Source organism: Chitinophaga fulva, assembly GCF_012927205.1.
In the GTDB taxonomy this organism is placed as follows: domain Bacteria; phylum Bacteroidota; class Bacteroidia; order Chitinophagales; family Chitinophagaceae; genus Chitinophaga; species Chitinophaga fulva.
Map to the genome: position 1 here is coordinate 1730141 of NZ_JABBGC010000001.1, position 115343 is coordinate 1845483.

General features: G+C 48.4%; 95 protein-coding genes (2 of these 95 running past the window's edge). 58 read left to right on the top strand and 37 right to left on the bottom strand.

Annotation, left to right across the window (positions count from 1 at the left end):
* From HHL17_RS07280 to HHL17_RS07310, 7 genes are all read left to right on the top strand, one after another.
* On the top strand, positions 1–1866 hold the 3' portion of the coding sequence (locus HHL17_RS07280) for a beta-mannosidase (protein ID WP_317166528.1). 690 nt of this gene lie to the left of the window's left edge; only the last 1866 of its 2556 coding nucleotides appear in the window; the start codon falls outside the window, past its left edge; its stop codon occupies positions 1864–1866.
* 2 nt (positions 1867–1868) lie between these two features.
* Complete coding sequence (locus HHL17_RS07285) at positions 1869–3308, top strand: alpha-L-fucosidase (protein WP_169224090.1); 1440 nt, start codon at positions 1869–1871, stop codon at positions 3306–3308.
* 110 nt (positions 3309–3418) lie between these two features.
* Entirely contained in the window at positions 3419–4195 is a 777-nt protein-coding gene (locus tag HHL17_RS07290) for a response regulator transcription factor (protein ID WP_169224091.1), read from the top strand.
* 60 nt (positions 4196–4255) lie between these two features.
* Positions 4256–6505: a RelA/SpoT family protein gene (locus tag HHL17_RS07295; protein ID WP_169224092.1), complete on the top strand. Its 2250-nt coding sequence runs from the start codon at positions 4256–4258 to the stop codon at positions 6503–6505.
* Between the two features lie 306 nt (positions 6506–6811).
* Entirely contained in the window at positions 6812–8083 is a 1272-nt protein-coding gene (locus HHL17_RS07300) for an adenylosuccinate synthase (protein ID WP_169224093.1), read from the top strand.
* A 93-nt stretch (positions 8084–8176) separates the two neighbouring features.
* Entirely contained in the window at positions 8177–8626 is a 450-nt protein-coding gene (locus tag HHL17_RS07305) for a hypothetical protein (protein WP_169224094.1), read from the top strand.
* Positions 8627–8698: 72 nt separating this feature from the next.
* Entirely contained in the window at positions 8699–9940 is a 1242-nt protein-coding gene (locus HHL17_RS07310) for an anthranilate synthase component I family protein (RefSeq protein WP_169224095.1), read from the top strand.
* Here the strand turns inward: HHL17_RS07310 and HHL17_RS07315 are convergent.
* A complete protein-coding gene (locus HHL17_RS07315) occupies positions 9929–10840 on the bottom strand; it encodes a TIGR01777 family oxidoreductase (protein WP_169224096.1) in 912 nt (303 codons plus the stop codon). The two genes, HHL17_RS07310 and HHL17_RS07315, sit on opposite strands and share 12 nt — an antisense overlap.
* 195 nt (positions 10841–11035) lie before the next feature.
* On the opposite strand from HHL17_RS07315, the gene HHL17_RS07320 reads away from it, so the two are divergent.
* The 5 genes from HHL17_RS07320 (at position 11036) to HHL17_RS07340 (ending at position 17071) form a co-directional block, all read left to right on the top strand.
* Positions 11036–12562 carry a hypothetical protein gene (locus HHL17_RS07320; protein WP_169224097.1) on the top strand — a complete coding sequence of 509 codons (1527 nt, stop codon included), beginning with the start codon at positions 11036–11038 and terminating at the stop codon, positions 12560–12562.
* A gap of 15 nt (positions 12563–12577) precedes the next feature.
* A complete protein-coding gene (locus tag HHL17_RS07325; RefSeq protein WP_169224098.1) occupies positions 12578–13555 on the top strand; it encodes a hypothetical protein in 978 nt (325 codons plus the stop codon).
* A gap of 189 nt (positions 13556–13744) precedes the next feature.
* Positions 13745–14437, top strand: a complete 693-nt coding sequence (purQ, locus tag HHL17_RS07330; RefSeq protein WP_169224099.1) for a phosphoribosylformylglycinamidine synthase subunit PurQ — start codon at positions 13745–13747, stop codon at positions 14435–14437.
* Positions 14438–14478: 41 nt separating this feature from the next.
* Positions 14479–14934: a protein-disulfide reductase DsbD domain-containing protein gene (locus tag HHL17_RS07335; RefSeq protein ID WP_169224100.1), complete on the top strand. Its 456-nt coding sequence runs from the start codon at positions 14479–14481 to the stop codon at positions 14932–14934.
* A gap of 103 nt (positions 14935–15037) precedes the next feature.
* Positions 15038–17071, top strand: coding sequence for a protein-disulfide reductase DsbD family protein (locus HHL17_RS07340; protein WP_169224101.1), 2034 nt, complete (start codon positions 15038–15040; stop codon positions 17069–17071).
* Between the two features lie 70 nt (positions 17072–17141).
* Here HHL17_RS07340 and hisS read toward each other — a convergent pair whose 3' ends face one another.
* Positions 17142–18491: a histidine--tRNA ligase gene (gene hisS / locus HHL17_RS07345; RefSeq protein ID WP_169224102.1), complete on the bottom strand. Its 1350-nt coding sequence runs from the start codon at positions 18489–18491 to the stop codon at positions 17142–17144.
* Between the two features lie 24 nt (positions 18492–18515).
* Entirely contained in the window at positions 18516–18953 is a 438-nt protein-coding gene (locus HHL17_RS07350) for a low molecular weight protein-tyrosine-phosphatase (RefSeq protein ID WP_169224103.1), read from the bottom strand.
* Between the two features lie 312 nt (positions 18954–19265).
* Here HHL17_RS07350 and HHL17_RS07355 point away from each other — a divergent pair, with 312 nt between their 5' ends.
* The 22 genes from HHL17_RS07355 to HHL17_RS07460 all read left to right on the top strand — a co-directional run bounded on the left by HHL17_RS07355 (position 19266) and on the right by HHL17_RS07460 (position 40795).
* Complete coding sequence (locus tag HHL17_RS07355; protein ID WP_206155930.1) at positions 19266–19508, top strand: hypothetical protein; 243 nt, start codon at positions 19266–19268, stop codon at positions 19506–19508.
* A 57-nt stretch (positions 19509–19565) separates the two neighbouring features.
* Positions 19566–20435, top strand: coding sequence for a substrate-binding domain-containing protein (locus tag HHL17_RS07360; RefSeq protein ID WP_169224105.1), 870 nt, complete (start codon positions 19566–19568; stop codon positions 20433–20435).
* Between the two features lie 38 nt (positions 20436–20473).
* Positions 20474–22228 (top strand): tetratricopeptide repeat protein, encoded by a 1755-nt coding sequence (locus tag HHL17_RS07365; protein WP_169224106.1) that lies wholly within the window; start codon positions 20474–20476, stop codon positions 22226–22228.
* A gap of 574 nt (positions 22229–22802) precedes the next feature.
* A complete protein-coding gene (locus HHL17_RS07370) occupies positions 22803–23198 on the top strand; it encodes an NADH-quinone oxidoreductase subunit A (protein ID WP_168870067.1) in 396 nt (131 codons plus the stop codon).
* Positions 23199–23223: 25 nt separating this feature from the next.
* A complete protein-coding gene (locus HHL17_RS07375; RefSeq protein ID WP_078668889.1) occupies positions 23224–23787 on the top strand; it encodes an NADH-quinone oxidoreductase subunit B in 564 nt (187 codons plus the stop codon).
* A 42-nt stretch (positions 23788–23829) separates the two neighbouring features.
* Positions 23830–24345, top strand: a complete 516-nt coding sequence (locus HHL17_RS07380; protein ID WP_169224107.1) for an NADH-quinone oxidoreductase subunit C — start codon at positions 23830–23832, stop codon at positions 24343–24345.
* 11 nt (positions 24346–24356) lie between these two features.
* On the top strand, positions 24357–25577 hold the full coding sequence (locus HHL17_RS07385; protein WP_169224108.1) for an NADH-quinone oxidoreductase subunit D: 1221 nt from the start codon (positions 24357–24359) through the stop codon (positions 25575–25577).
* Positions 25578–25659: 82 nt separating this feature from the next.
* Positions 25660–26157 (top strand): NADH-quinone oxidoreductase subunit NuoE, encoded by a 498-nt coding sequence (gene nuoE / locus HHL17_RS07390; RefSeq protein ID WP_168870064.1) that lies wholly within the window; start codon positions 25660–25662, stop codon positions 26155–26157.
* Positions 26157–26369, top strand: a complete 213-nt coding sequence (locus tag HHL17_RS07395) for a hypothetical protein (RefSeq protein WP_169224109.1) — start codon at positions 26157–26159, stop codon at positions 26367–26369. The genes nuoE and HHL17_RS07395 overlap by 1 nt, the downstream gene beginning before the upstream one ends.
* 67 nt (positions 26370–26436) lie before the next feature.
* On the top strand, positions 26437–27801 hold the full coding sequence (nuoF, locus tag HHL17_RS07400; protein ID WP_169224110.1) for an NADH-quinone oxidoreductase subunit NuoF: 1365 nt from the start codon (positions 26437–26439) through the stop codon (positions 27799–27801).
* Positions 27802–27896: 95 nt separating this feature from the next.
* Complete coding sequence (locus tag HHL17_RS07405; RefSeq protein ID WP_169224111.1) at positions 27897–28985, top strand: 2Fe-2S iron-sulfur cluster-binding protein; 1089 nt, start codon at positions 27897–27899, stop codon at positions 28983–28985.
* A 36-nt stretch (positions 28986–29021) separates the two neighbouring features.
* Complete coding sequence (nuoH, locus tag HHL17_RS07410) at positions 29022–30065, top strand: NADH-quinone oxidoreductase subunit NuoH (protein WP_206155931.1); 1044 nt, start codon at positions 29022–29024, stop codon at positions 30063–30065.
* A 51-nt stretch (positions 30066–30116) separates the two neighbouring features.
* Positions 30117–30623, top strand: a complete 507-nt coding sequence (gene nuoI / locus HHL17_RS07415; protein ID WP_169224112.1) for an NADH-quinone oxidoreductase subunit NuoI — start codon at positions 30117–30119, stop codon at positions 30621–30623.
* Positions 30624–30678: 55 nt separating this feature from the next.
* Positions 30679–31173 carry an NADH-quinone oxidoreductase subunit J family protein gene (locus tag HHL17_RS07420; protein WP_169224113.1) on the top strand — a complete coding sequence of 165 codons (495 nt, stop codon included), beginning with the start codon at positions 30679–30681 and terminating at the stop codon, positions 31171–31173.
* A gap of 53 nt (positions 31174–31226) precedes the next feature.
* Positions 31227–31544 carry an NADH-quinone oxidoreductase subunit NuoK gene (gene nuoK / locus HHL17_RS07425; protein WP_168870058.1) on the top strand — a complete coding sequence of 106 codons (318 nt, stop codon included), beginning with the start codon at positions 31227–31229 and terminating at the stop codon, positions 31542–31544.
* A 54-nt stretch (positions 31545–31598) separates the two neighbouring features.
* The gene (nuoL, locus tag HHL17_RS07430; protein WP_169224114.1) at positions 31599–33494 is read left to right on the top strand and encodes an NADH-quinone oxidoreductase subunit L; all 1896 of its coding nucleotides are present in this window, start codon (positions 31599–31601) and stop codon (positions 33492–33494) included.
* 33 nt (positions 33495–33527) lie between these two features.
* Entirely contained in the window at positions 33528–34943 is a 1416-nt protein-coding gene (locus HHL17_RS07435) for a complex I subunit 4 family protein (protein WP_169224115.1), read from the top strand.
* Positions 34944–35035: 92 nt separating this feature from the next.
* A complete protein-coding gene (locus tag HHL17_RS07440; protein ID WP_169224116.1) occupies positions 35036–36409 on the top strand; it encodes an NADH-quinone oxidoreductase subunit N in 1374 nt (457 codons plus the stop codon).
* A gap of 152 nt (positions 36410–36561) precedes the next feature.
* Positions 36562–37839, top strand: a complete 1278-nt coding sequence (locus tag HHL17_RS07445) for an ABC transporter permease (RefSeq protein WP_169224117.1) — start codon at positions 36562–36564, stop codon at positions 37837–37839.
* A 49-nt stretch (positions 37840–37888) separates the two neighbouring features.
* Positions 37889–39202, top strand: a complete 1314-nt coding sequence (locus tag HHL17_RS07450; protein ID WP_169224118.1) for a gluconate:H+ symporter — start codon at positions 37889–37891, stop codon at positions 39200–39202.
* Positions 39203–39221: 19 nt separating this feature from the next.
* Positions 39222–39683: a RidA family protein gene (locus HHL17_RS07455; RefSeq protein ID WP_169224119.1), complete on the top strand. Its 462-nt coding sequence runs from the start codon at positions 39222–39224 to the stop codon at positions 39681–39683.
* Positions 39684–39694: 11 nt separating this feature from the next.
* The gene (locus HHL17_RS07460) at positions 39695–40795 is read left to right on the top strand and encodes a D-TA family PLP-dependent enzyme (protein ID WP_169224120.1); all 1101 of its coding nucleotides are present in this window, start codon (positions 39695–39697) and stop codon (positions 40793–40795) included.
* Positions 40796–40867: 72 nt separating this feature from the next.
* On the opposite strand, the gene HHL17_RS07465 is transcribed toward HHL17_RS07460, so the two are convergent.
* The 13 genes from HHL17_RS07465 to HHL17_RS07525 all read right to left on the bottom strand — a co-directional run bounded on the left by HHL17_RS07465 (position 40868) and on the right by HHL17_RS07525 (position 58149).
* Positions 40868–43225: a family 20 glycosylhydrolase gene (locus tag HHL17_RS07465; RefSeq protein WP_206155932.1), complete on the bottom strand. Its 2358-nt coding sequence runs from the start codon at positions 43223–43225 to the stop codon at positions 40868–40870.
* Between the two features lie 82 nt (positions 43226–43307).
* A complete protein-coding gene (locus HHL17_RS07470) occupies positions 43308–44912 on the bottom strand; it encodes a RagB/SusD family nutrient uptake outer membrane protein (protein ID WP_169224121.1) in 1605 nt (534 codons plus the stop codon).
* A gap of 32 nt (positions 44913–44944) precedes the next feature.
* Positions 44945–48226: a TonB-dependent receptor gene (locus HHL17_RS07475; RefSeq protein WP_169224122.1), complete on the bottom strand. Its 3282-nt coding sequence runs from the start codon at positions 48224–48226 to the stop codon at positions 44945–44947.
* Positions 48227–48447: 221 nt separating this feature from the next.
* A complete protein-coding gene (locus HHL17_RS07480; protein WP_169224123.1) occupies positions 48448–49422 on the bottom strand; it encodes a FecR family protein in 975 nt (324 codons plus the stop codon).
* Between the two features lie 54 nt (positions 49423–49476).
* A complete protein-coding gene (locus HHL17_RS07485; protein ID WP_169224124.1) occupies positions 49477–50043 on the bottom strand; it encodes an RNA polymerase sigma factor in 567 nt (188 codons plus the stop codon).
* A gap of 60 nt (positions 50044–50103) precedes the next feature.
* Positions 50104–50496, bottom strand: a complete 393-nt coding sequence (locus HHL17_RS07490; RefSeq protein WP_169224125.1) for a hypothetical protein — start codon at positions 50494–50496, stop codon at positions 50104–50106.
* Positions 50497–50559: 63 nt separating this feature from the next.
* Positions 50560–51309 carry a hypothetical protein gene (locus tag HHL17_RS07495; RefSeq protein WP_169224126.1) on the bottom strand — a complete coding sequence of 250 codons (750 nt, stop codon included), beginning with the start codon at positions 51307–51309 and terminating at the stop codon, positions 50560–50562.
* A 47-nt stretch (positions 51310–51356) separates the two neighbouring features.
* Positions 51357–51983, bottom strand: coding sequence for a rhomboid family intramembrane serine protease (locus HHL17_RS07500; protein ID WP_169224127.1), 627 nt, complete (start codon positions 51981–51983; stop codon positions 51357–51359).
* A gap of 28 nt (positions 51984–52011) precedes the next feature.
* The gene (locus tag HHL17_RS07505; RefSeq protein ID WP_169224128.1) at positions 52012–52884 is read right to left on the bottom strand and encodes an RHS repeat domain-containing protein; all 873 of its coding nucleotides are present in this window, start codon (positions 52882–52884) and stop codon (positions 52012–52014) included.
* Between the two features lie 687 nt (positions 52885–53571).
* Complete coding sequence (rplI, locus tag HHL17_RS07510) at positions 53572–54018, bottom strand: 50S ribosomal protein L9 (RefSeq protein WP_078668864.1); 447 nt, start codon at positions 54016–54018, stop codon at positions 53572–53574.
* 6 nt (positions 54019–54024) lie between these two features.
* Positions 54025–54300, bottom strand: a complete 276-nt coding sequence (rpsR, locus tag HHL17_RS07515; protein ID WP_078668863.1) for a 30S ribosomal protein S18 — start codon at positions 54298–54300, stop codon at positions 54025–54027.
* Positions 54301–54305: 5 nt separating this feature from the next.
* Complete coding sequence (gene rpsF / locus HHL17_RS07520) at positions 54306–54656, bottom strand: 30S ribosomal protein S6 (protein ID WP_206155933.1); 351 nt, start codon at positions 54654–54656, stop codon at positions 54306–54308.
* A 205-nt stretch (positions 54657–54861) separates the two neighbouring features.
* Positions 54862–58149, bottom strand: a complete 3288-nt coding sequence (locus tag HHL17_RS07525; protein WP_169224129.1) for a T9SS-dependent choice-of-anchor J family protein — start codon at positions 58147–58149, stop codon at positions 54862–54864.
* A 269-nt stretch (positions 58150–58418) separates the two neighbouring features.
* On the opposite strand from HHL17_RS07525, the gene htpG reads away from it, so the two are divergent.
* Both htpG and HHL17_RS07535 read left to right on the top strand, forming a co-directional pair.
* Positions 58419–60251 (top strand): molecular chaperone HtpG, encoded by a 1833-nt coding sequence (htpG, locus tag HHL17_RS07530; RefSeq protein ID WP_169224130.1) that lies wholly within the window; start codon positions 58419–58421, stop codon positions 60249–60251.
* A gap of 201 nt (positions 60252–60452) precedes the next feature.
* Positions 60453–61268 (top strand): carboxylesterase family protein, encoded by an 816-nt coding sequence (locus tag HHL17_RS07535; RefSeq protein WP_169224131.1) that lies wholly within the window; start codon positions 60453–60455, stop codon positions 61266–61268.
* A gap of 100 nt (positions 61269–61368) precedes the next feature.
* On the opposite strand, the gene recJ is transcribed toward HHL17_RS07535, so the two are convergent.
* Both recJ and HHL17_RS07545 read right to left on the bottom strand, forming a co-directional pair.
* Entirely contained in the window at positions 61369–63075 is a 1707-nt protein-coding gene (gene recJ / locus HHL17_RS07540; protein ID WP_169224132.1) for a single-stranded-DNA-specific exonuclease RecJ, read from the bottom strand.
* A 138-nt stretch (positions 63076–63213) separates the two neighbouring features.
* A complete protein-coding gene (locus tag HHL17_RS07545) occupies positions 63214–64179 on the bottom strand; it encodes a polyprenyl synthetase family protein (protein WP_169224133.1) in 966 nt (321 codons plus the stop codon).
* Between the two features lie 313 nt (positions 64180–64492).
* On the opposite strand from HHL17_RS07545, the gene HHL17_RS07550 reads away from it, so the two are divergent.
* The 3 genes from HHL17_RS07550 to HHL17_RS07560 all read left to right on the top strand — a co-directional run bounded on the left by HHL17_RS07550 (position 64493) and on the right by HHL17_RS07560 (position 70079).
* Entirely contained in the window at positions 64493–66043 is a 1551-nt protein-coding gene (locus HHL17_RS07550; RefSeq protein ID WP_169224134.1) for an OmpA family protein, read from the top strand.
* 168 nt (positions 66044–66211) lie between these two features.
* A complete protein-coding gene (locus tag HHL17_RS07555) occupies positions 66212–68167 on the top strand; it encodes a KUP/HAK/KT family potassium transporter (protein ID WP_169224135.1) in 1956 nt (651 codons plus the stop codon).
* Positions 68168–68321: 154 nt separating this feature from the next.
* Positions 68322–70079, top strand: a complete 1758-nt coding sequence (locus HHL17_RS07560) for a DUF4091 domain-containing protein (RefSeq protein ID WP_169224136.1) — start codon at positions 68322–68324, stop codon at positions 70077–70079.
* A gap of 88 nt (positions 70080–70167) precedes the next feature.
* On the opposite strand, the gene ftsZ is transcribed toward HHL17_RS07560, so the two are convergent.
* The 13 genes from ftsZ to mraZ form a co-directional block, all read right to left on the bottom strand.
* Positions 70168–72036, bottom strand: a complete 1869-nt coding sequence (ftsZ, locus tag HHL17_RS07565; RefSeq protein ID WP_169224137.1) for a cell division protein FtsZ — start codon at positions 72034–72036, stop codon at positions 70168–70170.
* Between the two features lie 172 nt (positions 72037–72208).
* Complete coding sequence (gene ftsA / locus HHL17_RS07570; RefSeq protein WP_169224138.1) at positions 72209–73612, bottom strand: cell division protein FtsA; 1404 nt, start codon at positions 73610–73612, stop codon at positions 72209–72211.
* Positions 73609–74721 carry a cell division protein FtsQ/DivIB gene (locus tag HHL17_RS07575; RefSeq protein WP_169224139.1) on the bottom strand — a complete coding sequence of 371 codons (1113 nt, stop codon included), beginning with the start codon at positions 74719–74721 and terminating at the stop codon, positions 73609–73611. The genes ftsA and HHL17_RS07575 overlap by 4 nt, the downstream gene beginning before the upstream one ends.
* A gap of 13 nt (positions 74722–74734) precedes the next feature.
* Entirely contained in the window at positions 74735–76084 is a 1350-nt protein-coding gene (murC, locus tag HHL17_RS07580; protein ID WP_169224140.1) for a UDP-N-acetylmuramate--L-alanine ligase, read from the bottom strand.
* 28 nt (positions 76085–76112) lie between these two features.
* The gene (gene murG, locus HHL17_RS07585; protein WP_169224141.1) at positions 76113–77204 is read right to left on the bottom strand and encodes an undecaprenyldiphospho-muramoylpentapeptide beta-N-acetylglucosaminyltransferase; all 1092 of its coding nucleotides are present in this window, start codon (positions 77202–77204) and stop codon (positions 76113–76115) included.
* Positions 77205–77251: 47 nt separating this feature from the next.
* Positions 77252–78451 carry an FtsW/RodA/SpoVE family cell cycle protein gene (locus HHL17_RS07590; protein ID WP_169224142.1) on the bottom strand — a complete coding sequence of 400 codons (1200 nt, stop codon included), beginning with the start codon at positions 78449–78451 and terminating at the stop codon, positions 77252–77254.
* Between the two features lie 63 nt (positions 78452–78514).
* A complete protein-coding gene (murD, locus tag HHL17_RS07595; RefSeq protein WP_169224143.1) occupies positions 78515–79855 on the bottom strand; it encodes a UDP-N-acetylmuramoyl-L-alanine--D-glutamate ligase in 1341 nt (446 codons plus the stop codon).
* Between the two features lie 38 nt (positions 79856–79893).
* The gene (mraY, locus tag HHL17_RS07600; RefSeq protein ID WP_169224144.1) at positions 79894–81153 is read right to left on the bottom strand and encodes a phospho-N-acetylmuramoyl-pentapeptide-transferase; all 1260 of its coding nucleotides are present in this window, start codon (positions 81151–81153) and stop codon (positions 79894–79896) included.
* 91 nt (positions 81154–81244) lie between these two features.
* Positions 81245–82711, bottom strand: coding sequence for a UDP-N-acetylmuramoyl-L-alanyl-D-glutamate--2,6-diaminopimelate ligase (locus tag HHL17_RS07605; RefSeq protein ID WP_169224145.1), 1467 nt, complete (start codon positions 82709–82711; stop codon positions 81245–81247).
* Positions 82712–84817 carry a penicillin-binding protein gene (locus HHL17_RS07610; RefSeq protein ID WP_169224146.1) on the bottom strand — a complete coding sequence of 702 codons (2106 nt, stop codon included), beginning with the start codon at positions 84815–84817 and terminating at the stop codon, positions 82712–82714.
* Between the two features lie 213 nt (positions 84818–85030).
* The gene (locus HHL17_RS07615) at positions 85031–85411 is read right to left on the bottom strand and encodes an FtsL-like putative cell division protein (RefSeq protein ID WP_317166529.1); all 381 of its coding nucleotides are present in this window, start codon (positions 85409–85411) and stop codon (positions 85031–85033) included.
* 103 nt (positions 85412–85514) lie between these two features.
* Positions 85515–86426: a 16S rRNA (cytosine(1402)-N(4))-methyltransferase RsmH gene (rsmH, locus tag HHL17_RS07620; protein WP_169224147.1), complete on the bottom strand. Its 912-nt coding sequence runs from the start codon at positions 86424–86426 to the stop codon at positions 85515–85517.
* Between the two features lie 11 nt (positions 86427–86437).
* Positions 86438–86905: a division/cell wall cluster transcriptional repressor MraZ gene (gene mraZ / locus HHL17_RS07625; protein WP_169224148.1), complete on the bottom strand. Its 468-nt coding sequence runs from the start codon at positions 86903–86905 to the stop codon at positions 86438–86440.
* Between the two features lie 512 nt (positions 86906–87417).
* Between mraZ and HHL17_RS07630 the strand changes: the two genes are divergently transcribed.
* From HHL17_RS07630 to HHL17_RS07670, 9 genes are all read left to right on the top strand, one after another.
* A complete protein-coding gene (locus HHL17_RS07630; RefSeq protein ID WP_169224149.1) occupies positions 87418–88251 on the top strand; it encodes an outer membrane protein assembly factor BamD in 834 nt (277 codons plus the stop codon).
* Positions 88220–88561, top strand: coding sequence for a DNA-directed RNA polymerase subunit omega (locus HHL17_RS07635; RefSeq protein WP_078668842.1), 342 nt, complete (start codon positions 88220–88222; stop codon positions 88559–88561). The genes HHL17_RS07630 and HHL17_RS07635 overlap by 32 nt, the downstream gene beginning before the upstream one ends.
* Positions 88562–88656: 95 nt before the next feature.
* A complete protein-coding gene (gene coaBC / locus HHL17_RS07640; RefSeq protein WP_206155934.1) occupies positions 88657–89880 on the top strand; it encodes a bifunctional phosphopantothenoylcysteine decarboxylase/phosphopantothenate--cysteine ligase CoaBC in 1224 nt (407 codons plus the stop codon).
* Entirely contained in the window at positions 89873–90799 is a 927-nt protein-coding gene (gene porD, locus HHL17_RS07645; RefSeq protein ID WP_169224150.1) for a type IX secretion system protein PorD, read from the top strand. The genes coaBC and porD overlap by 8 nt, the downstream gene beginning before the upstream one ends.
* Positions 90800–90842: 43 nt before the next feature.
* The gene (locus HHL17_RS07650; RefSeq protein ID WP_169224151.1) at positions 90843–91322 is read left to right on the top strand and encodes a DUF4296 domain-containing protein; all 480 of its coding nucleotides are present in this window, start codon (positions 90843–90845) and stop codon (positions 91320–91322) included.
* A gap of 22 nt (positions 91323–91344) precedes the next feature.
* Positions 91345–92037 (top strand): CoA transferase subunit A, encoded by a 693-nt coding sequence (locus HHL17_RS07655; RefSeq protein ID WP_169224152.1) that lies wholly within the window; start codon positions 91345–91347, stop codon positions 92035–92037.
* A gap of 47 nt (positions 92038–92084) precedes the next feature.
* Positions 92085–92741 (top strand): 3-oxoacid CoA-transferase subunit B, encoded by a 657-nt coding sequence (locus HHL17_RS07660; RefSeq protein ID WP_169224153.1) that lies wholly within the window; start codon positions 92085–92087, stop codon positions 92739–92741.
* A 247-nt stretch (positions 92742–92988) separates the two neighbouring features.
* Positions 92989–93828 (top strand): aminotransferase class IV, encoded by an 840-nt coding sequence (locus HHL17_RS07665; protein ID WP_169224154.1) that lies wholly within the window; start codon positions 92989–92991, stop codon positions 93826–93828.
* A gap of 1 nt (position 93829) precedes the next feature.
* Positions 93830–95134 carry a cryptochrome/photolyase family protein gene (locus HHL17_RS07670; protein WP_169224155.1) on the top strand — a complete coding sequence of 435 codons (1305 nt, stop codon included), beginning with the start codon at positions 93830–93832 and terminating at the stop codon, positions 95132–95134.
* A gap of 75 nt (positions 95135–95209) precedes the next feature.
* Here the strand turns inward: HHL17_RS07670 and HHL17_RS07675 are convergent, their stop codons facing one another.
* A complete protein-coding gene (locus HHL17_RS07675) occupies positions 95210–96019 on the bottom strand; it encodes a 1,4-dihydroxy-6-naphthoate synthase (RefSeq protein ID WP_169224156.1) in 810 nt (269 codons plus the stop codon).
* A 21-nt stretch (positions 96020–96040) separates the two neighbouring features.
* Positions 96041–96727: a futalosine hydrolase gene (gene mqnB, locus HHL17_RS07680; protein WP_169224157.1), complete on the bottom strand. Its 687-nt coding sequence runs from the start codon at positions 96725–96727 to the stop codon at positions 96041–96043.
* Between the two features lie 115 nt (positions 96728–96842).
* Between mqnB and HHL17_RS07685 the strand changes: the two genes are divergently transcribed.
* The 3 genes from HHL17_RS07685 to fabD all read left to right on the top strand — a co-directional run bounded on the left by HHL17_RS07685 (position 96843) and on the right by fabD (position 98990).
* On the top strand, positions 96843–97256 hold the full coding sequence (locus HHL17_RS07685) for a 6-pyruvoyl trahydropterin synthase family protein (RefSeq protein ID WP_169224158.1): 414 nt from the start codon (positions 96843–96845) through the stop codon (positions 97254–97256).
* An 81-nt stretch (positions 97257–97337) separates the two neighbouring features.
* The gene (gene folE, locus HHL17_RS07690; protein ID WP_168870018.1) at positions 97338–97925 is read left to right on the top strand and encodes a GTP cyclohydrolase I FolE; all 588 of its coding nucleotides are present in this window, start codon (positions 97338–97340) and stop codon (positions 97923–97925) included.
* Between the two features lie 174 nt (positions 97926–98099).
* On the top strand, positions 98100–98990 hold the full coding sequence (gene fabD / locus HHL17_RS07695; protein ID WP_169224159.1) for an ACP S-malonyltransferase: 891 nt from the start codon (positions 98100–98102) through the stop codon (positions 98988–98990).
* A gap of 118 nt (positions 98991–99108) precedes the next feature.
* On the opposite strand, the gene HHL17_RS07700 is transcribed toward fabD, so the two are convergent.
* The 3 genes from HHL17_RS07700 to HHL17_RS07710 all read right to left on the bottom strand — a co-directional run bounded on the left by HHL17_RS07700 (position 99109) and on the right by HHL17_RS07710 (position 101655).
* Positions 99109–99960 (bottom strand): GNAT family N-acetyltransferase, encoded by an 852-nt coding sequence (locus HHL17_RS07700; RefSeq protein WP_169224160.1) that lies wholly within the window; start codon positions 99958–99960, stop codon positions 99109–99111.
* Positions 99961–100033: 73 nt separating this feature from the next.
* Positions 100034–100504, bottom strand: coding sequence for a GNAT family N-acetyltransferase (locus HHL17_RS07705; RefSeq protein ID WP_169224161.1), 471 nt, complete (start codon positions 100502–100504; stop codon positions 100034–100036).
* Positions 100505–100515: 11 nt separating this feature from the next.
* Positions 100516–101655, bottom strand: coding sequence for a serine hydrolase domain-containing protein (locus HHL17_RS07710; protein ID WP_169224162.1), 1140 nt, complete (start codon positions 101653–101655; stop codon positions 100516–100518).
* 98 nt (positions 101656–101753) lie between these two features.
* Here HHL17_RS07710 and HHL17_RS07715 point away from each other — a divergent pair, with 98 nt between their 5' ends.
* The 5 genes from HHL17_RS07715 (at position 101754) to HHL17_RS07735 (ending at position 108828) form a co-directional block, all read left to right on the top strand.
* The gene (locus HHL17_RS07715) at positions 101754–102245 is read left to right on the top strand and encodes a DinB family protein (protein WP_169224163.1); all 492 of its coding nucleotides are present in this window, start codon (positions 101754–101756) and stop codon (positions 102243–102245) included.
* Positions 102246–102293: 48 nt separating this feature from the next.
* The gene (locus tag HHL17_RS07720) at positions 102294–102989 is read left to right on the top strand and encodes an NUDIX hydrolase (RefSeq protein WP_169224164.1); all 696 of its coding nucleotides are present in this window, start codon (positions 102294–102296) and stop codon (positions 102987–102989) included.
* 84 nt (positions 102990–103073) lie between these two features.
* Positions 103074–105002, top strand: coding sequence for an ATP-binding protein (locus tag HHL17_RS07725; protein WP_169224165.1), 1929 nt, complete (start codon positions 103074–103076; stop codon positions 105000–105002).
* 15 nt (positions 105003–105017) lie between these two features.
* Entirely contained in the window at positions 105018–106925 is a 1908-nt protein-coding gene (locus tag HHL17_RS07730) for a sensor histidine kinase (RefSeq protein ID WP_169224166.1), read from the top strand.
* A 25-nt stretch (positions 106926–106950) separates the two neighbouring features.
* Positions 106951–108828 carry a sensor histidine kinase gene (locus HHL17_RS07735; RefSeq protein WP_169224167.1) on the top strand — a complete coding sequence of 626 codons (1878 nt, stop codon included), beginning with the start codon at positions 106951–106953 and terminating at the stop codon, positions 108826–108828.
* Between the two features lie 4 nt (positions 108829–108832).
* Here the strand turns inward: HHL17_RS07735 and HHL17_RS07740 are convergent, their stop codons facing one another.
* Positions 108833–109843, bottom strand: coding sequence for a beta-ketoacyl-ACP synthase III (locus tag HHL17_RS07740; RefSeq protein ID WP_169224168.1), 1011 nt, complete (start codon positions 109841–109843; stop codon positions 108833–108835).
* 193 nt (positions 109844–110036) lie between these two features.
* On the opposite strand from HHL17_RS07740, the gene ruvA reads away from it, so the two are divergent.
* A complete protein-coding gene (gene ruvA, locus HHL17_RS07745) occupies positions 110037–110627 on the top strand; it encodes a Holliday junction branch migration protein RuvA (protein ID WP_169224169.1) in 591 nt (196 codons plus the stop codon).
* Positions 110628–110762: 135 nt separating this feature from the next.
* Positions 110763–115343, top strand: partial view of a T9SS outer membrane translocon Sov/SprA gene (gene sov / locus HHL17_RS07750; RefSeq protein WP_240975106.1) — the 5' portion only. It continues 2595 nt past the right edge of the window; 4581 of the gene's 7176 nt are visible here — the first part of the coding sequence; the start codon lies at positions 110763–110765; its stop codon lies off the right edge, out of view.

Below are 115343 nucleotides of genomic sequence, written 5' to 3' on the forward strand. Positions count from 1 at the left end.
GGCACTTACAGTCTCAAACTGACTACCCAACTCGGAAGCTACAATAAGGTAATCACTACCAAAGTAACGCTGAAACAAGGCAGCAATACGGTGCACGCGCCGGTGCAGATCCGCCAGCCGCAGCTGTGGTGGCCCGTCGGACAGGGAAGTCCTACCTGTTATGTAATGACTGCCGAATTGCTGGATAATGCTGTCTCCATTGATAAAGATCAACAGCCGGTAGGACTGCGAACTATCGAAATTATTAATCAGCCGGACAGCCTGGGAGAGAGTTTTTACGTGAAAGTCAATGGTCGCCCGGTTTTCATGAAAGGGGCCAACTATATCCCGCAGGACAATTTCCTGCCAAGGGTGTCTGCATCTACATACAAACACTTGTTTGATGACATGCGTACCAGTCATTTTAACATGGTACGCGTATGGGGTGGTGGCGTTTATGAAGATGATCTTTTTTATTCACTGGCAGATGCTTACGGTATCCTGGTATGGCAGGACTTTATGTTTGCCTGTACGTTGTACCCGTCTGATACGGCTTTCCTGAACAACGTGAAAGCAGAGGCCGCCAGCAACATCAGAAGATTGCGCAAACACCCGTCACTGGCGTTGTGGTGTGGCAACAATGAAGTGGCCGTAGCGATTAAAAACTGGGGCTGGCAGAGTGGTTATGCTTATACCGATGCACAATGGGCCAGTCTGCAACGGGGATATGACGAGTTGTTTAAAAACGTATTGCCCGCTGTAGTAAAAGAAAATGACCCGGGCCGTTTTTACTTTCATTCTTCCCCTATCAGCAACTGGGGTAAGAAAGAAGATTTTACCAAAGGGGATAATCACTATTGGGGCGTATGGCATGGCATGGAATGGTTTGAAGCGTTTAACACGCACATTCCGCGGTTCATGAGTGAATACGGGTTCCAGTCATTCCCTGAAATGGCCACCATCGATAGTTTTGCGACCAAAGCAGATTATGATATTTACTCCAATGTGATGCAGTCGCACCAGAAAAGCCCTGCCAAAGGCAATACGGCTATCCGTACTTATATGCTGCATTATTATCAGGCGCCGAAAGACTTCCCGTCTTTCGTTTATCTGAGCCAGGTGTTGCAGGCGGAAGGCATGAAAGTGGCTATTGAAGCGCATCGCAGAGCGATGCCGTATTGTATGGGTACTTTGTACTGGCAGTTGAATGACTGCTGGCCTGGTCCGTCATGGTCTGGCCGCGACTACTACGGTCGCTGGAAAGCGCTGCAATACTATGTAAAAGACGCTTTTAATCCTTTGCTGATATCCGGTGTTGTGGAAAATAACCAGTTGAATGTATGGGCTGTTTCTGACGAAACCCGCAACCGTAAAGCGGAAGTGGAGCTGGTAGCCATTGATCTGGCGGGCAACCCGGTATGGAAACAAACCCTGTCCGGTGTGGAGATTTCCGCCAATACCAGTAAGAAAATCTTTACAGTAGATACAGCGGCTATCCTGAAGGGAAGGAATCCTGCTGAGGTAATATGCTATGCACAACTGCGAATTGACAATAAGATTGTCAACCGTAATATCTTTTATTTTGCCCCGGCGAAGGATATGTTGTTGGAAAAGCCAGTTTTCACAACTACAGTGGAACATAAGGTGTTCATAGATCCGCCGTCCGTATACCGTGACAGAGTGTTGCTGACTATCCGGGCAGACAAGCTTGCCAGGAATGTTTATTTACAGTTGAATAATGCAGCCCCGGATGAGCGGTTTGATCAGAATTACTTTGACCTGTTGCCTGGTGAAACCAGGACTGTCTGGTTACGATCCACGCGCGATGTAGAGCAGATCAAAGCGGCGTTGACAATTACCTCTTTGGTAGATACTTATAAAAATTGACTATGAGAAAATTATGGATGGCATTGGGTTGTGTGTGGCTCGCGGTAAATGCGGTCAGTGCGCAAACAGAAGAACCGCCGTATGTACCGGAGACAGATCCGGTGGTGGTCCAGAAGCTGGACGAGTGGCAGGACTGGAAATTCGGAATGATTATTCACTGGGGACCTTATTCCCAGTGGGGCGTAGTGGAGTCCTGGAGTATCTGTCCGGAAGATGAAGAATGGATAGGGCGTAAATACCCTAAGATGCCCTATTTCGAATACCTGCAAAAGTACCAGGCTTTGGGTAAAACCTTTAATCCTACTGCTTTTGCACCGGAGAAATGGGCTAAAGCCGCTAAGGAAGCCGGTATGAAATACCTGGTGTTTACCACCAAACATCATGATGGTTACTGTATGTTCGATACCAAACAGACAGATTACCGGGTGACCGCGCCAGACGTGGCTTTCAGTAAAAATCCGCGGGCTAATATTGCGAAAGAGGTGTTTGAAGCGTTCCGTAAGGAAGGTATTCATGCAGGCGCTTATTTTTCCAAACCAGACTGGCATTCTGATGCTTACTGGTGGAATTATTTCCCGCCCCGTGACCGTAATGTGAACTATGACGTGAAAAAATATCCTGAAAGATGGAACCAATTCAAGCAGTATACTTATAATCAGATCGAGGAGCTGATGACGGGTTACGGTAAACTGGAAATCCTTTGGCTGGATGGCGGCTGGGTAAGGCCTTTGAAGCAGCAGACCAAAGAATCCCTGTCATGGAGCAAAACCCTGCCACAGGACCAGGATATCGATATGGGCCGCATCACTAAGATGGCGCGCAGCCATCAGCCGGGGCTGATTGTGGTAGACCGCAGCGTGCATGGTCCGTATGAAAACTACCGCACCCCTGAGCAGCAGATCCCGGAGAAGCCATTGGCTTATCCATGGGAGACCTGTATGACGATGGCCAATTCCTGGTCTTATGTGCCGGATGATAAATACAAGCCCGTTGGTAAGCTTATCCACAATCTGGTGGATATCGTGGCCAAGGGCGGCAACTACCTGCTGAATGTGGGCCCTGGTCCGGATGGAGAGCTGCATAAAGAGGCTTATACCACCATGAAAGGTATCGGTGACTGGATGAAAGTGAACAGTGCTGCTATTTATGGTACCCGGGCTATAGCGCCGTATAAGGATGGTAAAGTGTGTTTCACCCGGAAGAAGGACGGCAGTGTGTATGCTATTTACCTGCTGGACGAGCAGGAGCGACTGCCCGCCACGATTGTTTTTAAAGGGCTGAAACCAGCCAGAGGGGCATCTTTACAGTTGCTGGGCGGTTCCGGTAAACTAATGTGGAAAACCGAAGGGGACACTGTTACCGTACATATCCCTGAAAAGCTTCGGCAACAGGCCTGGAACCACGCAGTCGCTATTCGCATAAGTGCTGTGGATAAAATGTGAAAATGATGTGAATTAGTGTTAATTTGTAGTGAATAATAAAAACAGGCAGCCAATAACCCAAGGCCGCCTGTTTTTTGTTTTATAGGTAGATATGTCCAAAAAGGTTGATTATGAACATGCAAACCCAAGTGAATAAGAACCCCCGGATTTTGTTGGCGGAGGATGATAAGGTACTGGGCGAAATCGTCAAAAAAAACCTGGAAAGCATCGGTTATCAGGTAGAGCACTGTATGGACGGGGAAGACGCGTGGGAGGAGTTCCAGCGTAAACGATATGATATGCTGCTGGTGGATATTGTGATGCCCCGGAAAAACGGCTTTCAGCTGGCCCGCGACGTACGCAGCAAAAATACACTGGTGCCGATCTTCTTCCTTTCTGCCGAAAAAACGATGGACGCTGACAGGCTCGACGGATTTAAGCTGGGCGCAGACGGCTACATCGTAAAACCTTTCAGTCTCCTGGAGCTGCAAAGAAGGGTGAAGGCCTTCCTCAAATGGACCCGCCCCCCCAAAAGTGAACTGCTGATCGGCCACGTGGTGGGCGACCATACGTTCAACTATCGCAAAATGAAGGTATATCCCCAGGACAGCCAGACCGCCTATGTGGCAACGTTTTCCCCCACAGAAGCCAAGCTGCTGCGCTATTTCTTCAATCGCCCCAATGTAATTATCAAAAAAGATGAATTGCTGATGAAGCTCTGGGGACGTGACGACGTCACCTCCAGCCGCAGCATGGACGTATTTATCGGAAAGATCCGTAAACAGATAAAGCTCGAACCCCGGCTCAACCTGGAAACGATCTTTAACGTTGGCATGCGCCTCAATGTCCCTAAAGACCTCCCTCTGCAAAAGATCACCATTCCGATCACCAATCAGGCAAAACAATAGCTGTGGCCCTTTTGGCCCCCTGTTTCTTTCAGATTATATTAAATCGTAACTTTAGGCCCAATGGAAACAGCGGCAGTTCAAAAATATAATCTAGACGAAGAGCAGGAGAAAAAGGAAATCGTCCGGCATTACCGCGCCTTGTTAAGGGCGCTTAAACCCCGTCTGAAAAAAGGCGACAGGGAGCTGGTACGTACTGCTTTTGAAATGGCAGCGGATGCCCATAAGGAAATGCGCCGTAAATCAGGTGAACCTTATATCCTGCATCCCCTCGCCGTGGCACAGATATGTGTGGAAGAAATCGGACTGGGCGTACGCTCAGCTATCTGTGCCTTGTTACACGATACCGTGGAAGATACGGAAGTGACCCTGGAAGACGTGTCCCGCGAATTTGGCAATGAAATCGCCCATATCGTGGACGGTCTCACCAAAATATCCACCGTCATCGATTCCAATACCAGTACCGCACAAGCGGAAAACTTCAAGAAAATACTCCTGACCCTGGCAGATGACCCCAGGGTGATCCTGATCAAACTGGCCGACAGGTTGCATAACATGCGTACCCTCGACAGCATGAGCCGGGAAAAACAGTTGAAAATAGCCTCCGAAACGGTGTTTATCTACGCTCCGCTGGCACACCGCCTCGGATTGTACAACATCAAGTCCGAGATGGAAGACCTGGCCATGAAATACACGGAGCAACAAACCTACCGTGAAATAGCCCGGCGCCTGAAGGAAACCAAGCGTGAACGCACCCGCTACATCAACGAATTTATCAAGCCTATCAAGGAAGTGTTGCAGGAGGAAGGATTTACCTTCGAGATCTACGGTCGCCCGAAGTCCATCCATTCTATCCACAATAAAATCAAAACAAAAGGCGTAGCCTTTGAAGAGGTATACGACCTGTTCGCGATCCGCATCATCCTGGATTCCCCGCTGGACAAGGAAAAAGCTGACTGCTGGAAGGTATATTCCATCATCACCGATTTCTACCACCCCAGCCCGGAACGTACACGCGACTGGCTCAGCAACCCGAAATCCAATGGTTACGAAGCCCTGCACGTAACGGTAATGGGCCCACAGGGTAAATGGGTGGAAGTACAGATACGCTCCAAACGCATGAACGACTACGCCGAAAAAGGGGTGGCCGCTCACTGGCGTTATAAGGAAGGGTCCCCAAACCAGCAACAGGAGTCCAAGTTCGACCAATGGTTCACCCAAATACGGGAAATCCTCAGCAACCCGGACTCCAATACGCTCGACTTCCTCGCTGATTTTAAAAGCAATCTCTTTACGGAAGAGATTTATGTTTATACGCCTAAAGGCGACTTGAAAATATTGCCGGTCAATTCTACGGCGCTGGACTTCGCTTATGCGATCCACAGTGCTGTGGGCAACAAATGTATCGGCGCCAAGGTCAACTATAAACTGGTGCCGCTTAGCCATAAACTGCGCAGCGGGGACCAGGTGGAGATCATTACTTCCAACAAACAGAAGCCTTCTGAAGACTGGCTCAACTTTGTGCTGACCGCCAAAGCCAAGTCCAAGATCAAGGACGCCCTGAAGGAAGAAAAAAGAAAAGTGGCCATGGATGGAAAAGCTGCGCTGGAGCGCAAGCTGGACCATCTGAAAGTGACTGCCAGCCAGCACAATATCAATGAGCTGGTACAGTTTTATAAACAACCATCCCCGCTCGACCTGTATTACCAGATCGCAGTGAAAAATATTGACCTGAAAGAGCTGAAACAGTTTACCCTCCTGGGAGACAAGCTGGAGCAGCCTAAGCCGGTCAAACAACCGGAACATGTTCCGGAAGAGCATGTGAAACATCAGATCCCGAACAAAAAAGACGCGGAACTGATCATTTTCGGAGAAAGCTCCGATAAGATTGCCTACAAGCTGGCCAACTGCTGCCGTCCCATCCCCGGCGACGACGTGTTTGGCTTTATTACCGCCAGCGAAGGCCTTAAAATACACCGGACCAACTGTCCCAATGCTGCCCAGCTGCTGGCTAATTATGGCCACCGCGTGGTGAAAACCAAATGGGTCAAAAACAGGGAAATCTCCTTCCTTACCGGTTTGCGGATTATTGGTATGGATGATGTAGGCGTTATCCACAAAATCACCAATATTATCTCCGGTGAACTGAAAGTCAATATCTCTGCACTCAGCATCGAATCCAAGGAAGGGCTGTTTGAAGGCCTGATCAAGGTATATGTGCATGATAAGGAGGAACTGGACGAACTGGTGGACCGGCTCAAGAGACTGGATGGTATCCAGTCAGTACAACGACTCGAAGAATCGCAATTATAGGCGCGCTAAGCGTTCGCGCAAAGCGCACGAAGAGAGCAAAGCAGCCAGGAAAATAATAAAATAATTTTTAATATTTTCCTGGCTGCTTCTTTGTTTATTCTTCGCGTCTTTGGTGCTTAGCGCCTTTGCGTGCAACATCACGTGAGGTCAGGTAAAACAAGGATCTTCGCAGGGAGCAGGCATCGTCCTTTGTGCTCTTTGCGGGTCTCTTCGCGCTCTTTGCGAGAGAAATTTGATTTTGTGGTATTTCAGCGTAATTTTGCCACTTCTTTTAAAAGCAACCTCCGATAATTAATTAAAATCATTATGGTAGACGTTTTGTTAGGCCTGCAATGGGGCGACGAAGGCAAAGGTAAAATTGTGGACTATTTTGCCGGCAGGTACGACGTGATTGCCCGTTTCCAGGGTGGACCAAATGCTGGCCATACCTTGTATGTAAACGGTCAGAAAGTAGTTTTGCGCACCATTCCTTCCGGTGTGTTTCATGATAAAACCATTAACCTGATTGGTAATGGCGTGGTACTGGACCCTGTAGCTTTCAAAAAAGAAAGTGAAGATATCGCTGCCCTGGGCATCGACCTGACAAAAAACCTGTTTATCGCGGAAAAAACGCATATTATCGTTCCTACGCACCGTGCGCTGGACAAGGCTTCCGAGATCTCTAAAGGAAATGATAAAATCGGTTCTACCCTGAAAGGCATCGGTCCCGCATATATGGACAAAACAGGCAGAAACGGCCTGCGTGTGGGTGATGTGATCTCTGCTGATTTTGAAGCACTGTACGCAAAGCTGAAGCAGAAACACCTGCAGATGCTGTCCCAATACAATGTAGAAGGACTGGAAGCGGATATCGAGGCCTGGGAAAAAGAATTCTTTGAGGCGGTGCCTTTCCTGAAAAAAATGAATATCGTTAGCGGCGAATATTTCCTGAATGAGAAACTGAAAGCCGGTAAAAAAGTACTGGCCGAAGGCGCTCAGGGAAGCATGCTGGACGTGGATTTCGGTACTTATCCGTTTGTTACGTCTTCCAATACTATTTCTGCCGGCGTATGTACCGGACTGGGCATTGCTCCGCAATGGATTAAAGAAGTGATTGGTGTGACCAAAGCTTATTGCACCCGCGTTGGTAGCGGTCCTTTCCCTACCGAACTGCATGATGCCACCGGTGAAAAACTGCGTGAAGCCGGCCATGAATTCGGCGCTGTAACCGGCCGTCCCCGCCGTTGTGGCTGGATCGACCTGGTAGCCCTGAACTATACCTGTATGCTGAGCGGCGTTACCCAACTGGTCATGACCAAAAGCGATGTACTGGATGAATTTGATGAAGTACTCGCCTGCACTGCCTATAATATCGATGGCCAACAGACCAAACAATTGCCTTTCCAGCTCAATGGACTGGAGGTGACCCCGGTATGGGAAACCTTCAACGGATGGAGCGAAAAGACTGCTACCTGCAAGCAGTTCAACGAGTTACCTTCAGAGATGAAAACTTTTGTGGAAGCAGTAGATAACTATCTGGGCGTTCCCGTGAAATACGTTTCCAACGGGCCGGGACGCGATCAGATACTGGAGCGCTAAACCTCAAAAATTAAGGAAAAAAAACGGCAAAAAAAATTTGGCTAATCAAAAAAACTGTTAAAACTTTACGGCAAAGAAATAAGTGAACCTATTATGAAATCAAAATCTGATAAAGAGAAAGAGACGAAAAAAACTACTTCTCCTAAGACTGCAAAAGACGCTCCTAAAGCTGCGGCCAAGCCTAAGAAAGAGGTGGATGAAGATGATGAGGAGGACGAGGATGAAGAGGAAACTACATCTAAGAAAACCTCAAAGAAATCAGATAAGTCAGCTTCCAAATCCAAACGTAAAGACGATGACGATGAGGAGGATGACGACGATGATGATATGGACGATGTCGATGACGCGTGGGAAAAGGGCGAGGACGAAGACTACGATCCGGACTTTGAAGAGTTTGACATGCCTAAGTCAAAAGGTAAACGCGGCCGCCCTGCTGGTGGTGGCAAGAAAACTGATGACGACGATGACCTGGGCATCGACGACGAGTTCAAGGACATGGACCTGTTCAATGACCGCTTTGATGACGACGATGACGATTTTTAAGGATTAAAAGCGATTAGTATCAGAATATTTCACACTTTTCCGGTCAACGATCAGAAAGTATTTAAACAACGAATGTTGAATTGGGCTAACCAGTTCAACATTTGTTGTTTATTGGATAACAATAACTATCCATCCGCTTATCATCGTTTTGAAGCCCTGCTGGCCGCAGATGCGCTGCAAACACTGGAGGCCGCCGCCGGTAACGCCTTCCCCGCGCTGGAGCAATTCTATGCCACCCATCGCGACTGGCTCTTTGGCCACCTTGCCTACGACCTCAAAAACGAAACAGCCCCGGGCCTGCGCTCTGAAAATCCCGATGGTACCGGATTCCCGGATATGCACTTCTTTCAGCCCCGGGTCATCATTCTCCTGAAAAACAATCAAGCCCATATCGGCGGAATTAATTTCTCCATCGAAGATGCTATGGCCGTTTACCAGGACTGTCTTCGTATGCCCGTTACCGTTAATGCGCCGTCAGCGCCCCGGTTGACCGCCCTTCAGGCCCGCCTGGACCATGACCGCTACATCAATGCCGTGAAAGGCATACAAGCACATATCCTGCGAGGCGACTGCTACGAGGTCAACTTCTGCCGTGAAAACTTCATGGAAAACGTCAGCGTTTATCCGCCTGCGTTATTCTCGCAGCTGAATGCCTCGTCACCCGCACCATTTGCGGCCTACTACCGTTTACAGGACCGTTACCTGATCAGCTCCAGCCCCGAAAGATACCTGCAGAAAACAGGCAACACCGTCATCTCCCAACCTATCAAAGGCACCAGCAGAAAAGATACTGACCCGGCATTGGACAGCGCGCTGCAGGAAGCGCTGCGTAACAATCCCAAAGAAAGGGCGGAAAATATCATGGTGGTGGACCTCGTACGTAATGACTTATCGCATACTGCTTTACGGGGCAGCGTACACGTAAAAGAACTGTGCGGTATCTACTCTTTTGCACAGGTACATCAGATGATTTCTACCGTGGCGGCGGAAACGGCCCCTGGTACCCTGTTGACCGACATTCTGAAACATACGTTCCCTATGGGTTCCATGACCGGCGCCCCCAAAATCCGCGTCATGCAGCTGATAGAAGAATATGAGCAAAGCCGCCGTGGGCTCTATTCCGGCGCAGTAGGGTATATTACACCGGAAGGTGACTTTGATTTCAACGTGGTAATCCGCAGTATTATCTATAATGACACACGGCAATACCTGTCTTTTCAGACCGGCTCCGCTATTACCTTCTACAGCGATCCTGAATTGGAATGGGAAGAATGCCTGCTCAAAGCAGCTGCCATGGTACGGTTATTTGAATAGTTGCTCCATGGCTTCGCCGATAGTGGGGTAGGAGAACTGAAAACCGGTGTTTTGTATTTTCTGGGAAGAGGCGTTCACACTTTTTAATACTTCAATGCTCATTTCCCCCAGCGCCAGCTTCAGGGCAAAGGCCGGCACATAGCTGGTAATGAAGCTGTTGCCTTTGGCGGCATGCGCCATGGCAAGCACCAGCTCTTTATGCCGTACGGGATGCGGTGCTACGGCATTATAGGTGCCTTCCAGGGGCTCGTTCACAATGGCATTAAAATATAATCTCACCAGGTCCTGTATATGAATCCAGCTGATGTATTGGTCGCCGGACCCTAGTACCGTGGCAAAGCCAAACTTCAGCGGCTTATAGAATTCCTTCAGGGCGCCGCCTTCCCGGCTCAACGCAATGCCGGTACGAAAAATTACCAGCTTCTTGCCTAGTGCCGCTACCGGCGCAATGCTTTGTTCCCAGGCCAGCGTGGTGCTGCCAAGGAAGTCGGTCGCCGGTGGGTCTGTTTCGATAAAGGCACGCCCCTTCGTTTCCCCGTAATATCCGGTGGCGGAAGCGCTGATTACTTTTCTGATTTTATTGGGAAAGGTTTGCAGGGTTTTAACGATCAGTTCACTGCTTTGGGTACGGCTCTCCAGTATTTCCTGCTTCCGGGCTGCTGTCCACCGTTTCTCTGCTACATTGGCGCCTGCCAGATGGACGATATAATCGGCCTCCTGCAGGGCATTAATATCCAGTGTTTGATTGTCCACGTCCCAGGCGGCGTAACGGACAGCTGTATTGCTGCCTTTCTCCGGTTTCCTGGTGAGGATGATCACTTTATAGCCACGCTCCAATAGCAGCCGGGTTAGTGCCGTTCCTACCAGTCCCGTACCACCGGTTATCATAACGGTTTCCATCAGGTATATCTCTTTAAAAATATTTTATTAAAAATACACAATAAATCCCGCCTTTTGGTATTTAAGTAAAGACGCGGTTTACATCGTGTAAATTGCCGTATTAATTTCTGATTTTTAGTGTAAGTTTGGAAATGACGCGGCTGTTCGTGTCATCTACCATTTTCATCATCAGCATTATTGAAATTACATTAGAGTATGCACACGCTATACCGCATCCAACTGTTACTGATGCTGCTCTTCGCTGGCAGCGCAGCAGTAGCGCAGAAAATCTCCTATTCCGAACCAGAAAAAGATGATTACAAAAGTACCGAATTTGAAATCATAGGTAAGGTGGGCGGCAATATACTCGTCTATAAAACTGACCGGGGCGACTATTCCGTGTCTGTTTATGATGCTGATATGCAACTGAAAGACCGGATAAAACTGGACTTCCTGCCCAGGAAAGTGATCAGCATGGACTTCGTGGCCTATCCCGACAAAGTGCTGATGATCTACCAGTTCCAGCGTAAAGACGCGGTGTTCAGCTTCTGCGCCACCATGACGCCCGAAGCCCGGTTCAACGATGCGCCGGTAATGATAGACTCTACCCGTATCGGCATGTACTCCAAGGAAAACAAAGTGTATTCTATGGAGGTGTCTGAAGACAAACGCCGTATCCTCGTTTATAAAATCAACCAGGATAAGGAAGATAACAACGTATTCTATACTTTCCTGTACGACAGCGCCATGACGCTGGTCAACAACAGCCGTCTGTCACTGCCGATGTCCGGCCGGAAACAGTTCCTCAGCAATTTCAGCCTGACCAATGAAGGCGATCTGGTGTTCAATAAACTGGAACGTACATCTAACCGGGATTATGTGGTAAGTGGCAATTTTGTGATGAAACGTGCGCTGGTAGATAGTTTTGAGGTATCGCCCCTGTCTTTCAAAGGCCAGCTCCTCGATGAAGTGAAAATGAAGCTGGACAACAACCGGCATACAGCCCTGATCACCGCTTTCTACTATAAACAGAAGCGGGGCAATGTGGAAGGCATGTACCTGTACAAGTACGATTATCAGAACAACAAGCCGCTCTACGAAAAATCAGTGGTGTTTTCCAATGAGCTGAAGATGAATGCCCGCGGGGAATCCAACACCGCCAGTGCTTTTAATGATTATTTCATCCGCAAGGTCATCAATACCGCCAACGGCGGATTTTTGCTGACTGCGGAATCGTTTTATACCTCTTCCCGCTATCAGCCGTGGAACCGCTGGAACTATATGTACGGCGCCCCTTATGGCGGTATGTATTATTCCCCTTACTACTACTCTCCTTATTCTCCGTGGTATTACAACCCGTGGTACTGGAACAATTCACAGGGAGTACGCTATCATTACGATAACGTGGCTGTTCTGTCTTTCGATGAAGAAGGCAATATGCAGTGGAACAACTTTGTCCGCAAAAGCCAGTACGATGATAATGCAGACCTGTACCTGTCTTACCTGATGGTGAACATCGGCAGTGAGCTGCGTTTTCTGTACAATGAGCTGGACAGGCGCAGTTATCTGCTGACAGACGCAAGCCTGGCCCCGGGTGGAAAGGTAACCCGTATGCCTACCCTGCGCAATCTGGACAAGGGTTTTACCTGGATGCCCCGGTACGGAAAACAAATCAGTGCCCGGACGGTGTTGGTTCCGTGTGTATATAGAAACTATATTTGCTTTGCTAAAATTGACTTTTAATCACACCTTTGCACTGTGATACGATTTTTCCGTTCAGGCAATCCGCTTACGGTATTGCTCTTGCTGATATACACATTACTGGTTAAGTTCTATTATCTGATACATCCTGCCGCACATATGGCGGATGGGTCTGAAGGCCTTTTGTATAGCCTGCTGGTCAAATGGCTGCAGGTGCTCACCGGTGGCAGTCCTTTTGTATTTACCGCGTTGGCGGTGATGCTGATCCTGTTGCAGTCTTTGCTGCTGACGAAGGTCATCAATCATCACCGGTTGTTTCCGAAGCCTACTTATCTGCCGGCGATGTGTTACCTCTTGTTTACGTCCCTGTTACAAAGCTGGAATGTTTTCTCTCCGGCGTTGCTGGTGAATGTGATCATGCTGTGGGTGTTTTCCAGTATAACGGAACTGTACACACGGACTTCGGCGCGTGATGTGGTGTTTAACATCGGTTTTGCCCTTGGTATGTGTGGATTGATTTATTTCCCTTCCATTATTTTCTGCCTGTTGCTGCTGGTGAGTATGCTGATTATGCGTGCCTTCCGGCTGGCAGAGTGGATTATTGCCATTCTGGGGCTTATCTGTCCGATATACCTGATGGGTACTTACCTGTTTTTGACGAACCAGATGACCCTGCTGCGGCAGATTCCCAACATAGGGCTGTCGCTGCCGCTGATCACTGATTATAAAGTATGGGGGGCGATGATTGCCTGCCTGTTGTTCTTTGTGCTGGGCTGGCTGCTGTTGCAGCGTCCGCTGATGAAAATGCTGATCCAGGGCCGTAAAATATGGGCGGTGTTGATTGTATATGTGGCGGTGGCCATGCTGGTGCCTTTCTTCAATGTACATTTCTCTCCTGCATATTGGGTGCTGGCGGTTTTGCCCGTAGCGATGTTTGCCGGCAACGTATTCTGGTCTGTTACCAACGAAACCTTCGCCAATGTCATTCACTTCATTGTACTGGGGTATATGATCGTCATGCAATATTTCAGTTAAACCGCTTTTTTAACTAATTGGCTGCCAGTATTTTGTTAAATCAGGATGAGCGGCAATGGAAAATTGCGAATGGAGAAGTAATTTTGTCCTTTCCCGGTGGCTTTGACATAATGGTTTAATATCATGTGAATAAGGAGGGAAAGTCGATTTATAAAATATTATTTACATATAAACACAAAACATTTTCAGATGAAATTTGGTGTTGTCACCTTTCCGGGCTCTAACTGTGATCATGACATGATTGATTCCCTGCGCAACGATCTGGGGCAGGAAGTAATAGAGCTGTGGCACAAGGATAAAGACCTGAGCGCATTCAGCACAACAGATTGTATTGTATTACCGGGTGGTTTTTCCTATGGTGACTACCTGCGTTGCGGCGCCATCGCCAGGTTCAGCCCTATGATGCAGAGCGTGATCGAATTTGCCAACAAAGGCGGTCGTGTGATAGGTGTATGCAACGGTTTCCAGGTATTGTGCGAAGCAGGACTGCTGCCAGGCGTACTGCTGCGTAACCAGAACCAGCAGTTCATCTGCAAAAACGTTTTCCTGAAAAGCGAAAACAACGTGGCTTCCCTCACTAAAGACGTAACCGGTCGCCCGCTGATGATCCCGATTGCCCATGGTGAAGGCCGTTACTATGCTGACGACGCCACTTTGGACGAACTGGAAAGAAACAAACAAATCCTCTTCCGCTACTGCGATGAGTTTGGCAACATTATTGACTCAGCTAACCATAACGGTGCCATCCGTAACATCGCTGGCATCTGTAATAAAGAGAGAAACGTATTTGGGATGATGCCTCACCCGGAAAGAGCTACCAGCAACGCGCTCGGTAACACTGACGGACAGCTGATCCTCCAAAGTTTGATCAACAATAATTAATCAGTTATCAATCAACCAACCAACCAATTAAAAAGAAAAACATGAAAAAATTACTCACAGCACTGGCCCTGTTCGCCCTGCCTATCCTGGCTAGCGCACAGATCGAGAATCCGGTTAAATGGAGCTTTACCGCCAAAAAGGTAAATGCCACCACTTACGAAGTGCATGCTACCGCCACCATCGAAAACGGCTGGCACTTATATGCGCAGGAAGCAGGCGAAGGCCCGGTCCCTACCAGCTTCAAATTCACTAAAAATCCACTGGTAGCTACCGACGGTAAAGTGAAAGAAAATGGTAAACTGCACAAATCTTTCGATAAAAACTTTAACTCCGAGTTGAAATACTACGAGAACAGTGTCAATTTCGTACAAACTGTGACTGTTAAAGGTAAAGCAGCTACCAAAGTGAAAGGTTCCGTAGAGTTCATGGTATGTGACGATCATCAGTGCCTGCCTCCGAAAGAAGTGGAATTTGCGGTAAGTGTGGGAGGAAAATAATTGCACACCATCACCAAAAATATGTCTATACGATGAACGAGTTCCTCCCGGGGGACTCGTTGTCGTTTAATCTACTGTATATTCTTTAAAGCCTATTGACTATATGAAGCATTTGCTTTCATTGCTGATACCGGTCTTCCTGCTATTCACCTTCGGTGCCAACGCGCAAGACCAGAGCCCTAAGCCTGTTAAGTGGGAGTTCTCCGCCGAAAAGAAAAACGACCAGGAATACGTACTCCATGCCAAGGCAACGATAGAAAAAGGAGCGCTGTTGTTTTCCACAACGATGGGCAACGATGACCCGAATACCCGCATTGTTCCCGACAGCGCCACCAAACTTACTTTGGGCACTATTACTGAAAAAGGTAAGCTCTTGCAGCGCAAAGAACCGCTGTTCGACAACCTTGATATTAAATACTTTGAAAACGAAGTTGAGCTGGTAGCCGACATTAAAGGCACGCCTGCTTCCGGTAAAATCAAAGGCAACATCACCTACATGGTGCTGAAAGGAGAAGAAGTGCTCCCCGAAGAAGCTGCTTTTGATGTGGAAGTAGCACCAGCCGCTGCCGGTAACGGCAGCACCGTGGCGCCTGCTGCTGATGGCACTGCCGCTGGCGGTGTGGCAGAAGACGATGCTTCCAACAAATCCCTGATGTGGATATTCCTGGCCAGTTTCGGTGGCGGTTTCATCGCCCTGATCACGCCTTGCGTGTTCTCCATGATCCCCATCACGGTGAGCTTCTTTACCAAACGTAGTGGAACAAGGGCACAGGGCATTAAAAATGCCTTTATATATTCGCTGTCCATCATCGTTATTTATACCCTGCTGGGCTTCCTGATCACCAAAATATTTGGTGCCAGCGCGCTCAACTCCCTTGCGAGCAATGGTATTGCCAACATGATTTTCTTCGTGATCTTCCTGTTGTTTGCCTTCTCGTTCCTGGGAGCGTTTGAGATTTCGCTGCCCAGCTCCTGGGCTAACGTGTCTGACTCCAGGGCTGGCATGGGCAGTTTTATAGGTATCTTCTTTATGGCCCTCACGCTGGCTATCGTATCTTTCTCCTGCACCGGTCCTATCCTGGGCAACCTGCTGGTACTGGCGGCGAAAGGTGGTAACTCCGGCCCGCTGGTGGGCATGTTCGGCTTCTCGCTGGCACTGGCCATTCCTTTCTCGCTGTTTGCACTGTTCCCCGGCCTGCTGAATAAATTGGGCAAATCCGGCGGATGGCTTAACGCGGTGAAGGTTACCCTCGGCTTCGTGGAACTGGCGCTGGCCCTGAAGTTCCTGTCCAATGTGGACATGGCTTACCACTGGAACCTGCTGGACCGTGAGATCTTCCTCGCACTGTGGATCGCGATCTTCGGCCTGCTGACACTGTACCTGATCGGTAAACTGAAATTCAGCCACGACAGCGATGTGCCTTTCCTGACCGTGACCCGCCTCTGCTTCGCGATTGTTACCTTCACTTTCGTGATCTATATGGTCCCGGGCATGTGGGGCGCTCCGCTCAAAGGCATCAGCGGCTTCCTGCCTCATGAAGGCTCACAGGACTTCAACCTGAACAAGTCACTGGTAGATATACAGGCATCGCTGGAAAGCGGTGGTGGCGGCGGTGGTAACACCGGCAGCCATGCCAATGCCATCAAACCGAAAAAACTGGTGGATATCCTGCATTCTGAAATCCCGGGTGTGGAAAACGTATTCTTTGATTACGAAGAAGCACTGGCAGCGGCCAAAGCGGCCAACAAACCGCTGATGCTCGACTTTACCGGTCACACCTGTGTGAACTGCCGTAAGTTCGAAAAATCAGTGCTGTCCAATCCGGCGGTGATGAAGATCCTGCGCAATGATTTCATTGTTGCTTCTCTGTATACCGATGAGAAGACTTCCCTGCCGGAAGCAGAACGGTATGTTTCCAAGTTTGATGGCACCAAGATCAAAGATATTGGTCAGAAAAACCTGGACCTCGAGGCTACTCACTTCAACCGTAATTCCCAGCCGTATTATATTCCGGTAGACCTGACAGGGGCTGCGCTCGTGAATAAAGGCTATGGTTATGACCCGAAGGAAGATGCCAACGCATTTATCGAATACCTGGAAAGTGCGAAAGCTGAATTTGCCAAAAGACAGAAATAAGCAGATTAATTACAGATAAAAAAAAGCGGAGATCATTGATCTCCGCTTTTTTTATGTTGATAAGTGAACATTAAAAGTTGTAATCCGCCAGTTGCGCTGCGTTGATTTTCTCCTGTTGGCCGGTGCTGAAGTTTTTCACAGCTACCAGGCCTTCCTGCAGTTCCGCTTCGCCGAGGATGATCACATAAGGAATGCCTCTTTTATTGGCGTATTTCAGCTGTTTGTCCATTTTGGCGTTCTCGTGGAACAGTTCAGCAGCAATGCCTTTGGCGCGGAGTTGCATCATGTAATTGAAGCAAGCGCGGGCGCTTTCATCCCCGAGGTTCAGGAACAGTACTTTGGTGGATTGCTGTGCTTCCTGTGGGAACAGTTGCAGTTCTTCCAGTACGTCGTAGATGCGGTCAACTCCGAAGGAGATGCCCACGCCGGAGATGCCCTTAAGGCCAAAGAGGCCGGTGAGGTCGTCGTATCGGCCACCGCCGCCGATGCTGCCCATTTTCACGGTGGGTGGCGCTTTTACTTCCACGATCATGCCGGTGTAGTAGTTGAGGCCACGGGCCAGGGTAACGTCGATTTCCGGTGTGGTATTGAAGGTGCCGAAGCCGGAGTTAAGCACATAGGACAGTTCCTCGATGCCTTTGAGGGCAGTAGGGGATGACTGGAGCAGGGTTTTGAGCTGTGCCAGTTTCTCCTCGCTGGTACCGTTGATGGCCAGGAAAGTCTCGATGGTAGCGATATCCGCGTCGGTCAGTCCTCTGGAGGCCAGTTCCTTGCGTACGCCTTCCGCGCCGATCTTATCCAGTTTATCGATAGAAATGGTAATATCTGTGAGCAGTTCGGGTTTGCCGATCACTTCGGCCAGGCCGCTCAGTATTTTACGGTTGTTGATGCGCAGTTCGTAGCCTTGCAGTCCCAGTTTGGTGAGCACGGTGTCGTAGATGAGGAGCAGTTCCACTTCATTGAGGAGGGAGTTGCTGCCTACCACGTCGGCATCACACTGATAGAACTCGCGATAGCGGCCACGCTGGGGTTTATCAGCGCGCCATACCGGTTGCATCTGGTAGCGTTTGAAGGGCAGGGCGAGATCGTTCTGGTTCATGACCACGTACCGGGCAAACGGGATGGTGAGGTCGTACCGGAGCGCTTTTTCAGTGACAGCAGCCACCAGGGATTTATTATCGGTGGCAGCTTGTGCTTTAGGGAATATATCGCCGTTATTGAGTATTTTAAACATGAGTTTATCGCCTTCCTCGCCGTATTTGCCGGTGAGGGTGGAGAGGTTCTCCATAGCGGGTGTTTCGAGTGGCTGGAAGCCGAATACTTCAAATGTTTCGCGGATGGTCCGGAAAATATAGTTACGTTTTCTGACTACAACGGGGCCAAAGTCGCGGGTTCCGTTGGGAATACCGGGTTTTATCATCTTCAAAAAATATTATAGTGGTGGTTATTGTTCCTGATCGGCGATGTCTTTACAGGCATCATAAATCAGTTGATATACGGGGGCAAAGAGTGCGTCATCGAACCAGGGGTCCGGCACGTCCTGATCATCTGCCAGCAGATGTCGTACTTTGGCCTTATCAGCTTCGCTACGGGCCTTTTTCAATACGTCCCGATGGTTATTATGGTCCATGACGTAGATGCGGTCAAACCGGTCAAAATCGGCCGTTTCAAACTGCCGGGCAGCGAGGCCGGAGATATCCACGCCCTGGCGGCGTGCTTCGCGGATGGCGCGATGGTCTGGCGAATGGCCTACATGCCAGTTGCCGGTACCGGCAGAGTCTATTTCCCAGTTCAGCCCCTTTTCTTGTGCAAGTTGCCGCATAATACCTTCCGCCAGGGGCGAGCGGCAGATATTACCAAGGCATACCATCAGTATCTTCATCGTTTCAGAGAATTGCGTATCAGCCCGCAAACCTACAAGTTATTATGGAAATGTTCATCTATTTGCATCTTTTAGTCAACAAAAGCAGTCCACCGGCTGATTTTGCTTCCCATACAGGGTGCAGAGATGTCAACTATAAACATCGGAAAATGATGAAATTTTAAATCAAAAAATTACAACATGTTGAAAAAATGCCTCAAATTGCGTTTCAATAAGCATCCGGTAAGGGTTTTGTAGCTTTTTTTTAACATTCCTCTAAAATTCCAGATTCCAGATTAAAAAATATTTTTTTGTATAATTGTAAATCGCAAGATGGAAATGCAAGACGAACAAACAAACAGGCTACCGGAAAACCGGTACAGACCTATGGGTGAACTGATAAGAGGTATCTTCTTTATACTTTTCGGGCTTTTCGCAATCTTCGCGGAAAAGCTGGGACTGGGTGAATTCCGTATATCCCCGCAATGGATGATGATATTAGGCATCGCGTTAATGCTTTATGGTCTTTTCAGGGTATATAATGGTATCAGGAAGTTATTTTTTAAAAGGAATTAAAGCGTGGAAGATATGTTTTTCAGGATTACTAAAAAGTATGCTGTATATTTAACAGCCTTGACATTACTACTGGCGGCCTGCAGCCCCAATCCTAATGCGAAAAAAGTGGATACCGCCACAGAAGGTGAAATACGTGTCAGTGTGGATGAAACGTATAAACCGCTGCTGGATTCAGAAATCAAGGTTTTTGAATCGTTGTATCCGAAGGCACATATCATTGCTTCCTACAAACCGGAAGCAGAGTGCTTTAAAGATCTTTTAAATGATAGTGCCCGCCTGATTATCGTGACACGCGATTTTAACGCTGCTGAACGTGATTACTTTAAGAAGATAAAGATCACACCACAAAGCCTGATGCTGGCGTGGGATGCGCTGGCATTGGTGGTGAATCACGCCAATCCTGATTCTATCCTCACGATGGACCAGGTGCGCGGCATCATGGACGGCACTAATAAAGATAGAAAATGGCAACTGGTGTTTGATAATGCCAACTCAAGCACCGTACGTTATATTCAGGATTCCATCAATAAAGGTAAACCTTTGCCAGCCAATACCATGGCAGCCAAGACTAACCCGGAAGTGATAGATTACGTCTCCAAAAACAAGGACGCAATCGGTGTGATAGGTGTGAGCTGGATCTCTGATCCCAGCGATTCACTGGCCCTTGCATTCACCAATAAGGTGTCCGTTGTAAAGCTGAGAGCGGATAATGGTTCGGAATTTGTATTGCCTTATCAGGCTTACATTGGTATCGGATCCTATCCATTAAAACGTGGCTTCTACTTTTGTCTGAAAGAGCCTTACCATGGTTTAGGCGCGGGATTTGCTACCTTCCTCGGTAGTTATGAGGGCCAACTCGTGATCAAACAGGCCCGCTTATTCCCGGCAAGATTGAACGTGGTATTCAGGGAAGCCAACCTTAAATAGTCAAAAAACACAACTAAAACTAAAAAACCAGATTGCAAATGAACAGACGGAAAAGTTTACTCGTAGCATTGCTGTGCGCCGCCTCCGGCAGTGTGATGGCTCAATCTGTGCAGGATGGATTGAAAGACCTGTATTATGGTAAAAACCTGTCCGCCAAACAGACTTTTGAGAAAGTAATTGCTGCGAAACCAACTGAAGACAAAGCTTATTATTACATGGGTATAGCACAACTCGCCATGGAAGACGTAGCCGGCGCTACTGCTACTTTCCAGAAGGGTTTGCAGGCCGTGCCAACTTCTGCTTTATTGCAGGCTGGCCTGGGCCGTATCGATCTGCTCAAAGGTGATGCTGCTGCCGCTAAAGCTAAATTTGAAGCTGCTACTGCTGCTACCCAGGGCCGTGATGGTGACGTAGCCCGTGCCATCGCTGATGCCAACACAGAAGTAAAAGGTGGTGACCGCGCTTATGCCCTCACTGTAATGGACAAGCTCCTGAACAACGAAGGCCGTAAGAAAAAAGACATGTACACCGCTACTGCGGCTGACTATATCGAACAAGGTGACGCCTACCGTTACCTCGGCGGTGAAAACGGTGGTAAAGCCATTGCTGCTTACGAAAAAGCACTGGAAGTGGACGCCAACAGCGCTGAAGCCGTGATGAAACAAGGCCTCGTAAACTACAACGCGAGACTGAAAGCGGAAGCAGTGGCCGACTGGACCAAAGCTACCAATATGGACCCGAACTATGCTCCTGCTTTCAATGAGCTGTTCCTGTTCTATACTACTCCGAAAAAAGATCAGCTGTCATGGGAAAAAGCCGCTGAATACCTGGAGAAATACATGGCGATCGCTGACCCCGCAGATAAAACCAAAAATGAATACCTGGCTGCTTCCGTAGCGTTCTTCAAAAAAGACTACGATGGCGCTATCAACAAGGGTAAAGCTGCGATGGGAACTGCCAATGAATTCTACAAAAACAAGTTCAGCCTGCTGGTAGGTGATGCTTACCTGCAGAAAGGCGACTCCCTGAGCGCGAAAAAAGTAATGGATGATTATGTACAGGCTGCTGGTGTAGGCAAACTGGACTCCAGCGACTACAAACTGCTGAGCACCATCTACCTCCGCCTGAAATCTTCTGATTCCGCTACACAGAACCAGTACACAGACAAAGCGCTGGGTTACCTGGAAAAATTCGCTTCTTCCACTACCGCTAAAGATCCTGAGACTTACACCCAGATCGCTGACGCGCTGCAATCTGCGAGAAAATTCGAACAGGCAGGTGACTGGTATGAAAAAGCGAATGAACTGCGCCTTGCCAATAAAGAGCAACTGGGTGCCAGGGACTATTTCAACGTAGGTATCAACTATTACTACGCTGGTGTGAACGTAACTCCTTACGACACCGCACTGATTAATAAATCAGATGTCGCATTCCAGAAAGTGATCGATGTGAAACCAGAACTGGGCACCGGTTACTACTGGAGAGGCCGTGCTAACTTCGCGAAAGATCCGCAGGCGCAGTCAGGCGTAGCCAAACCTTTCTATGATAAATACATAGAAATCACTGAGCCGCTGGGCCCAGAGAAAAACAAACCCACGCTGACTTTCGCTTACACCTACGAGCTGTTGTACTACTACTTCAAGGAAGACAAAGCTAACGTAGCGATATGGGCTGATAAACTGGCTGCTATCGACCCGAATAACGTAACTGTTAAACAGGTAAGAGAAAATATGGCCAGCCGCGAAAAAGCTGCTGCTAAGCCTGCTGCTAAACCAGCTACCAACAAAAAATAACATTAACTGCTTGTCATAAAAAAGCCTCGGGCCATTTCTGGTCCGGGGCTTTTTATTGGGCCTATAAATACCCCGTGCCGGAAATTTAATATGCGAATTTGCTGTCAAATTGGCGCTTTTATCTTCCCGCAGGGTATTTTTCGGAACTGGGGGCAGCTGCCGGCGGGGAAAGGATGACCGGCAGCCAGGCTGATAGGAGTGGGCGCAGCAGGGTATTGAGGGGACAAAGATCGCTGTTGCTGAGGGCAGCCCTACTTATCATCGATCCAAACAGTCGGTCAGCAGCCAGTTCTTGACAAAATGACTGACGGACTGCGGTGTAAACAACGTATTTATATTTATGTAAATTGTTATATCTAACTGTTAATCAGTACCCTACTTCGCCATTCATTGTGTAAAAAACACAAAAAGGCCTTAAATGCTTGCTTCCGGCGGATGAGCCGATAGTTGCCGGAATGGTTTCCATGGTTTCCGGTTGGCAAAAAAAGATAATATTTTAACGACTAAATAGATTTGATATTTGGTTTAGTTACAGTATTTTTGCGAATTCGGACAATGTTTTATCGGGAAGCTTATGTATACAGACACTGTATTTTTGTCAGCAACGACTACTCCTTTTAGCTATTTCCCTATAGTACTGCAATTACTTGCTGCTTTAGGATTTGTTGGGATCACTATGCTAGCCACTCACTTTTTGGGTCCCAAGCGTAAAACAAGCGATAAGCTTATTAACTTTGAAAGTGGAATTGAGCAGCGCGGCAACGCGAGGCAGCCGGTGGCTATCAAGTACTTCCTGACAGCCATTCTCTTTGTCTTGTTTGATGTGGAAGTGATCTTTTTCTACCCGTATGCTGTTAATTTCAAGTCGCTGGGTTGGGAAGGATTTGTTGCTGTGTTGATGTTTGTGGGCTTCTTCCTGTGTGGGTTCATCTACATTGTGAAGAAAGGCGCCCTGAAGTGGGAAGACTAATCTTAAACCTTTAAATCTTAATCCAATGGCTCGTCCGGTTCAATATAATACCAATGTGAAGATGGTGGAAATCCCTGAGGGATATTCCGGTGAAGGGTTTTATGCCACCTCATTTGATAAGGCCATCGGTCTGGCGCGTAAAAACTCCATCTGGCCTTTACCATTTGCCACCTCCTGCTGTGGTATTGAATTTATGGCCACTATGGCTGCTACTTACGATCTGGCACGTTTCGGTGCAGAACGTATGGCATTTACCCCGCGTCAGTGCGACCTGCTGATGGTAATGGGCACCATTTCCAAAAAGATGGGCCCTATCGTTCGTCAGGTATACCTGCAGATGGCTGAGCCACGCTGGGTAATGGCAGTAGGCGCCTGCGCCTGCAGCGGTGGCATTTTTGATACTTACTCTGTTTTACAAGGAATTGACCAGGTGATTCCGGTAGATGTGTATGTTCCGGGATGTCCTCCCAGACCAGAAGGCATCATCGACGGTTTCATGAAAATACAGCAGTTGGTGGGCAATGAAAGCCTGCGTCGCCGTAACTCCGACCGTTATAAAGAACTGATGGAGTCTTACGGTATCAAATAAGGTGTGAATGGTAACTTGTAACTCGTAAATCACTTATTGTTAATGTCTTTAACAAACGAACGCATACAACAACGCCTGACGGAGAAGTTCGGGGATGTACTGACCGGTTTTGAAGAGCCGTTTGGAATGCTCACCTTCACCGCGCAGAAAGATTATAACCTGAAAGTAATGCAATTCCTGTTTGATGATGAGGAATTGCGTTTTCGTTTTCTGACAGACATCACAGCGGTACACTATCCCGAACGTAAAGGGGAGGAGCTGTGCGTGGTATATCACCTGCACAACTTCGTGGACAATGTACGGCTGCGCCTTAAAGTATATACACCGGTGGCGTCACCGAAAGTATTTACCGCTACCAGCCTGTATGAATCTGCCAACTGGATGGAGCGCGAAACCTATGATTTCTTCGGGGTGGATTTTGTAGGGCATCCTAACCTGATCCGTGTCCTCAACGTGGATGAAATGACCTATTTCCCCATGCGCAAGGAGTTCCCGCTGGAAGATCCCATGCGTACCGACAAAGACGACGAAATGTTTGGCAGGGGCGGTCACTTTTAATCAATTAGGCTATGTTAGACCAGAAACAACATATAAAACTGCCGGAAGGCTCCATAGAGAAAAATACGACCACACTGAACCTGGGTCCTACCCATCCGGCTACACACGGCGTATTCCAGAATATTCTGGAAATAGATGGCGAAAGAGTAGTGAGCGCAGTATCCACTGTAGGATACATCCACCGCGCATTTGAGAAGATCGCAGAACGCCGTCCATACTACCAGATCACTCCGCTCACAGACAGGCTCAACTATTGCTCTGCCCCCATCAACAACATGGGTTGGATCATGACCGTGGAAAAGCTGCTGGGACTGGAAATTCCCAAACGTGTTGACTACCTGCGGGTGATCATCATGGAGCTGGCCCGTATCGCAGACCACCTGATCTGTAGCGCGGTAATGGGGGTGGATACTGGTGCATTGACCGGTTTCGTGTACCTCATGACCTACCGTGAACTGATATACGAAATTTACGAAGAGATATGCGGTTCCCGTCTGACGACCAACATCGGTCGTATTGGCGGTTTTGAAAGAAACTTCACACCGGCTGCTTTCGAGAAAATTGAACGTTTCCTGAAAGAGTATCCGGCTGCCCTGACAGAATTTGAAACCCTGCTGACCCGTAACCGTATCTTCATGGAACGTACACAGGGAGTAGGCGCCATCAGCGCAGAAAGAGCCATGAGCTACGGCTTCACCGGCCCTAACCTGAGAGCTGCCGGCGTAGATTACGACGTGCGCATCGCCAGTCCGTACTCCTCTTACCAGGATTTCGATTTCTCCATACCTGTCGGTACTACCGGCGACTGCTACGACCGTTATCAGGTACGTAACGCAGAAATGTGGGAAAGCATCAGCATCATCCGTCAGGCAATGGACAAACTGAAAGGCTTACCGGACGACGTATACCATGCGGACGTTCCGGCTTACTACCTGCCTGACAAAAAAGATGTTTATACAAAAATGGAAGCACTCATCTATCACTTTAAAATCGTGATGGGTGAAACAGATATACTGCCCGGCGAAGTGTACCACTCCGTAGAAGGAGCGAACGGTGAACTGGGCTTCTACCTGATCAGTGATGGTGGCCGCAGCCCTTACCGGTTGCACTTCCGCCGTCCCTGCTTTATCTACTATCAGGCTTATCCTGAACTGATCAAAGGCGCTATGTTGAGCGATGCTATCGTGTGTATGAGTAGCCTTAACCTGATTGCCGGTGAACTGGATGCATAGTAGTACCTGTCCTTGCGGGTACTATTTGTTTTTATGATAGCGTCTAAAGAATAAAATAAGCTTACTTAAATATAATTTTTTAATGGCTGTGGTTCAATTTTCTGAAGAGAAACTGAATAAAGTAAAAGAGATCATCGCACGCTACCCGGAAGGGAAGCAGAAGAGTGCGCTGATACCTGTGCTGCATCTGGCACAGGAGGAATTTGGCGGTTGGCTGAGTGCAGAAACGATGGACTATGTTGCAGGCATACTGCAGATAACGCCCATTGAAGTATACGAAGTGGCCACTTTCTACAGCATGTTCAACCTGAAGCCGGTAGGCAAATACCTGTTTGAAGTATGTCAGACAGGCCCCTGCATGGTAAGTGGTTCGGATCAGATCATTGACTATATTAAGAACAAACTGGGTATCGGTGTAGGTGAAACTACGCCTGATGGCATGTTTACCCTTAAAACGGTAGAATGTCTCGGTGCCTGCGGTTATGCGCCCATGATGCAATTGGGTAAACATTTCCGTGAACACCTGACCCCTGCCAAAGTGGATGAGATCATCGCGGAATGCAGGGCAAAAGCTAATTGATGCATCAGCAAAAAAGTATCGTCATGCGTATTGGTTCATTACTTTATCAGCACCGCCAGACTATCATCGAAGCGGGATTGTTGATGGCAGCACTGGCAGGTCTGTGGCGGGTGAACAACTGGTTCCTCTCCTTTATCTGCGGCGTAGCCTCCGGATACCTGTTTTTCCGGCTGGCGGAACGTGTAGCGCAGCACCGGATACGCAAGGCATAAAAGATATATCATACAAATCTGTTGATGGTGCTGGTTTACCCATCACCATTAAACCATAAGGAAGACAATGGGACGCAAATTACTGTTAGACAAAGCACATATAGAAGGTATCCGGTATTACGACACTTACCGGGCTAACGGCGGTTATGCTGCGGCAGAAAAAGCCCTGAAATCCATGGGCGCTGAAGCTGTAGTGGAAGAAGTAAAGAAGAGCGGCCTGAGAGGTCGTGGTGGCGCTGGTTTCCCTACCGGCCTGAAATGGAGCTTCATCGCCAAACCGGAAGGTGTTCCGCGTTACCTCGTTTGCAATGCGGACGAATCAGAACCGGGCACATTCAAAGACCGTTACCTGATGGAGTTCATCCCTCACCTGCTGGTAGAAGGGTTGCTGATCTCCAGCTTCGCCCTGGGCGCTAACAGAGCATACATCTACATCCGTGGCGAATACGCCTGGATCCCGGATATCCTGGAACAAGCGATCGCTGAAGCTAAAAACAAAGGCTGGCTGGGAAAAAACATCCTCGGTACCGGCTATGATCTTGAAATATTTGTACAACGCGGCGCCGGTGCTTATATCTGCGGTGAAGAAACAGCCCTGCTGGAATCACTGGAAGGTAAACGCGGCAACCCCCGTATCAAACCTCCGTTCCCGGCTGTAAAAGGTCTGTGGGGATGCCCTACGGTGGTAAACAATGTGGAAACCATTGCTGCTGTGGTACCCATCATTAACATCGGTGGCGATGAATATATCAAATTCGGTATTGGTAAATCTACCGGTACCAAACTGATCTCTGCCTGTGGTAATATCAATAAACCCGGCGTATACGAGATCGAAATGAACATCTCCGTAGAAGAATTTATTTACTCTGACGAATACTGTGGAGGCATCAAAGGTGGCAAACGCCTGAAAGCCTGCATCCCCGGCGGTTCTTCCGTACCGGTGCTGCCGGCCAACCTGCTGTTGAAAACGGCGAAGGGCGAGACCCGTATGATGACCTACGAAAGCCTTAACGATGGCGGTTTTGCAACCGGCTCTATGTTAGGTTCCGGTGGTTTTATCGTGATGGACGAAGACCAGTGTATTGTACGCAATACCCTCACTTTCGCCCGTTTCTACCACCACGAAAGCTGCGGCCAGTGCAGCCCTTGCCGTGAAGGTACAGGCTGGATGAAAAAAGTGCTGCACAATATCGAATACGGAAAAGGTAAGATGAGTGATATCGACCTGTTGTGGGATATTCAACGGAAAATAGAAGGCAATACTATCTGTCCGCTCGGCGACGCCGCCGCATGGCCGGTAGCTGCTGCCATCCGTCATTTCCGCGACGAATTTGAATGGCATGTGAAACATCCTGATGAGGCGCTGACCCGAAACTTCGGATTGGCACACTATGCTGATCCGCTGCCTGCACCGGCTCCGGCTGCTGTGTAAGAAGCGTCCGATTCACTGAACAGTCAATACACAAATAATCATTAAAATTTGCTGCCCGCTGCGATGCAGTACCGACAGCAAAAAATATATCCAAGATGGCGGAGGAAAAAAAATTATTCAAGGTTAAGATCGATAACATCTCCGTGGAGGTCGAACCTGGTACTACAATACTGAATGCGGCCCGGTCGATAGGTGGAGATGTGGTACCGCCGGCTATGTGCTACTATTCCAAGCTGCAGGGCAGCGGTGGTAAATGCCGTACCTGCCTGGTAAAGGTAACCAAAGGCTCCGAGGCTGACCCGCGCCCGATGCCTAAACTGGTGGCCAGCTGCCGTACTACTGTCATGGATGGTATGGAAGTGGCTAACATCACTTCTCCGGAAGTACAGGAAGCCCGTAAAGGCGTGGTGGAATTCCTGCTGCTCAATCACCCGCTGGACTGCCCCGTTTGCGACCAGGCCGGTGAATGTGACCTGCAGAACCTGAGCTATGAACACGGCGCTGAAGCTACCCGCTACGAATTCAAACGCAGAACTTTCGATAAAATCGACATCGGCGACAAGATACAGCTGCATATGACCCGCTGTATCCTCTGCTACCGCTGCGTATTCACTGCTGACCAGCTCACTGAAAAACGTGAACACGGCATTCTCGGCCGTGGTGATGCGTCAGAAATCAGCACCTATATCCATCAGTCACTCGACAATAACTTTATCGGCAACGTGATCGACGTTTGCCCGGTAGGCGCCCTCACCGATAAAACCTTCCGGTTCAAAAACCGTGTATGGTTCCTCAAACCGATGGATGCCCACCGTCACTGCGAAGACCCGAAATGCTGCGGTAAAACCGTACTGTGGATGCGTGGTGATGAAGTGTTCCGCGTAACTGCCCGTAAAGACAAATACGGCGAAGTGGAAGACTTTATCTGCGATACCTGCCGTTTCGATAAAAAAGAAAAATCAGACTGGATCATCGAAGGCCCCCGTAAAATAGACCGTCACAGTGTTATTTCCCAGGGCCATTACGTGAATACCGTTAAACCGAAAGATCCGCTGGTGGAAGTACTGGACGGAAGACAGCCTAAACTGCTGTTCGATATCCACTCCACAAGTGAGGTGAACCGGCCGGAAATAGATCTTTCTAAGATCGAAGGTCCTGCCCATTCGGACGATTTTAATAAGTAAGCATCGTATTCGTAATTCGTAATTCGTAATTGGAAAATGACGTTATTAAGCATAGACTGGTTTTTTATTCTTGAAAAAATACTGCTGATATCCGCAGTATTGGTGCTGTCACTCGTAGTGGCCATGTACTCTACCTGGGGCGAAAGAAAGGTGGCTGCCTGGATCCAGGACCGTCTCGGCCCGAACCGCGCTGGTCCGATGGGACTGTTGCAACCGCTGGCGGATGGTGGTAAACTCTTCTTCAAGGAAGAGATCATCCCTACCAACTCCAACCGGTTCCTCTTTATCCTCGGTCCGTCTGTCGCCATGATGGTGGCCTGTATGACCAGCGCCGTTATTCCCTGGGGTGATACCCTGACTATCGCGGGCCATCCGGTGTCCCTGCAGGTGGCAGACGTTAACATCGGCATCCTGTTCATCTTTGGTGTGCTGAGCGTAGGCGTGTATGGTATTATGATCGGTGGCTGGGCTTCCAACAACAAATACTCCCTGCTGGCATCTGTAAGGGCTGCCTCCCAGATCATCTCCTACGAGCTGCCGATGGGCCTGGCGCTGATCGCGCTGCTGATGCTGACCGGTACGCTGAGCCTGAAAGAGATCGTGGAACAACAACGCCATGATTACTGGAACGTAGTATACCAGCCGCTGGGCTTCTTTATCTTCCTGGTAACTGCTTTTGCTGAAACGAACCGTGCTCCTTTTGACCTGCCGGAAGCAGAAAACGAGCTGAATGGTGGCTACCACCTGGAATATTCTTCCATGAAACTGGGCTTTTATCTCTTTGCAGAATATATCAACATGTTCGTCAGCTCCGCGCTGATGGCCACTATGTACTTCGGCGGATATGCTTTTCCGGGTATGGACAGCCTGGGCGTTAGTCCCAACCTGCTCACTATCCTGGGCTTCCTGGCGTTGTTCGTGAAGATACTGGTGTTTATATTCTTCTTTATGTGGGTACGGTGGACGGTCCCAAGGTTCCGTTATGATCAGCTGATGCGTCTGGGCTGGAGAGTGATGATTCCGCTGGCACTGGCTAATATGCTGATTACCGGTGCTGTTGTACTGGCCCGTCAACACTAATTTTTATCCGTTAATTTATACACACCACGGTGTGGACTAAATAAAGCATTTATGCAAGCATTAACAAACAGGGCAAAACCGGTGGACCGCAGTCCATTAACCTTCCTGGAAAAAATGTATGTTCCTGCCATCGCCAAGGGTATGGGCATCACCTTCAAGCATATATTCAAACGGAAAGCTACCGTTAGCTTTCCTGAACAGCGGCGTCAGTTCAGCCCGGTATTCCGTGGATTACACGTATTGAACCGGGACGAAGAAGGCCGTGAAAGATGCACCGCCTGTGGCCTGTGCGCGGTAGCCTGCCCTGCAGAAGCTATCACGATGGAAGCTGCGGAAAGAAAACCGGGAGAAGAGCACCTGTATCGTGAAGAGAAATATGCTGCCCGGTATGAGATCAACATGCTGCGTTGTATTTTCTGCGGATTCTGTGAAGAGGCTTGTCCCAAAGATGCGATCTATATGTCTGAAACCTTCGCGCCGTCCAACTATCAGCGTAAAGGCTTCATTTACGGAAAGCAGGACCTGTTGATCCCTGATCCGAAACAACAGTCCAAATAATTATTCACAATACGCATAAGCTAAAAATACATAGTCAAACATAGCAGAGATGGGAATGAGTATACAACAAATAATTTTCATGGTGCTTTCAGTCATCGCCCTGGTTTCGGCGCTGGGCGTAGTATTGAGTAAGAATCCCGTGACGAGCGTATTGTGTCTGATCGTAACCTTCTTTACCATTGCAGGGCATTACATTATGCTGAACGCCCAGTTCCTGGCGGTAGTGCATATCATCGTATATGCCGGCGCTATCATGGTATTGTTCCTTTATGTGATGATGCTGATGAACCTGAACGCAGAGCTGGAGCCTCAGAAGCGCAACTGGCTGAAATATGCCGGCGCTATCAGCGGCGGTGCTTTGCTGGTGGTATTGGTAGCCGCCCTGCGCGATGCCAGCATGCCGGCTATCAGCACGGAAGCGAGCGAAATGGGGTTGATCAAAAATCTCGGCCAGCTGTTGTTCACACAATATGTGGTACCGTTTGAAGTGAGCAGCATCCTGTTCCTCAGCGCCATGGTAGGTGCCGTTGTTATCGGTAAAAAAGACTAAACAAACGGATAACCTTTTCGTTATTCGTCATTTGTAATTCGTAATTCATTTTTATGCCTGTTCAATATTACATATTCCTGAGTATCGCCCTGTTCTGCATTGGTGTGATGGGGGTGCTGATGCGCCGTAATGCCATCATCATTTTTATGTGCATAGAGCTGATGCTGAATGCAGTAAACCTGTTGCTGGTAGCATTTTCCAAAATGTGGGCAGATGCGGGAAGAGTAGATGCGGGATCAGCGCAATTGTTTGTATTCTTTATTATGGTGGTGGCTGCTGCCGAAGTCGCAGTAGGTCTGGCTATCATTACAATGGTCTACAGAAACACACACTCAGTAGATATAAACATTCTTAACAGGCTGAAAAATTAATAATTCATCCTCTTTAATTATTAATTGTTTCGACGTCGTAAATAGAATTGATAAATGATTAAACTAGTTTGGCTGGTACCATTTTTACCATTATTGGGTTTCCTGGTAAATGGTTTGGGGCGCAGATTTTTATCCAAGTCCCTGGTAGGGTTTATCGGAAGCGGCACCGTACTGGCTTCCTTTGTGGTGAGCTTATTAGCATTTTTTGAAGTAAAAGCCCCGGGATTTCAGGCACAGGTGGTACACCTGTTTAACTTCATTTCCGTTGGCAGCCTGCATATTCCTTTCGCATTCCAGGTAGATCAACTGAGTGCGTTATTTCTTCTGATCATCACCGGTGTGGGCACCCTCATCCACATTTACTCCACTTCCTACATGCATGATGAAAGCGATGAGAGCTTTGCGAGATATTTCGCTTACCTCAACCTTTTCGTGTTTTCCATGCTGATACTGGTGCTCGGCGCCAACTATGTGATGATGTTCATCGGATGGGAAGGTGTTGGTCTCTGTTCTTATCTGTTAATCGGATTCTGGTTTAAAAACACCAGCTATAATAATGCTGCCAAGAAAGCATTTGTGATGAACCGTATCGGTGACCTCGGTTTCCTGCTCGGGATCTTCTTCATGATCATGCAGTTTGGCACCGTTACTTTCCCCGACGTATTTGCGAAAGCAGCGCCGCTGGGCATGAACAACCCCACGCTGGCTGCTATCGCCATGCTGCTGTTTGTAGGCGCCATGGGTAAATCAGCACAGATACCGCTGTATACCTGGCTGCCCGATGCGATGGCCGGTCCAACCCCGGTATCCGCCCTCATCCACGCTGCTACGATGGTGACTGCCGGTATCTATATGATTGCCCGCAGCAACGTGATCTACACACTGGCACCAGCTATCCAGACTGTAGTGGCGGTGATTGGTATTGCTACTGCGCTGTTTGCCGCTTCTATTGCACTGAAACAAAACGATATTAAGAAAGTACTGGCTTACTCTACGGTGAGCCAGCTGGGATATATGTTCCTTGCACTGGGCGTAGGGGCTTACTCTGCTGCCGTATTCCACGTGATGACGCATGCTTTCTTCAAAGCGCTGTTGTTCCTTGGTTCCGGCTCTGTTATCCACGCCATGGGCGGTGAGCAGGATATCCGTAAAATGGGCGGCCTGAAAAAGTACATGCCTACCACTAACTGGACATTCCTCGTAGGTTGCCTGGCCATTGCCGGTATCCCTGGTTTATCCGGCTTCTTCTCCAAAGATGAAATCCTGGCCAGCGCTTACGCTCACAACCCTGTGCTGTATGCACTGGGACTGATTGGCGCGCTGATGACCGCTTTCTATATGTTCCGCCTGTACTACATCACTTTCTCCGGAAAGTTCCGTGGTACACACGAACAGGAACACCACCTGCATGAAAGCCCTTCCCCGATCACTATTCCGCTGATCATCCTGGCGATACTGTCTGTGTTCGGCGGTTATGTGGGCCTGCCGGAAGTATTTGGTAAAAACCTGCTGGCAGAATACCTGTCACCGGTGTTTGCACCTTCTGCTCCTTTTGTGGCAGAACATCATCTGTCCCACGGCACCGAATGGATGCTGATGGGCCTGAGCAGCGTACTGGTTATTGTCTTTATCCTGATAGCCCGTCAGAAATTCGCGGCTTATGAAGATACCGGCAAAGAAAATACAGGTGTGGCGAAAGTGCTGGAAAACAAATGGTATATCGATGAGCTGTATGATGCTATCATCGTAAAACCATTACAGGAGCTTTCCCGTTTCTTCCGTGACACTGTTGAAAAAGCAGGTATCGATAAACTGGTAAATGGTGTTGGCCGCAGCGTTCAGTGGAGCAGCCAGCAAATCCGCCTGGTACAGAGCGGGCAGGTAGGTTTCTACATCTTTGCCATGGTAATCGGTATGATCGTATTATTTGTGATCGGATTCTTATTATAAACCAATAGCGGAAGTTACAAGCGCAGATAAATTATGTTGACAGTTTTATTAATACTGATTCCTTTCATAGCGGGCCTGATCGCATTCGGCCTGAAGGGGTCCGGGCCAAAGGTGCTGGGCATGATTGCGTCCCTGGCGTCGGTAGCCACAGCCATCGGAACCGTGTGCACGCTGCATGCCGATCCGAAAAAGCTTTCTTTTGTTACCAATTGGATACCTCAGCTGGGAAGCCAGTTCAGGGTAGGCCTGGATGGTATGGGCACCATGCTGTGCTTGTTGACAGCCATTGCCTTCCTCCTGGTTTTTATCACCATCTATAACCGCGACATCGAAAGGCCTAACAGCTTTTACGGACTGATGTTGCTTTCTCAGGCCGGCCTGGTGGGTGTTTTCACCGCCTTCGACGCCCTGCAGTTTTATGTATTCTGGGAACTGGCGCTGATACCGGTATATTTTCTCTGCTCTATGTGGGGCGGCGAAAAACGTATACCCGTTACGTTTAAGTTCTTCGTTTATACGTTCCTCGGTTCCCTGTTAATGCTGGTAGGTATCATCTACCTGTATTTCCAGACCCCGGACCATTCCTTTAGCTGGACATCCTTCACCAGCCTGCAGCTGAGCATGGGTGACCAGAAATGGCTGTTCTGGCTGTTCTTTGTGGCATTCGCCATCAAGATGCCGGTGTTCCCGTTCCATACCTGGCAGCCGGACACTTACGAGCAATCACCTACTCCGGTGACCATGATCCTCTCTGGTGTAATGGTGAAAATGGGCTTGTTTGGCGTACTGCGCTGGCTCGTACCGGTATTGCCGGAAGGTGCCGCCATGTGGACAGACGTAGCCATCGTACTGTCTATCATCGGTATTATCTACGCTTCCTGCATCGCCATGGTACAGAGCGACCTGAAACGGTTGATCGCTTACTCTTCCATTGCGCACATCGGTTTGATGAGCGCCGCTATTTTTGCGCATAACGAACAAGGCACACAAGGGGTATTACTCCAGATGTTCAACCACGGTATCAACATTATCGGGTTGTGGATTATCGTGGAAGTGATACAGAACCGCCTCGGTGTGAAGAATATGGACCAGATGGGTGGTATCGCCCGCAAGGCACCCCGGATGGCTATCTTCCTCGTTATCATCAGCCTGGCGAACATTGGGTTACCGCTTACCAACGGGTTTATCGGTGAGTTCCTGATGTTCAGCGGCCTGTTCCAGTACAATCACTGGTTCATGGCATTTGCCGGATTAGGTATCATCCTCGCTGCAGTTTATACGTTGAATATGATTCAGAAAGTGATATTCGGTGAAGGCAATACCCTGACAGACACCACTACCGACCTGCAACCCGGCGAAACGGTGGCATTAAGCCTGGTAGTGATCATGATCTTCGTATTGGGTGTTTATCCGCAACCGATGCTGGATCTGGTTAGCAAGGTATTTTAAGATTTGGGTATTTTGATATTTACTCATTTAAATAACTAAATATCAAAATATTAAAATCAGAAAATTTTAAATGGGTTTTGTAACGAAACAATATGAATGCACTAATTTCTACTGCTTTATCGGGCGTTGTTCTGATGTTTGTCGGTTTATTTGTACGCAATAAGCAGCATATTAAATTTTACGCCATCGCGGCCATCATCATATCATTTATAGCCAACCTGGCATTGTATCCTACAGTGCAGCTGGGCAGCTATATCCAATTTGGTATGATTGAAGTATCAAAGTTCAGTGTGTTGTTTAATGCAGTGGCTTTAGGTGCAACCCTAATATATTTCCTGTTATCGGGGAAGGAGTTTGAAAAAGTAGGTGAACATGTGGGAGACTACTTCGCCCTGATCTTCTTCATACTGGCAGGTATTACGCTGGCCTCTTCCTTCAGCAACCTGCTGATGTTGTTCCTGGCCATCGAGATCATGTCTATTCCACAGTATGTACTGGCGGGGGCCGACCGTAAAAGCCTGAAAAGCAATGAGGCGTCCCTGAAATACTTCCTGATGGGCGCTTTCTCTACCGGTATCCTCCTGATGGGCATCACCCTGATCTATGGAGCCGCCGGGACCTTTAATATCGCTGAGCTTGGGCTGGGTGCAGACCCGGTACATCCGCTGGCTTTGTGCGGTATTATCCTGATGGCATTTGCGCTCGCTTTCAAAGTATCCGCAGTACCGTTCCACTTCTGGACACCTGACGTATATGATGGCTCTCCTACCGTATTTACCTCTTTCATGGCTACTGTGGTGAAAGCCGGTGGTTTTGTGGCTTTCCTGCGGATGTTCCATGTGGCCTTCGCCGGTGGCGCCGTAAGCCATCACTGGACGTTGATCCTGTCTATCATCACTGCCGCTACCCTGATCCTGGGTAACTTCAGCGCAGTGTTCCAGCAGAGCGTAAAAAGGATGCTGGCTTACTCCAGTATTGCGCAGGCAGGTTTCATGTTGTTTGCCGTTATCGCTGTCAACCAGTTCGCCACACAAGGCATTATCCTGTATGCAGCGGCCTATAGCCTCGCTACTATCGGTGTATTTGCCGTGCTGATGAAACTGAAGGACTATACTTTCGAAGGATTTAATGGCCTTGCCCGTAAGCAGCCGCTGCTGGCGCTGGCAACGACCATCTTCCTGTTCTCGCTGGCCGGTATCCCGGTAACAGCGGGTTTCTTCGCTAAATACTTTGTACTGTCTGCCGCTATTCAGCATGGTCACCTCCTGTGGCTGGTGATTGTGGGCGTACTGTGTGCCGCGATCAGCGTATACTACTATTTCCGCGTCATCATGGCGATGTACTTCAAACAGGGTGATCCGGAAGTAGAACCGATTTCCGGTGGCTTCAGGGCGGCGCTGGTGCTGACCATCATCCTGGTATTGGTACTGGGCCTGTGCCCCAGCCTGCTGATTGGCTGGCTGTAAGATCGCTACAAGACAAATTTTTTCCATAGACAAAGGAAACGGCCAGGCCGTTTCCTTTGTCATTTATAGCCCCCATGACCGCTCAAACGACATAGTCCACGTTCCCTCACTTTTTATTTTGTGCCTGTCTGAACTTCCATTAACTTTATTATATGCGGTTTTTAGATATATTTTCCCTTGCTTATCGTTCCGTGAGTGGCAACAGACTACGCACGGGTCTTACAGTTTCCATTATTGCTGTAGGTATCACCGTACTGGTGGGCATTTTAACGGCCATCGACAGTATGAAAAACAGTATTTACTCCAGCTTCGCCAGCATGGGGGCCAACAGTTTTTCCCTCCGGAACCGCGACATGCAGGTGCATATCGGGAATGACGGGGATAAAGCTTCCAAGGGCAATAAAAACCAGAAAAAGGTCAGGAAATCCATCAGTAATAAGCCCATCTCTTACCAGGAGGCGCTGGCATTTAAAGAGAGATATCATTTCCCTGCCACCGTGAGCCTGAACTTCAGGGCGAGCGGCATTGCCACTGTCTATAAAGATGATAAGAAAACGAACCCCAATGTGACCGTTATCGGCGGTGACGAAAGTTATCTCGATATCTCCAACTATACCATTCGTGACGGCCGCAATTTTAACGCACTGGACGTGTCGTCCGGGCGCAATGTGGCCATTTTGGGTAAAGATGTGGCGGAGAAACTGTTCGGCCGTAAGCTGAAGAACGTGGTGAATAATACCATTCGCGTGGGCGATGTGCGTTACCGCGTGATTGGCGTGCTGGAAAGTAAAGGCAGCAGCAACCTGATGAGTGCAGATAACGTGGTGATTACTACGGTCAACAATACACGAAGAATTTTCAACCGGCCCAATGCGTCTTATCAGATAGGCGTGGCCGTGAAAGATATCAAACAGATGGAGGCTGCTCAGGGAGAGGCCATTGGCACCTTCCGCGTAGTACGCCAGCTGGCCCTGAACGATGAAGATAACTTCACACTGAGTAAGAGCGATAGTATTGCAGAGATGCTGTTCCAGAGTTTAGGGACAGTGAACTTATTTGCGGTGGCCATTGCAGCGATTACGCTTTTCGGCTCCGCTATCGGGCTGATGAACATCATGTTAGTGTCTGTGGCCGAAAGAACACGTGAAATAGGTGTTACGAAAGCTTTGGGCGCTACCAGTAAGACCATCCGCAAACAATTCCTCTACGAAGCCATCATCATCAGCACCATGGGAGGCCTCTTCGGCGCCCTGGCGGGCATGTTGCTGGGCAATATCGTGTCCATATTACTGAAATCTTCTTTTGTCATACCCTGGGCGTGGATTTTAGTCGGCATAGCCCTCTGTGCTGCCGTAGGCCTGGTTTCCGGCATTTATCCCGCTTATAAGGCCTCTAAACTCGACCCAATTATCGCTTTGCGTTACGAGTAGAATTCCCGGAATCAATTTGTTATCTTGTTCTTTCCAAAAGAAAGAACGTATGCCATTATTGATCGTTATTGCTGCTATTCTCCTGCTGGTGGTACTGGTTACCTGGTGTAAGATAAATACCTTCCTGTCTTTCCTGATAGTTTCCCTGCTCATGGGATTGGCCCTGCGTATGGAGATAGGGCAAATTACCCAATCCATCCAAACCGGTATCGGCAAAACATTAGGCTCACTGATTGTGGTGATTGTTTGCGGTAGTATGCTGGGCAAACTGGTGGCCGAAAGTGGCGCTGCACAGCGGATCGCCGGTGGACTGATGCGTTTGCTCGGGCCACGTTATATCCAATGGTCGCTGATGCTGACGGGCTTTATTGTTGGTATACCGCTGTTTTATAACATCGGGTTTGTATTGATGGTACCGCTGATATTTACAGTCGCTGCGCAGACACGTCTGCCGGCGGTGTATCTGGGTATTCCAATGCTCGCCTCCCTGTCTGTTACCCATGGCTATCTGCCACCGCATCCTTCTCCTACCGCATTAGTGCAGCAGTTTCATGCCAGTATGGGGCTTACCCTGCTGTATGGCATTTTGCTCGCGATACCGGCTATTATCCTGGCGGGACCGGTATTTTCGCGGTACCTGAAAAAATATACTACTGAACCCGGAAAAATGTTTGTGGCGCCGCCAATGCCGGAAGCGGAGCTGCCGGGTATGATGTCCAGTTTGTTTGCCGCGATGCTGCCGGTGCTGCTGCTGGCGATAACAGCAATGTTGAAATTATGGTTGCCTGCTGGTCAACTGCCATATAAGATGGTCACCTGGCTGGGTGATCCTTTGATCGTGATGTTGCTGGCGGTGTTGAACGGCATATACCTGCTGGGTGTTCGCCGCGGTGTGCCTTCCAAAAAATTACTGGGCCTGATGGACGATGCCGTGAAAGATATAGCGGTGATCATCCTGATCATCGGCGGTTCGGGAGCGCTCACACAACTGCTGCATGACAGCAAGGTGAGTGAATATATCGCAGCCACGCTGCAGGGCATGCACATGCATCCGTTAATACTGGCATGGGGCATTGCGGCTATCATACGCGTGTGTATTGGATCCGCTACAGTAGCGGGGCTTACCACAGCGGGCATCGTGGCGCCACTGATCGCTGCCTCCGGCGTAAATCCCAACCTGATGGTGCTGGCTACCGGCGCCGGCAGCCTGATGTTTTCGCATGTCAATGATGCCGGCTTCTGGATGTTCAAGGAATACTTTAACTTGTCTGTGAAAGATACGATCAAAACATGGTCAGTGATGGAAACCATCGTTTCGGTAACAGGACTTATCGGTAGTTTGCTGCTGAGCATGATTGTCTAACGTAAACCAATAAACGAAAATGACACCGACTGAAAATTTTAAGGCATTGCGTCTTACGCTTCCGCCGGCGCCTGCGCCGCTGGGTGTTTACAAGCCGCTGCTGATAGATGGAAAACATGTGTATGTTTCGGGTCATGGTACCGTACAGGACAACGGTAGCCTGATCATTGGCCGTATAGGGAAGGACCTTACGCAGGAAGAAGGTAAACTGGCGGCAAGACAGGTAGGACTGGCTATCCTCTCCACGCTGGTAACTAACCTGGGTAGCCTCGATAAAATCAAAAGAGTCATCAAAGTATTGGGAATGGTAAACTGTGTACCGGAATTTGAGCATCATCCTTATATCATCAACGGCTGCAGTGAACTGTTTGCCGCGGTATGGGGACAGGAGAACGGCGTAGGGGTACGCAGTGCTGTTGGTTTCGGTTCGCTGCCGGATAATATTCCCGTAGAAATAGAAGCACTATTTGAATTGCATTAATGATATAACCAATGGAATGGTATCAACTTCAAAACCCTGAACAGGTGGACTCACCGGCGCTGCTGGTGTATAAAGACAGGATCAAACAAAACATCGATCTGTTAAAAAATATGATTGATGATATACAACGGTTACGCCCACACGTAAAGACCAGTAAGATTGCGGAGGTGGTACAACTGGTACAGGCTATCGGAATACAGAAGTATAAATGTGCTACTATCGCTGAAGCAGAAATGCTGGGCATGGTAAAAGCCAAAGACGTATTGTTGGCTTATCAGCCGGTAGGCCCCAAGATAGCGCGTTTGTTGCAACTGGTACAGCAGTATCCGGATACCGATTTTGCCTGCCTGGTAGATAATAAAGCTGCCGGAGAAGCTATCAGCCGATTGTTTGAAGCAGCTGGCCGTCAGCTGCGGGTGTACATTGATCTCAACGTAGGCATGAACCGTACCGGTATTAAACCGGAGGCGGCACTGGAACTATACCAGTACCTGTATACGTTGCCGGGCATACGACCGGTAGGTATACACGTGTATGATGGTCATCTGCATGACACGGACATGGCTATACGTAAAAAACGTTGTGACGAAGCGTACGGACCGGTGCCTGTATTACAACATGCTATTGTGGCCAGTGGATTGCCTGAACCGGTGATCGTGGCCGGCGGTTCTCCCACCTTTCCTATACATGCTGCCAGACCGGTGATTGAATGCAGTCCGGGTACTTTTGTTTTCTGGGATTGGGGCTATGGAAAAAATCTTCCGGAACAACCATTCCAGTGGGCTGCATTGGTATTATCGAGAGTTGTTTCTGTTATTGATGATCAGCTGTTATGCCTTGATCTCGGACATAAATCTGTAGCGGCGGAAAATCCGCAGCCACGGGTGCATTTCCTGAATGTGCCAGACGCACAACCCGTATCTCAGAGTGAAGAACACCTGGTGCTCAGAGTGGCAGATACTGCTGCTTATCCGGTGGGTACAACATTTTATGGTGTGCCACTGCATATTTGTCCTACCGTGGCGTTGTATGAACGCGCCTACGTGGTGGAAGATAACGTGTGTACAGGCACCTGGAAGGTGATCGCGAGAGACAGGACCATCACTCACTAAATGTATTTTTTGGGGATAATAAAAAAGGCCGTCAATAATAAAATTGACGGCCTTTTTACTGTTGTTATAAAATCAACGGGTTTGTATCACTTTAAGATTATCAATTTCTCCTTTAAAAGCGTTCACGGTATCGCCGATCATCTGCAATGGAAAAACAAGTGTTTGAATGATGGCGTTTTTATCTTTGATATTGGGGAATGACCGCATGGCGCCCTCCAGCTTTTCGGTTAACTGACCATTGATAAATAGGGAAGTGCCCTTGTTATTTCCGGTGAGCTTAACATGAGTCCATGTGCCGACAGGAAGGGTGTAGTTGAAGTGGTAATGATAGCCTTCCCGTGAGAATCCCAGTTTACCGGTTTCCTGTTGCAGTAGCGTAACCACAGCATTGGGAGAGGAGAAGATAACAGCTCCCGGACGGTTGTCTGCATCCGGTTTAATATCAAATTCAATACTGTACGGATATCCCACTTCTGTTAACGGCGTTTTTACATAGCTGTTGCCGCCCTGTAACACCAGTGTTTGTTTTTGGGAGATGACCACGCGATGTTGTTCCAGCGCAGCTCTGCTGTTGCCGCTGATATCACTGATTTGATTGTTGGAAAAATCATAGTGCAACGCAACGGTATCCTTGCTTGTTATTTTAGCCCGCATATTCAATCCGGGACCTTCTCCTATCGACCGGCTGTTGGTGGCAAACTGTTGATAGTCGCTTTGTGTGGTATGGCCATTCCACATTTTTTCGGCCAGCACCTGCATCGCGGGAAATACGCGGTCATGCACATCCTTTTCGGTGATACCGTTACCGGCATGATCGTTCCAGACAGCGAAGGAGCCGCCTTTTATCTGCGGATGTCCCATGGGGAATACCGCTTCTCCGATCATATTGGGCTCCCATTGCTGGTATATTTTAGCGATGTTCAGGTAATCGTGATAGTAACCGGCAGCGGGAACGATATACAACCATCCATCGGGTGTGCTGATGAGATCATATCCCTGACGCATCATGTCTGCCGGGTCTGCATAACCGTTGTACCACGCATTCATGGTCACGCCGGCCGATTTTACAGGTGTAGTGCCCTGTGCATGGGTGAGCGAGCCCCACATGCGTACCTTTTTGCCGAAGCTTTCCACATAACGGATGTAATGGTCCGTAAATGCCCTGAATTTCTCCGCTTCTTTTTTTGAATACTCATCTGTGCCGATATGTATTTCATCGCCTTTAAACACCGCTTCCGGCCCTTGCAGGTATTCCCGGAATACTTTATCGATCATATCGTAGGAAGCACTGTCAAGATTGAGGTGGTCCCTTCCGTATAGGAGGCTGGCAGTTTGTGGTACTGCTTTGGTGAACGCGAGCGAGTGCGCCGGTACATCAATTTCAGGGATGATTTTAACAGCGCAACTGTCTGCCAGGTCCTGCAAAGCGATAAAGGCTTTCTTTGAATAGCTGCCGTCTTTCGCGGTAAGGTTGGGGAAGGTATTGTTTTCCAGTCTGAAGGAGGAATAAGTGCTGTCCCAGTTGTTGCCGAAGAACTTCTCAAAGGCGTTATCATTGAGATGAATGTGGAAATCATTCATCTTATAGTAAGCCATGAATTTTACATAGTGCCGGAGAAACGCCATGGAAAAGAATTTACGGCCTACGTCCAGCACAAATCCACGAACGGCATATTTGGGATAGTCACGGGTGATGCCCTGTGGAATATGACGATGCTGCCCGTCCTGTTCCAGTATTTGCAGCAGCGTGCGCGTGGCCCAGAATGCGCCCTGCGCATGCGTGGCCTGTATACGGATATCTCCGGCTATTTCCAGCTGATAACCTTCTTTTCCCAGTTGCGGGTCTGTGGATTGTAAACTGAAAAAGATATCGCCTTTACGTGGCTGCCCTGTCCGTATACTGATATGTTGAATGCCTGTCAGCAGTTGGAGATCTTCTTTGAAGACAGTTACACCGGGCAACAATGCTGCGGTGTCCCGGGGATCTATCACGAGCGCCGGGGTGGCGGGCAACGTATACGATCCTTTCCCGCCACACCATTCGCGTAAGGCAGGTATCACAAAAGGCCGCGGGTTGCCGGTATTGGTAGCATATTTTCCGGGTACGGTGACGGTAATATTGGGAACGTCCATCTGTGCGTTGTCCTGGTGGCGTTGCAGCACAAAATAAAGGCTGACAGGCGCATCGACGAGCGGGGTGGTGATACGTCCCTGCTGATCGATGACAGGCAGCCTGTCTGTCCCTTTTAGCTGTAACGAATAACCGGCAGGTGCTGTAGGGAGCGGAAGTTGCCGTGTGTTTTTGTTAATGGCGGGTACTGTTTTTACGGAAGCCGCTACTTTGGCAAAAGCAGCGGAATCAGCTACGTGTTGAGCCGTGGCTGTCTGCCATAGCAAACCTGACAATACGGCGAAGCATTGATATTTCATTGTTCCTGTTATTTATAAAGCCCTCTGCACAAAGCAAAGGGCTTTTTGTTGATGGCATGAAGTTAATAAATCCGGAGGATGTTTACCATGGTTCGTTCTGCGTCAGTTCCTTGTTTTTTTCCAGCTCTGTTTTCGGGATGGGAAGCAGGTAATAAGCGTCGGTAAATACCCTGGGAGAAGAGGCGCCCAGATCAGCTTCTACCACTTCGTACTGGTATACGCCATTATTGAGTGTGATACGCATGCCATGGAACGTTTTACCATTCAGCACGCTAACGGCGGTGCGCCAGCGACGGAGGTCCCAGTAGCGATGATTTTCGTAAGCCAGTTCAATTTTTCTTTCATGCATGATGATGTTGCTCATCTGTGCTTGTCCTTGCCCTGCTGGTGTTGGTGGCATTTTAGCGCGGGCACGGATAAGGTCAACATAATTTTTGGCAGTGGCCGGATCGTTCAGGTTGTTCATGGCTTCTGCATAATTCAGGTAGATTTCTCCCAACCTGAATTCCACCCAGCTTTGGGTACTGCTCCAGATTTTATCCAGTGACAATGTCTCGTCGAGATATTTACGGATATAGTAACCGGTTTTCGTATTGTCGTTGGTGGTATTACGGCCAACAATTTCATCGGTGCCGCCTACACGCGTTTCAATCACCCGCCCTTTCCAGGGAGCGCCTTCATACAGGATGGTGGCGTAAAAACGGGGATCGCGGCCTTTGTACGGCTGTTGCGGGTCATAGCCGGAAGCTGCATCAGTGATAGCTTTACCGGTGGCCTGCATTTCATAGTCGTCTACCATTTCCTGTGTAGGCTGGGTAAGACTGGTATAATCACCCGGATTGTCAAAATAGGGAACATTCATCGCGTCATAGTTATGCACGCGGCTGGGGTCCAGGTATTGTATTTCAAAAATACTTTCTGATGATGCCTGCTGTTTGGTGTTGAAAAGAGAACTGTAGTTGGACACCAGGCTGAAGCCTCCGTTGTCAATGATCTCTTTGGATGCTTTCGCCGATGCGTCCCATTTGCGGGCGTATAACATGGCGCGGCTTTTCAATGCGAGGGCTGTCCACCGGGAAGCTAGACCGGCTTTGGCAGTGGCAGGCAGTTTGCTGGTGGCATCATCCAGTTCTGCGGCAATAAAATCGTATATCGCTGTGGTATCTGCACGTTTCACCATCAGGTCTTCTGTAAGCGTTTGTGGTTGGGTGATCAGCGGTACGCCACCGTAACGTTTTACCAGCTCAAAATAGTAGAATGCACGCAGGAATTTAACCTGGCCAATGAGATTGTTCCGGTCGCTTTCTGATAAGTTTGGAACGCTTGCTATCTGTTGAAAGAAAACGTTTGTTTTACGGATGCTTTTGTAAGTGTCGCTCCAGATGTCCAGTGGCGCATTGATGGAAGTGTATTTGCCATTGATCTGCAGCAGGTTGGCTTCTAGCCAGCCATAACTGCCCCTGGCTTCATCTGTAATACAGGCAAGGGTGGCAGTGCCGTCCGGTGTAACATCAAAACCAATCGGCAGGTTCTTATAGATATCTGCAATGTAGAGTTGTACCAGTTTAGGGTCTTTCCATACAATTTCGTCTGAAAGACTGTTTACCGGCGACTGGTTCATTTTTGTACAGGAAAACAATCCTGTTACGACTGCCCAAAGTACCAGCTGTATGTATATCTTTTTCATGTCTCTTTCCTAGTTTTCGGTTAACCGATAAATTATAAAGTCAGGTTTACGCCAATGTTTACGCTGCGCTGCTGCGGATAATACCCACGTGTATCGGAAGGTACTTCGGGATCGAGCCCTTTCAGCTTGGAGAACGTTAACAGGTTGGTGCCAGCTACGTATATGCGTGCCTGTTGTATGCGAGCCTGTTTCATCCATCCGGCAGGAAGTGTGTACCCGATGTTGAGGCTGCGCAATTTGAGATAGCTGGCATCGCGCAGCCAGAAAGAGGAGGCTTTCAGGTTGTTGGCATTACCATTGATAACAGGCCGGGGAAACTCCGCTCCGCGGTTATCGGGAGTCCAGTAGTCCAGCATGTAAGTCATCGGGTTGGAGATATTGAAGAAAGGATAGGCCAGTTCCGCACTGATGTAGGTGTTAAAGTTGGTAGCTCCCTGCCACAGCATACTGATGTCGAAGCCATTCCAGGATGCGCCAAGATTGAGGCCATACACCACTTCCGGCACTTTACTGCGACCAATTACAGTACGGTCCTGGTCATTAATGACGCCATCGCCATTGATATCGGCATAACGGATGTCGCCGGGCTTGGGCTGGAAGTTATATTGTTTGGGTGCGCTTTTGATCTCTTCTTCACTCTGGAATAATCCCAACGCTACCAGGCCGGTGTATTGATCGAAGGGGCGGCCTGTCTGCCGCAGTGATTCCTGGATATTGGCGGCTTCGTCCATGAAGATGACTTTATTGCGGGCGAAGGTAAAAGTACCGCGTGCGTTGTAGTTTACTTTTCCGATACGGTTTTCATGACCTATCTCCACTTCAAATCCATGGTTGTCTACAATGCCCACATTCTGGAAAGGCAGTTGTTCTCCGAAGGTGCCGGGAACAGAAGCTGTTCTGGGCCGCAGGATATTGCTGGTACGTTTGTAGAAATAGCCGGCGTCCAGTGTCAGCAGCCGGTTCCATAAAGATGTTTCAAAGCCGATATCTGTAGTGGTAGCAATTTCCCAGCCGATGGATTGGTTAGGGTAACCTGCTGAAAAAATGCCATTGTAAGGTTTTCCATCAATGATATAAACAGATGTAATTCCGGAGCCGGAACCGGCATAGTAAGAAGGCAGGTATTGGAATGCGCGTACGCTGTCATTTCCCAGCTGACCATAGGAGGCTTTTATCTTCAGGTAGTCTACAGTGCGTACATTGTTTTTGAAGAAGTTTTCTTCTGAGACCACCCAGCCGGCAGATACACCCGGGAAGAAGCCCCAGCGTTTATCACTGGCAAAGCTCAGCGAACCGTCATACCGGAAAGTGGCTGTCAACAGGTATTTGTGTGCATAGGCGTAGTTGAAGCGTCCGGCCACACCTGCACGGGAGTAAACATCTGCCGTACCATCGTTATTTAGGCCGCTTTTGGAACCGGCAAATAATTCATCGAGCAATGGGCTGTCGAATTGCTCACGGTACGCCTGCATTTTATCCATCCGGTAATTGTAGGTCTCGTACAGTAAAGTACCATCTACATCATGTTTACCAAAAGAGCGGATGTAGTTAACGATCGCCTGAGTGGTAATACCAGCCTGTTGTTCGGAATTTTGGGTCAGGTTGATATTTCCGGCGCGGGTAATTTTATCATACTCCTTTGTAGACGCATTGTACTTATAGTAAGAGTATGGTGTGGAGAACTGCTTTTCGTATAACATTTTTTTATCGAAAGCAGCGACGCCTTTGATAGACAGGCCTTCCACACCGGGAACGCTGTATTTCAAAGCGAAATTACTTTGAAAGGTGTTCCAGTCCTGTTGCCGGTGACCGCTTTCTGTTGCGTCCAGCATAGGATTGCGTCCTCCTGTGGTACCTCCTGGCAGTCCATTGGCATAAAAATTTGCATCCAGCGGAGAAGCCCGTACAATGGTGTTGAAAATAGTACCGGCATCCAGGCCGGGGCCTGTTCTGCGTTCGAGGCGGCCTGCGAGGTCTATAGAGGCCACGAGATGTTTGCCGATGTTGGCATCCACATTGGAACGGATATTATAACGTTTGTAGTTGGTGGATTTATACAGCGAATTTTGGTCCAGGTAACCAATGGACACATAGTATTTGGCTTTGTCGTTACCGCCTCTGACACTCAGGTCATGCTGCGTTTGCATGGCGGCATTGTTCATGGTGGTTTTCCACCAGTCGGTATTGGCAAGGCCTTTTAAAGGATCGGGATTATTGCGGATGGTATTAATATCTTCTTCTGAATACCGTGCTGGTTGCCCGTTGGCTGCCAATCCTGCGTTATACATCTCTGCATATTGCACGCCATTCAGTTGTTTCATCCGGATGGTGGGCTGCTGAAAACCGGCGTATCCGTTGTAGGAGATGGTAGGAACTCCGCTGGTGCCGCGTTTGGTGGTGATCAGCATAACACCGTTGGCCGCTCTGGAACCGTAGATGGCTGCGGAAGAAGCGTCTTTCAGGATGCTGATCGTTTCGATGTCTGCCGGGTTCAGTTCATTGAAGTTACGTTGGATACCATCTACAATCACGAGCATACTGTTGTAACCGAAGGTGCTCTTTCCTCTGATACTAAGTGAAGCACCGTCATTACCAGGTTCTCCGCTGTTTTGCCGGGCAATGATACCAGGGGCGCGTCCAGCCAGGGTGTTGGACAGATTGGCTACAGGCATGGAGCGGATGTCTTTACCGCTGACGGTAGCTACAGAGCCGGTGAGACTGGCTTTTTTCTGTACCCCGTAACCTACTACGATTACTTCGCTCAGGCCTTTGGTGTCATCGGTTAATACCGCGTCTACAGTAGTCCTGTTGTTGACAGGAATAACCATTTGTTGATAACCAATATAGGTAAAAACAAGATTGGCGGTACCGGGCGCCTCCAGTTTAAATTCGCCCCGTTCATTGCTGATAGTGCCTTTGCCGGTTTTATCCACTTTGATGCTTACGCCAATTAAGGGTGTCCCGTTCTTGTCAGTTACCTTTCCCTGTACCATCAACTCCTGTATAACGGTATTTACAGGAGCAATCACAATGAGGTCATTTTTCAACAAACGGAATGTAAGGCCGGTATTGCTCAGAACGGTGGATAATACGGTTTCTACCGGTTCGTCATTTACGTTGACGGATACGGTAAGATCAGGTGCGATGGCATCGTCGTTGTATACAAAGCGACAGTTGGTTTTTTTCTCTACCAGTTTCAACAGCTTCATCAGCTTGACTTCAGATACGTTTAGTGTGACCCTGGAGCGTTGTGAGTAGGCAGTGGCAGATACCTGTAAGCAGGTGATCAGTGTTATAAAGAACGATAATTTCATTAGAATGATCGTTTTAAGGATCAGGAAGGGAAAGGAACTCCCCTCATGAAAAAAACTCCTTGATTTTTTCATACATTTAGAAAACTTTTGGTCAATAAAAAAGCAACAGGTCCCTGTCCGCCAAGAGAGGAGCCCTGCAACTGTTGATCAGATGTAGGGGAGATGTGTCCGCATTTCCCCTTTTAGTTTGTTCACTGTGGTAATCAGGTCATAAGTGGTGTTTACTTGGTGATAAAAATGTCTTGCTGGTTTATCTGGTAATGGAAAGGAGCGGACAACTGAAGTGCTGTCAGCGTTTGGTCCACTGTTTCATTCTCAAAGATGGCGGTGAATAACAGTTTTTTCAGTGATGGGTCTTGAATATGGATATTTACACCATACCAGCGCTCCATCTTTACAGCGATTTGTTCAAATGTTTCGTGACTAAATACCAGCTTGTTTTCTCTCCATAAAGTTTCGTTGAGTGTGCTGTCATGGTTGGCTACACTGTTTTTTACTTCATAGAATGTGGTTGGATGTTGTTTGGATGACGCTGTATGCAGGATAATTTTTTCGTTTGGCCGTAAGCGTATTTTGGAAGATTCCTGTTCCCGCAGGGTGATTTCCACTGCGCCGCTTACCAGCAATGTTTCATCTGATACGTCGTTTTTATATGCTTTTACATTAAAGGTGGTGCCCAATACGGTGATGTCCATACGCTCAGTGTGGATAACGAAGGGATGTGCCGGATTTTTTGCTACGTCGAAAAAAGCTTCTCCTTCCAGGGATACGGTTCTGTCATCTCCCGGATAACAGGTGAGCTTACTTTTCTTATTCAGCCATATCGCAGTACCATCCGGAAGGCGGCGCTGGATAATACTGGCGTCGGCACTGATGAAGGTAGACCGGTGTTGGTTCCTGTAGATGATTCCCCAGGCGCTGCCGGCTATGAGTACTACGGCTGCCGCGGCTTTGAACCATGGCCGCAGATAGAAAGGTTTACGTACAGGTGTTACCGGAGCAATGGCTCGCCAGCCTGCGGCTTTAAGTGCAGCTGCTTCCGGTGATCCCGGCAGGGCATCGGTTTTTTCCCCGGATATATCCAGTTGCTCATACCATTCCCTGATCTGGGCTAATTCCGCTTCAGTACACTGGTTTTTGCTGTATTTTTCCAGCAACAACAGCAACTGGTCGTTGTTGAACGCATTGTTTTCCATAACTCGTTAATAAAGGGTCGATTGAAAGGGAGAGATATACCAGATGAAAAAAAATTATTTTTCCCGGCGGGAAAAAAGATAGGTATGGGCCAGTTTATTCCGGAGCCGCGCCAGCGCATTACTGATCTGGTTTCTGACGGTTTGCTCTGAGATGTCGAGTTGACCGGCAATTTGTGCGGCGCTCATGCCTTTGTCGCGGCTCAGCGAAAATACTTCCTGCATTTTGGAGGGCATGGCCTGGACCTCCTGTTGTACCAGGGATTCCAGCTCGCGGAACTGAACGGTGTCCGTCACCGGATAGTGGCGCTCGTCCAGCGCTTCCAGGTATTGTTGGTAATAGTTGACCCGTACCGCACGGGCGCGGTAGTAATCGATAATTTTATAGTCCAGTGCCGTTAACAGGTAGTTCACGAGAGTGGACTTCAGGGTAAGTGTATGGCGGTTCTTCCAGAGATGTGCAAAAATCTCCTGGAGTATATCTGAGATATCGTCGGTGGCGTGTATTTTCCTGAAAGCCCGGCTGTAAAGCAAATCCCAATGCCGGTCGTACAGGATACGGAAGGCATCTTCTTGATTCTGCTGTAACGCAGACACCAGCGCTTTATCTGACCAATCCTCCAATTATGTGACTTTTCGTACAAACATAACAAAGTTCATTGGCTTTATTTAGTGGGATGTATGCTAGTAATACAATTGTGATAAAACATTTGTCTCATCAAATGTTTTAGGTTTGAGTCCCATAAACTCGGTGTATTGGGTGAGGGTGAGCAGGGGTTTCAGTCTGTTGTGCAGCCCGTTCTGCATGCTGTTCAGTTTTGTGGTATAGGCTTTTTGGTTAGTTTGTTGTAACGGCTGGATGTTTACTTTCTGTTGCAGATAGGATGTGACAATCGTGAGCAGCTTGGGCTTTTGTTGATCTGTGAGGTAAAGTGATTTGTCCAGTTTGGAAACAATAGAGGTGGCAGTTCCATCAACATTCATGGTAGGCGCCTGTGACAGGGTGAAGTTGGCAGCAGCGTTTACCGTGTAGCAAACAACGGCTGCCAACATCAGGAGGAAGAATACTTTTTTCATACGCAGAGGATCGATTTTGGTTACGGTCATTAAATATACTAAATAGACCGTAACATCGACGCGTTACTGCATCACCAGTTTCACATAACGCTTACGGTCATGCGCAATGTCTTCATGAGTCTGGTAAACGGCAATCAGCGTTTTATTGTCCACCCACCGGACCTCGTCAATTCCGTATTCAGTCAGTTCTGGTGCTCCGACCAGCAGGATGTCCTTGTTGTTGATTTCAAACAGCTGAAATCCATTGGGATTAAAACCGGCTTCGATATCCATGTTAGGGCATATAAAGTATTTTTTATCGGGAGAAACAATTGGTGCTGTCCAGGTATACAGTGTATCACCGTTATCGGGATTGATCAGTTCGAAGCCGTCGGCTTCATAATAGCTTATGAAAATACCATGCCGGTGTAATGCAGGATAGTAGCCCGCATAACTGTAGCGCGCATAGCCATCATCATCTTCTGAATTATCGACCCGTATTTTCTGTTGTCCGTTAGCCAGGTGAAACTCCAGTTGCTGGCCAATACGTTTTACATCCGTGTTTTTGGCAAGGGCGTTTGTTTCTGACGTGTCGCCGGAGAGTTGATAGGCCGGGAATTGTTCATAGGTCGTTTTGTCAATAAAGAAGACCAGGAATTTTTTGTTGCCGGCCTGTATGGTATCGATATATTTCGGTGTGGCGCTGATACCGGCTTCCGGTACCGTGCTGTCGCGGACTATCTGTGTGCTGTCAGCACTACCGGATTGTTTACCGCTGTTGCACGAATACATAAAGTGAACAAACACTATCAGGAATAGGATTTTTTTTATCATAGTACGGAATTTAGGAATACAAATGTAGGTAATTATCATAGGTAAAATCACCTGCGGGGCAAACGTAAACCATCAGCTTCGGTAAGGGTAAAATAGAAGGCATAACCAGTGAGGATACCACTGAGAAACCCTGTCAGATGAGCGGCATTATCGATGTCTGGAGAGAAACCGGCTGCGAGGAGGTTCAACAGAATGAACAGGCTGATATAACCGAGGAAATTGTGGCGAGCAGCAGGCGGAAAAAGGCGGGTGGTGAGCAGCGCGAAGAATACGCCATAGATGCCGAAGATAGCGCCGGAAGCGCCTACGCCCACCATGTTGCGGTGAAACAGGACGCTGGCATAATCGGCTATTAATCCGGTAATGAGGTAGGCGATAATAAAGCGGAGTGGCCTGATCACCCGTTCCAGAAAAACACCGGCAATAAAAAGACCCAACATGTTGGTCAACAAATGCCACCAGCCGGCATGTAAAAACATACTGGTCAGCAGGCGCCAGTATTCACCATGGCCTATGGTCAGCGGCCAGTAATTGGCGCCCCAGCGCAGCAACTGCTCTCCATTGCCCCACCAGAGGTTCATGCCGGCCATTATTGTCAGGATATACACCAGCACATTGGCAGCTATCAACAGTAGGGTGACAGGCATCTGTCTGAATTGGGTACGTCTATACATCCGTTAAAAGTTACGGATAATTCCCCAGCTACTGATAGATGTAATCGAGGTTCACCTGTGTATCAGAGCCCAGTTTTGTATATCCTTCCGAATGAAGGTGCACTGTTGCCCGTTGTGGATAACCATCCTTATAGGCATAAAAGAACTGCACAGTGGTATTGCGATGGTATTGTTGGGACGTGTTTTTGTAAACAGCGGTTTGTTGCTCGTCCATCTTTATCAGGGTAGGATTGTTGGTACTTACCGGCAGCAGGAAAGTGGCCAGGCCGGGCAACGGGGTGGGTGACAGCACCGGGGCAATACCAGGGCCCAATACCAGCTGATTGGCCAACGGCCGGAGCGGGTTGATGGTGTCATCCCATTCATACCGGGCAGAGCGCACATAAAAACCAGTATCCTGATGATGTCCAATAAGGGTGTCAGTACAGATATTTTTCCAGTCGGGATTACCGTTGGTATAGTTCCAACTCATCGCTTGTGAAGAGTCGATGTATTTCAAGGCGGCGGGCATTCCTTTTTTCCAGGTGAGACGCGCTAAACGTAAAGGGGTGTTGTCTGCTCCGTAATACTGTACTTCTGTAATATTGCCAGCTTCGTCCCAGGCGCTGACAGTAGCTTTTTGCACGAGTGTTTTCTGGTGATGGTTTTCGTATGCAGATTCCATGCCTGTAAGGCGATGGGTATTGTCATAGGTAAACGTGGTGACGTTGGTATCCTGGCTGGTACAGTGCTGCACCAGTTTAATAAGATGTCCGGCCGAATCATACTGAAAGGAATATTGCGGGACGTTGTCACCATGTATGGTAATGGCAGTCAGGCGTACGGGTGCTTTTTTAGCCTTGTGGGTACCGCAGGCTGTAAAGAGAATGGGTATCAGCAAACAGTAAAGGTATTTTTTCATACAAATGGCGGAAATAGGTGATGTATTGTATGAAAATACTAATAAGATTTGAGTTTTTCAGCGGTGGTATACAAACCCCAATGTCAGCACGTCGGCACAGAATTCAGGGTAGTCATAGAAGTAGCTATGTCCATCACTGAAATAAACGGAATAAACAACGTTTGGGTCCGTTGTAAATTCATATATGCCATTGTGTGGTTCGGAGAGGTTATAACGGTTGAACAAACTTGATACCTTTAGAAGTTAATTCAGATAAATCACGACCGTTCGTAATGTAATCATGAATCAATTTCTTGTCCTCAATCATTTTCTTTAGAGTGGAAATGATCTTAGGCTCAGGCGTTGATATTTTTTTTTCTTGTTTCATTTGGGTGATACATTACAAATATATCCCAAAAATATCACACCTAAAGTTGGGATCAAGTTGAAAAGTTGTGGAGGAACACTCCCGAATCAAGTCCACCTTTACCCCGGGGTTACTATAGGGGTGCTGTATGTACCATGGCGATATATCCAGGGAAACACTCCTTTCTCATTTCCGTCGCCAGGCAATGTGTTTTTACTCCATCCCCCAACTTTTCGACTTGATCCTAAAGTGGCCATTTGTTAATGACTTCTAAACGGCAAAAAAAATCCCGGACTGTCACCAGTCCGGGAAATATTTTATTCCGGTTGTCCGGAAAAATACTACTCAGCCACTACTTCAAACTCCATTTCGGTTTCGTTGCCTTTACCGAAATCCAGGCGTGCTTTGTAAGTACCTAATTCTTTTACGTCATCCAGGATGTGGATGCGGCGACGGTCGATTTCGTAACCTTTCTGTTCTTTGATCGCACGGGCAATCTGAACACCAGTAACGCTACCGAAGATTTTACCGGAAGTACCGGTTTTAGCGCCGATTTTAACAGGAGAAGCTTTCAGCACTTCCACCACTTTCGCGATTTCAGCCAGCAGTTTCTCTTCTTTCACTTTCTGCACTTTCAGGCGTTCCTGCAGTTGCTTCATGTTGGAAGGACTTGCTTCTACCGCGAATTTCTGCGGAATCAGGAAGTTCCTGGCGTAACCATTCTTTACGTTAACCAGTTCATTCTTCTGACCCAGGTTATCTACGTCTTGTATTAAGATAATTTGCATAACTTCTTACTTTAAAAGGTCAGTAACATAAGGCAATAAAGCCATTTGACGAGCTTTCTTAATAGCCTGGGCTACTTTACGCTGAAATTTCAGGGAGTTACCTGTGATACGGCGGGGCAACATTTTACCCTGGTCGTTCAAAAATTTCTTCAAAAACTCACCGTCTTTGTAATCTACGTACCTGATGCCCATTTTCTTGAAACGACAGTATTTCTTCTGACGTTTCTCGGTTTTTACGGCTGTTAAGTACTTAATTTCTTGTTTTTTTGGTTTAACTGCCATAATAATTAAGCTTCAGTGGTTTTAGATTCTGCATTTACACCATGTCTTTTGCGGTTGTTGTACTCAACGGCGTGTTTGTCGAGCGCAGTGATCATGTGGCGTAATACATTTTCATCACGGTTAAGCTGGATTTTCAGCTTCTCATTGAGGTCGGATGGCGCACTGTATTCCAGAACAAGGTACATGCCTGTAGTCTTTTTCCGGATAGGATACGCCAGTGATCTTAATCCCCAGGGATTTTCGTGCGTTATATTTCCGCCGTTCTCTTTAACGAGGTCAGCGAATTTTTTCTGAGCCGCTTTGTAGTCGTCTTCAGAAAGCACAGGGGTAAAGATCACCATCAATTCGTAGTTCATAATTCCCTGTTTAAATGGTTTTAAATAAAAAAAAATTGGAGTGCAAAGATACAGAACTATTGATAATTTCCGCATTCTGTTGACTTTTAATCCCTAAATATCTTGCCTTTTCTCCGTCTTAATGTATAAAATGCTGTAAATCAAATTGAAAAAGGCCGTTCCGGTACTCCCGGAACGGCCTTTTTATGAAGCTTTTTCAGAAAAATTACTGGTTCACCACAATCTTCGTTACCTGCACATCCAATCCCGACTGTATCCGCAGGAAATAAACACCAGCCGGCAACTGACTGACATCCAGCGCCCTGGTGTTCTTACCCTTGATCAGCATGGTCTGTTCCTGATGGCGGACTCTTCCCTGCATGTCGATCAACTGTATAGCCGCAGGACCGTTCTTGCTCCAGTCGATCCAATATTGCAACTGATGACCCAGAATACACCACCATAACCGCAGCCACAGGTCTTTTCCGGTCAACAGTACCGTTTTCACCGGACTGTATTTAATGGTACCATCCAGTCCCTGGTATTTGATGCGGTACTGGGCAATACCCGGCCACGGTGAGTCATCATACCAGAGATATTGATGTGTCTCCCCGGTAGTGCCATGTGCGGCCACGGTATCCACAGGGGCAAAATGTATCAGATTACGGGAACGCTCAATGACAAAGGACCCGCTATTGATTTCATAAGGCGTGTTCCAGCTCAGTTGTACTTTACCGCCATCCACTTTGGCATCGAAGCTGTTCAACGGCAACGGATTAGCCAAAATACGGAGGTCGTAACGGCTCAATACCGGATAGTGGTCGGTAGTGGTGGAGCTGTAACTGCTTACCAGCTGCTGTACTTGCTGCATCACCCTGGCAGAGGCCGGCAGGTAAGCCACACCGGTTTCGTCAGACCCGATCACGTTGTCGATCACGGAAGAGAAACTGGCGGTGGAACGCTCCCCGGCAAGGCTCAACGGTAAGGTCAACGGTTTGTAATGCAGGGTGTCGCTCATGAAGTCAATATAAGATGTTGTAGTGTCCGGCGCTCTCTCTGTGGTAATGGTCCGCGCCAGATCATCATTGAAGTCACCCAGCATGATCAGGTTATTATATGGATACTGCGCATCCAGTGTGTCTTTCAACTCTTTGGCGCCGTTCTTCCGGCGGTCCCAGGAAACCAGCTTTTCGGCTTTGGTACCGGTATTGGCTTTGGCATGCAGCAATATAAAATTGATCCGTGCGGAATCGTTGTCCAGTTTGGCGGTGGCTTCCATCAAATAAGGGAAACGGCCGGACGACCAGTTGTAATAAGCTGTACTGCTGCCACCCTGGCGCAATACGCCATAGGTACGTATTTTACGGACCACGGATGTTTTATATACAAAGGCCAGTTTTTGCGCCAGCGCATAATCCACATCGGAAATGCTGTCCGCATAGGAGCTGAAATCAGACATCACATAGCTGTAGCCTGGCAGCTGGCTCACGACTGCCCGGAAGCGGGCGGTGTCTACTACCTCTGCCAGCGCGAAAATATCAGCATCTAGGTATTGCAGGATGCGGGTCACATTGGCCTGCTGAAGGCTGTCATTGGCAGGGTTTTGTACCGGGCTGCCAAACCACTCAATGTTCCAGTTCACCACTTTCAGGGAACGCAGGGAAGTACCGCTCAACCGGATATGGCTGTCGGTGAAGCCCGGAGCGCTGAAAACCAATGTGCCATTGTAGGCTGTATTGGCGGCGGTGGGGGCAAATTTCACCCACACCTGCTGTGGCCCTGCGTTGAGGGTGGCCAACGGAATAGTCAGTTGTGCGCTGTAATTATTGCTGTCAACAGATAAACGGAAACCGGTCGGCGCATTGATTTGCAGGTCACCGGTGAAGTCGTTGGCCCAATAGCTGACCAGCTGCGGGATAGACTGCTGTCCTGATTTTACATAATCAAAGTCAATGGCTGCCGGGCTGCTGGTAAGGGACGGGGCTGGTGCCGCAGTAGTGTCTTTCAGCCCGAAATCGTCTACGGTCCAGCGCGCGGCCTGCAGTGCCGGAGAGGAGGTGTATACGAAAGCGACATATACATTGGCGCCTTTGTAACCGGCGAGGTTGATACCCTGACTGGTGGTCCAGACATCGCTGCCGGTAGCAGGGAAACGGCCATTCAGTGTATGCCACGTGGCATTGCGGGGATCGCCGCTGCCGCTATAGTCTGTGGATACTTTCAGTACAAGCGCCGGACCGGTAAATGCGGTACGGCTGCTGAACCGAAGCAGGGGCACCTGGAAACCGGTCAGGTCGAAGGCCGGCGATATCAGCCAGTCTTCATTGTCCTGCGCGCCGCCACTATAGCCGTTGATCTGTACCCCATTACTGTTATTTTGTCCGAAAGTGGTGCAGGCCCATGTCTGTGCGCCGGCTACACTGTATTGCGTAAAACCGCCACTCAAAGTGGTGCTGCCTGTAGGCGTACAGTTGTTAAAGTCGAAGCTTAGCTGCTGTGCACCGGTGTTGAAATGCCATTGACTGCTGTCAGCAATACCGGCAAAGGCATTGCCGGAAAGATCTTTCACCAGTGCGCTGTCGGCAGTGATATAATACCTGCTGTAAGGACGCAGTATTTTATTCAGGGTGAGCTGATTATTGTTAATGCTCAGGGCAGGGTGACCAATGGCAAATGTATCTGTGTGGCCGTTGCTGCTGTTGTGCAGATAAAGGCTGCCTTGGTTGGCCGCAACGTTTTCACTGAAGATAATCTGCAGCGGCGTTGACGGAGATACGTCGGCCGATTGGTTGGCAGGTACGAGGCTGTTGATAACCGGTGGTGTGAAGTCGCCACCAGCACCTTCCACGGAGATATTGTCTACCGCAAAGGAAGGACGTGAGCCTCCGCCGCTGATCTGCCGGTTCACCCAGCGGAGCTGTACCAGCGGCTGGTTGTTGCAGGCAGCCGGTAAGGTGATGCTGATATGCAGCAGCTGTTGCGGTAGTGTAATGCCAGACCCTGTCTGGGTAACGGTATTATTCTGATAAGTGGTGCTGCTGACATTGAGGAAGCTACCGGTATCGCCTATACGATATTGCAATCCCATTTCATTGATGCGGGTATTGGCAGTACCATCGTATGGATTCCTGATGGTCATAGCGTCATAGCTGACGGTGACATTTACCTGCCCGCCGGTATTAACGGCAAGTACCAGTGAATTGTCTACTGAACCACTGTTCAGGAAGCCCAGCTTACCGCTGTAGTTGTACACACCGTTGGCTGTGCCGGAGGCGCTGCCGTTGGGCGTCAGTGCTTTGTCGGCCGATGGGGCGGCAGTGTTGAAATTGCTGCCGGGAGCACCGCTTAATGTCCATCCCTGCCATCCGTCAGGGTACACGGTGGAAGAGGCTGACAAGGCGTCAAAGTTTTCCTGGTAAGGCAGCTGTCGGGGTTGCGGCTGACTCTGCGCAAATACACCGCAACTGTAAATAATGCTCAGTAAAAGAAAAAGATAGCGTAAAGGTCTACTCATAGATTAGATTTAAAATGAATAAGGGTTATCAGATTCAGTATTTTGGTTATCTAAATCTACTAAATTGCCGCCGGCTGAAAATGTTTTTATATGATTTATATGTTAATTTAGGGAGATTTATAATATTATTTTTTTATCGAATGTTGTTGTCTTTGTGATGACTGCTGTTGTATATCGGGCAAAATTTTATACGATAATTGACATCTTGGCAGCTAACACCCGGCTGGCATATCGTTTGAAAAAAGTCAACAGTAAAAAATCAGATATCAATGCAAAAAGGAGCAATACGTGTTCAAACGGAGAACATTTTCCCCATCATCAAAAAATTCCTCTACTCAGACCATGAAATCTTTATCCGAGAACTGGTAAGTAACGCGGTAGATGCTACACAGAAGCTGAAAACCCTTGCCAGCGTTGGCGAATTCAAAGGAGAACTGGGCAATATTGACATTGAAGTAAGACTGGACAAAGAAAAAAAGACGATCACCATCGCCGACCATGGCGTGGGCATGACTGCTGAAGAAGTAGATAAATACATCAACCAGGTGGCTTTTTCCGGTGCGGAAGAGTTCCTGAAAAAATATAAAGGCCAGGAAAACGGTACTAACATCATCGGTCACTTCGGCCTTGGTTTCTACTCCTCCTTCATGGTGAGCAGTAAAGTGGAAATCTTCTCCAGATCCTGGAAAGATGGCGCTGCGGCAGTTCGCTGGGAATGCGATGGCAGCCCGGAATATGAACTGGAAGAAGTAACCAAAGAAGAAAGAGGTACTGAAATCGTGATGCATATCAATGAGGAAAGCGAAGAATTCCTGGACGAAGGCCGCATCCGTTCCATCCTCACGAAGTTCTGTAAATTCCTGCCGGTACCGGTTAAGTTTGAAGGCCAGCAGCTCAATAATACAACGCCTGCGTGGACTAAAAAACCAAGTGAACTGACAACGGAAGATTACCAGAATTTCTACAAAGAATTATATCCCTTTGCAGAAGCACCGCTGTTCTGGATTCACCTCAATGTGGATTATCCGTTCAGCCTCACCGGTATCCTCTATTTCCCCAAAATCACCAAGAGCTACGAAATACAGAAAGATAAAATCAACCTGTATTCCAACCAGGTGTATGTGACCGACGAAGTGAAAGACATCGTACCGGAATTCCTCATGCTGCTGCATGGTGTGATCGATAGCCCGGATATCCCGCTGAACGTGAGCCGCAGCTACCTTCAGGGCGATCCGAACGTAAAGAAAATCAATGCCCATATCACGAAAAAAGTAGCGGACAAACTGGACGAAATGTTCCGTAACGACCGCAAAGGTTTTGAAGAGAAATGGGAATCCATCGGCCTGTTCGTGAAATACGGTATGATGACCGATGATAAGTTCATGGACAAAGCCAATAAATTCCTTGTGCTTGAAAACGTGGATGGTGGCACCTTCTATACCCGTGAGGAGTATAAAGCTGCTGCGGAGGCACTGCAAACCAATAAGGAAGGTAAACTGGTGATCCTCTATGCTACCAATCCGGTACAACAGGACAGCTATGTACAGGCCGCCAAAAACAAAGGTTTTGTAGTAGTTAAAATGGAAACACTGGTGGATGCCGCTTTCATCAGCAATATCGAAGCTAAATGGGAAAATGTACAGTTTACCCGTGTAGATGCTGACATCGCTGACAACCTGATCGACAAGGACGAAAATAACAACACGGTACTGACAGCTGATCAGGAAGGCAAACTGAAAGAAATCTTCACCGCACAGGTGACGCAACCCAATATCAAAGTGGAACTGAAAGGCCTGAACGCTGATGCCCAGCCGGTAATCGTTACCCGTCCTGAATTCATGCGCCGTATGAAAGATATGGCCAGCATGGGCGGTGGCGGTATGAGCTGGTACGCTGCCATGCCGGATGAAATCAATATGACTGTCAACGCCAATCACCCGGTTTACCTGAATATCCTGGATGAAAAAGACAACGGATTACAGGAAAAACAGGTGAAAAACCTGGCCGATCTGGCACTGCTGTCTCAAAACCTGCTGACAGGCGCCGATCTTACCGCTTTCGTTAACAGAAGCGTGGAATTAATGGCTAATGCAAAAAAGTAAAAATATCAAGATAAGGTAACGTAACATTCATTCTTTTTTTCACTGAATTCTCACTTCCTTTGTGAAAATTCAACCCGATTCGGAGATAACCTTATACTTATAAAGCAGTCCCCTGGCAGCCATGCCAGGGGACTTTTAGTTTACTGTAGTTATATGAAAAAAAGAAAGATTGTTATTTTGAATTATGTTTTAGTCATTGGAATGCTTGTGTTGTTTGCCTGTTCTAAGTCATCAGATGTTGCTCCAAACCCACCGGTAACACCACCGCCAACCACCGTGGAGCCACCCAAAGACACGGTGAAACAACCACCAAAAGACACTACGAGTCTACCGCCTAAAGACACCGTGAAACAACCACCGGTGGAAATTCCGCTGCCCAACCCGGCCAGCTTTACGGTGGAAGCGGTAAACACAAACGGGCCCAACATCACCAACTATCTGCTTTATTTACCGGACGGTTATAACGCTGACGAATCAGTGAAATGGCCGGTAGTGATTTACCTGCATGGCCAGGCAGGCATTGGAGCCGATATAAATGTGCTGAAAAATTCATCACTGCCGAGGATGGTGAATGGTCAACCCTTTGTGATGGTAGCGCCGCAATGCCGCACCAGCTGGTGGAACATGGATGCCCTGGAATTATTTTACAAGGCTGTTATCAGCAAATATCGCGTTGATCCCAACAGGGTATATCTCGCCGGTGCAAGTATGGGCGGTATGCAAACATGGGACTGGGCGATAGCGCATCCTGAACGATTTGCGGCTATTGTGCCGGTGGCCGGCAAAGGGAATGTAAAACTTGCCGCCAATATCAAAAACATGCCGGTATGGGCTTTCCATTCAGCAAATGACGAAACAGTTGGCGTGGCTGGCTCCAGAGACATGGTGAAGGCCCTGCGTGACCTGGGCAGTGCCTATGTAAAATACACGGAATACCCCACGGGCGGGCACGACGCCTGGACACGTGCTTTCACCACTGCAGAACTGTATACCTGGTTACTGGCGCAAAAGAAATAAACTGGCTATCGATATTTATCCTGTAGAACCCGTTAAATCCATCAAGTAAAAATCCCCGGGCTGTAACCCGGGGATTTTTAATGTGTAAGTTTTTCAGATCTTAATTTGAAGCTCTGATATCAATGACTTTCAATTGCAGGCTGGTTTGACCGTTCCATTCGTTTTCATCGATATTGAATACGATATCGAATGGTTTTTTGCTGTTGACGATCGGGAATTTGTCGGCCATGTAAAACCCGATGCCTGAAAGGGTAGGGCCGGTGCGGCCTTGCCTTACAGAGAATTTGATATGTTCTTCCTTTACCAGTTTGGAATAGCCGGTATCGGTAATATTCCTGGCCAGAAAAACAGGGCGCAGGTTATCAGGGCCCAGTGGCTCAAACTGTTTGAGGATATTGTAAAAGGCGTTGGTGATATCACTGAAATAAATCTCTGTATCGATCACTATTTCGGGAACGAGCTGGTCAGGCCGGATACTGCTGGCCACCACTTCTTCAAAGCGTTGCTGGAAAGCGGGCACATTTTCCGGTTTCAGGGTCATGCCTGCCGCATAAAAGTGGCCGCCGTAATTCACGAGCAGGTCTTTACACTGATGGATGGCTTCATACACGTTGAAGCCGGTGACTGATCGGGCCGATCCGGCCACCACATCATTGGATTGTGTCAGGATGATGGTAGGGCGGTAGTAGTATTTATCAATGAGCCGCGAAGCCACGATGCCCACCACACCTTTATGCCAGTGTGCCTGATATAATACAGTTGATTTTCTGTGACTGACCGATTCATCGTTTTGCAGTAAGGAAACAGCTTCCTGCGTGATGGTATTGTCTACTTCCTTCCGGTCGAAGTTGTCAGCGTGCAGTACGGCTGCTATGGCGGCGGCTTTTTCTTCGTCGTTTTCTATGAACAGGTTGACGGCCTTGCGGGCGTCGTCCATCCTGCCCGCCGCATTCACGCGGGGTGCAATGACAAATACGAGATTGGAGATCGTGAGTTGTTCTTTCAGTTCGCTGAGGGTAATCAGTGCCTTGATGCCTGGCAACGGGCTGCTGTTGACTTTTTTCAGTCCATGAAAAGCCAGTACCCTGTTTTCCCCGGTCATCGGTACAATATCAGCCGCGATGCTGGTGGCCACCAGGTCGAGGTATTGATTGGCTTCTTCAATAGGAATGCCTCTTTTCTGGGCGAAGGCGCAGATCAGTTTGTAGCCGATACCGCAGCCGCTCAGTTCCTTATAAGGATAGGGGCAATCGTATTGTTTCGGGTTCAGGATGGCCACCGCCGGGGGGACGATCGCGTCCGGCAGGTGGTGGTCACAGATGATGAAGTCGATTCCCATCTCTTTGGCCGCTGTGATCAGTTCTACTGATTTGATGCCGCAGTCCAGTGCAATCACGAGGCTAAAGTCGTTGTCGCGGGCATAAGCGATGCCTTCCGTAGAGATGCCGTATCCTTCCCGGTACCGGTGTGGGATATAAAACTCGATATTATTGTAGAGTTTGTGTAGAAAAGCGTACACAGTGGCTACAGCCGTACAGCCGTCCACATCGTAATCGCCGTATATGAGTATTTTTTCATGGCGGAAAAATGCCAGCTCGATACGGGAAATGGCTTTGTCCATATCCTTCATCAGCCAGGGATCATGAAGATCATCAAGAGTAGGGCGAAAAAACTGGCGGGCAGCCTCATAGGTATGTACATGCCGTTGTACCAACAGCCGGCACAGCAAAGGATGTATGCGGAGCGAGGATTGAAGTGTCTTTTCCTGGTTTGGTTGATATGCTTTGACTGTCCAGCGTTTTTGCATTATGTTGTCAGGTAAGAGGAACCGTTTTAAAAGTGAAAAATGTAAAATAATAATGTAAGTGGTAATGGCTGGCGGTTTCCGCGTAAGCTATTACAGCTACAGTTTACATTTATTATTTTACATTTTTGATTTTTTCTTCTAAAATGTTCTGTCGGTGGTGAACCTTACCAGGGATTCCAGGCCGTCCCGGATATCGTTCTGTGGGAACTTATGCAGGATGGCGAGGGCTTCATCACGATATTGCAGCATTTTCTGTTTGGTATAGTCAATCCCGCCGGAAGCTTTTACCAGTTGAATGACTTCTTCCACCCGGTCTTTTTCCGTGTTATGATTTTTAACGATGTTGATGATTCTCCGCCGGGTTTCAGGAGTGGCATGTTCGAGGGTATAAATCAGCGGCAGCGTCATTTTCTTTTCACGGATATCGATGCCGGTGGGTTTCCCGATTTTGGCAGAACCATAATCAAAGAGATCGTCTTTGATCTGGAAGGCAATGCCTACTTTTTCACCGAACAGCCGCATTTGTTCCGTCGTGTGATCGTCGTTGCTGGCGCTCCATGCGCCGGCAGCGCAGGCAGAGGCCAGGAGGGAGGCTGTTTTGCGCCGTATGATCTCAAAATAGATATCTTCTTTGATATTCAGTTTCCTGGTTTTTTCGATCTGGAGCAATTCCCCTTCACTCATTTCCTTTACCGCTTCGGAAAGGATTTGCAGAGAGCGGAAGTCATTGTTGTTTAATGACAGTAAGAGCCCCTTGGATAATAAGTAGTCGCCTACCAGGACAGCTATTTTATTTTTCCATAATGCGTTGATGGAAAACAATCCCCGGCGCTGGTTGGCATCATCCACCACATCATCATGCACCAGGGTGGCAGTGTGCAGTAGTTCCACGAGCGCAGCGGCCCGGTAGGTGCTTTCCCCGATTTCATGACTAAAAAGCCGGGCAGACAGCAGTACAAACATTGGCCGGATCTGTTTCCCTTTCCGCTTTACAATGTAATGCATGATCCGGTCCAGCAGGGGCACGTGGCTCTTGACTGAATCTGCGAATTTGCCTTCAAAATCCTGTAATTCCTTACCTATCAGTTGCTTGATATCGTCCATGTATAAAATAAAAAGGATTGCTAAGCTAGGTTTTAAATGGGAAACTTTAACATTTTGGCCTTTAATTTGTATATGAAGTATAACATTCCTTTAACACAGGAGAAGGATTCTTTTAACAAGGGCTAAACAATACTTTAACTTAACGTAGAAATAAGGTATATAAATACTTTCAGTTAAGCTCTAATATTGAAGCACTTATCAATGAAAATAATATTGCAAGAAAAATTTGTATATTCATTTATGATATTTACCTTTGCTAGGTAAAAAACGGGTTATTAGTAAATTTTTAACAGTTTTTAAATAAAACACAATTATGGCAAGCAAAAAGTACTTATTACTGGCAGGCGCTGTGGGGTTACTAACAGCATCTACCGGTTTTGCACAGGTTCAACCAACCGGCTATGATGCACTGGATTCTTCCAAAGTGTCAGGCAAGCGGTTGGTACAACAAAATAACTTCCTGAACCATCAATCTAATTTCCCTGGTAAACCAAGGGATATGTGGGAACTTGGTCTTTCTGGCGGTTTACACCTGATCAGCGGAACCGTTCCGCCTCAGCCTGGTTTCGGTGGTGGTATCTCCCTGAGAAAAGCACTGGGTCATACCTTCTCCATTAGAGCTGAGTACATCGGTTCTATCGACAAAGGCCAGGATTACAAACTGCGTCCTGCAATCGCAGCCGCTGGTAACCCTTGGGCAGCTACCGCAGCTAGAAACGGCGGTATGATCGTTCCTAACTACCGTTCTCAGAACCATCAGCTGTCTTTGGACATGATCGCTTCTCTGAGCAACATCCTGTTCTACAGAGCAGAGCCTAAAATCAACTGGTACGTACTGGCTGGTTACTCTATCGTAGCTGCTGACGTAGACGTTGACGCACTGGATGGTAACGGTAACGGTTATGACTACTCTGGCATCAACTTCGGTGCTAAACGTAGCGACATCAGAAAACAACTGAACAACCTGAGAGATAAGAAGTATGAGCAAAATGCTCCTTCTCAGGGTAACAGAATCTCTATCGGTCGTAACAACGACAACCAGCTGATTCGTCACGCGCTGGATCTCGGTACCGGTATTGCTTTCAAAGTTTCCAAACGTTTCAACATCGGTGTTGAAGAGAAAGTAACAATGCCTTTTGACGCTTACCTGGATGGTTATCCTGGTCCTGGCGGTTCTTCAAAAGACTTCTACTCTTACACCAGCCTGCGTTTGAACTTCAACCTGGGTAACGCTTCTAAACGCGTACAGCCGCTCTGGTGGATCAACCCGCTGGAATACGCTTACAGCGAGCTGAGCAACCCTCGTCACATGAAACTGCCTACTCCTGTTCTGCCTGATGCTGACGGTGATGGCGTTACTGATCAGTTCGACCGCGAACCTAACACTCCTGCAGGTGCACCAGTTGATTCTCACGGTGTAGCTAAAGATACAGATGGTGACGGCGTTCCTGATTACAAAGACAAACAACTGATCACTCCGACTTACTGCCAGCCAGTTGACGCTGACGGTGTTGGTAAATGCCCAGATCCTGAATGCTGCAAGAACAAACCTGTTGAGGCTTCCTGCGCTACCCTGGTTCTGCCTAGCGTTTCCTTCAAAGGCGCTTCTACTAAAGTAGGTCGTGATCAAGAAGCTATCCTCGCTTCTGTTGCCTCTACCCTGAAAGCTAACCCTTCTTGCAACGTGCTGGTTACTGGCCACGCAGGTGCTAAAGGTAAAAAAGGTGGTGTTGACCTGAGCAGCCGTCGTGTTGACTCTGTGATCGACTACCTGGCTGACAAACAAGGCATCGACCGCGGTCGCTTCATCAAACAAAACACTCCTGGTGAATCCGGTACTGTTGACTTAGCTCCTGCTAACTAATCAGTTCCATCTCACTAAGATGAATAACTAAAAAAGCCTCTCCCGATCTAATGGGAGAGGCTTTTTTAATGCCAACCACCCCCAACCAACCTCTTCCTCTGTCACCTTTTTATTGCTGATCTCAATATTTACTCCTAATTTTGGAGGCTTTTTTAAAAATTTTTCTTCGTGGGCATAAACATTAACAGGGTTACCCTGGCAGGTTTAGTAGTAGCGCTGGGTATCATCTACGGCGACATCGGAACTTCTCCGCTCTATGTTTTTAAAGCCATTGTTGGCGGTAATCCCATCAGTGACCTTCTCGTTATCGGCGGTATCTCCTGTATCATCTGGACACTGACCTTACAAACCACCGTTAAATACGTTATTCTTACCCTCCGGGCAGATAATAAAGGTGAAGGAGGTATCTTCTCCCTGTATGCCCTTGTCAGACGACATGCCAAATGGACGGTAATTTTTGGCATGATTGGCGGCGCTGCCCTCCTGGCAGATGGGATCATCACTCCACCTATCACTGTTACCTCCGCTATTGAAGGTCTTCGTACCCTCGAAGTATTTAAAGACCTGAGCCAGCTGACGATCGTAAAAATAGTATTGACCATCATCACCGGCCTGTTTATCATGCAACAGTTCGGGACCGTGTCTATCGGCCGCATGTTCGGCCCTATCATGGTGCTATGGTTCTCTATGCTGGGTATCCTCGGCATTTCCCATATTACAGACGATTTGAGCATTCTCCGGGCCTTCAGTCCGCATTATGCCATCGAATTGCTCACCACCTACCCGAAAGGATTCCTGATCCTGGGCGCCGTATTCCTCTGTACCACCGGGGCCGAAGCGCTCTATTCAGACCTGGGGCACTGCGGCCGGGGAAACATACGCATGTCCTGGATCTTCGTGAAATCCTGCCTGGTACTGAACTACCTCGGTCAGGGCGCATGGCTCCTCAGCCAGAAAGGCCAAATCCTGCCTAAAGACCAGAACCCGTTCTTTATGATCATGCCGGAATGGTTTATCATCTTCGGGGTACTGATCGCTACACTGGCCTCTATTATTGCCAGCCAGGCACTCATATCCGGCTCCTTTACCCTCATCTCGGAAGCCATGCGGCTCAACCTCTGGCCTAAAATGCGGGTAAACTATCCCACTGAAATGCGTGGACAGCTCTATATCCCTGGTATCAATACCATGCTTTTTGTAGGCTGCGCGGCCATCGTGATCCTTTTCCAGGAATCTTCCCATATGGAAGCGGCCTACGGGTTGTCTATCACCATCTGTATGCTGATGACCTCCTGCCTGTTTGCCTTCTATCTCTATACGCGAAGGGTCTGGACAGGCTGGATATTATTATATCTCGTCGTATACCTTTCTATCGAATTCTCGTTCCTGTTTGCCAACCTGGTGAAGTTTATGCATGGCGGTTATGTTACCGTGGTAATGGCAGGGGGACTCTTCCTCGTCATGATCGTATGGTTCAAGTCCCGCAAGATCAAAAACCGCTACGTGGAATTTGTACGGCTGGAAGATTATCTGCCTATTATCCAGGAACTCAGCAACGACACTTCTATTCCCAAATATGCCACACACCTGGTGTATATGAGCAGTGCCGACAATCCCAAAGAGATAGAGCACAAAATCATCTACTCCATCCTCAATAAAAAGCCCAAAAGAGCCGATATATACTGGTTTGTACACGTTGATGTGGTAGATGAGCCGTATCTCAGTGAATACTCCGTGCAAACCATTATTCCTAACGAAGTTATCCGGGTGGAATTCAGACTGGGCTTTAAAGTGGAACAAAGGATCAACCTGATGTTCAGAATGGTGGTGGAAGACATGGTGAGAAACAAGGAAGTGAACATCACCAGTCGTTACGAATCTCTCAGCAAAAACAATGTGGTCGGTGATTTCCAGTTTATTGTCATGGAAAAATTCCTTTCCCACGATAATGATCTGCCGTTATATGAAAGAATGGTAATGAAGATGTACTTCTTCCTGAAAAAAATCAGCCTGTCTGAAGAAAGAGGCTTCGGACTGGATTCCAGTTATGTGACCATCGAGAAGTACCCGCTGGTAGTGGCTCCGGTCACCAACCTGCAATTAAAACGCATTATTCACCACTAATCATTTGGGAATTTTGATATTTTGATATTTGGATATTTATGACTCGAAAATCCCGGTTTTTTTTAAGATCTTGGAAGTCATGGATTTTGTACTGGGTTTGGGTTAGTAAACAAAATAACCAAATCTCTAAATATCAAAATTTCTAAATTATTGTATGGTGAACAAATTTTTTGGCGTGCTGGTATTACTGGCATTGCAACAAAACGTATGGGCCCAAAGCGGTCCGGCCGGCGATTATCAGGAGAAGCCTGATCCCAGACCGGTCAACAAAGCTTCCTGGGAAGCTATAAAGGGCGACCAGCTCCACGTTGCCTTCGGTTCCACAGATATCCGTTATGAAAAAAGAAATGCACCTGAAGCGCAAAGCCTGGCATCCTCCTGGAACGCCAAAGCCTGGAAAGGTGAACGGATACATACCCAGTTCCTGATCTGGACCACCCGCCCGCTTAGTGGTGTTAGTATTACCACCAATGCGCTGCAGGGCAGCAAAGGGACTACCATCCCTGCCAGTGCGATCACCACGGGTTTTGTAAGATATGTCATGACCGACGAGCTGAATAAAGACGGCAGTGGTTGTGGTTACCGTAAACCGGAAAATTTTGATTCCTCCCTCGTAGCTGATGGCATTGACATTCAGCGTTCCAAAGACATTGCAGCCAACCAAACGCAGCCCGTGTGGCTGAGCATACAGGTACCTGCAGGCACTGCTCCCGGTGTGTACAAAGGCACCGTAAAAATCAATGCAGGCGGCACTATCAGCAGTCTGCCCTATGAAGTGGAAGTACTGAATCATACTTTGCCGGCGCCGAAGGACTGGAAGTTCCACCTGGACCTCTGGCAGAGCCCTGACGCCATAGCCCGCATGTATGGCGTAAAACCATGGAGCGACGCACATTTTAAAGCCATGACACCATATATGCAGATGCTGGCCAATGCAGGCCAGAAATGCATCACTGCCACACTCATTTATGACCCGTGGAATAGCCAAACGGAAGACGTGTATGGCAGCATGATAAAATGGACCAAAAAGAAAAACGGTACCTGGTCTTATGATTATACCATCTTTGACAAATGGGTGGAATACATGATGAGTATGGGTATTAAAAAGGAAATCAACTGTTACAGCATGATTCCCTGGAACCTGAAGTTCTATTATTATGACGAAGCGAAAGGTAAAGATACACTGCTGATCGCCAAGCCCGGTTCACCGGAGTATGCCGCACACTGGCAGCCTATGCTGAATGATTTTGTAAAACACCTGAAAGCCAAAGGTTGGTTCAATATCACCACCATCGCTATGGACGAGCGTCCTATGGCGGACATGCAACAGGCGCTGGCACTCATCCGCAAGGCTGATAAAGACTTTAAATTGTCATTGGCGGGCAGCTATCACGCACCGCTGGACAAGGATATTTATGACTTCTGTGTAGCCTCCAAGGAGCCATTTCCGGATGAAGTATTACAGGCAAGGCTGAAGAAAGGCTGGCCTACTACTTTCTATACCTGCTGTACAGAAGGTTTTCCTAACACATTTACTTTTTCGCCTCCGGCAGAAGCGGCCTTCATGGGCTGGCATGCTGCCTACAAAGGGTACACCGGTTATCTGCGCTGGGCTTACAACTGTTGGGTAAAAGCACCGTTACAGGATAGCCGTTTCCGTGCCTGGGCCGCAGGGGATACTTATTTCGTATATCCGGGACCGCGGTCATCTATCCGGTTTGAGCGACTGGTAGAAGGTGTACAGGACTATGAGAAAATACGGATCCTGCGGGAGGAATTCACGAGAGCCAATAACCGGGAGGGGGTGAGCAAACTGGAAAAGATGTTGTCACCGTTTGATATCAACGCTCCGAAAACTACGCCGGCTGGCGACTTGCTGAAGAAGGCGAAAGAGACGTTGAACACTTTATAAAAAGAAAAATCCTCCGGGGAACCGGAGGATTTTCTTTTAACACAACTAAAAAACAATCAAATGTCCGAATGGAATATCTCTATGTTCATCAATCGGGCTTCTTCCCATCTAAAAATGTATTGATAGTATTTATCTCAGTGTGATTGTTCTGGCCCGGATCGCTCACGGTGTAATTGGAATAGAAGTGTTCAGCTGAGCCGGCACCATTTTCCAGGGCTACATTGCGACGCAGGTAAGCCGGAACATTTTCAATTTCCGCGTTGTTGTCCATGTTCTTCACGTTGAAGCTGATGCTGCGCAGTTTAGCGACTCTCTCAGCCTGTTTACGTTTTTGTTCTTCCAGTTCTTCGTAGGAAGAGTGTTGCATGGGCACTTCCGGAGGCAGCGGATTGGTTGGTTGTTCTTCTTCCCTGTACACCATTTTCATTTCCGGAGGCGTAGGAGTGCTACCTGGCTCCACATAGATGTTAGCGGGGCGGTTCAGGTAACCACCTGCTGCGCCGCTGCCCTGTGGCTGTATAATATTCACATTAGGCTGCTGAACAGGCTGTTGCACATGTTGCGGTTGCACTTGTACGTGTGGCTGTTGTTGCTGCACGTGCTGCTGTGGCTGCGGGATGTGCTGTTGAACCGGCTGCTGTTGTATCGGTTGTTGCTGAACCGGTTGTTGTACCGGCAGTTGTTGTTCCGGTGCAGGTTGCGGTTGCTGGGCAGGGACTTGTTGTATGTTCAGTACATAGTTCTGCCGTGCAGGAGCAATGGGAGCCTGTTGCTGTTGCTGCGGAGGGGTGTACCCGGTAGCAGGTTCAGGATGGGAAACTACAGGTTCCATCAGGCGTGGAGCCATCAGGTCCTGTGGTTCCTGGAACAGGAGACCTTGTGACTGCTGGATGTTCATTTTTTTCTCATCACCGTCTTTACCCAGCTGCATCACGATTTTAGGTTCGGTGCGTTCCGGGGTGGAAGGGGCCATTTTCATCTGCTGGATAGGTTTCTGTTCAAAACCGGTAGCGATGATCGTAACACCCAGTTTGCGGTCCAGGGTTTGGTCGTAGCCCACACCGAGGATCACGTCGCAATCCTCGCCGGCCTGGCTTTGTACATAAGCCTGGATGATATCCATTTCATCGAGGGTGTGTTCAAATTCACCTTCGGAAGAAGAGATATTGATCAGTATCCATTTGGCGCCACGGATATCGTTATCGTTCAGCAACGGAGAAGTCAGTGCATCTTCGATAGCGCGTTGAGCACGGTTTTCACCTTCCGCGATAGAAGCGCCAAGGATGGCCACGCCACCGTTACGCATAACGGTGCATACATCGGCAAAGTCCACGTTGATCTGACCGGTGGAGTTGATCACATCGGTGATACATTTGGCAGCGGTAGCCAGTACGTTGTCCGCCTTTTCGAAAGCGGCCTTGAATTTCAGGTCGCCGAATTTCTGTCTTAATTTATCGTTGGAGATGATCAGCAGGGTATCTACGTACTCCTTCAGGCGTTGAACGCCTTCATCGGCCTGCAGCATTCTCTTTTTTCCTTCATAAGAAAACGGGGTGGTAACAATACCAACGGTCAGAATACCCAGTTCCTTACATATCCGCGCGATGATAGGAGCGCCACCGGTACCGGTGCCACCGCCCATACCGGCAGTGATGAAGGCCATTTTGGTATTCACCTCCAGTATTTTTTTGATTTCTTCAAAGGATTCTTCCGTCGCCTGCTTACCAATTTCCGGATTGGCGCCGGCACCAAGGCCCTGTGTGAGGTGTGGTCCCAACTGTATTTTGTTGGGCACAGGACTGTTGGCAATAGCCTGAGCATCAGTATTGCAGATAATAAAATTCACCCCTTCAATGCGCTGGCTATACATATGATTCACCGCATTACTTCCACCGCCACCAATGCCGATGACCTTGATGATAGAAGATTTTTCCTTAGGAAGATCAAAATGTATCATGACTCTATACTTTTATGGGTTAGTATGGATAATTAATAATGAACATGTTCGGTGTTATAAGCGTGTATTCTTTGCCGTTAATATGGTTCATTTGTCCTATCATTATTAATTATCGATCTTAATTCTTATATAATAAACGTTTGCAGTTCACAACAATTGCGCCATTTCACATTTACAGTTTTGCATCTTCTTCTTCTGTAAACATGTCAATGATCTTCGTTTTCATTTTATCCAGGAAATTCTTCAGGGAAGCATTCCTTTCTTTGGCTTTTCTGTCCTGTATTTCCTGAGTGGTGGGGCCTTCTTCCTCCCATTCTTCCTGTTGGGCTACCGACTGTGCGGCTTGTTCTTTCGCGAGGTAACTGGTATTAATTTTTATATAATTTTCTTCCAGTGATTTACGGTCATTTTCGAAATCGTTGTAGCCTTTGAGGATCAATCCTACGCAAGTCGCATACATGGGTTTGGTCAGCTCTTCATCGAACAGGCCGCTGGCCAGGTGTTCGTTGGGGAAACCGATGCGTGCGCTGGCGCCGGTAGTGTATTCTGTCAGCTGGATCAGGTGTTTCAGCTGGGAACCGCCACCGGTGAGGATAATACCACCATTCAGCATTTTATTGTCCATCCCGATTTGTTTGAGGTGATATACTACGAAATCGAGTATCTCACTCATACGGGCCTGGATAATATGTGCCAGGTTTTTAACGGAGATTTCTTTGGGGCTTTGTCCGCGTAAACCAGGGATCGTGATATAAGCGTTACTTTTAGCTTCATCGGCCAGTGCATAACCGAATTGTACTTTCATCTGTTCGGCCTGTGTTTTCAACACACCCAGACCGTTTTTGATATCATTGGTAATGTTTTCGCCACCATAGGGAATAACGGCAGTGTGTTTCAGGATGCCTTCGTAGAACACAGCCAGGTCGGTGGTACCACCACCAATGTCTACAATAGCTACTCCTGCTTCAAAATCCATATCGCACATCACTGCTGCGGCAGACGCCAGCGGCTGCAGCACGAGGTCACGAATTTTAAGGCCGGATTTCTCCACGCTGCGGTTAATGTTGCGGATGGCGTTTTTGTCGCCGGTGATGATATGGAAGTTTGCGCCCACCTTCACACCGGACATACCGATAGGATAGGTGATGTTCTGCAGACTGTCCACAATATATTGCTGTGGGATCACATCAATGATCTGATCACTTGCGGGAATGACTGTTTTATACTGATCGTTGATCAGCTGGTCAATATCTTTCTGGGATATTTCCGCTTCAACATCATTGCGGACAATATCACCACGGGTTTGCAAACTTTTGATATGATGACCGGCGATGCCGACATATACTTCATTGATTTCCAGATGGGGGCTGGAAGCATAACAGTTTTCCAGGGCTTGCCTGATCGCTTTAATAGTCTGGTCAATGTTCAGCACCATACCGTGCTGCACACCAAACGATGTAGCTTTACCGAATCCCAGGATTTCCAGTTTCCCGTATTCATTCTTCCGTCCTGCTATGGCAGCAATCTTCGTAGTTCCGATATCGAGACCTACAATGATGGGAGCTTCCTGATTCATGGCGTTGTTTGTTTTTTTGATGTGTTAACAGATTTATTCCCTGGCTTATACACTGCTTTAGGTTGTTGTTGCTTGGGCGGCGCCGCTTTCTGTGGTTTAGCTTTCTTCTCTGGCGCTTTTGCCGTCGCTTTGTTGTGGGCAGCTGCGGGTTTCGCCGCTGGTTTCGCTGCCGGTTTTATGACCGGTTTGGCGGTCACCGGTGTATGTTCCGGTGGTTTGACTGCCGTCGTTTTCTCTGCGCTGTCTTCGCTTTCAGCGATGGGCGCTTCGTCAGGCACAAACTGTTTGACCGAGTCTTTGGGTATCACCGGTTGTAACGGTGCTACACCATCCTTACGCGTACATACGACTTCATTCTCAAAAGCGATGTTGATCCGCGAATAATTATTCCAACCTACCTTATTCAGTCCTTCCTTGTAAAAAGCCAGCAGTTTGGTGAATTTTTTTTCAATATCGGCACCGTCACCGAAAGCGATCACCTGATCGCCCAGTTTGGGTATGAACTCAAACTTCCTGTCGGGCGTAACGATCAGCTGTTCTACCTGTGCCATCCAGAAAGGGTCTTTGCCGATAAAACGGCCCATGTCCACTATCTGGGCAGCCAACAGGCTGTCTGTCTGTTGCAGCTTGTCCGCATCTGTAGGGAAACCGGTAAATACCGGCACCCTGGCGGCGTAACGGGATGATACCGGTATACGCTCTGCTGCTTCGTCGAGATAAAAGCTGTTGCCCGAAAAGGTGAACACCCTTGCTACCGGTTCCCGTTGTGTTACTTTGATATGCAGTTCCTGTTTGCTGTTGAAATAGATCTCTGCATTTTTAACCCATGGGTCCTGGTCTACCACTGCTTCCAGTGTCCGGATGTTGATATCCCGGATCGGTTTGCCTACCGGGTTCAGTGCCTTGTCTTTAGTCAACAATGACCGGATATCCTTGGCTTCAATGAAAAAGTTATCGTCCTTCCCTTCAAACTTTATCTGAATGCCTTTACAGATACCAGATTCCTTGTCCTTATTGGCCGCTACCAGGAGGATAATAAAGCCGGTCACCGCCAGCACCCAAAGGAGCAGCGCGCCCAGTCTTTTTAATATCGTTGTGGTTTTAGCCAATGTTTTTTCTTATTTAGTGAAGCAGCTGACTGATCGGTCCTTTTAACTGGTCAATATCGCCTGCTCCGGCTGTTATTAATAACGGGACGGGTGTTTTCTTCAGCCAGTCCAGTACTTCTTCTTTTTGCATGATCTGCACCGGTACGGTGATCTTTGCTGCCAGAATCTCGCTGGTAACGCCTTCGATCGGCAGTTCCCTTGCAGGATAGATAGGCAGGAGGACCACTTCATCCGCCAGTGAAAGGCTTTCTGCGAAACCATCGGCCAGGTCACGGGTGCGGGTGAACAGGTGCGGCTGGAAGATCACGGTGCAGCGTCTGCCGGGGAACAATGCTTTCGCACTGGTGATCAGTGCGCGCAGCTCTTCCGGGTGATGGGCATAATCATCGATATACACCTGATGATCGTTCTTGATCACATATTCAAAGCGTCTTTTGATGCCTTTGAAACTTTCCACTGCCGCTCTGATCTTGTCCGCGCTGATGCCCAGCAAATGTGCCACGGTAATGGCTGCCACCACGTTTTCAACGTTGTGCATGCCCCCGATGTGCAACCGGATATTATCAATCATCCAGTCCTGCTGCATCACATCAAACTCATATCCACCGTTGATCATCCGTATGTTGGCAGCGTATGCATTGGCTGCGTCGTTTTGTAAACTGTACAGCAGTTTGTTGTCTGCTTTCAGTTCATTTCCGCGATGCAGGCCGAACTTAGCAATCAGCGTGCCATTGGGCTTTATATTGTGCGTATAAGTGATAAATGCTTCTTCCATGGCTTCCGGCGTGCCGTAAATATCCAGGTGGTCTGCATCCATGGCAGTCAGTATCGCGATATCCGGACTTAATTTCAGAAAAGAGCGGTCATATTCGTCAGCTTCAATCACCGCCACTTGTTTATCACTGCTCCAGAAATTTTTGTCGTAGTTAACGCTGATGCCACCCAGGAAAGCGTTGCAGCCATATCCACTGTCAGTGAGCAGGTGCGCGATCATGGTGGAAACGGTGGTCTTGCCATGTGTGCCCGCTACGGTGATGGCGAACAGTGACCTGGTGATTTCCTGTAGCACATCACTGCGTTTCACTACCTCAAAGCCATGGTCCCGGTACCATTTCAGTTCTTCATGGGTGGCGGGGATGGCCGGCGTATATACGACCAGGTTAGCCTTTTGGTCCAGTGCGTTGATATCGTCGGTATAATGGATCTGCATACCCTCTGCCTCCAGCTGCTTTGTCAGCGCTGTTGGGGTACGGTCATAACCGCTTACTGCCACTCCTTTCTCATTGAAGAAGCGGGCGATGGCGCTCATGCCGATACCGCCGATGCCGATGAAATAAACCCGTTGTATGTTGTTCAAATCCATATGAATCCTAAATCCCTAAATATCAAAATCAAAAAATATTTATCACTTCTTTGGCGATCACCATATCTGCGTTGGGATTACCCAGTTCGCCGATATTTTTCTCCAGTTGTTCCATCAATGCCCTGTTTTGCAGAAGACTGAACAACACGTTGGAGAGTTGTGCTCCTACCTCGTCGTTTTTGATCATCAGGCCTGCCTGTTTGTTCACCAGGTTCATGGCGTTGGAAGTCTGATGGTCTTCCGCTGCAAAAGGGTACGGCACAAAGATGACCGGTTTTTTCACGACGCAAAGCTCGGCGATGGCCAGTGCACCTGCGCGCGATAATACCACGTCTGCTGCTTTGTAGGCGAAGTCCATCACGTTGATGAACTCATGCACTTTGATATGGCTGCCGTATGGTGCAGCCGCAGCCTTAGCGGTTTCGTAGTAGGGTTTGCCGGTTTGCCAGATCAGCTGCAGGTCTTTCTGCACCAGCGTGGGCAGCAACGGCTGCAACGCTTCGTTGATCGATTTGGCGCCCAGGCTGCCGCCTACGGCGAAGATGGTTTGTTTCTGACTGCTCAGTCCAAAGTGTTGCAGGGCATCTTCTTTCGTGACAGCGGATTGGGTGATGTTGTTCCTGACAGGATTGCCGGTGAAAACAATCTTGTCTGCCGGAAAAAATTTGTCCATGCCATCATAAGCCACGCAGATCTTCTTTGCTTTTTTGCCCAGTATCTTGTTGGTTTTGCCTGCAAAAGAATTCTGTTCCTGTATGAGCGTCGGAATACCATTTTTCTGCGCCCTTCTCAGCATCGGGAAGCTGGCATAACCGCCAACGCCCACTACTGCATCCGGTTTGAATTCGGCGAGGATGTTTTTGGCCTGCCGGAGACTTTTCCAGATTTTGAAAGGCAGCAGTATGTTTTTAAAAATATTGCTGCGGTTAAAGCCTGCTATTTCCAATCCTTTGATGGGATAACCTGCCTGCGGTACTTTTTCCATTTCCATTTTACCGACGGCGCCCACAAAGAGGATGTCAATATCCGGCTGGATTTTCTTCAACGCATTGGCAATCGCTATCGCCGGGAAGATATGTCCTCCCGTGCCTCCACCTGCTATAATCACTTTGCGTTGCATGTTCTTCAGTTACGATTGATAGTCTGTTCTGTTTATATAAATACGCTTTAAGCTACTGCTGCGTTTTCTGCGTTAGCAGCCATTACGCGTTCGAGTCTTTCTTTTTCTGCCTGTTTACCTTCCATTTCTTCCACATTGCGGGCCACGCTCAGGATAATACCGATGGCCATGCTGGTGAAGAGTACGGAAGAACCACCCATGCTGACCAGCGGGAGTGGCAACCCTGTTACGGGAAACAGCTGTACGTTTACCGCCATGTTGGTCAACGCCTGTATCACCAGTGTTACGCTAAGCCCCAGTGCCAGGAAGGCGCCGAAGGCATACGGGCATTTTTTGTAAATCCGGATGCAGCGCAACAGCAGCAACATATAAGCTGCTAATATCAGGAACGCGCCCATCAGTCCATATTCTTCGATGATAGTAGCGTAGATATAGTCGGAGTAGGCGTGTGGCAAAAAGTTACGTTGTGTACTGTTGCCCGGGCCTTTTCCAAGTACGCCGCCACCTGCAATGGCGATGTTGGCCTGTTGTACCTGATAGGGCACTTCGGTATGGTCATCATTCATGAAGCTGTCCAACCGCTTTTCCCAGGTTTTGGTACGCATCTCCATCCCGGAGATTTTAGCGATGGCAAACATCAGCACGATAGCCAGTGCACCTGCGGCCACCATTCCGGCGAGGAACCTCACCGGCACCCTGCCAATGAAACAGAGCAGCATACAGCTGGCCATTAACAGCAAAGCCGTGCTCATATTGGCCGGCATGATGAGTACGCAGATAATGCCTACTGGTATGATGATGGGCAGAAACCCTTTCTTAAAATCGTTGATCACATGCTGCCTTCTGGACAACTGCCGGCTGACATACATGAAGATGGCCAGTTTGGCGACGTCCGATGTCTGGAAGGTCAGATTGATGATCGGTAGCCGTATCCATCTGCTGGCGTCGTTGATATGCGAACCGAATGCCAGCGTATAAATCAGCAGCGGTATCGATATCAGGAAGCCTACCTGCGCCACCCGCGAATAAATGGTATAGTTCACCCGGTGTGCAAAGTAGATGATCACCAGTCCCATTCCCAGTACAACGAGCTGCTTCAGGAGATAATACTCCGTGTGGCCGCCCCGTTCGCGATAGGCGAGTGAGCCGGTTGCGCTATATACGGCCAGCAGGCTCACCAGCGATAGAAAAATTACTATCGTCCAGATGACCTTATCGCCTTTTGTTCTATAGAGCAATCCGTTCATATTGTTAATAATTTCGTTTGATCGTTTCCGTTATTCAACCCTTTTTACCAGCAACCCCGGTGTTTACAATGCTTTCACCGCTTCTTTGAATTTCCGGCCCCTGTCTTCATAATTTTTAAACAGGTCGAAACTGGCGCAGGCGGGGGAAAGCATTACCACATCGCCTTTAGTGGCTTGTGCAAAGGCTTCGCGTACCGCGTCCATCATACTGGAAGTGCTGATCATAACGGGCGTATCTTTTGATAACGCATCAATGATCGGTGTGTTGTCCACTCCCATGCAAATAATGGCTTTTACTTTTTCTTTGACCAGGTCGCGGATAGCGGAGTAATCGTTGCCTTTGTCCACACCGCCCATGATCAGGACGATGGGTTTTTCGATGCTTTCGAGGGCAAACCATACGGAATTCACATTGGTAGCTTTGCTATCATTGATAAAATCCACGCCTTTCACAGTGGTCACATATTCCATCCGGTGTTCGAGGCTTTTGAAGGAAGCCAGGCTTTCGCGGATTTTTTCCTTTCTAATATCCATGGTTCTGCCTGCAATTGCTGCTGCCATCGAATTATACAGATTGTGTTTCCCTTTTAGCGCCAGGTCATACATTGACATGATGACCGGCTCTCCGTCAACCAGTATTTGCAACTGCTCGTTGGCGATAGAACCGCCTTCTTTCAGTGGTTTCATGATGGTAAAAGGTATTAATGTTGAATAAATGGGTTGCTGCGCCAAATGCTGCATGATCTCCGGATCGTCCATACAATAAACGAAAGCGTCTTCTTTTGTCTGGTTCATCGCGATCCTGAACTTGGAGGCTACATAATTTTCCATTTTGTAGTCGTACCGGTCCAGGTGATCAGGCGTAATGTTGAGCAGGATAGCTACGTTGGGTTTGAATTCCACGATGTCATCCAGCTGAAAGCTGCTGATTTCAATCACATAATACTCCGCTGGTGCGGTTGCCACCTGTCTGGCATAGCTAACGCCAATGTTGCCGACCATGGCCACGTCCAGTCCTGCCGTTTTAAAAATATGGTAGGTGAGGGCGGTGGTGGTGCTTTTGCCGTTGCTGCCGGTGATGGCAATAATCTTTTTACCTTTTGAAAAACGGTAGGCCAGTTCAATTTCGGAGATGACAGATACACCTTTTTCGCGTACTTTTTTCATCAGCTCTGTTTTTTCAGGGATACCCGGACTTTTGACGATCTCGTCTGCTCCCAGTATCACATCCCATGAGTGATGGCCTTCTTCGAAAGGAATATGGTTTACCGCCAGTTCCTGTTTATAGTTGTCTTTGATAGTGCCGCCTTCGGACACAAAAACATCATACCCTTGCTGTTTTCCCAGCAAAGCTGCTCCAATCCCGCTTTCTCCTGCTCCTAATATGATGAGTTTATGCGCCATTTTCGTATATACTTCTTTGTTAGTTTTTTATGTTTTAATTATCTCATTTTCAGTGTCGCGATCGTAAATACCACGCACATGATGGTGATGATCCAGAAGCGTACGGATATTTTACTTTCGTGATAGCCGAGTTTCTGATAGTGGTGGTGGAGGGGCGACATTTTCAGGATACGCCGGCCTTCACCGTATTTTTTCTTGGTGTATTTGAAGTAAGACACCTGCAGCATCACTGACAGGAGCTCTACGAGGAATACACCACAGAAGATGGGGATCAGCAGCTCTTTCCGCACAATAAATGCCAGTGCCGCAATGATACCACCCAGTGCCAGGCTGCCGGTATCGCCCATGAATACCTGCGCGGGGTAAGCGTTGTACCAGAGGAAGCCCACACATGCGCCTACAAAGGCAGCGATGAAGATGGACAGTTCACCCAGGTTGGGGATGTACATGATATTGAGGTACTCCGCAAACTGAATGTTGCCTGATACATAAGCAAAAATGCCGAGACATATTCCTATGATACCCGACACCCCCGTGGCTAGCCCGTCTAATCCGTCCGTTATGTTTGCGCCGTTGGATACGGCGGTGATGATAAAGATGACGATCAGGATATAGACGATGAACGTGTATTTTTCTGCGCCGGGGATCCAGGAAATCAGCTTGGCGTAGTTGAATTCGTGGTTCTTAACGAACGGGATGGTGGTGATGGGTGTTTTCACATCCGCAAACCGTTGACCGTCGCGGGTCACTCTTTCAGGGTGATTGCTGAGGCGTCTTTCATAGGGCGCCAGTTTCTGTGTGCCCATCAGCTCACGGGATACCACCACATCGTTATTAAAATACAGGGTGGTGCCTACGATGAGGCCCAGTCCTATTTGTCCGAGTATTTTGAAGCGGCCTGCCAGCCCTTCTTTGTTCTTTTTGAATACTTTGATATAGTCGTCCACGAAACCGATGAGGCCTAACCATACAGTACAAAGCAGTACCAGCCAGATATACACATTGGCTACCTGTGCAAACAGGAGGGTGGGGATGATGATGGCCGCGAGGATGATGAGGCCGCCCATAGTAGGAGTGCCCTTCTTGGTGTTTTCACCCTGAAGGCCCAGCTCACGGATCGTTTCACCGATTTGTTTACGCTGCAGGAATCTGATGATACGTTTACCCAATAACAGGGAGATGACCAGCGACAGCAACAGGGCCATCGTTACCCGGAAGGTGATAAATTGGAACATACCACCACCCATGATGCTGATCTTAAATTCTGTTTTCAGGTAATTTAAAAAATAATATAACATATGTTTTAGTCGGAGCCTCCCCCTCCGCCTCATTCGGATGGGTGGCTTTTAAGTCATTGAGTTATTAAGTATTAGTTTCGTTCCGTTAAAATTATTTGTCGAGCAGCCTCATTACTTCTTCCAGCACTTGTTTATCATCGAAGGGATGTTTCACCCCTTTGATTTCCTGGTATTTCTCGTGTCCTTTTCCGGCCACGAGGATGATGTCTTCTTTTCCGGCGAGGGTCACTGCTGTTTTAATAGCTTCCCTGCGATCGGTAATGGAGATCACCCGTTTTTTCAGGTGTACCGGTACGCCTGCTTCCATTTCGCGGATAATCGCCTCCGGATCTTCGGAGCGGGGATTATCAGAAGTGAAGATCACCCGGTCGCTGCCGTCCGTTGCCACTGCAGCCATGACAGGCCTTTTGGCCGTATCGCGGTCGCCGCCGCAGCCTACCACTGTGATCACCTGTTCATGTCCTTTGCGCAGGTTTTTGATGGTGGCCAGTACGTTTTTCAGGGCATCGGGCGTATGGGCGTAGTCCACAATAGCGATGATCTGGTCGTGTGCAGACACGATATACTCGAAGCGGCCTTCCGCACCCTGGATATTACTAAGGGCGCGCAGCACCGTGGCTTTGTCCTGTCCCAGCAATATAGCTGCACCGTATACTGCCAGCAGGTTGTAGGCGTTAAACTCACCGATCAGGCGGAAGTGCACTTCCGTGTCGCCCACTTGCATGATCAGTCCGGTGAGGTTGTTTTCCAGGATTTTTCCTTTGAAATCAGCCAGTGTACGCAGACTATAAGTGGCTTTGCGGGCTTTGGTGTTTTGCAGCATCACCATGCCTCTTTTATCATCGAGGTTGGTGAGGGCAAAAGCCGTAGCCGGCAGGTTGTCAAAGAACGATTTTTTGACCCGGATGTATTCATCAAATGTTTTGTGATAATCCAGGTGGTCGTGGGTGATATTACTGAAGATGCCTCCGGCGAATTTCAGTCCGGCTACCCGTTGTTGATGGATAGCGTGGGAGCTTACTTCCATGAAGGCGTACAAACATCCTTCTTCTACCATCCGGGCCAGCAGCGCATTGAGGTTGATGGGGTCCGGAGTGGTGTGGGTAGACGGTATCACGGTATCGCCTATCTGATTTTGCACGGTGGACAGTAATCCGCAGTGATAGCCCAGCTGAGAGAACAAACGGAACAGGATGGTGGCGATGGTTGTTTTTCCGTTGGTACCGGTAACGCCTACCAGCTGCAGTTTGTGGGAAGGGTTATCATAGAAGTTGCCTGCTATGACACCGCTTGCCTGGGCGCTGTTGTCCACCTGTACATAGGTGACAGTGTCCAGCAGTACCTCCGGCATGGTTTCACAGATAATGGCGGCTGCTCCCTGTGCGATGGCTTTATCAATGTATTGATGGCCATCGGTGTGTACTCCTTTCACGGCAATGAAGGCATCGCCGGGCCCTACGGACCTGGAATCAATAGCAGGGGCGTTCACGGAGATGTCTGTATTTCCGTGTACGGCCCTGATGCCTACATTGTATAATATGTCGCGCAGCGTCTTCATCTAGCTCAGTTCTATTACGATCGTTTGTTCGTTTCCTATTTTGGTGCCACCGGGGAGTGATTGTGTTTTCACTTTACCGGCGCCTTTTACGACAACGCGCAGTCCTGCGTTTTCGAGCAGGTACAGCGCATCTTTGAGTCCCATTCCCGTAACATTGGGCACGGCGCCTTTCGCCTGGCTGAGCTGCTGGAAGCTGACCTTCCGGTTGCTCACGCTGGGGCTTACCCAGCTGTTGTTGGCGATGGTGCCGTTGATGGGCATTTGCAGGGTTTTAAGTATCTGTTTCCATTCACCGCCTTTTCCGTTTTTCAGGGCCAGGAGGGTGTCCAGTTGTACGTTTGCCTGCATTGGTTTCTGTTTTTCCACAGCGATGGCATAGAGTTTATCAGCCACCTCGCGGAACACAGGTCCTGCCACGTTAGCGCCATAAAAGCGCAGGGCGTGCGGTTTATTTCTGATCACCACTACACAGGTATACTGTGGGTCATTAGCGGGGAAGTACCCTGCAAATGAGGATTGGTAGATCTTATCGGCATAACCGCGGTTGCCGTTCGCCACCAGGGCGGTACCGGTTTTAGCTGCGAAGCTGTAATAGGGGTTGGCCAGTTTTCTGGCGGTGCCGTCTATTGCCACTCCTTCGAGCATGGACTGTACCTGCTTCAGGGTACTGTTGGTGCAGATGCTGTCCAGCAGTACGGTAGGCTCAAACTGTTTAACTACCTGGCCATATTCCTGTATAGAATTGACGAGGTAGGGTTTCATCATTTTACCGTTGTTGGCCACTGCATTGTACAGCATACATGTTTGCAGCGGGCTTACCAGCACTTCATACCCGAAAGCCATCCAGGGTAGTGAGGTGTTGCTCCATGTTTTGGAGCTGGTGGTTTTAACCACCGGATGGCCTTCCCCCACCAGGTCGATGCCCGTGTTCTGGTCCATCCTGAGTTTTTTCAGGTTTGCCACGAACTTGTTGGGCTGTCTGCCATAATGTTGGACGGCCAGTTTAGCCATTGCCACATTGGAGCTGAGCTCAAATGCGTGTTTGATGGTCACGTTCTGGGGGCCGGGATGCGGTTCGGAGTCGAATACCGTTCTGCGCCCTACCTGCCAGCGTCCGCCGTCCATGTTGACCATCGTGTTCATGGTGGCGTATTTATCTTCCAGCACAGAGATGACGGTGGCCAGTTTAAAAGTGGAACCTGGTTCGCCTACCTGCAGTGCATAGTTCATATCTTCCCAGTAGCTGCCATCTGTTTGTCTGCCCAGATTGGCGATTGCTTTGATTTTTCCTGTTTTTACTTCCATCAGGATACAGGTACCGTGGACTGCTTCATTTTGCACCATCATGTTCATGAGGGCTGTTTCCACGATGTCCTGCATGTTTACGTCGAGGGTGGTGACCACATCGCGGCCGTTTTCCGGTTCGATGTCATATCCTTCCACGGGGACGTATGTACCACCGGCGATGCGGCGCATGAGCCTTTTACCGGTCACCCCTTTCAGGTATTCGTTATAGGTCCTTTCCAGGCCTACGCTTTGCGAGTTTTCGCGGGGCAGGCCGATTGTTCTGTTGGCCAGCAGTTTAAAGGGGTTGATGCGTTTGCTTTTGCTTTCCGCGATCATGCCGCCTTTGTTTTTGCCGAGCCGGAACATCGGGAAGGCGCGCATTTGCTGGTACTGGTTAAAGGGCACGTTTCTTTTCAGGAGAAAATAGCGGTCCTTTGATTTGTAACCTTCCTGCAGCATTTGTGCATAGCCTGCCTTGCTGCGGTCGCCGAACATCTGGGAGAGGCTGAGGGAAAGAGAGTCGAGATTTTCCCGGAACACTTTCCCTTTTTTGTCCCGCAGGCCGTCGGCTGCGAAGTCTATCCGTATATCAAAATACGGGATGGAGGTAGACAGCATTCTGCCTTCCTCCGAATAGATGGTGCCTCTTTCCGCGTCGAGGGCTACGTAGCCGGTGTGCAGACTATCAGCCATATTGCGCCAGTAGCTGCCTTTCACGTTTTGGATGTAAAAGACCTTGACCAGGATGGCGACACCGAAGAGCGCCATGCCGATCAGGCAGAGATACACACGCCACAATATGTCTTTTTTTACGTCCACGTTCCGGCTGTTTAGCTTTAAGCTTTTTAGCGGATAACTTCCAGGGTTTTAGTTGCCGGGAAAGCGACTAAGGCTAAAAGCTAAAGGCCAAGAGCTATAAAAAGATACCTGACGCTGGCTGCTATTTATATGAGATGCTTGCCATTTGTTTTTACCAGCATCCCCGTCCTGTAATAGTTTCAGGCGGGCAGCATCAGGTACCAGTATTGAATGTTATTTTTCGTTTTCCTTTTTCAACACTATTTTCTGTGGAGGGGAACTGAGTTGTTTGAGGCCCAGTTGCTCTACAGATTTGCTGACTTCACTCATTTTGCTTCGAAACATGAGCTCACTCTTCACGTTGATGTATTCCCACTTAAGCTCTTTTATTTCTTTGCCAAGCTGATTAATGCGGCGTATTTTTTTTTCAGCGAGGTGGCTGTTAGCGATATAGATCAGTGCCAGAACAGCGAGAAAACCGATAAAAGGCAGGTTTTGTACCAACGCTTTGTAGTTGATACGCAGCCTCCATTCCCTTTTCGGTCCTTTCACCGGAGTACTTTCGGTACCGGTAGGTTCTTCCTGGTTTGTTTCTATAACTTCTTCCTGCAACACGCGTTATGCCTTTTTAATAAATTGACAATATAAAATTGAAAGCAAATCACAACAGAATGTGTATAGGATAGGATAGGAGCTGGATGATACAGTGTAAGCGGTATCATGCTGTTTTTTCGGCCACCCGCAGTTTTGCGCTTCTCGATCTGCCGTTGAGCTTTAGTTCTGCATCGCTGGCGGTCACCGGTTTTTTTGTGATTAATCTGAACAATTTAGGGGGTGTTTCCTTTCCAAACGGATCTTCCGGTGCTTCCTCGAAACTGCCTGTCTTCATAAAATTCTTTACCAGCCTGTCTTCCAGTGAGTGGAAGGTGATGATGGCCATTCTTCCTCCTGGTTTTAATACATTGGCGGACTGGGTAAGTAAATCTTTTAGGGCGCCCAGTTCATCGTTGACAGCTATTCTTAATGCCTGAAACACCTGTGCGAGGTATTTCTGGGGATTGCCTTTTACGATGGGCTGGATCACGGCTTTAAATTCCGTGATGGTGCGCATGGGGTGTGTTTTTCGTTGCCGTACAATGGTTTGTGCCAGGGTTTTGGCGTTGGTCACTTCTCCGTATTCCTGGAACATGAGTTGTAACCGGGCTTCGCCCCAGGTAGCCAGAATCTGGGCCGCAGTGAGGGTAGTCCGGGTGTCCATCCGCATGTCCAGATCGCCGTTAAAGCGGATGCTGAATCCTCTTTCGGCGGTATCGAACTGGTGTGAAGACACGCCCAGATCTGCCAATATGCCGTCTACCTGTTCCGCTTTGTGTAGCTTCAGAAAACGTTGCAGGTGCCGGAAATTTTGTTGTACAAATGTTACACGGTCATCGATGATCCTGTTATGGTATGCATCCTCATCCTGATCAAATACAATCAGTCGTCCTTTTTCGCCCAGTTTCTCCAGTATGGCCCGGGAATGTCCTCCGCCTCCAAACGTTGCGTCCACATAAGTCCCTTCGGGGTTAATGTGCAACAGCTCCGTTGTCTCCTGCAGCAGAACGGGTAGGTGATATTGTTGTTCGCCCATATTGCTCCAGTTTAAATTGAAATGTTGTTGTCTCCTCCTCCCATTACCTGTTGAGCCAGATCACTGAAGGCCCCTGGTGAGAAATTTTCAAAGAACTCCTGGTATTTACCTTTATCCCAGATCTCGATTTTATTGGATGCTGCTGCCAGCACAATGTCTTTTTCCATGTTTGCGTACGACAGCAGGTTTTTCGGTACCAGCAGTCTTCCCGCGCTATCCAGTTCCAGAATGGTGGCCCCATTGAGGAAGTAGCGCCTAAATTCCCGCACTTTCGGGTCAAAATCGTTCAGCTTGCTGATACGTTCGAAAATGGGTTGCCACTCGTTCATGGGATACAATGACAAACATTTTTCAAAGCCTCTGTTGATGACAAACTGTCCCCCGGCGGCTTCTGACACCTGCTTTTTGAATCCGGCAGGTAACAGAAAACGTCCTTTTGCGTCCAGCGTAGCCTCATATTCGCCTAGAAAACCTGTCATACCATGGGGCAAAGTACTTGAAAAACCATTTTCTAACACAAAATAACACTTTTTCCCACTTTTTAACGAAAAAATACTTTATAAATTTTTTCCACAAGAGAATATTCGCCATTGTAAAGGGTTTGGAGTGGCTTTATGCACCTTTTTCACGCGCGGGACGCTGGATTGTGTGGATAATGTGTGAATACATGTTAATATCGTGTGCGTAACCTGTGAAAAACGCAATAGGACTGGCATTGCAGGGGGTAAAATAACTGCGCTGTTTTTTCAGCAATGGCAATGAATTGTTTTTTACAAATAGGATTAAATTATAATCCGATACCTTGGTGCTGATATTTTTTTGACAATATCCAACGGTTTTTTATTTTCGGCAGGTAAGCGGCAAAAGGAATCATTTCTTCGGTAAAATGCCCTGATTCAGCGATTTGACGGTCTCTTTTGCAAAATTTTAACAGCAATGAAAATCTCTTCGCCTTACATTTACATTTAATTCTTAATTTTGCCACTCTTTTATGCGGAAATTTTTATTGTATAGCAGTCTCTTTGCGCTGATCGTTGTCGCTTCTTCCTGTAACAATGAGCTGAGAAGAATCGAAAAAAGCAACAACTTCGAGAAGAAGCTGGCGTATGCTGACAAATTGTACTCGAAGAAAAAATATAATACGGCGCAAACACTGTATCAGGACCTCCTGCAGGTGTATAAAGGCACTGAAAAATTTGAAGGCCTGTATTATAACTACGCATACTGTTCCTACTACGTGAAGGACTATGTTCAGGCGGCTTTCCATTTCAAAAACTACCTCGACGTATTCCCCAACAGCCCCAGAGCGGTGGAAATTGACTATATGCAGGCGTATTGCTATTACAAGCAGTCACCCAAAGTATCGCTGGACCAAACCAACACCATGAAGGCCATTGCCCAGATGCAAACCTTCATCAATAACTACCCGCAGGCGGAAAAAGTACCGGAAGCCAATCTGGTGATCGAACTCTGCCGCAGGAAGCTGGAACTCAAAGAGTTCAACAGCGCTGAACTGTATTATAACCTGGGCTTTTACAAAGCGGCCGGTATCGCCTTCAAAAACCTGATGCGCAACTACCCCGACTCTGACAAAAGCGACAGCTACAAGATAATGGCCATCCGCGCCTACTATAACTATGCTAAAAACAGCATAGAGGAAAAACAAAAGGAACGCTATGAGACAGTTGTCAGTGAATACATGGACTTCGCAGACCACTATCCCAACAGCAAATTGAAGGCGGATGCCGAAAAATTTTATACCTTAGCGCAAAACAATATTAAATCACTGGAAAATGAGCAAAATAAAGAGAAGTCTAACCAGTAGTCTTAATCCCTGGGTAGAAACCAAAAATACTACCGATATTAAGAACCGGACCGGTAATTTATATGAGTCTATTGCCGTGATAGCCAAACGCGCCAATCAGATCAATATTTCCGTGAAAGAGGAGCTCCATTCCAAGCTGGAAGAGTTTGCCAGCCATACTGACAACCTCGAAGAAGTACACGAAAACAAGGAGCAGATCGAGATTTCCCGCTTTTATGAAAGGCTGGCAAATCCTGCTATCCAGGCTACTCAGGAATTCCTGGACAATAAAATTTATTTCCGCAAGAACGACGACGACCTGTTCAGCTAATCCGCCACACATTATTTTGTGAGGTGCGTGATTGCGAAAAATAAAAATATTAATTTCATGGCGGCAGATTCAAATCTGCCGCTTTTTTTATATCTATGGACGATATCAAAATACTACAAGGAAAGAAAATCCTGTTGGGCGTGTCCGGCAGCATCGCTGCCTATAAAGCCGCTACCCTCATCCGGCTGCTCGTGAAGGAAGGGGCCCTCGTAAAGGTGGTCATGACACCGGCGGCGGCTGACTTCATCACGCCGCTCACCCTCGCCACCCTCTCCAAAAATGAAGTACCACTCCATATCAGCGACCATAACAGCTGGAACAACCACGTGATGCTCGGCCGCTGGGCAGATGTTATGTTGATAGCCCCCGCTTCTGCCAATACCATCGCCAAAATGGCCAACGGCCTGTGCGACAACCTCCTGATGGCCACCTACCTGTCCGCTACCTGCCCGGTACTATATGCACCTGCCATGGACGAGGACATGTGGAAACATCCGGCTACCCGCGCCAATGTGGCCCGACTACGCGAATACGGCCATACCCAGATACCGGTGGCTGCCGGTGAACTGGCCAGCGGCCTCGTAGGCGAAGGACGGATGGCTGAACCGGAAAATATCGTCGCCCTGCTGCGCCGCCACTTCAGCCAGGCTGCCGGCGCCCGCAAACCGCTCGACGGTAAAATAGCGGTCGTGACTGCCGGCCCTACTATCGAACATATCGACCCGGTAAGATATATCAGCAACCACTCCAGTGGTAAAATGGGCATCGCCATCGCGGAAGCCCTCGCCGACGCCGGCGCCCAGGTGAAACTGGTGCTGGGCCCCACTAACCAGACCACCCACCACAGCGGTATCGATATCATCCCGGTACAATCGGCTGATGATATGTTCCGCAGCGTGATCGCAGTATACCCGCTGTCTGATATCGTGGTGGCCGCCGCCGCCGTGGCTGACTACCGCCCGGCACAGGTGGCAGATAAAAAAATCAAAAAAGGAGAGGATAAATTCAGCATCGCCCTGGAAAAAACACATGATATCCTCCGGACACTGGGCAACAATAAAGGGCCGCAGCAACTGCTGGTAGGCTTCTCCCTGGAAACCAACAACGAAAGGGAATACGCGCTGAAAAAACTGCGCGACAAAAACCTGGATATGATCGTGATGAACTCCCTCGCCGATCCGGGCGCCGGATTCAACTACGATACCAATAAAGTGACCCTGTTTGACAACAGGGGAAAAGAACGTGACATCCCCCTCAAATCCAAACAGGAAGTAGCCAGGGATATTGTTTCTGCTATAATAGAACTGCAACATGCGTAACCGCTTCCCCTTCGCCCTGCTGCTGGCAGGTATTCTCGTTTTCACGGCCAACTGCCTGCAGGCGCAGGAGATCAGGGCCAATGTGACCGTAGTGGCCAACCAGGTCCAGGGTGTTGACCGGAAAGTGTTTACCACACTGCAAACAGCCCTCAGGGAATTCCTGAACAACCGCCACTGGACAGACGATGCCTTTACCCCGGCAGAAAGGATTGAATGTAACTTCCTGCTGAATATAACAGGGGTGACGGGAGAAAATATGTACAAGGCTTCCCTCACCATACAGGCTACCCGCCCGGTGTTTAACAGCAGCTATGTGACCAGCCTGCTGAATACCCAGGACAACAACGTGGCCTTTCGATATGCGGAATTCCAACAGCTGGAGTTCAGCGATAACCGCGTAGTAGGCAATGATCCTATGGCTTCCAATCTCACAGCCATCATGGCATACTATGTGAATATCGTCCTCGGGCTGGACTATGATTCGTTCTCTCCCCGCGGTGGCGATGCCTATTTCAAAAAAGCGCTGAATATCGTCAATAATGCGCCGGACGGAAAAGACATCTCCGGATGGAAAGCTTTTGAGGGTACCCGTAACCGTTACTGGTTGCAGGATAACCTCCTGAATGCCAAGTTCCTCAACTTCCATGATGTGATGTACCAATACCATCGCAACGGGCTGGATGTGATGTATGAAGATGTCAACAGAGGTCGTGCGGCTATTATGAACTGCCTCAACCTGCTGTATGCCATTCATCAGGACATCCCCAACTCCATGTTGATGCAGACATTCTACTCCGCCAAAGCCGATGAACTGCAGAAGATATTTTCCAAGGCCATGCCACAGGAGAAAATGAGGGCCGCCGAATTACTGGCCCAGATGGATGTGCCCAATGCACAGAAATATCAGCAGATGAAATAACAGCCGGTGAACATCTCCGGGCACAACAATTTTTTAGAAAAGAATGAATAACCGTTTTAAAGCGCTCGTAGCAGGATTAGTATTATTGATGGCAGCTTGTGGTGATCCGGGCAATGTCCCCAAGGAGTATATCCAGAAGGATAAAATGAGCAAGATCCTCGTGGACATGACCCTGGCAGACGCCTATGGCAACGAAGTGAGCGCCCTGACTACGCCCCTGCCTGATTCTGTGAGACAGGAGAAAATAAAAATCTACTACAAACAGATACTGGACCTGCACCACGTGTCCGTAAAGGATTTTATGGCCAGCTATAACTGGTATGAAAGCCATCCTGACCGGATGAAAGACGTGTTTGAAAAAGTGCAGGCTGATATCGCCATCAGAAAAAATAAACTGGGCAATCCGGCGGAAGAAAATGCGCCCGTCAGGTTCCGTTTGAAAAGCTTTTTCCCCAATGCAGACAAAGCTTTCCTGTTACCCGCTTCCGATACGGTACGCCCCTTTATCAAGCGACAGCCATAAGATCAATATAAAACACCAAAACATGAACAAAGTAGTAGCAAATGCAGATGAAGCCATAAAGGACATCCGGGATGGCGCGGTGATAATGCTGGGGGGATTTGGTTTGTGTGGTATTCCGGAAAACTGTATCGCAGCGCTGGTCAGAAAGGGCATCAAAGAACTGACCTGTATTTCCAACAATGCCGGCGTCGATGATTTCGGATTGGGCCTGTTGTTGAAAACCCGTCAGATCCGTAAGATGATGTCTTCCTATGTGGGCGAAAACGCAGAATTTGAAAGGCAGCTGCTGGCCAGAGAGCTGGAAGTGGACCTCATCCCGCAGGGTACCCTCGCCACCCGTATACAGATGGCCGGTATGGGCATTCCCGCCTTCTTCACCCCCGCCGGTTATGGCACCGAAGTGGCCACCGGTAAAGAAACCCGCGAATTCAACGGCAAAAACTATCTCATGGAGATGGCGCTGCACGCCGATTTTGCTATCGTGAAAGCCTGGAAAGGTGATACCATGGGCAATCTGGTATTCCGTAAAACGACCCGCAATTTCAGTACTTCTATGGCCAAAGCCGGTAATATTACCATCGCTGAGGTAGAAGAACTGGTACAGCCGGGTGAACTGGACCCCGACGAGATCCATGTACCAGGTATCTATGTGCACCGCATCTTTGCAGGCACCGAATATGAAAAACGGATAGAACGCCGGACCGTGCAGATGTAACGGTTACGACTACACGTTATTATTCCACTCTCCAAAATCAGTATGTTATGCCTCTCGATAAATTTGGTATCGCCAAAAGAATAGCAAAGGAATTAAAAGATGGTATGTATGTCAACCTGGGTATCGGTATTCCCACGCTGGTAGCCAATTACATCCCTGCTGGTATTTCTATTATGCTGCAGTCTGAAAACGGTATGCTCGGCATGGGCCCGTATCCGTCTGCAGATGATATAGATCCGGACCTGATCAATGCCGGCAAGGAAACGGTGACGCTCCTGCCAGGCGGTAGTTTCTTCGATTCTGCGGAAAGTTTCGGCATGATCCGCGCCGGCAAAGTAGACCTCACCGTGCTGGGCGCTATGGAAGTAGCTGACAACGGGGATATCGCCAACTGGAAAATACCCGGTAAAATGGTGAAAGGCATGGGCGGTGCTATGGACCTGGTAGCTTCTGCTAAAAATATTATTGTGGCCATGATGCACACCAATCCCAAAGGTGAAAGCAAATTGTTGTCTGCCTGTACACTGCCGCTAACTGGCGTTAACTGTGTTAAAAAAATTGTGACGGATCTCGCCGTGCTGGAAGTGACACCCGACGGGTTCCGCCTGCTGGAACGTGCTCCGGATGTGAGTGTGGAGGAAATTAAAGCCAAAACTGCCGGCAGATTGATTGTGGAGGGAGATATTCCTGTGGTGACGATTTAAATCATTGAATAAAAATGAGTAGCCTCGCCCGATAGTTTTCCGGCGGGGCTTTTTTGTGTTCATATATTTAATTAAACGTCTATGTTACTGCATGGATATATGGGCGTTTTTTTCGTGATCGTCCTGCGTAATTTTAACGTTTTTTTTGTGTGGGGATTGCCGCTATGGTTGCGGCGAATAACCGAAAAGAGGCTGCTGAAATGACAAAATAATTGGGTAACTTACAACTTGCTAAACACAGTTCGAGGTGCAAGTTGGTTTCCTTTGTTATAATGGTAAGTTTTATTCTTCCGGTGACCCGATTTTTACGGCAGACAACCGCTCTTTCCGTTATGGAGACGGCTGTTTTGAGACCATGCGGGTGCATCAAGGAGAAGTAGTATTGAGCGATTTACATTTTGAGCGCCTGCTTGCCAGCCTGAACCTGATGCACTTTGATATCCCTTCCCATTTCACCAAAGCTTTTTTTCTCCGTCAGATAACTGACCTGTGCCATAAAAATAACCTGACCCACATGGCACGGGTGAGATTCTCCGTATTCCGGGCTGATGGCGGATTATACGAACCAGTCAATAATATTCCTTCTTATCTTATCCAGGCGTGGGAACTGAGCAACTCCGTATTGGAACTGAATGAAAACGGGCTCCTGCTGGACATCTTCCCTGATGCCAGAAAGACCAGTGATAAATTTTCTTCCATTAAATCCAATAACTGTCTCCCCTATGTGATGGGTGCTATGTATAGCAAACAACACGGTTTCAATGAAGTGCTGTTGCTCAATCAATATGGCCGGGTGGCAGACAGTACCATCGCCAATGTTTTTATGGTGCATCATAAAACCATCTACACGCCGCCACTTTCGGAAGGTTGTGTTTGTGGTGTAATGCGCAAACACTTGCTGCAATCAGAACTGCCTTTTAAAATAGAAGAAAAACCACTCACCATCGAGGACCTGGAAAACGCGGATGAAATATTCCTGACGAATGCCATACAAGGTATACGCTGGGTGGGCCTCTTCCGCGACAGCAGCTATGGTAACGCCACTGCTGCTATTTTACACGAAGTATTGTTTGATGGCAAAGTCTAGTATGAAACCTGCAGTTAATCTTTGCTGGCTTCGCCGTGATCTGCGGCTGAATGACCAGGCCGCTTTATATCATGCTTTAAAAGATGACCATCCGGTGGTCCCGGTGTTTGTGTTTGATACACAGATACTGGATGACCTGGAAGAGAAAGCAGACCATCGCGTGATGTTTATTTACCAAACGCTTGAAGCGCTGCAACAACAACTGATGGCTGCAGGCGCCACGCTGGACGTGTTCCACGGAACTCCGGAAGCGGCCTTTGCGCACTGGACTGCACGGTATGAGGTCCATAAAGTATTTACCAATAACGACTATGAACCGTATGCCCGTCAGCGTGATGCTGCTATCGCCGGACTGTTGAAGGAGAAGGGAATTTCTTTTCACAGCTATAAAGACCAGGTCATCTTTGAAAAGAATGAAGTGCTGAAAGATAACGGTGACCCATATACGATATTTACGCCTTACAGTAAAAGATGGCTGGCCACGCTGACGCCATTTTATTACAAGTCGTATCCGGTGGAGAAGTATACTGACAACTGGTACCGGCAGTCGCCACTGAAAATACCCTCGCTGAAAACGATGGGATTTAAAGCAATCAAAACAGATTTTCCAGCCGCAGATATCCCGGAAAAAATTATCAGTCATTATGATAAAACCCGTGACATTCCCGCTATACAAGGCACTTCGCGTTTAGGCGTGCATTTACGCTTTGGCACGATCAGCATCCGGGAACTGGTGAAAAAAGCCCTGGATGATAACGATACGTATTTGAAAGAATTGATCTGGCGTGAATTTTTTCAGATGATACTGTGGCATTTCCCGGAAGTGCAGCATGCTTCGTTTAAAAAAGAATATGATCGTATTCCGTGGCGGAACAATGAAAAGGAATTTGAGCGCTGGTGTCAGGGGCAGACCGGTTATCCCATTGTGGATGCGGGGATGCGTGAACTGAATGCCACCGGCTTTATGCACAACCGGGTAAGGATGATCACGGCCAGTTTTCTGACCAAACATCTGTTGATCGACTGGCGCTGGGGAGAAGCTTATTTTGCTGCTAAACTGCTGGATTACGACCTTGCCTCCAATAATGGAAACTGGCAGTGGGCGGCCGGCTGCGGCTGTGATGCAGCGCCTTATTTCAGGGTGTTTAATCCCACATTACAAACACAGAAGTTTGATAAAGACCTGCATTATATCCGCCGGTGGGTACCGGAGCTGGATGATCTTTCTTATCCCCTGCCAATGGTGGAGCACGACGTTGCCAGGAAACGTGCGCTGGAGGTATATGGGAAGGCATTGAAGCGATAATCTTTTATCGACATAAAAAAAGCGAAGATCATGGTAGTGATCTTCGCTTTTTTTATGTCGATATTTTTCTGTGGTCTATGCATGCCTGCGTGCCACAACGCTTTCTGCTGCGGTCATCAGCGCCTCTACGGCCGCGTGGCCTTCCTGGCCGAGGTCCAGGCTGAAGTCGTTGACATACAAGTCAATATGCTGGCGCATTACCTGTTCGTCCATTTCCTGCGCGTGGGATTTGATATAGTCAGACAGCTGAGGATATTCACTGTAAGCGTGTTGCAGGCTTTGGTGAATGAGCGCATCTACCTGCGCGCGTGTTTCAGCAGGGATGTCTTTACGGATGAAGATACCACCCAGCGGAATGGGATTACCGGTGGTAGATTCCCAGTATTCGCCCATGTCCATGAGTTTCACGAGGCCTTTGAGCTGGTAGGTAAAGCGGTTTTCGTGGATGATCACGCCTGCGTCTACGTCCCCGTTGAGCACAGCATTTTCGATCTCTGAAAATAGCATCACCTTTTTGTTGGTCGCTTCCGGGAAAGCGATGGAAAAGAGGAGGTTGGCCGTGGTGTTTTCGCCGGGGATGGCTATAGTCAGATTTTTGATTTCTTCGCGGGGGATATCTTTTTTAGCGATGAGCAGTGGTCCGCAGCCGCGGCCGAGGGCGCTACCGCTGTTGAGCAGGTCATATTTATCCCTTACTTTCAGGTATACGGCAAAACTCAGCTTGGTGACAGGCAGTTTTCCTTCCAGGGCCCAGCGGTTGAGCGTTTCCACATCTTCCAGCTGCGTATCAAATGTCAGTCCTTGCGTATCGATCTTGTTGTTGACCATGGCGTCGAAGATAAAAGTATCGTTCGGGCAGGGTGAGAAACCTAATGATAAGTGCATATACTTAGAAAATTTTATTTGTTAAGATAAGCTGGCCAACGATTTGACGATGGAAATCAGTTCATCATTCAATTGTTTGACAGCCAGGGGGATATTCCATTTGCTTTTATCGCGTATTTCCACATAGTTGGAGATACTGCGGACCTGCAGGAAGGGAATATTTTCCGAGAGGCAGGCGTAGTGGAATGCTGCGCCTTCCATGCTTTCCACGTCGGGCATATATTTACTTTCCAGCCGGGTGATGGTGGGCGTGCTGCCGCTGACCATATTCACGCTGACGCTGGTCGCTTTGGGCAGGTCAGGCCGGTAGGGCAGGCTGGTGAAGGTATTTACGAGTGCATTGCCGGTGAAAGGTGGCTGGGAGGGTTGCCAGAGGTGTATATCAAATAAATCTTTAAACTGATCCTGGTCTTCCGCGCCGAGGTCGGCAAGATATTCGCGGTCTACCATCACGACGGAGCCGAGGGCCCATTCGCGGCGGAAAGAGCCCGCGATACCGGCCTGCAGGGCCATATCGGGGCGGTTGGTGGCGAGGTAACGGCCAAGGCTGTATGCATAATGCATCATGCCGATACCGGCGATCAGTACCTGAATCTCACAGTTGGCCAGGCGGTATTGGTGGGTGGATACTTTTTGGCTTTCAAGGTCCAGGAATTGTAGAAAAGGCTGGACTTCCAGTATGGTCGCAGCGGTAACCAATAATTTCATGCGGTAAAAGTACGGCAAAAATGATCGCTGGCAGTGTAAAACAATTGACAGGAATGAGGATAAACTTGGGACTACTCAGAGAATAGTGGTATTTTTGCGAAAATTTTTTGCAATAATGATTTATTTAACGCGAGTAGAGAACTTTAATGCAGCGCATAAGTTGTCTAACCCGGCATGGAGCGCAGAAAAGAACGAGGAAGTATTCGGAAAATGTGCCAATGTTAACTGGCATGGTCATAACTACGAATTGCATGTAACCATCAAAGGTAACCCTGATCCGGAAACCGGCTTTGTGTTCAATGCCAAGACTTTGGGTGTGATTATCCGGGATGCTGTCATCGAAAAGATAGACCATCGGAACCTCAATCTGGATGTGGATTTTATGGCAGGTAAGTTTACCTCTGCCGAAAATCTCGCTATTGCCATCTGGGACCAGTTGACCCCGCATTTACCTGCGGAAGTACAGCTGCACTGCATCAAGCTGTATGAAACTCCCCGTATATACGTAGAATATTACGGCGGCAAATAATATTGCCCACGCCTCATCGTATGACTTTGCGCAGTGGCAGGTGCGGGATAGCATTTGGAATTTGAATAAAATCATATAAGAATGGCGTATAATAAGGTTGAAAGTTACGATGAAAAGATCACGTCCGGTCTTGTAAAGAACTATAAAGAATGCCTGGAACTGCTCGGTGAAGATGCCGAAAGGGAAGGGCTTCTGAAAACCCCTGAAAGGATGGCCAAGGCTATGCAGTTCCTGACACAGGGGTATCAGCTGGACGCAAGGGAAATTCTGAACGGCGCTAAATTCACGGAAGCTTATAGTGAAATGGTGATCGTGAAAGATATAGAACTGTATTCCATGTGCGAGCATCATATGCTGCCTTTCTTTGGCAAAGCGCATGTGGCTTACATTCCCAATGGCTATATCACCGGTCTGAGCAAACTGGCCCGCGTGGTGGACGTATATGCCCGCCGGCTCCAGGTGCAGGAAAGGATGACGCACCAAATCCTGGACGCTATCCAGGAAACGCTGCAGCCACAAGGTGTAGCGGTGGTCATCGAAGCACAGCACCTTTGTATGATGATGCGTGGTGTATCCAAACAAAACTCCGTCACCACCACTTCCGCTTTCAGCGGCCAGTTCCAGGATGGTACCACCAGAAGTGAGTTCATGAAACTAATTGGTAGATAATCCCTCTACAGACAGATGAAAAATGGTTTAACCAGTTACTGGTTAAACCATTTTTTGTTTTAAGCCTTTTTTGATGCAGCTTTGCAACACCCGTAATAATTCTTTATTAAATTTTAATTGATTGTATATTTGAATTATTTTTCATTTGATATAAACACTACAATATAAGCAACCATGAAGCATGCATTTGTATTTCCCGGCCAGGCATCGCAATTTCCGGGTATGGGTAAAAACCTGTATGACACCAATGCTAACGCAAAGGAACTGTTTGAGAAAGCCAACGAAATCCTGGGATTCCGCATCTCCGATGTAATGTTCACCGGCACTGAGGAAGACCTGAAACAAACAAAAGTGACACAGCCTGCTGTATTCCTGCATGCTGTCATCGCTTTCCTGACCACCGAACATTCACAACCGGAAATGGTAGCCGGTCACTCCCTGGGAGAATTTTCTGCGCTGGTTGCCAACGGCGTGCTGTCTTTTGAAGAAGCCCTGCGCCTGGTAGCCATCAGAGCGAATGCCATGCAGAAAGCGTGTGAGCAGCAACCATCAACCATGGCCGTTATCCTCGGTATGGAAGATGCCAAAGTAGAAGAAATCTGCACTAAAGTAGCCGCTGAAACCAACGAAGTGGTGGTACCGGCCAACTATAACAGCCCAGGCCAACTGGTTATCTCCGGCACGCTGAAAGCTGTGGAGACTGCCTGTGCTGAATTAAAAGCTGCTGGTGCTAAAAGAGCGATGATCCTCCCGGTAGGTGGTGCTTTCCACTCTCCGCTGATGGAATCAGCCCGCGAAGAATTGCAGGCTGCTATTGAAAAAGCAGTGTTCAATACCCCCAGCTGCCCCGTTTATCAGAACGTAGTAGCCGCTGCGGTAACAGAACCTGCTCAGATCAAACAAAACCTGATTGACCAGCTCACCGGCCCGGTAAAATGGAGCCAGTCTGTACTGGCCATGGTAGCCGATGGTGCAACTGAATTTACAGAAGTAGGTCCTGGTAAAGTGTTACAGGGACTGGTGCAGAAAATCGCTAAAGAAGTAGCCGTTAACGGTATCAGCTAGGAGATTTACGGATTTTCTGATTTTGATATTTAGATATTTAAAATGCAGCGGGGATCACATTGTATTACGTGATCTCCGCTGCATTTTTATATTCCAAAATCCGTAAATCAAAACATCTCTAAATCTCTATGGCCATCTCATATTGGGACAGATAATGTGGGAGTCCTGACTTTTCGAGGAAAGCGCTGATCTCCGGATTTTTTTCATCAATGTTGATAATGCTCATGGGCCCATTCAGTGCAGTGGACACATATTGCAGCAGCGCGCTGCCGATGCCGCGCCGGCGGAAGCCTGGATGTACGGCAATGTTACGGATACGCCTGCTCTCTTTGTGTACACTGATAAAGCCCGCTGTCTGTCCGTCCACTATTGCTTCAAAGGTAGCAGTGGCCGGATATTCCCGTTGTATGCTGGATACGCTGTTGCTCCAGGCTGGTGCCATGTCCATGAAGGTGTTTAATACGGCCCATTCCGGCTGGTCTGTTTCCTGAATGGTAATGCCTGGCGTGGGAGTATGAACGGTTACGGTTCCTTTGTGGCAGTGGAACATCCGCAGCTTGTGAAAACCACTGTTCGTATAGGCTTTAATGGCAGGAAGATTGGAACTGATTACTTCCAGGATTATTTTCCGGATACCTGCCTCTTTATAACGTGGAATAAATTGCTGATACATTTTTTGTATCAGGTGCTGGCCACGATAGGCGGGCGTTACACCGGTGCCTCCGTTGTATAGTACAGTAGGATGCGTATCATCGTTTATTCCGTGCAGGATAAATGCGCCAAGGTCGTTTCCGTTGAAAGCGCCGATAGACCACTCCCGGCGGAGGTTTTCAGCTTTCATCTTTTGTTCAAGAATAGATGGGGTGAGATGCATCGGCACGATATAATCGCTGAATGCTTCGTTGAACGTATGGCTGAGGGTTTCGGTGGATTCTCCCCGGAGGTCTCTGAAATCGTGAAGAAAAATCATGATAAAAAAAGTATGTCATCAATATTAACGATGATTGATGACATACCGGATGAGAATATTATAAACGGGAAGTTTATGATAACTCGATACTTACATTCACCCACTCCGGATCAAATTTGGCGGCGTACTTTTTATAGAAGTTGATGGCTGGTTCGTTCCATTCCAGTACCTGCCAGAGAATGCCACTGTATTGTCTTTCCTTCGCTTCTTCAATGATGCGGTCCAGCAGCAGTTTGCCAATGCCTTTGCCGCGCCATTCTTCTGTCACCACCAGGTCTTCCATGTACAAACGGCAACCTTTCCAGGTAGAGTAGCGGATGTAAAACAGGGCAAAACCTACAATCAGTTCTTTACCATCAGCATCAGATGCAGTCGCTACAAAAGCTTTCCATACCGGGCTGGCGCCAAAGCCGGCGTCTTCAAAATGGGAGAGGCTAACGGTTACTTCCTGTGGTGCTTTTTCAAATTCCGCCAGCTCGCGGATAAGTTCCATCAACCGGGGACAATCTTCTTTTCGTGCAATCCTTAACGTTATATCTGCCATATGGTGTTTATTTATGTGAGTGAGTCGGCTATTTGTTTCAGCACTTCGGGCCACCAGTCCACCTGTCCCCATTTTTTACCAAAACGCACAATGACGGCCTGTTTCCGGGGAGAGATGTAAATCAGCTGACCTTTTACGCCTAATGCAAAATAATCAAAATTATGAGGATCTGTTTGGTATCCCCACCAAAGGTACTTGTAGTAGCCATGCGGGCTGCCAGCCCATTTGCAGAGGGGTGGCATCATGCGTGACAGGTATGTTTTGGTATCGGCGGTATGTACGGGCCTGCTGGTAGACTCCAGCATCCAGTCGGCCGGAATAATGGAGCGGCCATTCAGTTGACCGTTTTGCAGGCATAACTGTCCGAACCTGGCAAAATCGATGGCGAGTGCATTGAAGCCACTTTCCATTTTGGCGAAGCCGGAGTGGCGGCTGTCCATACTCCAGGAGGCGCTGGCTTCGGCGCCCATGGGCTGCCAGATTTTTTCGCTGAAATAGGCGGGTACGGAGTGTCCTGTCGTTTTTTCGAGGACCATGCCCAGCAGCAGCAGGTTGTAGTTGTTGTAGTGATACACCGTGCCGGGTTCCTCTATCAGCCTGGCTTTCAGGGCCTGATCGCGCAACCGGAGGCCGTAATACACACGGGCATCGTCTGTCCATGGAAACACGCCTTCGCGGTAATCCAGCCCGGAGCACATCTGCAGGAGGTGGGAGATGGTGATCTGACGAAGCCCTTGTTGATCGAAAGCCGGCAGGTAGCGGGCCACCGGGTCGTGTACGGAATGAATGGCCCCTTCGGCAATAGCGATGCCGACGAGCGTGGAAGTCATGGATTTGGCCACAGAAAAGGAGGTGTTGACGGATGCCCGCTGATAGCCGTTGAAATACTGCTCATAGCGGACCTGGCCATGCTGCAGCACGATGCAGGCAGTAGTGCCGGTCTGGTCCAGCAGATCTGGGAGCTGGCCTTGTTTCGGCTGGCCCCTGAATTTCCAGGAAACAGTGGGCAGGGGCATTCTTTCCGGGGCCGTTTCCAGTGGGAAAATGGTATTGCCTTTGGCAATAGGGGCGTTGGTAAAACGTTTGTAGTCGTCGATCTTCGGGATGTTCCAGCACACACAGCGACAGAGGTAAGTGAACATATCCATCATATTTCAGGTTAGGGATGGCAAAGATCGCAAGTAAATTGACAAACAATATTGTAATTTGTTGACGAATCATTAGGATTTGAAAAAATAACCTTTTGTCCATGAAAGAAATCCTGGTGCGGTTGGCATCATATAACCACTGGGCTAATCAGCAGCTGGTGGCAGTCATGTTGAAACTGAATGCAGAGCAGGTCATGCAAGACCTTGGAGGTAGTTTCTCTTCTCTGTTTAACACGGTCTGTCATTTGTGGTACCGGGAGAGTATCTGGTACCAGCGGTTACAGCTGACGGAGCAGCCGGTGGACCCTACGGCGGCTTTTAGCGGTACTTTTGCGGAGGCCTGCCAGGCCTGGCTGCGGCAGTCACTTCAGTTGCAGGAGTGGGTGAAACAGGCTACCGAAGCGAGATTGAACCATACCATCGCGTTTACGCCCCGTAAAGGCGAACAAGTAAAGTTGCCGGTACAGGATGCCGTGATCGATACCTGCAACCACAGCACTTTTCATCGCGGACAGCTGGTACATATGTTGCGTCAGTTGGGCGTTAACCGTATTCCTGCTACAGACTACCACCGTTTTAAGCCTAAAAAGTAGGCGATTTATATTATTTTTACCTCCTATACGCAGGAAAAATTCCGTTTTATGAATGCTGCTTCTTTTTATGCCCAAGCCCCGAAACACCTGGTGGCAGTAGATTGTATCATCTTTGGTTTTGACGAAGGCAAGCTGAAGTTATTGGTGATGAAGCGAAAAGTGGCTCCCATGGAGGGTGAATGGTCGCTGGTGGGTGGTTTTGTACAGGCGGAAGAGAGTACCGACGATGCTGCGGCACAGGTGCTCAAACACACTACCGGCCTGGAAAACATTTATATGGACCAGCTGCATTGTTATGGTGAAGTAACGCGTGATACCGGCGCCCGGGTAATATCTGTAGCTTATTATGCGCTTATCCGCATCAAAGACCATGACCGGCCACTGGCACAGGAACATGGCGCCCACTGGCTGGAGCTGCATGAAATCCCTGCGTTGATATTTGACCATAACCGCATGATCAACGACGCGCTGGTGCAACTGCGTAACAACGCTCATTTCCATCCTATCGGATTTGAACTGCTGCCGGAGAAGTTCACATTGTCACAGCTCAGAAGCCTATACGAAGAGATATACCAGAAAACACTTGATAAGCGTAACTTCCGTAAGAAAATATTATCATTGGACGTGATGGAGAAGCTGGAGGAAAAAGATAAAACCTCTTCCAAAAAGGGTGCGCACCTCTATCGTTTTGACCCCGCACGGTATGAAGCACTGATGCGTAAAGGACTGGTGTTTGAGATATAATCAGTGCCGGATGAAAATGAACAAAATGAACAGCCACGGATGATGCCCGGTTCGCTGTATTATTTTTACTTTTCCGGTTGAATTATGATGATCCTCAGACGATATATGCTGTTGCATATGTGCTGGTTGTTGTTTGTTTTCCCGACATTGCTGCATGGGCAGCATAAAGAGATCGGCAGGCTTAAATCACAACTGCCGCATATAGGCGACAGCGTAACTTACGTAGATGCCCTGAACAGACTGGCGGCGGTGTATCAGGCCTGCCAGCTGGACAGCTGTGGGCGTTATGCGTCCATTGCGAGGGATATGGCTGTCCGCATCGGTTATCACGCCGGGAAGGCCCGGGCGCTGCGTAATCTGGGTAATTACTATACACTCCGTCCCCACCGTTACCTCTCTTACCTGTTTTATAACGATGCCCTCGAAGAAAGCCGCAAAGCCGGCGATTCGGTCAATGTATCACAGGTGCTGATGAACATCGGCATCTATCACTATTTTACCGGTAAACAGGCATCTGCCAATGATTACGTGGCCCAGTCACTGAAACTTACCCGTGAACTGAAAGAAGATTCGTTGCACGCCCTCGGATTGGGTAACTATTACGCGATCAATTATACGGATAGCAGTGCCCGTGCGGCTGCCACCAAAGCATTGCAGGAAGCCATCATACTGGCAGAGCAGTACCGTGATATCCGGGAACTGCTTTATATCCGGCTGCTGCTGGCCAATGAGGACTATGTGGCGGAAAGATTTGATGCCGCCAAACAACGGGTACGGCAGGTGCTCGATACGGCGATAAGAGATGGGTTTGAATATTATGCCATGCGTGCTTCGATGGAACTGTCGGAGTACAAAAGCCGGCTCGGCGAGCCGGACTCACTGGTCTTTCTTCAGGATGCCGTAACCCATGGTGTTGCCGGCGGGTACGTAGGCCTGTTGCTGCCACAGGTGACGCAACTATACCACTATTTCCAACAACAGAAAGATACCCTGCAGGCGGCCCGTTATAGCCGCATTGCGCTGAACATCATGCAACAGCAGCAGGATGATATGCAACAGGGGGAAATGGATTATATCGCCTATTCTCTACAGGACCAGACACTGGATTCCCTGAAGATGCAGTCAGACCTGCAAAAAACAGCACTGCAGAAAACGAGGCTGGCGCAACGCTACTGGCAATACTTGTTCATTTTCGTGGTGGCCATTATCATGTTGCTGATGGTGCTCACCTGGTTCCTGATACGCTCGTACCGCTCTTCCCGCCTGCGCTCTATGAGGCTTGCCCGCGTGAAGACCGAAATAGCCGCCGCCAATGAAGTGCTGAAAAAAAATGATGACTTCAAAAACAAACTCATCTCCTTAATAGCACACGATTTCAGAACACCATTACACAACATTATCGATATCACCGGTTTTGTTAATGAAGATATCCTTACCCCCGAAGATGCTACTGGTATGGTGATGGAAGTGGAACAAACCGCCACCGCCACGCTGACTGTTTTTGAAGAAATCCTGAGCTGGATGCGGACACAATTATCAGGTTTTGTGTACCGGCCGCATTCCTTTGTGCTGACCGATATGCTGGAGGTGGCTGCCCGTAATGTGCAACACCTGCTGCGTGAAAAAAATATCCGCCTGGAGCTGCGTATTCCGCCAGGATTGACTGTGCAGGGGGATTTTGAAATGTTACAGTTTGTACATCGTAATTTTCTGCATAATGCGATTAAGTTTTCACCGGAAAATGGTATGATAACGATAATGGCCCTACGTAAAAATGGGTATGTGGAAGTTTTTTTCAGGGACCAGGGGCCGGGCATAGATCCGGTGGTATTGCCGGGACTTTTTACCTACGATAGTGAAAGTTACGCTCACAAGCGAACTGGCAAGGGTGCTGGCCTGGCGTTGATTATATGCCGTGACTTTATTGATAAAATGAATGGTGACGCGGGGGCGGTTAATAATGACAAGGGCGGAAGTACCTTTTTCTACCGGGTGCCGGAAATCGATGTTTAAAAGGATACAGGAAGCATGATGAAAACGTTTGTGCGTAAGCGTTATATAGCCATGTTCATAATAGTTGCATGGCTGTTGTTGCTGCCGGTGCTGAAAGGCAGCGGTCAGACAGCGGTATTGCCACGTTTGCAGCGCGATCTGGCGCAGCAGCGTGACAGTGCCGGCTACGTATCAGCGTTGGGAAAAATCGGGGCATTGTACGCCAGTATCAATCTTGACAGTTCGTTTTATTATGCCCGTCAGGTGCTGGAGATAGCCAGCCGGCACAAAGACCTCAAAGGCATGGCTGACGCTAATAATATGCTGGGATGGTATTACACCGCCAAAACAGATTATAACGTAGGTATTCAGTATGCTTATAAAGCATTGCTGCTCAATGGACAATTAGGTGATTCAGCACAAATGGTGCGCTCGTTGAACATCATCTACGGCTGCTATAAAAATTCCGGTCACCCGGTTGAGGCGGACAACTATTTCTACCGCGCTTTTCACATGGCCAACCGGCTGTCCGCGGATAAAGACTCCATCACTGCTACCATGTTCGTCAACTATGCCTGGCGTTTTTTAAATGACAGCACCCGAACAGACTCTGTCCGCCTGGTATTGCAGCAGGCAGCGGCTATCCTGAAGAAATATCCCGATAGCAGGGCCGGTTTTTATGTGGCTGCATTTGAGGCCGACCTCATGGTACGGGCAGGCAATGGAAAAGCGGCGGAAGAGCGGATATACACCCTCGCCGATCTGGCGCAGCAAAAAGGAATGCCGTATGTGGCCATGGATATGTATGGACGGCTATATGATTTTCAGCGGCTTGGCTACTTTGCGGATTCCACCCGTTATCAGGAGCAGGCATACGAAGTAGCGCGGCAGTCGGCCAGTATGGAACTGAACCTGTATTGGCTGGGCAGATTGTATGATTATCACCGCAGCCGCCAGCAGCCGGACAAAGTAGTGTACTATGGCAATGAAATCATGCGGCTGGCAGCGATGGACCGCTATCATAACCATCATCGCGAAGCTGCTTACATTGATTTTTTCCTGAAAGAAAAAGCGTTGCAGGCATTATCTCTTTCTACCAGGATACAGCAACAGGAACTGGAAAAAGAGCTGGCAGAAAAAAAGAACCGTACCCTCATTGTCAAAGGGCTGTTGATGATCATCATTCTACTGATATCCCTGTTTGGCAGCCGGTACCTGCATTACCGCCGCTGGAAACAGCAGGAGAACGCGTTGGCGCTCAGTTATGTGCAGCTGGCCAAAAACAATGCAGCCCTTACAGAGAATGATACTTTCAAAAACAGGTTGATCAGCATGCTGGCAACAGACTTCAGGACGCCTTTGCATCATATTATTGCCGTGGCTGATCAGCTGAAGACCGGTGCGCTCACACAGTCAGAGGTAGTGAGCCTGTTGAAACAGATCGGTAACGCTTCCCGGAAAACGCTGGATGCGTTTAATAACATCCTGAAGTGGTTGAAATTGCAGCTGTCGGGCTTTGTTTATCAGCCTGTCACAACGGAGCTGTTGCCGGTAATTGCGGAGGCTTTGGAGCCGTTGCAGGAAGAAATCCGGGATAAACAGCTGACCATCGTGAACCGGGTTGGTTCCCGGATCACCGTTATCGCAGATACGGAGATACTGCGGCTGGTGAACATGCAGTTATTACAGGTGGCCGTTAGCACAGCGCGGTCTGGTACCCTGCTGCTGATCTCCACTTATGGTGAAAAGGGAAAGGTGACGGTACGGTTTATGGTGGACGGTGGCGTTGCTACCCGTAAGCTGCTGGAAGAACTGAAAGATAAAGAACACAATATTTTTGCGTTAGGTATTATTATCAGCCGGGACTTTATGCACAAGATGAAGGGAGGCCTCATTGTGGAAGAAGAAGACAATGAGTTTCTCATGATGGAGTACACGATTTGATCCTGTAGTGATTCATTTAACGTATATGCGTCAATGTTATATCGCCGCTTTAGCATGCCTGATATGCTGTCAGCTGACAGCGCAGGTCCCGCAAATGCCGGAGCTGCGCCGTGAATTGTTGCAGCAGCATGACAGCGCCGGTTACCTGGCGGTGCTGGGGAAGATCAGCGCATTGTATGATGTGATAGATGTTGACAGCAGTTTTCAGTATGCGGTTAAAATTCGCGATATGGCAGCCCGGCTGCACGACGCCAGGGGGCAGGCCGATGCCAACGACCTGATGAGCTGGTATTACGCCTTAAAAACAGATTTTGGGGTGGCAGGTATCTACGCCTACAAAGCGCTGAAGATACATGAACAGCTGGGCGACTCCGCCCGGATAGCCAAAACGCTCAGCAATATTTACGTATACTACCGCAACATGGGCCGGCGGAAGGATGCTAACAATTACTTCTACCAGGCATTTAAAATGGCCAGCCAGCTGCCTCCCGGTAACGACTCCGTGTATGGTATCCTGTTAGTCAATTATGTGATGCGTTTTTATAAGGACAGCACACATGCAGATTCCGTCCGGTGGGCATTAAAGCGGGCAAGACAGGTCATTGAAGAATATCCGCGTTCCAAAATCAGTTTTTATGTAGATGCTTATTCGCTGAACGATCTGGTGGAAAAGGGGCAGGGAAGGAAGGCAGAAGAAACGATTTATCAGCTGGCAGATAATGCTTTGCGCAGCGGTATGCCTTATGTAGCCATGGATATGTACGGGAGGCTGGATGATTTTCCCCGTATGGGTTATCATCCGGATACTGTCCGGTACCAGGAGAAAGCTTATGCGTTGGGAGTGCAAACCGGTAGTATAGAACTGAACCTTTATTGGCTGGCACGGCTATACGATTATTACAGCCGGAAAAAGGATGCTGCCCACGCAGTGCAGTATGGCCGGGAAATTATGCGGCTCGCAGCAGAAAAGCGTTATCAGCCCAACGCCCATTCATTTGACTATATCGAAATTTTCCTGAAAGAAAAAGCAGTGTCAGATCTGAGGCAGCAAAACCGTCATCAGCAACAGGTACTGGCAGCGGAATTGACGGAATCAGACAATAATCAGTTGATAGTAGTAGGGATACTGATTATGGTGGTGTTGTTTTTAGCCTTGTTCCTTGGACGCTATTGGCATTACCAGCGCCTAAAGCAGCAGGATGAGGCCCTGCTGCGGGGGTATCGCGAAATGGCGGCTGCTAATCAGGCTTTGACAGAAACAGATGCTTTTAAGAATAAGCTGATCAGTATACTGGCGAGGGATTTCAGAGGGCCGTTGGTTCATTTGACAGCGGTAGCGGCCCGGTTTAAATCAGGTAACCTGTCAAAGGCGGAAATGGCTTCCTTTTTAAAGCATATCAGTATTACCTCGGGAAAGGTGCTGGAAGTTTTTGACAATATTTTAAAATGGCTGCGGCTGCAATTGTCCGGTTATCGTTATGAGCCGGTGCGATGTTTACTGCTGCCGTTGATACAGAGTGCACTGGGGCCGCTGGAAGCGGAGCTGGTGCGAAAGCAGATCATAGTCAAAAACTATATTCCCGGAAGCGCTGCTGTATTGATGGATGAGGAAATGTTGAAACTGGTGAACATACAACTATTGCAGATAGCCGTCGCCGTAGCGCAGGCCGGCAGTATGCTGGAAATAACCGTTGACCGGGCGATGGGGCAAACGGAAGTGTATATAAGGGTGAAGACGGGCGAGGATACTCATTTTGTGCTGGCGGGGCTGGAAAACTGGCAGGACAATGGGCTAGCGCTGGGGTTGGTGATCAGTCGTGACCTGATGAAGATGATGAACGGCTATATAATAGCAGAAGGCCAGGAACATTCGTACCTGGCCTTCGGGTATATTTTACCATAAAAAATTACTTGCCGACTTTTTCGCCGTCATAAGCCCATTTGATGTAGCTGGCGCCCCAGGTGAAACCACCGCCAAATGCGGCCATGATGATGTTATCACCTTTTTTCAGCTGTTTTTCGTAGTCCCACAGGCACAAAGGAATAGTACCGGCAGTGGTGTTACCATAGCGGTGGATGTTCATCATTACCTTTTCTTCCGGCAGGTTGATATACTGCGCGGTGGCTGCGATGATACGTTTGTTGGCCTGGTGTGGAACGAGCCATGCGATGTCCTCTGCAGTGAGGTTGTTACGCTGCAGGATACCGTTGGCCGCGTCAGACATGTTGGAAACAGCATATTTGAACACCATTTTACCTTCCTGGTACACGAAGTGCTCGCGGTTCTGCACTGTTTCCAGCGTGGCTGGTTTTACGGAGCCGCCGGCTTTCATGTGCAGGTATTCGCGGCCATGGCCGTCGCTTTTCAGGATGCTGTCCACCACGCCGTATCCTTCGGTGTTAGGCTCCAGCAGTACGCCGCCGCCGCCGTCACCAAAAATGATGCAGGTAGTTCTGTCTGTATAGTCAATGATAGCGCTCATTTTGTCAGCGCCAATCACCATTACTTTCTGATAACGGCCACTTTCAATGAACCGGGCGCCGGTGTCCAGTGCGTACAGGAAACCGGAGCAGGCAGCACTGATGTCGAAACCGAAAGCGTTTTTAGCACCGATTTTATCTGTTACAACATTGGCTGTGGCGGGGAAGGTCATGTCAGGGGTTACAGTAGCTACAATCAGCAGGTCGATCTCTTCGGGGGTAATACCTCTTTTTTTGCAGATTTCCAGGGCGATAGGTACACATATATCGGAAGTACCTTTCCCTTCTCCTTTGAGAATTCTTCTTTCAGAGATGCCTGTTCTGGTCAAAATCCACTCATCTGTTGTGTCTACCAGTTTTTCCAGTTCCTGATTGGTCAGTACGTAGTCAGGAACATATCCACCCACCGCTGTAATAGCGGCCGTAATTTTATTCATATAAACTAGATATGTGTTTAAATCGAGGCGTAAAAATACGATATAAACGAATATTTCCTAAAAAAGTCGCATATGAACCGGTTAAAGGCTTGTCAATCCATTAAAAGTTAGCATCTTTGCCGTTTATTGACACAGAGGGTAATTATTCCTCTTTTTTCGTAAGTTTAAGAAAATTATCGAACCTTTACCTTCTATGATCGCTTATTTGGATGGAAAATTGGCTTATAAGTCACCGGCTCTTGTTCATATGGATGTGCACGGAATAGGGTATGAAGTTCAGATCAGTCTTAATACCTATTCAAGGATACAGAGCCTGGACAGCTGCAAATTGTTAACCTTCCTGCAGATCAAAGAGGATGCACACACGCTGTATGGTTTTTTTGAAGAAACAGAAAAAAACCTGTTTCTCTTACTGATCAGCGTATCGGGAGTAGGCGCCAGTACGGCGAGAATGATGTTGTCTTCTCTTCAACCGGAAGACATCCAGCGGGCCATCATGATGGAAAATGAAAAAATGCTGGAAAGTGTAAAAGGCATAGGAGCCAAAACAGCCAAAAGAATCATTCTGGAACTGAAAGACAAGGTAATAAAACAAAAGGATACCGTTGGATTACAATTATCTGCTACCGTAAACAATACAATTCATGAAGACGCGTTAAATGCTCTGGTAACTCTTGGCATAGCCCGGAACATGGCGGATACGGCAATTCAGAGAGTTATGAAGAATGAACCACTATTGCAAAACTTGGAAGAGCTGATCAAAAAGGCCCTGAAAAGTTTATAATTATATCAAGACCTCTATAAAAACCTATTTTTCTTGGCAAGAAAGACTTATTATGGCGCTTTTGCAGTAATAGGAATTGTATCTTTTATCATTGTTGACACCGCCGCAAGGGAACGATCCGGGAATTTTCATTTTTTGAGCAGAACGAGTTGGAAGTCGGACACCACAATCACTGGTAATACCAAAATCGATACTACCGGGAAGAAAGATACCTTGAAATATCCCCTAAAGGACAGGCGCGGCCCCAGTATAGCGGATCCGGCGTCCAGGAATGTTATTGACCTGAACGACCCCGCCAATATCAACAAAACAGTAGAATACGATCCCGTTACCAAACAATACACCGTTACGGAGAAAATCGGTAATCAAAATTACCGTAACCCTACTTATATGAACTTCGACGAGTTCTATAAGCTCCAGTCAGCGCAAAGCGAAAGAAATTACTGGCAGAAACGGGCCAGCGCCCTTGGTAACCTTAACCAACGGGGCAACGGTCCGCAGCTGTATAACGGCAGCAACCTGTTTGACCGCATCTTTGGCGGCAGTAAAGTGGATATCCGTCCCCAGGGTAGCCTGGACCTCACTTTCGGCTATCAGGGCCAGAATATCAAAAACCCGGTACTGGTGGAACAAGCCCGGAAAAACGGAGGGTTCAACTTCGATATGGGCATCAACATGAACGTTACCGGCCGGATCGGGGATAAACTGAAACTCATTACCAACTATAACACCCAGTCCACCTTCGATTTTGAAAATCAGGTGAAACTGGAATATACCGGCTATAACGATGAAATTATCAAGAAAATAGAAGCCGGTAACGTAAGTTTCCCCCTGCGTAGCTCCCTGATATCCGGTATCCAATCGCTCTTCGGGGTGAAAACACAACTGCAGTTCGGCCGCCTCACTGTTACCAGTGTACTGTCCAACCAGAAGTCGCAGAAACAAAACCTCATGCTCAAAGGCGGTACCATGGTGCAGGATTATAACATCCGGGCCGACGAGTATGAAGACAACAGGCACTTCCTGCTGGCACAGTTCTACCGCGATACGTTCAACTATGCGATGTCTAATCTTCCCATCATCCGCTCCCTGTCCAATATCACCAGGATTGAGGTATGGGTGACGAATAAAACAGGGGCCACCACGCAAACCCGCGACATCGTGGGCTTGATGGACCTCGGTGAATATAAACCCTGGAACACCTCGATCAGGGTCAACACCACCTCTCATCTGCCTGACAGGGCCACGAACAACCTGTATGGAAGCATGATCAACGATCCGGCCAGCCGTAACACCAGCCTCGTCGTAAGCCGGTTGCTGGCATTAGGGCTTAAACCTGTGTCGGAATTTGAAAAAACTTTCGCCCGTAAACTGGATTCTACAGAGTATACGGTCAACAAACAACTGGGCTTCATCTCCCTTAACCAACAGCTGCAGCCAGATGAAGTACTGGCGGTAGCTTATCAATATACTTATAACGGCCGTACTTACCAGGTGGGTGAATTCTCACAGGACGTGCCACCGGACCAGAACAACAGCGCCAACTCCCCGGTACTGTTCCTGAAATTGCTGAAAGCCACGTCTGCCCGTCCGATCCTGCCTATCTGGAAGCTGATGATGAAAAACGTCTATGCTACCGGCGCCTTCCAGGTGAACAAGCAGGACTTTAAAATGGATGTCTTCTATAAAGACCCCGGTGCAGATGGAAGGCCCCCGAGCGACAAACGTTATCTCCCGGATGGCAAAGGCGATTATGCCGGCGCACCGATCATCACGGTGCTAAACCTGGACCGCCTCAATAACCAGCTGGACCCGCAACCGGACGGTGTGTTCGATTACGTGGAAGGATATACGATCAATTCCCTGACCGGTAAGATCATGTTCCCCATGCTGGAACCATTTGCCGACGGTCTGAAGAAAGCATTCGGCGGCGACGCTACCCTCGAAAAACAATACCTGTACCGCGTACTGTACGACTCCATTAAAGTGGTAGCACAACAGTTCCCGCAACTGAACCGCTACGTGATCCGAGGCTCCTATAAATCGGCCAACTCATCGGAAATCAACCTGGGTGGCGGTATCACTATTCCGCCCGGCTCCGTGACCGTTACGGCCGGAGGCCAGCTGCTGCGGGAAAACGTGGACTACATCATTGATTATAACCTCGGCAGGCTCAAAATCATCAACGGTGGGGTGCTCAACTCCGGCGTACCGATCAATGTACAGTTTGAAAACAACGCCCTGTTCGGACAACAGGTGCGAAACTACTTCGGTACCCGCTTCGATTACCTCGTTAATGATAAACTAAGCATCGGCGGTACCGTCGTTCGCATGACTGAACGGCCCTACTACCAGAAAGTGAACTACGGCGAAGACCCTATCAAAAACACGATGGTAGGTCTTGATGTGAACTATGCTTCTGAATGGAAAGGCCTGACCCGTTTCCTCGATAAACTGCCTAACTACAGCACTACTGCACCTTCCAATATCCTGTTCACCGGTGAGGTGGCCCGCCTCTTCCCCGGTCACAGTAAACTGATCAATCAGCCCGGCAGCAAACAGGGTACCGCTTATATCGACGACTTTGAAGGGGTGAAAAGCGGATATGACCTGAAGTTCCCGGCTACCAGCTGGGCGCTGGCTTCCACGCCGAAAGGCGCTACCAACGCGGCGGGTACTGTATTATTCCCCGAAGCGGAGTTGAGCAACGTATTTGAATATGGTAAAAACAGGGCTAAACTGGCCTGGTATATCTTGGAGCCTACCCTCCAGTTGCCCAAATCCCCGAACCTGCCGGCAGGCATCTCCCTGGATGACCAGTCAGACCCCCGCGTAAGGCTCGTTTACCAGAAAGAAGTGTTCCGTAACAGGTCTACCGACTTCGGCCAAAGCCAGCTCAGTACCCTTGACCTGGCCTACTATCCGACAGAAAGAGGCCCGTACAACTTCACCAGTAGTCCAACATCCATGGACCGCGATGGTAAACTGGCACGTCCGAAAGCAAGATGGGGCGGTATCATGCGCGCCATCGACAACAGCGACTTTGAAACGGCCAATATCGAATATATCGAGTTCTGGATTCAGGACCCCTTCATTAAAACACCCGGTAGCAGCGGAGGTTCCCTCTTCTTCAACCTGGGTAACGTATCAGAAGACATCCTCAAAGACTCGAAAAAATTCTTTGAAAACGGTATGCCCGACCCCCGGCAGGACCCGAATAAAATCGACTCCTCCAAATGGGGCCGCCAGCCTAAGTTCCAGCAACAGATCACACAGGCCTTCGATAATGATCCCAATATCCGCTCCTACCAGGACGTGGGATATGACGGTCTGAAATCTTCTGATGAAGCAGCTTTCTACAGAAGTTATATGGACACGATGGCCATGAACTTCGGCGGCTCTCCCGTATACCAACAGGCCCAGAGAGACCCGGCCAACGATGACTATAAGCACTACCGCAACGCCGATTACGACGCTGCCCGTGCCGGCATCCTCGAGCGCTATAAAAATTATAGCAATCCGGAAGGCAACTCACCGGTTTCTGATCCGAAATCCACTTTCTCTACCGCAGCTACCAATATCCCTGAATCGGAAGACCTGAACAGGGACAATACCATGAATGAAACGGAAGAATACTTCCAGTACCGTGTAGACCTTAAACCAGGTATGACCGTAGGTACCAACTACATTGTGGATAAAATTGATGCACCGGTAGACCTGCCTAACGGCCAGAAAACCACAGAAACATGGTACCAGTTTAAAGTGCCGCTGAACCAGTTCAACTCAAAAGTGGGCAATATCCCCGACTTTAAGTCCATCCGCTTCATGCGTATGTTCCTCACTGATTTCGCTGATCCTGTGGTGGTGCGTTTCGCCAAACTGGAACTGGTACGCAGCCAGTGGCGCCGTTATATGTATGAGCTGAGACCTGGCGACCCTGTGCCGTTAGACCAGACCACTACTTTTAACTCTTCCTCTGTAAATATTGAAGAGAACTCTTCCCGCAGCCCTATTCCGTATGTGCTGCCTCCGGGAGTGGTAAGACAGAATACCATCAGCACCAACAACACCACGCTGCAGCTGAATGAACAGTCTTTGTCTGTTCAGGTATGTAATCTTCAGGACGGTGAAATCCGTTCGCTGTATAAAACACTCAACATGGACCTGCGTCAGTACAAGAAAATGGAAATGTACATGCACGCAGAAGCCGTAGGTTCCGCCACCGCATTGAAAGATGGACAGGTACAGGCGGTGATCCGTATTGGTAGCGACTTTGTAAGCAACTACTACGAATACCGTATTCCGCTGAAAGTAACTGCCTGGAATTCGAAGGCTCCTATTGAAATATGGCCGGATGGCAATAATATGCAGCTCATCATGGAGCGCCTGAGCCAACTGAAACAGAAAAGGAACATGTGTGATTCCTGTTCTCCGCTGCTGGCTTATCCGATGACACCGGTGGCCGACGAATTCGGCAACTTCATGTCGGTAGTAGGTAACCCAAGCCTGGGTGATGCCCGCACCATGATGATCGGTGTCCTGAATCCGAAAGATGATGGTATGCCACGTTGTGCTGAGGTATGGTTCGATGAACTGCGCCTTTCTGATTTCGATGAAAAAGGTGGCTACGCCGCTCTCGGAAGACTGGACCTGCAACTGGCCGATCTGGGTACGCTCTCGCTGTCCGGAAATATGCATACGGCCGGTTTCGGTAAT

Excerpts from the sequence above, each read along its gene's own strand:
- HHL17_RS07590 (WP_169224142.1), bottom strand. The coding sequence starts at position 78,451 with ATGAACGGATTGCTCTATAGAACAAAAGGCGATAAGGTCATCTGGACG.
- HHL17_RS07675 (WP_169224156.1), bottom strand. The coding sequence starts at position 96,019 with ATGCACTTATCATTAGGTTTCTCACCCTGCCCGAACGATACTTTTATC.
- nuoL (WP_169224114.1), top strand. The coding sequence starts at position 31,599 with ATGATTAAACTAGTTTGGCTGGTACCATTTTTACCATTATTGGGTTTC.
- HHL17_RS07445 (WP_169224117.1), top strand. The coding sequence starts at position 36,562 with ATGCGGTTTTTAGATATATTTTCCCTTGCTTATCGTTCCGTGAGTGGC.
- HHL17_RS07660 (WP_169224153.1), top strand. The coding sequence starts at position 92,085 with ATGCCTCTCGATAAATTTGGTATCGCCAAAAGAATAGCAAAGGAATTA.
- HHL17_RS07525 (WP_169224129.1), bottom strand. The coding sequence starts at position 58,149 with ATGAGTAGACCTTTACGCTATCTTTTTCTTTTACTGAGCATTATTTAC.
- HHL17_RS07335 (WP_169224100.1), top strand. The coding sequence starts at position 14,479 with ATGAAAAAATTACTCACAGCACTGGCCCTGTTCGCCCTGCCTATCCTG.
- HHL17_RS07435 (WP_169224115.1), top strand. The coding sequence starts at position 33,528 with ATGTTGACAGTTTTATTAATACTGATTCCTTTCATAGCGGGCCTGATC.
- HHL17_RS07305 (WP_169224094.1), top strand. The coding sequence starts at position 8,177 with ATGAAATCAAAATCTGATAAAGAGAAAGAGACGAAAAAAACTACTTCT.
- nuoF (WP_169224110.1), top strand. The coding sequence starts at position 26,437 with ATGGGACGCAAATTACTGTTAGACAAAGCACATATAGAAGGTATCCGG.
- rsmH (WP_169224147.1), bottom strand. The coding sequence starts at position 86,426 with ATGGGCGAACAACAATATCACCTACCCGTTCTGCTGCAGGAGACAACG.
- HHL17_RS07650 (WP_169224151.1), top strand. The coding sequence starts at position 90,843 with ATGAATAACCGTTTTAAAGCGCTCGTAGCAGGATTAGTATTATTGATG.
- HHL17_RS07720 (WP_169224164.1), top strand. The coding sequence starts at position 102,294 with ATGAATGCTGCTTCTTTTTATGCCCAAGCCCCGAAACACCTGGTGGCA.
- fabD (WP_169224159.1), top strand. The coding sequence starts at position 98,100 with ATGAAGCATGCATTTGTATTTCCCGGCCAGGCATCGCAATTTCCGGGT.
- HHL17_RS07450 (WP_169224118.1), top strand. The coding sequence starts at position 37,889 with ATGCCATTATTGATCGTTATTGCTGCTATTCTCCTGCTGGTGGTACTG.
- HHL17_RS07365 (WP_169224106.1), top strand. The coding sequence starts at position 20,474 with ATGAACAGACGGAAAAGTTTACTCGTAGCATTGCTGTGCGCCGCCTCC.
- HHL17_RS07710 (WP_169224162.1), bottom strand. The coding sequence starts at position 101,655 with ATGATGGATATGTTCACTTACCTCTGTCGCTGTGTGTGCTGGAACATC.
- HHL17_RS07740 (WP_169224168.1), bottom strand. The coding sequence starts at position 109,843 with ATGAATAAAATTACGGCCGCTATTACAGCGGTGGGTGGATATGTTCCT.
- HHL17_RS07735 (WP_169224167.1), top strand. The coding sequence starts at position 106,951 with ATGCGTCAATGTTATATCGCCGCTTTAGCATGCCTGATATGCTGTCAG.
- HHL17_RS07465 (WP_206155932.1), bottom strand. The coding sequence starts at position 43,225 with ATGAAATATCAATGCTTCGCCGTATTGTCAGGTTTGCTATGGCAGACA.
- nuoE (WP_168870064.1), top strand. The coding sequence starts at position 25,660 with ATGGCTGTGGTTCAATTTTCTGAAGAGAAACTGAATAAAGTAAAAGAG.
- HHL17_RS07320 (WP_169224097.1), top strand. The coding sequence starts at position 11,036 with ATGCACACGCTATACCGCATCCAACTGTTACTGATGCTGCTCTTCGCT.
- HHL17_RS07470 (WP_169224121.1), bottom strand. The coding sequence starts at position 44,912 with ATGAAAAAGATATACATACAGCTGGTACTTTGGGCAGTCGTAACAGGA.
- HHL17_RS07315 (WP_169224096.1), bottom strand. The coding sequence starts at position 10,840 with ATGGAAACCGTTATGATAACCGGTGGTACGGGACTGGTAGGAACGGCA.
- HHL17_RS07685 (WP_169224158.1), top strand. The coding sequence starts at position 96,843 with ATGATTTATTTAACGCGAGTAGAGAACTTTAATGCAGCGCATAAGTTG.
- HHL17_RS07490 (WP_169224125.1), bottom strand. The coding sequence starts at position 50,496 with ATGAAAAAAGTATTCTTCCTCCTGATGTTGGCAGCCGTTGTTTGCTAC.
- HHL17_RS07635 (WP_078668842.1), top strand. The coding sequence starts at position 88,220 with ATGAGCAAAATAAAGAGAAGTCTAACCAGTAGTCTTAATCCCTGGGTA.
- HHL17_RS07655 (WP_169224152.1), top strand. The coding sequence starts at position 91,345 with ATGAACAAAGTAGTAGCAAATGCAGATGAAGCCATAAAGGACATCCGG.
- HHL17_RS07495 (WP_169224126.1), bottom strand. The coding sequence starts at position 51,309 with ATGATAAAAAAAATCCTATTCCTGATAGTGTTTGTTCACTTTATGTAT.
- folE (WP_168870018.1), top strand. The coding sequence starts at position 97,338 with ATGGCGTATAATAAGGTTGAAAGTTACGATGAAAAGATCACGTCCGGT.
- HHL17_RS07300 (WP_169224093.1), top strand. The coding sequence starts at position 6,812 with ATGGTAGACGTTTTGTTAGGCCTGCAATGGGGCGACGAAGGCAAAGGT.
- HHL17_RS07420 (WP_169224113.1), top strand. The coding sequence starts at position 30,679 with ATGAGTATACAACAAATAATTTTCATGGTGCTTTCAGTCATCGCCCTG.
- mraY (WP_169224144.1), bottom strand. The coding sequence starts at position 81,153 with ATGTTATATTATTTTTTAAATTACCTGAAAACAGAATTTAAGATCAGC.
- mraZ (WP_169224148.1), bottom strand. The coding sequence starts at position 86,905 with ATGACAGGTTTTCTAGGCGAATATGAGGCTACGCTGGACGCAAAAGGA.
- HHL17_RS07370 (WP_168870067.1), top strand. The coding sequence starts at position 22,803 with ATGTATACAGACACTGTATTTTTGTCAGCAACGACTACTCCTTTTAGC.
- recJ (WP_169224132.1), bottom strand. The coding sequence starts at position 63,075 with ATGCAAAAACGCTGGACAGTCAAAGCATATCAACCAAACCAGGAAAAG.
- ftsZ (WP_169224137.1), bottom strand. The coding sequence starts at position 72,036 with ATGATACATTTTGATCTTCCTAAGGAAAAATCTTCTATCATCAAGGTC.
- murG (WP_169224141.1), bottom strand. The coding sequence starts at position 77,204 with ATGCAACGCAAAGTGATTATAGCAGGTGGAGGCACGGGAGGACATATC.
- murD (WP_169224143.1), bottom strand. The coding sequence starts at position 79,855 with ATGGCGCATAAACTCATCATATTAGGAGCAGGAGAAAGCGGGATTGGA.
- HHL17_RS07395 (WP_169224109.1), top strand. The coding sequence starts at position 26,157 with ATGCATCAGCAAAAAAGTATCGTCATGCGTATTGGTTCATTACTTTAT.
- HHL17_RS07560 (WP_169224136.1), top strand. The coding sequence starts at position 68,322 with ATGGTGAACAAATTTTTTGGCGTGCTGGTATTACTGGCATTGCAACAA.
- HHL17_RS07355 (WP_206155930.1), top strand. The coding sequence starts at position 19,266 with ATGGAAATGCAAGACGAACAAACAAACAGGCTACCGGAAAACCGGTAC.
- HHL17_RS07405 (WP_169224111.1), top strand. The coding sequence starts at position 27,897 with ATGGCGGAGGAAAAAAAATTATTCAAGGTTAAGATCGATAACATCTCC.
- HHL17_RS07475 (WP_169224122.1), bottom strand. The coding sequence starts at position 48,226 with ATGAAATTATCGTTCTTTATAACACTGATCACCTGCTTACAGGTATCT.
- HHL17_RS07290 (WP_169224091.1), top strand. The coding sequence starts at position 3,419 with ATGAACATGCAAACCCAAGTGAATAAGAACCCCCGGATTTTGTTGGCG.
- HHL17_RS07375 (WP_078668889.1), top strand. The coding sequence starts at position 23,224 with ATGGCTCGTCCGGTTCAATATAATACCAATGTGAAGATGGTGGAAATC.
- nuoH (WP_206155931.1), top strand. The coding sequence starts at position 29,022 with ATGACGTTATTAAGCATAGACTGGTTTTTTATTCTTGAAAAAATACTG.
- HHL17_RS07385 (WP_169224108.1), top strand. The coding sequence starts at position 24,357 with ATGTTAGACCAGAAACAACATATAAAACTGCCGGAAGGCTCCATAGAG.
- purQ (WP_169224099.1), top strand. The coding sequence starts at position 13,745 with ATGAAATTTGGTGTTGTCACCTTTCCGGGCTCTAACTGTGATCATGAC.
- HHL17_RS07730 (WP_169224166.1), top strand. The coding sequence starts at position 105,018 with ATGATGAAAACGTTTGTGCGTAAGCGTTATATAGCCATGTTCATAATA.
- HHL17_RS07535 (WP_169224131.1), top strand. The coding sequence starts at position 60,453 with ATGCTTGTGTTGTTTGCCTGTTCTAAGTCATCAGATGTTGCTCCAAAC.
- HHL17_RS07440 (WP_169224116.1), top strand. The coding sequence starts at position 35,036 with ATGAATGCACTAATTTCTACTGCTTTATCGGGCGTTGTTCTGATGTTT.
- HHL17_RS07340 (WP_169224101.1), top strand. The coding sequence starts at position 15,038 with ATGAAGCATTTGCTTTCATTGCTGATACCGGTCTTCCTGCTATTCACC.
- HHL17_RS07295 (WP_169224092.1), top strand. The coding sequence starts at position 4,256 with ATGGAAACAGCGGCAGTTCAAAAATATAATCTAGACGAAGAGCAGGAG.
- nuoI (WP_169224112.1), top strand. The coding sequence starts at position 30,117 with ATGCAAGCATTAACAAACAGGGCAAAACCGGTGGACCGCAGTCCATTA.
- ruvA (WP_169224169.1), top strand. The coding sequence starts at position 110,037 with ATGATCGCTTATTTGGATGGAAAATTGGCTTATAAGTCACCGGCTCTT.
- coaBC (WP_206155934.1), top strand. The coding sequence starts at position 88,657 with ATGGACGATATCAAAATACTACAAGGAAAGAAAATCCTGTTGGGCGTG.
- HHL17_RS07500 (WP_169224127.1), bottom strand. The coding sequence starts at position 51,983 with ATGTATAGACGTACCCAATTCAGACAGATGCCTGTCACCCTACTGTTG.
- HHL17_RS07605 (WP_169224145.1), bottom strand. The coding sequence starts at position 82,711 with ATGAAGACGCTGCGCGACATATTATACAATGTAGGCATCAGGGCCGTA.
- HHL17_RS07285 (WP_169224090.1), top strand. The coding sequence starts at position 1,869 with ATGAGAAAATTATGGATGGCATTGGGTTGTGTGTGGCTCGCGGTAAAT.
- HHL17_RS07550 (WP_169224134.1), top strand. The coding sequence starts at position 64,493 with ATGGCAAGCAAAAAGTACTTATTACTGGCAGGCGCTGTGGGGTTACTA.
- porD (WP_169224150.1), top strand. The coding sequence starts at position 89,873 with ATGCGTAACCGCTTCCCCTTCGCCCTGCTGCTGGCAGGTATTCTCGTT.
- HHL17_RS07480 (WP_169224123.1), bottom strand. The coding sequence starts at position 49,422 with ATGGAAAACAATGCGTTCAACAACGACCAGTTGCTGTTGTTGCTGGAA.
- HHL17_RS07545 (WP_169224133.1), bottom strand. The coding sequence starts at position 64,179 with ATGGACGATATCAAGCAACTGATAGGTAAGGAATTACAGGATTTTGAA.
- HHL17_RS07705 (WP_169224161.1), bottom strand. The coding sequence starts at position 100,504 with ATGGCAGATATAACGTTAAGGATTGCACGAAAAGAAGATTGTCCCCGG.
- HHL17_RS07725 (WP_169224165.1), top strand. The coding sequence starts at position 103,074 with ATGATGATCCTCAGACGATATATGCTGTTGCATATGTGCTGGTTGTTG.
- murC (WP_169224140.1), bottom strand. The coding sequence starts at position 76,084 with ATGGATTTGAACAACATACAACGGGTTTATTTCATCGGCATCGGCGGT.
- rplI (WP_078668864.1), bottom strand. The coding sequence starts at position 54,018 with ATGCAAATTATCTTAATACAAGACGTAGATAACCTGGGTCAGAAGAAT.
- HHL17_RS07380 (WP_169224107.1), top strand. The coding sequence starts at position 23,830 with ATGTCTTTAACAAACGAACGCATACAACAACGCCTGACGGAGAAGTTC.
- mqnB (WP_169224157.1), bottom strand. The coding sequence starts at position 96,727 with ATGAAATTATTGGTTACCGCTGCGACCATACTGGAAGTCCAGCCTTTT.
- HHL17_RS07350 (WP_169224103.1), bottom strand. The coding sequence starts at position 18,953 with ATGAAGATACTGATGGTATGCCTTGGTAATATCTGCCGCTCGCCCCTG.
- nuoK (WP_168870058.1), top strand. The coding sequence starts at position 31,227 with ATGCCTGTTCAATATTACATATTCCTGAGTATCGCCCTGTTCTGCATT.
- rpsF (WP_206155933.1), bottom strand. The coding sequence starts at position 54,656 with ATGAACTACGAATTGATGGTGATCTTTACCCCTGTGCTTTCTGAAGAC.
- HHL17_RS07310 (WP_169224095.1), top strand. The coding sequence starts at position 8,699 with ATGTTGAATTGGGCTAACCAGTTCAACATTTGTTGTTTATTGGATAAC.
- rpsR (WP_078668863.1), bottom strand. The coding sequence starts at position 54,300 with ATGGCAGTTAAACCAAAAAAACAAGAAATTAAGTACTTAACAGCCGTA.
- hisS (WP_169224102.1), bottom strand. The coding sequence starts at position 18,491 with ATGATAAAACCCGGTATTCCCAACGGAACCCGCGACTTTGGCCCCGTT.
- HHL17_RS07505 (WP_169224128.1), bottom strand. The coding sequence starts at position 52,884 with ATGAAAAAATACCTTTACTGTTTGCTGATACCCATTCTCTTTACAGCC.
- HHL17_RS07670 (WP_169224155.1), top strand. The coding sequence starts at position 93,830 with ATGAAACCTGCAGTTAATCTTTGCTGGCTTCGCCGTGATCTGCGGCTG.
- ftsA (WP_169224138.1), bottom strand. The coding sequence starts at position 73,612 with ATGAATCAGGAAGCTCCCATCATTGTAGGTCTCGATATCGGAACTACG.
- htpG (WP_169224130.1), top strand. The coding sequence starts at position 58,419 with ATGCAAAAAGGAGCAATACGTGTTCAAACGGAGAACATTTTCCCCATC.
- HHL17_RS07700 (WP_169224160.1), bottom strand. The coding sequence starts at position 99,960 with ATGATTTTTCTTCACGATTTCAGAGACCTCCGGGGAGAATCCACCGAA.
- HHL17_RS07460 (WP_169224120.1), top strand. The coding sequence starts at position 39,695 with ATGGAATGGTATCAACTTCAAAACCCTGAACAGGTGGACTCACCGGCG.
- HHL17_RS07715 (WP_169224163.1), top strand. The coding sequence starts at position 101,754 with ATGAAAGAAATCCTGGTGCGGTTGGCATCATATAACCACTGGGCTAAT.
- HHL17_RS07630 (WP_169224149.1), top strand. The coding sequence starts at position 87,418 with ATGCGGAAATTTTTATTGTATAGCAGTCTCTTTGCGCTGATCGTTGTC.
- HHL17_RS07455 (WP_169224119.1), top strand. The coding sequence starts at position 39,222 with ATGACACCGACTGAAAATTTTAAGGCATTGCGTCTTACGCTTCCGCCG.